Source organism: Ruegeria sp. AWH4_226 (assembly GCF_056159225.1).
This window is the reverse complement of record NZ_JBSWUU010000001.1, coordinates 737854-853196: the sequence shown is the minus strand read 5'-3', so window position 1 is coordinate 853196 and position 115343 is coordinate 737854. Positions and strand designations below refer to the sequence as shown.

Sequence of the window (115343 nt, the reverse complement as noted above, 5' to 3'; positions counted from 1 at the left end):
AGGCCGCGGCGCTGCATGCTGTCTTTCATGGCTTGCCCTTCGGCTGACGCCTGGAACGCGTCCACAGCGTCAATGTTCTTGAACATGAACGGCAGGTCGAAGAGGCGGAATTGCTTCGTGAACTTCTCGAATTTCGACAGCGAAGGCGCGGCCAGTTGCACATCACCCTGCAACATCGCTTCCAGCACCTTGTCGTCGTTATAGAGTGTGGAGTTCGGATAGACCTCCATGCACATCACGCCGTTCATTTCGTCGTTAACGCGCTGTTCCAGCAGTGAGGCCGCAATGCCTTTAGGGTGCTTGTCGGTGTTCGTCACATGCGCAAACTTTACGACAATTTCACCATCGTCACAGGCCGCAATACCTGCGGTCGCCGTTACAGTCAGAGCAACTGCAGTTGCAGCCGTTGATAGGAATTTCATCTGTCTTTTCCTCCCAGACTTCCAAATCTGTCATTCGACGCATGCTTGCGCCGTATGCCGGGAAGTGAACCGAATCAAAGGTCACGGCTCAACGATTTGTTTCACCGTCTGACGCTATTGTTTTTATCTTTTTAAAATAATGCGTTATTTGCGTTTTCTCAGTTTCTTCCAAACCTAATGAAAAGCATTGTGCGAAAATCCGCACAGGTGATGAGGCACTTGTGCGGAATTTCGCACTCTTCCCGAATCATTTACACAGAATCACTTTTTTTCTTTGGTGCACGACCGCAGGCCGCGCTAGCGGGCTGCCACGCCCAACACGTTTTAACGCATGATAATGCGGCAAAAAGGGGCGGGAGAGCTTCTGATCACCTTCGATAGTCTTCGGGTCGGATCTGATACCGCGCCAATTTGTCATAAAATGTCTTGCGCGGCAGTTTGAGCGCCGTGGCCGCATCCGAAGCTTTCCCATTATGACGCCCTAACGCCGCAATCAGCAAAGACCTCTCAACCCGTGCCATCTGCTCGTTCAAACCCAGATCAGCCGCTTGTGCCACCTCTTCCGGCATTCCCAACACATATCGCATCGCAGCAGACATCAGCGAGCGTGCATTACCTGGCCAGTCGCTGGCCATAAGCAACGCAAGATGATCTGAGGTTATCTCTGGCTCCGAAATACCGGATTGTTCTGCCGCTTGCGCAACATAGTGACGAAACAGAACCGGTATATCCTCGGGCCTTTCAGCCAAAGACGGAATGCGAACGCGCATAACGTCCAACCGATAGAACAAGTCCGCGTGAAACCGCCCTTCGGCGGACATTGTGGACAAGTCTGCCGTTGTGCCCGCCAGAATGCGCGCCCCCACGCCCTGCTCGACCAACTCCAGCGCTGCATATTGCGTTGCCTCCGGCATGGCTGAGATTTCGTCCAGAAACAGCGACCCCCCAGCCGCATCTTCACAGATCTGCACCAGTTCCTTGGCTATCAGCCCGGACGAGGGCCGCTTTACAAAGGGTCCCAACCCCTGAGGAGACATCAGATGAATGACCTCGGCCACTTTTGAAATCCCACTACCCGCAGGTCCAGTTACCAGAACTTCGGCTCCGGTAGGGGCAACAGTGCGGACACGGTCCCGTAACGCCTCGGCCTGTGGCGACAAGCCGAACAACATGCGCGCAGCGGGGTCTCCACGTTCAAGCTCATGTTTCAGGGCACGTTGCTCAAGAACCAGCGCCCGCGCCGAGAAGGCCTTGCCCAGAACATCAAGCAGGTCAGCCGCAGCGCATGGTTTCTCAAGGAAATCAAACGCCCCCTGCCCCATGGCGCGCACGGCCATTGGGATATCGCCCTCACCAGTCAGCAAGATAACCGGAAGTTCAGGGTCCACCTCATTTGCATAAGTCAAAAGGTGAAATCCATCCCGTCCGGGCATGCGAATATCCGATATGATGACACCGGGGAAATCGGCACGAATGTGATCCTTGGCCGCCACGAAAGACCCAGCCGTCACCGGAGCGTAGTCGGCCAGTTCCAGAGTCTGCGCCAAAGCCTCACGCACAGCTGCGTCGTCATCGACCAAAAGAACCTTGCGCGTCATGCCGCTTCATCTTCCTGATAGCTCTCAAGCTCCACGGTAAACACGGCCCCTGTCTGGGCGTTGGCACCGCGAATCTTGCCACCAAAACTTTGCACCAGACCATAAGAGATCGATAGGCCCAGCCCCATCCCCTCGGACGATCCAACGGCCTTGGTCGTGTAAAATGGTTCAAACAGCTTTTCCGTGTTCTCAATACCCGGACCGATGTCGCGTACTGTGACAGCCAGTTTTTTACCGTTGTTTACTGAAATGCTGATAAGACGTTCGTCCTGCTGGCTCATCGCGTCTGCGGCATTGTTGATCAAGTTTACAAAAACCTGAACCAGCCGCACTTCTCCACCCCAGGCAAACACCGGGTTGTTTGGGGGCTGCCAGTCCATCTTTACACACTCGGACTTCAACCGCGCCTCTGTCAGTTCGACCGCCGTATCAATGACCTGTACCAGATCGACCTTGCCCATAGGTTCGCTTTCATTTCGCGCGAAAGCACGAAGGTTTTTAATAATCCTGGCCATCCGGGCCGCCATATCAGAAATGCGCTTCAGGTTTTCCGAGGCCTTTTCATCGCGACCACGCGCCAGAAACGCTGCCCCGTTATCAGCAAATTGCCGGATCGCCATCAACGGTTGGTTCAGTTCATGACTGATCCCTGCCGACATCTGACCCAAGGCGCTCAACTTGCCTGCCTGAATCAGTTCCTTTTGCGCATGTTTCAGCGCAGCCTCAGCTTCTTGCCGTTCATGAACCTCACGACGCAATGCAGTGTTTGCGGCGGTTAAGGCGCGGGTGCGTTTCGTGACCCTGCTTTCCAAAACGGCATTCGCTTCGGCCAGTGTCCGCCGCCTCTCGGTCGCCAGAAACAGCAGCGCACCAAAAGCAAGACAGATCGCGGCAACAGTGGCGGCTTGCAGACCCGCCAGCCGACGTGCCGGCGCGACATCCACAAGCACCTCGGCTGTCATGTCGATAACGGGTAGTTCCAGCATCAGATGCAGCGCGCGTTTGGGTAAGTACCGGCCCCAGTTCAGCTTCCACAACTCGTGCGGCCCCACCCAGGTCGATGCGAAGTCGACATCGGCACCCTCTGTTGGCACAAGACCTTGTTGGCCTTCGACCCGCCGCCAGAACAAAAGGTCTGACCGGTTTGAGATGAAAACAATCCCGTCGCCGTCAATAAAGAACACCGCTTCGGTACTGCCCCGCCATGTTTGTTCGACATCCTGCACATCGGCAATTACCATCACCGCGCCAATCACACGCCCCGCCGCGTCAAATGTCGGTGCTGCGTAAGAGTAAATCCTGTCACCGCTGATCGGTACCACACCATGAGCGCTGCCTAATGCCCCCTGCATGGCGCGCCGAAAAGCAAGGTCGTCAGCCATTTCTCGCGAAACCAATGGTTGCGCAGCCGCGAGGACCTGCCCTCTAGGGTCCAGGTAGATCATATTGACCGCAGCCGTCTTGTCGGCGACATCCAACAAGACCGCCTGTGCCCGCCTTCGTTGTTGCGGTGTTTCAAGCTGTTGCAAGACCGGATGGCTTGCCATCAACACTGCCAGTTCCTGATAAACCTGCATTTGTGTCGTCAACCGGTCCGCGGCCAGTTCAAGGTCTGCCTCGGCCTTTTCGCTTAGCTGAGACAAAGCCTGTCGATACCCATAAGACCACACGCCGACGGACAACAGCCCGACAGCGACCAAAAAACCAAGGATCACCAAAACCCTCTGCATACCCTAGGGTCTTGCATTCGACGCGCCGCATGGCAAGTCTGCCTTTCATGAAGACAGTGCTTCAATCCCCGGTCGATCCGGAATTCGTCCAAGATCCCTATCCATTTTACTATTCGGCTCGCGCGCACGGGGATCTTGTGTATTGGGAGGACTACCGGAAAGTTGCCGCTGTTTCCCACAGAGCCGTGCAGGCCCTGCTTAAGGATCGCCGCTTTGGTCGAGAGGTCCCTGTTGAATTTCAGCGACCCGCAGCCGCGCACCTTGCCCCTTGGCTAAACGTCGAGGCACATTCTCTGCTTGAAGCCGAGCCGCCCCGCCACACCCGGTTACGCGCATTGGTTATGCGCGCGTTCACATCACGCGGAATTGCAGCGTTGGAGCCGTCTGTTCTCGACCTATGCAATACACTGATCGATCGCTTTCCAAGCGACCCTTTTGATCTGCTGGACGCATATTGCACGCAAATCCCCGTGATCACGATCTGTCGCTTGTTGGGGGTTCCGGAACAGCAATCACCCGACCTGCTCAGATGGTCTCATGCGATGGTGGCGATGTATCAGGCCAGCCGCACGCGCCGGACCGAGGACGAAGCTGCCGATGCCGCGCAGGAATTCACGGCCTTTCTGAGCGACTACATCAAGAAGCGCCGCTCTGACCCACAGGACGACTTGATTACACGCCTGATTGAAGCTGAAGAAGAAGGTGAAAAGCTGTCGCGGGATGAATTGGTGGCCACCTGCATCCTGCTTTTGAATGCGGGGCATGAGGCAACGGTTCACTCCTTGGGCAACGGAGTGAAAACGCTCCTGCAGCTGGGGCTTGATCCCCGCGCCTACGACATTGACGGGCTGGTCGAGGAAGTCCTGCGCTATGACCCCCCGCTGCATATGTTCTCCCGCTACGCATATGAAGACGCCGAAGTTTTTGGTCACAGGTTCAAACGCGGTGATGAGGTCGCCTTGTTGCTGGGGGCCGCCAACCGTGATCCGTCAGTTTGGAATGAACCGGATGTGTTTGATCCAACGCGCCCGGTCGTCACCAATACCAGCTTTGGAGGTGGCTTGCATTTCTGCGTTGGTGCCCCTTTGGCACGGCTAGAGATGCGCTTAGCCTTGAAGGTTCTTTTCCAGCGGTGTCCGAACATCCGCCTGAGTGCTGAACCTGTTTATTCGAACACCTATCACTTTCGCGGGCTAACGCGCCTGACGGTTCAGGCGTGACAGGTTTCAGTTATCGTTGAGCGCACTCAACGGCAGCATGGTGGTGGACTTGATCTCTTCCATCGACAGCAGGGCCGTTACGTTATGAACCCGCACCTCAGAAATCAGAGTTTGGTAAAACTCGTCATAGGCCCGTGCATTCTTGACCCGCACCTTGAGGATGTAATCAATGTCCCCCGCCAGTCGGTGCGCCTCTTGTACTTCAGGCCGGTCTTGCAAGGCTTTAAGGAATTTGCGCTGCCATTCCGCCTCATGCTCGGACGTCCGGATCAGAACGAAGAATGTGGCTTCGAATCCCAGTGCCTCGGCGTCCAGCAGAACCGTGTGCTGACCAATCACCCCGGCCCCCTTGAGCTTGCGAATTCGATTCCAGACCGGGGTCTTGGAACTGCCAACTCGGGCTGCTATTTCGTCCAGCGATTGGCTGGCGTCGCGCTGAAGCTCGACCAGAATTTTCCGATCTGTGTCGTCAATCCGCACCGACATTCCAAATTCCCCTTCGTTTCGAAACCTGCGTCCTTCGGACGCGATATGAAAGAACGTTTGTTCTTATTTATGCGCTCATATGGCGCATAGGCGGGAATATTTCCTATATTGCGGGTTAAGTCAAACAACGTGGAACGAAACATGCAGGTCACGCAATCACATGATGTCACAGGGCACGTCGACTTTGTCGGCGCGGGACCGGGTGATCCGGAATTGCTGACACTCAAAGCATTAAGGGCGTTCGAAAACGCCGATATCGTTCTGCATGATCGCCTGATCAGTGCCGAGATCCTGCAATTGGCCGGAAAAACGGCTGTTCTGGTTGACGTTGGCAAGGCTGGATTCGGCCCATCGTGGAAACAGGAAGACATCGACGCCTTGCTGGTTGATTACGCCTCAAAAGGTCAGCGTGTCGTGCGCTTGAAGTCAGGTGATCCGACTGTGTTTGGACGCCTGGACGAAGAGATCGAAGCGGTTGAGGATGCTGGCATCCCCTGGCAGATCGTTCCCGGCATCACCGCGGCGTCAGCCGCTGTTGCCAGTATTGGTCAAAGCCTGACGCGCCGTGGCCGCAATTCGTCGGTGCGTTTTCTGACCGGGCACGACATGAAAGGTTTCGCCGATCACGATTGGAATGCCTTGGCACGTCCCGGCGCGGTTGCAGCGATTTACATGGGCAAGAAATCCGCGCGGTTCATACAGGGTCGCCTGATCATGCACGGCGCCGATCGCGCCACGCCCATAACCCTGGTTGAAAACGCCTCTCGCCCTGATCAACGCATCCTGGCCACTGATCTGGACAGGTTGCCCCATGACCTGAGCGCCGCCGAGATGGATGGCCCCACCCTAACGTTTTTTGGCCTCGCACCGCGCCACGCGGTCCAGGCCCTGACTGAATTCAAGAAGGAGCACGCCTGATGCCCCGCGCATTTACCCCCAAAGTGGTCACTGCCAACGACCTGTTGGAAGGCGACGTAATTTACCTGACCAATGACGATCGCTGGTCGCGCGACCTTTCTGAGGCCGAGCTGATCACAGATGAGGCCCATGCGCAGGTTCGCCTTTTGGATGCGCAACGCCAGACTAGCGTCATCGTTGGCGCCTACCTCGCCGACGCGGTAGCCAGCGACAACGGCCCCGAACCCACTCATTTCCGCGAGGACTTCCGCCGCACCGGCCCGTCCAACTATGCCCACGGCAAGCAGGAAAAAGCAACGCAGCCCCGGGCCTGACCTCCGGCCCCTTTCTCCCCATTTTGGCCCCAAGGTTTCGGGGCTGCAACTAAGGACAGCTAGACATGTATCGCTACTCCGAGTTCGACACAGCCTTTCTGGAAGAGCGCAACAAACAGTTCCGCGCACAGGTCGAGCGCCGCATTGACGGCTCGCTCACTGAAGATGAATTCAAGCCCCTGCGCCTGATGAACGGCCTGTATCTGCAACTGCACGCTTACATGCTGCGGGTCGCAATCCCCTATGGTACGCTGTCCAGCGCGCAGATGCGCCAACTGGCTCTGCTGGCCGAGAAGTGGGACAAGGGCTATGGCCATTTCACCACCCGTCAGAACATTCAGTACAACTGGCCGAAGCTGAAAGATGTGCCGGATATGTTGGACGCACTGGCCGAGGTTGGCATGCACGCGATCCAAACCTCTGGCAACACTATCCGCAACGTGACCGCCGACCACTTTGCCGGTGCCGCCGCGGATGAGGTCGCAGACCCCCGCCCCTATGCCGAACTGCTGCGCCAGTGGTCCACCGACCACCCGGAATTCCAGTTCATGCCGCGTAAGTTCAAGATCGCCATCACCGGCTCGGAAAATGACCGCGCTGTGATCAAGGCCCATGACATCGGTCTGCAACTGATCGAACGCGATGGCGTTCTTGGTGCCCGCGTCATCGTAGGCGGCGGTTTGGGTCGTACACCCATGATCGGTAAAGAGCTGTCCGACTTCGTCGCCTTTGACGACCTGCTGGCCTACTTGGAAGCAACGGTTTCCGTTTGGAACCAGATTGGTCGCCGTGACAACAAATACAAAGCGCGGATCAAGATCACCGTCCACGAAAATGGCATCGACACCATTCGCGCCAAGGTGAACGAGCGTTTCCTTCAGGTGCGTCCGCAGTTCAAGGGTGCCGACATGGCCCTGCTGGAAGAGATCAAGGGTCACTTCGCTCCGCCTGACTTCCGTAAGGCTTCGGTCGCGTCGTTCGAAAGTGCCTACACCAACGACCCTGTGTTCCGGTCGTGGGTCGATACCAACATCGCGCCGCACAAAAATGCCGACCACGCGATTGTTACGATCTCAATCAAAAAGCACGGCGCGACGCCGGGCGATGCGACGGCTGAACAGATGCGCGTGATGGCGGACTTGGCCCAAGAATTCGCCTATGACGAATTGCGCATCAGCCACGAGCAGAATGTGATCCTGCCGCATGTCCATAAATCTGACCTGCCCGCGATCCACGCGAAACTGAAAGAGCATGGATTAGCCACCGCCAATATCGGCCTGATCAGCGACATCATCGCCTGCCCCGGCATGGACTACTGCGCGCTGGCCACGGCGCGTTCAATCCCGGTTGCGCAACAGATCGCAACCCGTTTTGACGAGTTAAAGCTGGAACACGATATCGGCCATCTGAAGATCAAGATCTCGGGCTGCATCAACGCATGTGGTCACCACCATGTGGGTCATATCGGAATTCTTGGTCTGGATCGCGCAGGCGTCGAGAATTATCAGATCACGCTGGGTGGTGACGGCACCGAGACGGCTGCTATTGGCGACCGCACAGGTCCGGGCTTTGCCTATGACGAAATCGTGCCCGCAGTGGAGCGCATTGTCGACGCCTATCTTGAACAACGCGGAAGCAGTGAGGAGACATTCCTGCAAACCTATCGCCGTGTAGGCATGGCGCCATTCAAGGCGGCGCTGTACCCCGAGGCGCACGCCAATGCCGCTTGACCTGATCCAGACGGAACTTGGCAAAGACCGAAGTGAACTAACCAAAAGGGTCGAGGCCCTCAACGCCAAGTTCCGCCACCATAGCGCCCATGATGTCATGCATGGTGCCTTGGACGAGATCGAGCAATTGGCGCTGGTTTCAAGCTTTGGCGCCGAGTCGGTCGTACTGCTGCACATGGCTGCCGTGGTCGACAAGATGACTCCGGTGTTGTTCGTGGACACCCAGATGCTGTTCACAGAAACGCTGGAGTATCAACAAGAGGTCAGCGAACGTCTGGGTTTGAAAAACGTCCACATCATCCGCGCCGAGGATGAGGACATTCAGCGCGATGACCCGTATGGTGCCTTGCGGCTTCGGGACACTGATGCGTGCTGCAACCTGCGTAAAACGTTCCCGTTACAGCGGGCATTGGCGGGGTACGACGGCTGGATCACAGGTCGCAAACGGTTTCAGGCTGGCACACGCGCCGCACTGGAATTCTTTGAGGTCGAGGACGGAACTGGCCGGATCAAGGTTAATCCGCTGGCGCATTGGGCCCCCGAGGACGTGCGCGCCTATATGGACGAAAACAACCTGCCCAGGCACCCGCTGGTGGCCAAAGGATATCCTTCGATCGGCTGTGCGCCCTGCACCTCGCCGGTCAAAGAAGGCGAAGACCCCCGCGCCGGACGCTGGCGCGACCAGAACAAGGAAGAGTGTGGCATCCATTTTGTCGATGGCAAGATGGTGCGCGCCGGAGAGAGAACATGAATGTAATCGTATCTGATGACGGGTTTGCACCCGATGACTGGACCGATGGCTTTGTAACACTGGATGACGCCGCAAATGATCTAGTGGCGTTGGATGTGACCTCGGATACCGACCCTGATGAACTGGTTGACCGTTTAGGTAACGCGAAAATGGTCCGCGTGGATTTTCCGTCATCGGCAGATGGGCGCGGTTTTACCATCGCCCGCATCCTGCGCCTTAAAGGTTATACTGGCCGCCTGCGCGCCAAAGGCCACATTTTGGCCGATCAGTACGCAATGGCCCGTCGCAGTGGTTTCGACGAGGTTGAAATCGACAGTGAACTGGCCACTCGTCAGCCAGAAGAACAATGGTTGGCGCGCGCCAATTGGAAAGACCACAGCTATCAGGCCCGCCTGCGCGGCTAGGACCGCGTCTGCCAGCTTACAACGGAACGCGGGGGCATATTGCCCCCTTTTCCTGACTTGGATCAAAGTTTAAACGGAGATGTCGGTTTAACCAACCGGCAGTGAAACGATGACAGAGATGAAACCCGTGACCGAAGCAACCGCCGTTAAGGCCCCCGTCCTGCCGGACGCGCAGACCGTTAAAGAAGTGAAGCATTGGACCGACAGCCTGTTCTCGTTCAAGGTGTCGCGCCCAGCCTCGCTGCGGTTCCGTTCGGGCGAGTTCGTGATGATCGGTCTGCTGGGTGACAACGGCAAACCGCTGCTGCGCGCATATTCGATCGCGTCCCCGTCCTGGGACGAAGAACTGGAGTTCTACTCGATCAAGGTGCAGGACGGCCCGCTGACGTCGAAACTGCAACACATCAAACCGGGTGACCAGATTATCCTGCGGCCTAAACCTGTGGGCACATTGGTGCATGACGCCCTGCTGCCCGGCAAACGGCTGTGGTTCTTTGCAACCGGCACCGGCTTTGCGCCTTTCGCTTCGTTGTTGCGTGAACCTCAAACCTATGAGGATTACGACGAGGTCATCATAACCCATACCTGCCGTGAAGTGGCCGAGCTGGAATATGGTAAGCAACTGATCGAAAGCATCCGTCAGGACGAATTGCTGGCCGAGCTGATCGGCGAAGGCTTTGCCGACAAAATCCGCTACTACCCGACGACCACGCGGGAACAAAGCCCTAAGATGGGCCGCATCACCACCCTGCTGAAAGACGGGACAGTGTTCGCTGATCTGGGTATCGAAGGCGGCATCACGCCAGAAACCGACCGGGCAATGGTTTGTGGCTCATTGGCCTTCAATCTGGACATCAAGGAAATCCTTGAAGAGTTTGGCCTGCGTGAGGGTGCAAACTCTGAGCCCAAGGAATTCGTGGTCGAAAAGGCCTTTGTGGGCTGATTGCCTCGCGCGGGCCACTAAATTGATTGTCGCCTGCGCATAAACCCGCTGCAAAACAACAGATTTCCTCTGTTTGGACGCGGATGGCGCTTGAAACAGGGCGCGTGGCAGTCTAGATTTCGGGCTCGAAAATTCTGCAATCATCAAAGGAATGAACCCATAGCTCGCAGACCCCACAACGCGCCCCCGCAGAGAGAAACCGGACCGCGCGTAAATGAAAAAATCCGTGCCCCCGAAATTCGCCTGATAGGCGCTGATGGTGAAAATGTCGGGGTGGTTCATCCCGCCAAAGCCATGCAACTTGCCGCAGATGCGGGGCTTGACCTCGTTGAGATTTCGCCAAACGCGAACCCTCCGGTCTGTAAGATCATGGATTTCGGCAAGTTCAAATATGAACAGCAAAAGCGTGAAAGCGAAGCACGCAAAAAGCAAAAAGTCATCGAGGTGAAAGAGGTCAAATTTCGACCCAACACCGACACGCATGACTATGACGTCAAGATGAAGAACGTCTTCAAGTTCCTGGAAAAGGGCGACAAGGTCAAAGTTACCTTGCGATTCCGCGGCCGTGAGATGGCGCACCAGAACCTGGGTCGTGAGCTGCTGGAACGCGTGGCCGAAGACATCAAGGATCTGGGCAAGGTTGAAAACATGCCCAAGATGGAAGGCCGGCAGATGATCATGATGATCGGGCCGCTGCCTCAGAAGTAACGTTCTGACAGAACGTTTTGTTCAAAGCCCCCTGTTGGAGGGGGCTTTTTTCTTGTCTATACCGGGTGCCGCTAGATAACGGCTGTAATTGCCTTATTCAGCTTCCCAACCATCTCATCCATCTGTGCGTCTTCGATGATGAATGGTGGCGCCAGCAGGATGTGATCGCCCAACCGTCCATCGCGCGTTCCAGACATCGGATAGCAAATCAGCCCTTCGGCCAATGCCGCCTTTTTGATCTTTCCCGCCACACCATGCGCAGGATCAAACGGTTGTTTGGTGTCGCGATCCGCAACCAGTTCAATACCGCGGAACAAACCCCGACCCCGAATGTCCCCGACATTCGGATGCTGCCCCAACGCGGCCTCTAACGCGGTTTGAACCTTGTCCCCCATAACACCTGCCCGCGCAGGCAGATCATGCGCGGTCAGTTCACGAACCACGGCCAAGGCCGCCGCCGTTGCAACAGGATGCCCGATATAGGTGTGCCCGTGCTGAAAAAAACCTGACCCGTCACGGATCGCATCAAATATACGGCTTGTGCACATCATCGCACCGATGGGCTGGTACCCGGCCCCCAACCCCTTGGCGATACATAGTATATCCGGCGCCACCTGATCGTGATCGCAAGCAAACAGGTGCCCCGTTCGGCCCATGCCGCACATCACTTCATCCAAAACCAAAAGAACACCGTATTGATCGCAGATTTCACGAATTCGCCTATAGTACCCTTCAACCGCAGGGACCGCGCCCAAAGTCGCACCAACAACGGGTTCTGCCATAAACGCCATCACAGTGTCGGGACCCAACCGCAGGATTTCGGCTTCCAGTTCATTGGCCACGCGCTGACCATAGTCAAAGCTGCTTTCACCGTTCGGCTTCTCTGCGTATTCATAGCATGGCGCGATGTGAGTCATTTCGATCAACATCGGCGCGAATTGCGCCCGCCGCCACGCGTTCCCTCCGGCGGACAAAGCGCCCAGAGTGTTGCCGTGATAACTCTGCCGCCGCGCGATCACATGTCGCCGCTCGGGCTGACCGATCTCAAGAAAGTACTGCCGCGCCAGCTTTATCGCCGCCTCGGTCGCCTCAGACCCGCCCGAGACGAAATACACCCGGTCCAGATCACCAGGGGCGCGTTCAATCAGCAAGTCAGCCAGTGCCTCAGCCGGCTCCGAGGTCATAAAGCCGGTATGGGCAAAAGCGATCTTTTCGACTTGCTCCTGCACAGCGCGGATGACCGATGGGTTCGAGTGACCAAGGCACGAAACCGCAGCATCGCCGCAATCAAGATAGCGACGACCCTGTGCGTCGATCAGGTAACACCCATCTCCGCCCGCAGCGATTGGTAGCTCTGATTTCGTGTGACGTGGAAATACGTGACTCATTTGACTGCCCTTTCCAACTTGGCAACAAGCGCCGACACCGACGCAGCATTGTCTTTCCAATAATTTCCGTTCTCATCCGTCAGGCTGTTTTCGAACCCGACGCGAACGTCGCCGCCCTGCTTGGCAGCATATGCCAAACACGCATGTTCTTGCGGGCCAAAAGCGCACACCATCCATGGCGAATGACCTTTGGGGAATTGATCCAGGTCGTTTGGGAACGACTGCTGACCAGCGGCATAGCGCCCCAAGACAAAGATGCACTTCGTCTGTTCTTCGCGCACAATACCGGCCTTTGCCCATTCTGCCAGCAAGGCCGCATCTTCCGCATCGTACAGGATATGCTGAACCCGCGTTCCTTGCGCAGCACACAGGCCATATACCCGATCGGCGAGTTCCGGTAACCGCGCAATCTCTCTTACCGAAACCGAGGCCCAGTCAGGGCGAACCTTTTCAAGACACGCGATTTGAGCGGGTACGTCGTATACTCCGGCAGCCTCAGTCGTGATTTGCAGGTCGAGTTCGGGAACGGCCCGCCGTAACGCGGCCACAGTTTCAACGTACCGCGCGGGGTCAAGGGAATGCCGCCCCTCTGCATCGCGAATGTGCAGATGCAGCCCGTTTGCGCCAGCCTGAAAACAAGCGCGCCCAGTTTCGACAATCTGATCAATGGAAACAGGAAGCGCCGGGTGATCTGACCGCCCGCGCCGCGCACCTGTCGGAGCGACCATAACATATGGGCGCTTGGCGGATTGTTTTTCTGATCGCGATTCCGACATTCAAAACCCTCTGGTCAACTTTGCCCCATCTAGCGCGCCTAACGTTGTTTTTTTCTTGTTATTTAAAAAACATATGTTTTTCTTTGAGTATGGATATCACCCCGAATGAAGTAACTGATCGTCTGCGGCGCAACATCGAAGACATGCCCACAGCCCTGCAGGCGGCTGCAAAATACGTTATCGACCATCCCGGCGATTTCGGATTGAACTCGATCCGCACGACGGCGACCCGGATCGGGGTCAGCTCGAATGTTCTGGTCCGACTTGCGCAACGTATGGGGTTTGACGGGTTCGAAGCCTTCCGTTCGCCCTTTCGCAATGCGCTGGTGACAGATCGGGAAAACAGATTGGGTCAGGATTGGCTGAGCGCTCTTCAGTCCGAAGACACCTTTGGTAGCACTCAGGCCAAATTGGTACAAAACCAACAAAACGTGGTCACACGATCCCTTCGCCTTATGAAGCCTGAAAGAGTGCGATTGGCTACTGAGCACATTCTGACGTCAAGACGCTGTTTCGTGACGGCGACGCGCGCCAGTTATGCGCTTGCCTATTATTTTTCTTACACAGGTCGCATGGCCCATCCGGGTATCCAATTGGTACCGCGCCACATGGGCTCTGCAACAGATGATCTGTTGGATGCGGATCAGCAGGACTGCCTGATTGCCATCACCGTACACCCCTATTCTGCGGACACCATCCAGTCTATGCGTTTCGCCAAGCAACGGGGGCTGCGCCTGATTTTGATTTCAGACAGCGACCTTATCGCGCCCGGAGTCGCGCCCGACATTGCCTTTACGGTCAGCACCCGCGCCTTGCATTCGTTTTCTTGCTTCACCGGCGCTATGGCCGTTCTGGAATGCTTGCTCGGGCATCTTTTCGACGCCGGAGGCGACGCTGCGCGACAACGGATCGACGCCTATCAAAAAGCGCGAGAGGATACCGGCGCATATTGGCAACCCTCCAAGCCTCCAAGGCTGCGCCAAACAAAAAAACGCCCCGGTTCGTGACCGGGGCTTAGAACCATTTAATGGTTCACATGCACGCTTGAACCGCGCGTTTTGTCATCACACCAACAAGATGCGCACGATAGTCTTTGCTGCCGTGCAAATCACCGATCATGTTGGCCGGATTGATGCGCAACTCCATCAAGGCGTCCGGGCGGAATTCTTTCGTCAATGCCTGCTCAGCCTCGGCCCAGCGGAAAACACCATCTTCACTGGCCCCTGTTACGGCGACACGAACCCCATCCGCGAACCGTGCCAAATACACACCAACCAGCGCAAACCGAGACGCGGGCTGCAGGAACTTCTGATAGCTTGCCGCTTGCGGAACAGGGAACCTTACTGACGTAATGATCTCCCCCTCATCCAGCGCGGTTGAGAACATGCCCTCGAAAAAGTCATCCGCTGCAATCTCACGTGTGTTGGTGATGATCGTTGCACCCGATCCCAACACGCCCGCCGGATAACAAGCCGCCGGATCATTGTTGGCTATTGAGCCGCCAATCGTGCCGCGGTTCCGAACCGCCGGATCACCGATCTGACCGGCCAGAGCTGCAAGCGCCGGATAGCTGCCCGCTGCCTCTGACGCGACGGTGGCATGGGTCGTCGCTCCGCCGACTGACACCGAACCATCGTCATTCACGCAAACACCCTTCATCTCTGCAATCCCGCTGAGCGAGATCAAGGCCGAGGGTGCAGCCAACCTTTGTTTCAACGTCGGGATCAAGGTCTGCCCGCCCCCTAACGCCTGTGCATCCTCGGCCCCCAATGCTGCAACCGCATCAGCAATGGTCGAGGGCTTTTCAAACTCGAAACTGTACATTTCGTTTTTCCTTCCCGAAAGACGCGGGTACGTCCTTCATCTGGCTAAAAATATCCCGGGGGTCCGGGGGCTGGCCCCCGGTCCTCCCTCTCCACTCAGCTGTTCATTGCCGCCCAGACGCGCGACGGGCTAACCGGCATGTCGATGTGATCGACCGCCTTTCCACCCGAGTTCAACGCATCCAGTACCGCATTGACCACCGCAGGCGGTGAGCCTATTGCTCCGGCCTCACCACAGCCCTTAACGCCCAGGGGGTTATGGGTACACGGCGTCTGGCTTGAGTGATCGACCTCGTAAAATGGAACATCATCGGCGCGCGGCATCGCGTAATCCATGAAGGACGCGCTCAGCAATTGCCCATTCTCGTCATAGGCGCAGTTTTCCAACAGCGCCTGGCCGATCCCCTGACCGATACCGCCATGCACCTGACCGTCAACGATCATCGGGTTGATGATATTGCCGAAATCATCCGCCGCAGTGAACTTTTCGATGGTGACCTGTCCTGTTTCCGGATCCACCTCGACCTCACAGGCATAGGCACCAGCGGGGAAGGTAAAGTTCGCTGGATCGTAAAATGCGGTTTCCTCAAGCCCCGGTTCAACTTCCAAAGGATAATTATGCGGGACATAAGCGGTAAGGGTCACATCACCCCAAGCGACCGATTTGTCGGTGCCCGCGACGCTGAACTGACCATCTTTGAGTTCGATATCCGCCTCAGACGCTTCCAGCAAATGAGCCGCGATCTTCTTGGCCTTTTCGATCACCTTCTCGGTCGCCTTGACCATGGCCGATCCGCAAACCGCGAGGCTACGCGACCCGTAGGTGCCCATACCAAATGGGATCTTCGAGGTATCGCCATGCACGATTTCGACCATTGATTCGTCGATGCCGATCATGTCGGCCACCACTTGAGGAAAGGCGGTCTCGTGCCCTTGCCCGTGGCTATGCGCGCCGACCATGACGCTGATCGAACCGGTGGCGTTCACCCGCACCGTCGCAGCATCATACAATCCCGCACGGGCGCCGAGCATTCCAACAATGTTAGATGGTGCGATACCACAAGCCTCAATATAGCAGTTGATGCCAAGCCCACGCAGCTTGCCCTTCGCCTCGCTTTCCGTGCGACGCGCAGCAAAGCCTGCCAGATCGGCAGCAACTTCAAGCTTGTCCATCGTCCCATTATAGTCCCCTGTGTCGTAGGTCAGCGCGACCGGCGTGTCATAGGGGAATTGCGTGACAAAGTTCTGACGGCGCAGCGCAATCGAATCGACCCCAAGTTCACGCGCGGCTTTGTCTACCACACGCTCAAGCTGAAAGGTCGCCTCGGGCCGCCCGGCTCCGCGATAGGCATCTACCGGGACCGTATTGGTAAACATCGCCTTTACGTTCACCTGAATGACCGGCGTTTTATAGTTACCTGCCATAAGCGTGCCATGCAGCCAGGTCGGAACCGAGCTGGAGAAGGTCGACAGATACGCGCCAAGGTTGGCATAGGTATTGGTGCGCAGACCGATGAAGTTGTTGTCTGCATCCAGCGCCAGTTCGATTGTGCTGACATGGTCGCGGCCTTGTGCGTCCGACATGAACGCCTCGGACCGGCTGGCGGTCCATTTCACCGGACGCCCACAGGCTTTGGCCGCAAAGGTACAGAACGCTTCTTCGGCGTAGTGGAAAATCTTCGTACCAAAACCACCGCCCACATCAGGCGCGACGACACGAACCTTATGCTCAGGCAGACCCAGGACAAACGCGCACATCAACAACCGGATCACGTGCGGGTTCTGAGACGTCGTGTAAAGCGTGTAGTCTTCGGTTCCTCGATTGTACTCGGCCACCGCCACACGCGGCTCCATCGGGTTGGCGACCAGACGGTTATTGACCAAATCCAACGTGGTTACATGCGCGGCGTTGGCAAAGACCTCGTTGACCTTCGCGTCGTCCGCCTCGCCCAACTGCCAATCATAACAGATGTTGTTTTTCAGATCGTCATGAACCAGCGTTGCACCGTCCTGCGCCGCGGCCTTCATGTCCAGCACGGCTGGCAGTTCTTCGATGTCCAGCTCAATTGCCTCAGCCGCGTCGCGGGCCTGTTCAAGACTATCGGCCACAACGGCGGCGATAGGATCGCCCACATGGCGCACTTTTCCCTGCGCAAGTATGGGGTGCGGCGGTTCCTGCATCGGCGCGCCGTGCTTGTCAGTCACTTCCCAGCCGCAGGGCATTCCACCTACGCCTTCGAAGTCTTTGCCGGTGAATACCTTGACCACGCCGGGCATGGTTTCGGCTGCTGACGTATCGATTGACTTGATCCGGCCATGCGCGATGTCAGACCGCAGGAAATGCACATAGGCTTGGCCATGTACGTTGATGTCGTCGGTGTAATTGCCTGCTCCGGTCAGAAAGCGCACGTCCTCGCGCCGCTTGGAACTGGCTCCGATGCCACTGTCTTTGGGCATTGCTTGTTCTCCTCCGATAAACGGATGCTCATGCACCCTATGTCATTCCACGGGCATTTTTTCCTACGCCCGCAGTGGCATCATTCGGCTGCGATTTTGCCTGCGTCCTGACCGGATGCGGCCATGATCGCCTTAACGATATTGTGATACCCGGTGCAGCGGCACAGGTTGCCTTCAAGGTACTTGCGAATTTCGGCTTCGGTCGGGCGCGGATTTTCTTTCAGCAGGGCTGCGGCGCTCATCACCATGCCCGGTGTACAAAATCCGCATTGCAGACCGTGATGATCCTGAAACGCCTGTTGTATAACATTCAGCGAACCGTCTGGATTGGCCTGCCCTTCGATGGTGCCCACGTCGGCCCCGTCAGCCTCCAACGCCAGCATATTGCATGACTTCACCGCCTCGCCATTCACATGCACCACACACGCGCCACATTGCGCGGTGTCACATCCTACATGCGTGCCGGTCAGCGACAGGTGATCCCGCAGAAAGCTGGACAGCAGTGTCCGGCCCTCGACGTCACCGCTCACGGATTTTCCGTTCACGGTCATTGAGACCTGTGTCATTCGTTCCTCCTAAAATGAAATTCTCCCTTGTCCGAGTTAAACACGGGAATTTTCGTTTGAGAACAAAAATATTTAGGGATTGGTTTAACGGTTTGCGTGCTTAACACTCAAAGGTAACCCGAAGGTACGCAAAGGCAAATTATCGCCGCGACGCGCGCGGTTGTGGCCTGGTCGGAATCTCTTTCAGAAGACCGCCTACCCCCATCGCAGCGATGTCTGCACCAGTTGTGTCGATCCCACAGGCGACACGGGACAGGACCCAATCAGCCCCGTTCAACGCCGGGGACCGCGCGCAGCCGGGCAACCCAATCACCGGTCGCTGCCCGAGCGACCCAAGAAAGAGCAGATTGCCGGGATCGACCGGCATGCCAAAACGATCCACATGCCCTCCGGCGACGCGCACTGCCTGAGGCGCAACATCCGATACATCCGAGGTTGCGGAGCCCGTCAGGATCATCACCACGTCGCCCTGAGTTTCGGTGACTGCGTTTGCAAGCGCGTCGGTCACATGGGGCACGATGCGCACATCGCTCATCTCCATGCCCAAGGCTTCGACCCGGCCACGGATCGCCGCGATGCCCTTTTCGTTAGACGGCCCGCCGGGAATATCGGTCACGATCAGCCCTGCCTTTTTGTAGACCGGCGTAGCAAGGCGAACAGCGTCCTGCGCAAGACCAGCAGCTTTTAGCACATCCCCCTCCGGGACCGCGTAAGAAATAACCTTGATCGTCGCGACCATGCCGCCGGTGCTCATCTGTTGGTACTGCGGCACCGTGGCAACTGTGATCATCGGGTTGACCCGGTTGAAGGCTTCAAGCGCGGAAACGTCCAGAACCGCGACACCCGGCCCCTCTGCCAGCAGGTTAACACGGCCCGTGAACGGCTTTGTCACCTTCAAGGCAGCACCCTTTGGGTCTGGCACCAACGCGTCAGCCAGCATTCCGGCCGCCATGTCTTCGTGACAATCTCCTGGGTCAAGCTGTGCAACTATTACAGTTTCATATCCCGCTGCAGTCAGACGCGCCTGATGTTCAGTCGTAAGAACAATCCCTTTGCGCAGCTTCGTGTCCCCGGCTTTCACGGAATGGGCCAAAATGGCCCCGCCAGCCTGATCAATGGGAACAGGGCCGAACTTCACGCTTTGCCTCGTAACACGGCAGTCATCTGCGCCAGAATGGCGACCGCGATTTCCGATGGATCTGCAGCCCCGATATCCAATCCGATGGGTCCATGGATACGCGCGATCTGGGTGTCGGTGAAGCCGGCCTCTTTCATCCGCGCGACCCGTTTTGCGTGCGTTCGTGTCGATCCCAAGGCACCGATATAGAACACGCCCGCCTCAAGCGCGGATTGCAACGCCGGGTCATCCAGTTTCGGATCATGCGTCAACAACACCACGGCAGTACGCGCGTCCATGCCAAGTTTGGCGACCGCTTCATCCGGCCAGTCTGTCAGAATCGTCTCGCCGGGAAAACGGCTGCTGGATGCGAAAGCTTCGCGCGGGTCAACGATGAACGGATCATAGCCCGCGATACGTGCCATCGGCACCAATGCCTGTGCAATGTGCACTGCACCGACGACAATTAACCGGAGCGGAGGGTTGTGGACGGCAACGAAAGTTTGACCATCTTCCTCGAAACCCGACCGGTCCATGCGCAGGCGATCCGGATAGGCATTATGATGCAAGGCTCGATGGCCGGTTTCGATGTTCACCTCATAAGCCACAGGCTCACGCCGGGCACGGGCGTCGACCAATTCGCGTAGCATGGGCTCGGGCAGAACGTTGCCGACCGGTTCCACCAGAACACGGATCGTACCCCCACAGGCCAGCCCCACGGCAAAGGCGTCCTCATCGCTGACCCCAAATTCCAGCAGACGTGCTTCGCCTTCATCGATCGCCTCAAGCGCTTCAACCACGACAGCGCCTTCGACACAGCCCCCCGAGACCGAGCCCTCCATACGGCCATCCCCGCGGATCACCAGCTGGGCGCCAACACGGCGCGGCGCGCTGCCCCAGGTCTCAACAACCGTAGCCAGCGCAACCGGCTTGCCGTCGCGGTGCCAACTCAATGCGGTTTCAGGGCCATTGTCGAATCTGTCCATTGCACCCTCCCGAAGCGTTCAGGTCCAACATAAGCAGGTTTGGCCGGATGAAAAGGAACCCTGGCTTTCAACTGTTTGCATGGGCTCAAAAAATCTAAAGTCTAGGCGCTTTTCAGCTTAGATTTTCTTCGTTCTCGCAAAGTATTGATTGCCAGATCATGCGATTCTAGCCTTCATACGATCACCAATATTTCTCGTATTCAGATACTCATTTCAAAAAGGGAGACAGAGACTTGAAACGTGTGTTCACACTCGGAATGGCAATCGGCCTGCTGGCCTCAAGCGCGGCGAGCGCGGATACGTTCCTGCGTTACGGCGAAGTCGAAGGTTGGAAGGTCTTCGTGGACCAAGACAAGAAAACCTGCTTGATCGAGGCCGTAGATGACGCAGAAAACGTAGTTCAGATGGGATTGACCGAAGATCGAAGCGTTGGATATGTGGGCGTCTTTACCAAGGCCGAGACCGACATCAAACGCGGCGAGACCGAGGCTGTGGCGATTCTTCTGGGCGATAACGTCTATGTCGGCGAAGCAACCGGCATGAGGGGCAATATCACCAAAGGATACTCCGGCGGTTATGTCCTGTCTGACGACCCTCAATTCGCGGATGATATCGCCAAGCAGAAGGTCATGGTCGTGTTCCCCGAGAAGGAATTCGCGTTCACCGTCGATCTTACTGGCACGTTCAAAGCCATGGAAATGGCGCGTAAGTGCAACGAAGAGCAACTAAGCTGATTTTCAGCCCGAAAGCGCGGTCATAAGCCGCGCTTTCTCACCCATGTCATCAGGTTTTGAGATGACCGCGGCCAGACCTTCGAGGGACGCAATTGAGTGACCCGCACGAAAGCTGTCGACATGCGGCAACATCGCAGCAACACCCTGGGCCTTTGGCGCAAACCCATCCCAACGCAAGAGCGGGTTAAGCCAGATCAGGCGCCGCGCGGAGAGGTGCAAGCGCTCCATCTCTTTCCCAAGCGCATCGGGGTCGCCCCGATCCAAACCGTCCGAGATCAGCAGCACGACTGCACCTTGCCCCATGACCCGGCGCGACCAGTCGCGGTTGAACGCATGTAGACACTCCCCGATCCGCGTTCCCCCTTCCCAATCCTGCGCCTCGGCACCAGCTGCGGCAAGTGCTGCGTCGACGTCGCGCTGTTGCAAATGGCGGGTGATATTGGTCAGACGGGTGCCGAAGGTGAACGCATGTACCTTGGCCCAACCTGCACCTTTCGCGTTCGAGACGGTATGAAGGAAATGCAGAATCATCCGACTGTATTGGCTCATCGACCCAGAGATGTCGCAGAGCACCACAAGGTTTGGCCATCGCGGCTTCGGCTTGAGGCGCGCGATATCGCGAAGCTCACCACCCTGACGCATCGCCGCGCGCAACGTTCTGGCACGATCAATCCTTTGACCCAAATGGCTGGCCTGACCGCGCCGTGACTCGATGGGTTTCACCGGCAGCGTCAGTCGCGCCAGCATCCGCTTGGCCTGCGCGATCTCAGCCGTGCTCATCTGTTCAAAATCCAGACTACGCAAGCGTTCTTCGGACGAGGCGGTCTGCGAGGCATCAATCTCTAACTCCGTTTCATCTTCCTGCTCGGACGCTTCTGGAAGGTCGCGTTCCACACCATCAAGCAGCGCCTCCGCCGCACGTTTTTCTGCGGCGTCAGCCTTTCGGTCTTCCTGCACACCACGGATAGCGGGAAGCATCATGGACATCATATGCTCAAGATACCTTGGGTCGCGCCAGTAAAGCCGGAACACCTGCGCAAACACGGTGCGATGCTCCGGACGATTCACGAAACAGGCGTGCAGGGTCCAGTAGAAATCCGTCTTCTTGGTGAAACCTGCCGCCTGAACCGCACGGATCGCGTCTACAACCCGCCCGGTTCCAATAGGTAAGCCAGCCTTCCGCAAGGCGCGTGCAAAATGAGTGATGTTCTGCGCCAGCTTTGGTTTTTCAGGGATATCCAGCGTCAGCTGTTCAGCCATCAAACTGGTTCCAAGTCAGCTTTCGCCTGATCCAGAATCCGTTTCGCCTCGGACCCTTGCAGTTTCTGAATGTCATCCTGATACTTCAGGATCGCACCCAGCGTGTCGCCAATCACTTCGGGGCTGAGGTTGATCACATCCAGCGCCAGCAGGCATTTCGCCCAGTCGATCGTTTCAGCGACACCGGGCTTTTTGAACAGGTCCTCAGTCCGCAGGCGTTGGACGAATGCAACCACCTCTCTGCTAAGCGCCTCGGCAGCTTCAGGCGCGCGGGCGTGGAGGATTTCGATCTCACGGTCGAAATCGGGGTAGTCGACCCAATGATAAAGACAACGGCGTTTCAGCGCATCGTGCACCTCACGCGTACGGTTCGACGTTACGATCACGATCGGCGGTTCAGGCGCCTTGACGGTGCCCAGTTCGGGAATGGTGACCTGAAAATCACTGAGGGCTTCCAGCAGGAAAGCCTCGAACGGTTCGTCGGTTCGATCAAGCTCATCTATCAACAGGACAGGTGCGCCATTTTCATCCGGTCGCATGGCTTGTAAAAGCGGGCGTTCGACAAGGTATTCGTCGGAAAACAGCTCGGATTGCAGCGCACCGCGATCAGCCCCGCCTGCGGCCTCAGCCGTTCGGATCGCCACCATTTGCGCAGGGAAATTCCATTCGTACACTGCTGAGGATGCATCAAGCCCTTCGTAGCACTGCAATCGGATCAGGCGCCGGTTCAACCCTGCAGCCAGCGCCTTGGCGATCTCGGTTTTGCCGACGCCAGCCTCACCCTCCAGAAACAGCGGACGCCCCAATTTCAGCGAGAGGAACACGACGGTCGCCAGCGCCCGACCGCAGACGTACCCCTGCGACCCAAGCATTTTCTGAACTGCGTCAATAGAATCTGGATGTGTCATGTCATGTCTCTCCCTCGGCACAAGAGGTCACGGCAGCACGCGTGCGTCAAGACCGGCCTTTTTCGGGACGTGCGGTGATCCAGATAGACTTCAAGGGGTTTTCGGAACACAGCCACTGTGCTAGCCGATGCGCCATGACAGACAGCATCACGATCCGCCGCCCTGACGATTGGCACCTGCATTTGCGCGATGGCGCAATGTTGCAGGCCGTCCTGCCCGAAACCGCGCGCCACTTTGCCCGCGCAATCATTATGCCGAACCTCGTGCCACCCGTTGTGCGTGGCGATCAGGCGGCGGCTTATCGGGATCAAATCATGGCGGCCCTGCCTGCCGACATGACGTTCGAACCGCTGATGACACTTTATCTGACGGAAGACACCGACGCCGAGGACGTGGCCGCCGCCCATGCGAGTGGTCTTGTCAAAGCGGTCAAGCTCTATCCGGCCGGCGCAACGACCAATTCACATTCGGGTGTGCGGGATTTCGACAAGGTCCGTTCGGTGCTGGACAAGATGGCAGAGATTGGTCTGCCTCTGTGCGTTCACGGTGAAGTCACGGACCCTGAAATCGACATATTCGACCGTGAAGCTGTGTTCATCGACCGCGTGCTTGACCCTATCCGCAAAGCCACAACAGGTCTGCGTGTGGTGATGGAGCACATCACAACCAGCAACGGCGTCGACTACGTCAAAGCCAACGAAACGAACCTTGGCGCAACCATCACGGCGCATCACCTGATCATCAACCGCAACCACATTCTGGTGGGCGGCATCAAACCGCATTACTACTGCTTGCCTGTTGCGAAGCGAGAAGATCACCGCCTTGCGCTGGTGGCTGCCGCGACCTCGGGTGACAAACGGTACTTCCTGGGCACCGACAGCGCGCCGCATACGGACGATAACAAAGAAATGGCTTGTGGGTGCGCAGGTTGTTTCACCGCGACCAACACCATGTCGCTAGTGGCCGAGATGTTCGACCGTGAAAGCGCGATGGACAAGCTGGAAGGGTTCGTGTCGTTGAACGGTCCCGCGTTTTATGGCCTTCCGGTGAATGAGGAAACGATCACGCTGACCAAAGGCGAACCGATTGTTTACCCCACCAAGATCGAAACAGGCGACGGTCCGGTCACTGTGTTCGACCCGGGCTTCCCATTGCACTGGCGCGTCGCCTAACCGGCCAATACCTTAGCCAGATCGCGGGCGCGGCCACCGGTGCGCAGCATCGTCCAGACCGAGTCCGCCGCTTCGGCACCAATCAGTTTGGACGCTTTTGACCGAACCCTATCCTCACGATCTGACAGCGCCACCGGAGCCAGCAGATCGTGAGTCGCTTCAAGCCGGGCGCCATCGCGACGTAACAGGGTCACTTGGGCCTGTGTTTCCGACAGGGTATCGTCAGCCTCAACCGAAACCCGGTCACGTAGCGACGTCAGGCGCGGATCTGCGCAGACCTTTTCCGAGTAACTGGAAGGCACCCCAGTATCGTAACCAAGCGCTTGCATCGCAATGACGGTCCGGTAGGAAAACTTGGCACCTAATCCTGTGGTCGGCGCCATTTGGTTGCATACGCTCATCCACCTTGGGTGGGTCTTTATCTTGATTTCAGCCACTTCCGGTTCAGCAATGTCCAGATCGCGGGCGGCCTCAAGCGCGGCGTGCAGGCCGTGACAGCACGCGTGGAATTTGTGGCTGACGTTTTCGAACAGCCACTCATCACCCAACCCGTCCAGGGCCGACTTTATGTCACCCTCACCCTGATGCGTTGCTCCAAAACCGTATTGCCCCTCGAGTGCCTCCTTTTTGGGTTCGAATCCCCCGGCAATCAGCAAAGCGGCTTCGACCCCGTTCGAGGCTGCAAGCCCCGCATTGTAAGGTTTGCCCATCGTCCCAAATTGCACCTTTAGGCCCGAAGCTCGGGTTGCCGTCAGGCCCAGAACCTTTTGCATCTGATCCACGTCGAACTGCAGAATGCGTCCGGCCGCAACGGCCGCCCCAAAGGCACCCGCCGTTGCGGTCTGATGAAACCCGGCCTGATAGTGATTGCGCCCAAGCCAAAGACCCATACGAATTGAGACCTCCATTCCCACCAGCGCGGCCTCAAGGAAATCAACAAGGATGCAATCGTTCCATTCGCTCAGCGCCAGTGCGGCAGGCAGAATAGCCACCGACGGATGTCCGATATGCGCAAAATGCGTGTCGTCGTAATCCAGCGCATGAGACACGGTTCCGTTGACCAAAGCCGCCCCACGAAGGGGTGCCGCACCACCGCCGAACAGATGCGCCTGCGCGGCACCCTCCTCAGCCAGCACAAGATCTCGCACTGCTTTCGAAACCGGCTCAGTTACGCCTGCACGACCCACTGCGATCCAGTCCAGAACGGATAACGAGGTAACGATCCGCGTTTGTAGCGTTGTCTCAACAGCGCCAGCGGCAAACGTGGCAAGAGATAGGGAAAAATCGGTCATGAGCGCAGTCTAGCGCCCGGCAAACACGGGTAAAGCCCTAGCGGTACAAATCCGCGGCACGGGTCTCAAATGCATGTACGATCCGGTGCATGGCTTCGTTAAACACGACGCCGATAATGCCCTGAAGGATGGCGTTCTTGAATTCGAAATCAACATGGAACGAGACGTTGCAACCACCGTCGGGCGCGTCTTCGAACTGCCAGTCGGATTTCATGTATTTGAATGGACCGTCAAGATATTCGGTGTCGATCTTCATTTGATCGGGATAAAGCGTTACCCGGCTGCCAAATCTTTCGCGAAATACCTTGAATGAGATGATCAGGTCCGCCTCAAGGACGTGCGCCTCACCTGCGGCATATGTCCTGCGGATACGCGCAGCGGCGCACCAGGGCAAAAACTCGGGATACTTCGCCACATCCGCAATCAAATCGTACATCTGCTGAGCTGTGTAAGGTAGGTGGCGCGTTTCCGAATGAGTTGGCATGGCTTCCAGTATTTGCAGGTGACAATAGCGCGTCATGTCGTATGTTGCGCGCCAAAGATCAAGGGGGCTGCGATGACGGACCGCGCATATGTGATAGATGAGATGATCTCGGCCAAGGCCATCGCCGCCCGGATAGAAGAGCTGTGCCGCGAGATCAGTACCGAGTTCGCCGAAACGGATAAACTGGTCGTGGTTGGTTTGCTTCGTGGCAGCTTTGTCTTCATTGCTGACCTCGTGCGCGAACTGGACCTGCCGATCGAGGTCGATTTCCTTGAGGCATCTTCCTACGGCGATTCGATGGAAAGCAGTCGTGAAGTTCGTATACTCAAGGACTTACGTGGCGCAATTGAAGGACGCGACGTTTTGGTGGTCGAAGATATTGTCGACACCGGCCACACGCTCAACCACGTGACGAAGCTGATGCGCAGCCGGAAACCGGCTCGGTTGAAATCCATTGCTCTGCTGGACAAACCCAGCCGGCGCGAGGTTGATTTCCGCTCTGACTGGATCGGGTTCGAAATCCCGGATGAGTTCGTAGTGGGCTATGGCATCGACTACGCACAGCGCAATCGCAATCTGCCATTTATCGGCAAGGTGCGCTTTACCGGCGACTAAACGGACCCAGCACCTGCTGAATAGCCGCAAGGAATATCCCAGTTCCAATCGGGATCAAGGCATCAGGAAAATCGTAATCCGGGTTGTGCAGTTGCGGGTGGTCCGCCCCTGCCCCCAACCAGAACATTGCTGCCTTTGCCTCTTTCCCAAATTGTCCGAAATCTTCGGAAAACTTCTGCGGGTTGGGCGTAAGCAAACATGGCACATCCGTTGCAGCGCATGCTTGTCGCAGAACGTCGACGGCTTCGGGCACGTTTACACAAGCCTCAAAGACGTCTTCATAAGTGATCTCATGCTCAAGACCCTGGTCCGAGGCGGTATGCGCAACAAGCGCCTCGGCCTCTGCCATCAAGCTTTGCATTCGCGCATCGGCAACGGTACGAAGCGTCACCCATAGTTCAGCCCGACCCGGCGCTATGCCAAAAGTCGGCTCACCAAGGGTCGCATGAGTCACGGTGGTAAGCGCAAAGTCTGCGTCCATTGGCCCGCCTTTTCCCAAATCGGCCAATTTCGGCATCAACAACGTTAAGGCCGCCGCTGGAGACACACCATCTTGCGGCGCCGCGGCATGCGACGTTCTTCCCGTCAGAACCACTTTCATCCCACGAGACGCGCAATTCGCCGAGCCCGCGCACAGCTCGACCTCACCCAATGCCAAGCCCGGAAGGTTATGGAGCGAAAACACATAGTCCGGCGCGATCTGGGGAAACTTTGGGTCCTTGCGATAGGCAATAGCGCCCTGCCCGGTTTCCTCGGCTGGTTGAAAAATCAGAACGACCCGGCCTTTCGTGAGGCGATTTTGACCAAGCTGCTCGGCCACGCCCAGAACAATTGCCATATGTCCGTCATGCCCACACAGATGCCCCTTACCCGCAACGCGTGAGCGATATGCCAAGTTGGACAGTTCCTGAATCGGTAACCCGTCCAGCTCGCACCGGATGGCAACGGTTGGTCCGTCTTTCCCACTGTCGTAAACACCCGCCACACCGTGACCGCCGATGGCTGTCAGCACCTGATCGGCATGGCACTCGCGCAATTCGGCCGCAACCTTGGCAGCCGTTTCTTTTTCTTGCCCCGAAATCTCAGGAAATTGGTGAAGGTCGTGGCGCAGTCGCATCAACCGCTCCGCTGTTTCCGAGTTCACCCTTGGTCCAATTTCTTCTGACGCGCTTCACGCAAACGCGCAAAATCATCTCCGGCGTGATAGGACGAACGGGTCAGAGGCGTTGCGGACACCATCAGGAAGCCCTTGCCGTAAGCCGCTTTTTCGTAAGAAGCAAACTCTTCGGGCGTCACAAAACGGTCAACTCCATGATGTTTCGGAGTTGGCTGCAAATACTGACCGATTGTCAGGAAATCAATGTCTGCTGCGCGCATATCATCCATTACCTGCCGAACCTGTTGTTCGTCTTCACCCAAGCCAACCATGATGCCGGATTTGGTGAATATTGACGGGTCCAACTCTTTCACCCGTTGCAGCAACCGCAGCGAGTGGAAATAGCGCGCGCCGGGGCGTACCTCGGGGTACAGGCCGGGAACTGTTTCAAGGTTGTGGTTGAAAACGTCCGGCTTTGCTTCGACGACGACCTCCAAAACCGAAGGATCGCATTTCAGAAAGTCCGGGGTCAAAATCTCAATCGTCGTCTTGGGCGAACGGTGTCGCACCGCGCGAATGGTCTGGGCGAAGTGGTCCGCGCCGCCATCTTCCAGATCGTCCCGGTCAACCGACGTGATGACGACGTGATTCAGGCCGAGCTTTTGGACAGCATGCGCCACACGGCCAGGTTCAAAAACATCCAGTGTCTCTGGGCGGCCAGTCGCGATATTGCAGAATGTGCAGCCACGGGTACAAATCTCACCCATGATCATCATGGTGGCGTGACCCTGGCTCCAACATTCGCCGACATTCGGGCACCCGGCCTCTTCGCAGACGGTGACCAGATTGTTTTCCCGCATGATCTTGTGCGTTTCGGCGTAACCCTTCCCACCGGGCGCCTTCACACGGATCCATTTCGGCTTTTTCGGTTGCGCATTGTCCTTACGATGCGCCTTTTCCGGATGACGTTGTTCTGGGATCTTCAGATCACGCACGGTTGGCTATCCTGACTAAGGGTCGTTTTGCTTTGACATAGTATAAACCGCAGCCATTAGCTACACCACCCGTGCATACCTGCCATAACAGCGCAGTTCGCACTTGCAGCATATCCTCACAAGACGCCCATAATTATTTGCTAATAATCATATTTTTATATACTCAATTTCATTCGCACTTGCAGCATTATTCGCATTGAAGCCAGTTTAGAACTCTTTTAAACGGCGGGGCGAAAGCAAGTGAATCACAGGAACATGAATATGAAATCTGGTACCAAACTGCCCGACGTAACCTTTCACACCCGTGTCCGTGATGAGGCCATCGAAGGCCCGAATCCATTCCGTTGGGAAGACAAGACAACTGCGGATTACTTTGCAGGCAAACGCGTCATTCTGTTTTCGCTGCCCGGTGCCTTCACCCCAACGTGCTCGACCTATCAGCTTCCGGGGTTTGAAAACGGCTATGCCGAGTTCAAGGAAAAAGGCATTGACGAAATCTACTGCATGTCCGTCAACGACAGCTTCGTCATGAACAAATGGGCAAAGGATCAGGGTCTTGAAAACGTCAAGGTCATCCCGGACGGTTCAGGCGAGTTCACCCGTAAGATGGGCATGCTGGTCGACAAGGACAATCTGGGCTTTGGCATGCGCTCTTGGCGCTATGCTGCCATCGTGAATGACGGTGTCGTTGAAGCTTGGTTCGAAGAGCCGGGTCTGATGGACAACTGCCCCGAGGATCCATATGGCGTGTCCTCACCCGACAATCTGAAAAAGCACCTTGACGAAGCGAACGAGCCGGCTTTGGCCTAAGTTTGTAGCCCACCTGCTGCTAAAGACCCGCCGCTGGCGGGTCTTTACGTGTTAAGGCCTGCGCGGCAGCAACACCCCCTTCACTAACTTGTCGCAGAACCTCAGGTATCAAAAAAGATCAAAGCCTCTGAACGCGATCAAGCAGATCACCCAATCATTCGGTTTCGTTCCGACTGGCTTTCGTAGTGCCGCTTGAGCCTTTGTAGTGCGATCCGCAGCACAATCTTGCCCGAACGCGCTGACCAGCCCATGCGCTTTTCAGCAAGCTCCAACCCTTCAAGATAGCAACAGCACCGCAGCGCCACATCGCTTAGCCCCGGACCAAGATCCGACAAAGCGTTCTCAACGCGTTTACGTGCATCTGAGGCCCCTTGCCCGCCGTGAGACTCGGGCCCGAAGCTGCCGCGCCCGCCTGCTGTCAGGAAGTGATCCCAATTCTGCGCGACCTGAGGGCCAATCTGCGCCAGCTCGAAATCCTCGCGCAACCGTTCGCCTGCGGCCACAAGCGTTTCGTCCAGAAAGGGTTTGCCATCGCGGTCGCGCCTGCGCGCCAAGGCGATCAACGGGCTTTCCGCTGCGTAGTAGCGAATGCGTCTTGACCGCTGTGACTTTGCTGTCACGCTGTTGCCTTGCACAAATTGCGACTGAAAGGGTGTTTGTGCCTCGGACATGCCGAACTCATTGCGTGCACGCGCCTTGTTCTCATCATCCGCGATCAATTGGCTAAGCGCGGAACGTCCCGATGAAGATATTCGGTAGCGTGAGATACGGCCGGGGTTGTCACAGTAAATCCAGTCATTCAAGGCCAGAGCCTGTGCGATCTTGCAATCCACTACCGCCGTTCTGGCTGTACCCCCCTCGCCCACGTCACGCACGACAACAGCCTTGTCCATTTCTTCGGCGACCGCCAGGACCGCGCCTGTTTCGCATAATCGGCGCAGAATTCGCAGCGCCTCACGGTTGAATTCCTCGTCCTTGGCGGCGGCAGTTTCTTCCTGTGTCACATGAAACGTGCTGCCCAATACGGCTGGTGTTTCTGCAAAATGCGCCTGGGCCAAGGACTGCAGTGCGGCATCCACCAACGGATCGTCCCGGCGCGTTTCTATGCGCCTGATCTGTCTGAGGACGGTCGAAGCATGGCACCCTGCGGATCGCGCAATATCGCGGATCGATTGGCCGGTTTCTGTGTGGGCAAGATATCGCTGCGCCCCCTCTGGTACCCAAGCCGGAATGGTGAAAGCCTCGTTGTTTTGCATAGTTACTTGCCCTTGTCGCCCCTACTGTCTGTTTTCAATCGCCCCCGATAAATTTGTTAACCAATTCTAACTAGGGTCGCTTTCGTTACTTGTTCGTTAACCCACGGAGACAAGCAACAGATTTGATTCAAAATCATAAACACTCATGAAACCAAAGTTCGGCGCGACCCCGATCAAGGCAACACCCGCCTAGGTTGTGCAACATGTCGGGGAAAGTCCACTCAGACAAAGGAACCCCGACATGCAGGACCTGATGACTATGATTACGACCCTTCGCCGCCCACGCCTGTTGGCGCGAGCTGCAAAAATTGGGGCACAGGACTATGATCGGGATCGGTACCTACAGCGCATCATCGGATACGGGTCCATGCCCTCTCCGGGTGCGGCATTGGTGCGGCTATTGGAACTGGAAAGAGAGGTCAACGCACAGCGTCTTGAGGAAGATGCATCCTATTCGCTGGTCCGTCATCTTGATCTGCTGATCGCGTTGCTGGGCGAGGCGCAGCTGTTTCAGGCCAGCCGCGCCGCGCAGTATCAATGATCAGGTGAAGGCATCCGGCATCGATGCTTTCTTTTCTGCCACGTATTCGTTCAATGCGGCATTGATAGCCGGGTCGATCTGCGGCTGCTGGTAATTGGCCAGCAGACGCCCGACCCGCGCGGCGGCCAGCTGCCGCGTGTCGCGCGCGCCTTCGTCTTCCCAGGTTTCATAGGGCTTGTAGTCCAGCAAGTCCGTTTTCCAGAAGGCTTCTTTAAAGTTCGCCTGGGTATGGGCGCAGCCCAGATAGTGACCGCCCGGACCTACCTCGCGGATCGCCTCCATTGCTTGTGCATTTTCGTCATAGGTCACACCCTTTGCCAGTCCATGCAAAACGCCCAACTGGTCGGCATCCATGACAAACTTCTCGAAATCGGCAACCAGACCGCCTTCGAGCCACCCACAAGAGTGCAGCATAAAGTTGACGCCTGCCATCAGCCCCATGTTCAGAGAGTTCGCCGTTTCATAAGCAGCCTGCGCGTCAGGCAGCTTTGATCCGCAGAACGATCCCGCCGAACGGTATGGCAGGTTCAGGCGACGCGCCAACTGACCCGCGCCATAGGTGATGTGCGCGGCCTCGGGTGTGCCGAAAGTCGGCGCGCCGGAGTTCATATCGATCGAGGTCACAAACGCACCGAAGATCGCAGGCGCACCTGGACGGATGATCTGGCTATAGGAAATGCCCGCCAGCACTTCGGCCAGAACCTGCGTCAGCGTTCCCGCAACCGAAACCGGAGCCATTGCACCGCCGACGATGAAGGGGGAGATAATACAGGCCTGGTTGTTGCGCGCGTAAACCTCAAGCGCGCCCATCATCACGTCGTCGAAAGTCATCGGAGAGTTGATGTTGACCAGCGAGGTCATCACCGTGTTTTCCTGAACGAAGTCTTTGCCGAACAGGATCTCACACATCTCGACGGAATCCTGCGCCCGGCTGGGATCCGTGACCGAGCCCATGAACGGCTTGTCAGACAAAGTCATGTGCGCCATCAGCATATCCAGGTGACGCTTGTTCACGGGAATGTCTGTAGGCTCGCAAACGGTTCCACCCGAATGGTGCAGCCATTTGGACATATAGGCCAGTTTCACGAATTTGTTGAAATCGTCCATAGTCGCATAGCGACGACCGCCGTGAATATCACGCACGAAGGGCGGACCATAGACCGGTGCAAGAACAAGGTTGCGGCCACCGATAACAACGGATTTCTCCGGGTTACGGGCGTGCTGGGTGAACTGACTGGGGGCGGTTTTGATCAGCTCGCGCGCCAGTCCGCGCGGAATGCGCACACGCTCACCATCAACATCGGCCCCGGCATCCTTCCACCGCTTAAGGGCATCCGGATTGTCGACGAAGTTAACGCCCACCTCGGCCAGAATGGTCTCTGCGTTGGTTTCAATGATTTCCAAGGCTTCTTCGTTCAGAACTTCGAAATTTGGAATATTCCGTTCGATGTACTTCGCCGTTTCGATGCGAACTGCGGTGCGCTCGGCGCGGCGGGCGGCGCCACCGCCGCCTCTGGCTCTGCGCCGGGTGTTAGCCTCTGCCATGAGAAAATCCCATCTGATACTTCGTTTGGAGGTTGTGTTACAGGACTGCGCCACGCGCCAGCATATGATTTACGGCGCTCTGGGGGGAAAAGCGACATGGGCGCAGCATCTCCAAAAACTTTGACCGCCTTGACCACTACGGGCATGATAATGCGATGAAGACCCAAGATCAGGCCACATCGCCATCTGAAACTGTGCGTACGACCCTCACCGCGGCCGAGATCGGTGCTGTCGCACATCTGTACCGCGGAGAGGTGTATCGAAGCACGTTGTGGCGCACTCGACTGGACACAACGACGAACTGGGCCGTTGTTACGCTGGGTGTCGCGCTGTCGATCTCGTTTTCTTCCCCTGAAGCTTCGCCGCTGCCGCTGGTATTGGTGGGCGTTTTAATCATCCTGTTTCTGATGCTTGAGGCGCGGCGCTATCGATACTTCAACGTCTGGCGTGCGCGTACCCGGTGGATGGAGACACATTTCTATGCGCCCATGTTGATGGATGGCGATCTGCACATGGAGGAAAACTGGCAAAAGGTGCTTGCCCAGGACTATTTGCATCCAAAGTATCACGTCGGGTTCTGGGTTGCCGCCGGGCGACGCATTCGCAGAAATTACCTGTGGATTCTCATCATTCAGGCATTGGCGCACATTGGCAAACTGGTCGTTCATCCAACTCCGGTAGGGAGTTTCCGCAACTTCATTGATCGCGCGGATATCGGGCCAATTCCGGGCGAAGCGATCATCGGCATCGGTATACTTTACGTCGGATCGTGGAGCGCCCTTGCCATCTGGAGCTATCGCGTCGACCTGCGCCGCGCTGCAGAGCGCGGAACGTCAAGTTCAGACTCCATGGGTTGAATCCCGTCAAAAGTCTTTTCGCAACGCCACCGAATTTTCGTCGACCTCCGTCTCAACCCAACCAAGATGCGCATAGATCGCACGCGTGTCCAGCATCAGGCGATGGGTGCGAAGTTCCATGTGGCTGCAATCACAGTCTTTTGCCATGTCCTCAACTTTCGCCAGAAGCTGTGCGGCAATCCCCTGCCCTTGCGCCTTTGGCGAGACGGCCAAATTGATAACTTTCATCGCCGTGTTTTTTCTGGCGAATATCACTACGCCAACCAATTGCTCACCTATGCGGGCCAGAAGCACGTTGTGATCCGCAATCTCCTGCGCAATGCCTGCCGTTACATCGGGCAGATCATCTATAGTTTCCCGCGCCTTGGCATAAGCTGCAGATATACAGTCAACTATCGCCTCGACGTCGTTCTGCGTTGCATCCATGAAACGAATGGCCGACATTCTTCATTCTCCCTCAGCGTTGCGCTGAAAACGCCCTCATAACGCTTGCACATACCCGCCATGCGACCTAAGAGCCAGTCATGAGCCAGACATCCCATGACCGCCTATTGATCATCGACTTCGGCAGCCAGGTGACGCAGTTGATTGCACGTCGCCTGCGCGAGTTAAACGTCTACTGCGAAATCCACCCCTATCAGAATGTCACGATGGACTTTGTGCGCGACATGGCGCCCAAGGCTTTGATTTTCTCGGGCGGGCCGGACAGCGTCACCCGCGAAGGATCCCCGCGTGCTCCACAAGAGATTTTTGATTATGGCGTGCCGATTCTAGGCATCTGCTATGGCCAGCAGGTGATGATGCACCAATTGGGCGGCAAGGTCGAAAGTGGCCACGGCACGGCTGAATTTGGTCGGGCATTCGTCGCTCCCACCGGTGATCTGGACATTCTGAACGGTTGGTTCGCCGACGGAAACGAACAAGTCTGGATGAGCCACGGTGATCACGTCAGTCAAATCGCTCCGGGGTTCGAGGTGTTCGGGACCTCGCCAAATGCGCCCTTTGCAATCACTGCCGACACGGTTCGCCATTTCTATGCAGTTCAGTTCCACCCCGAGGTGCATCACACACCCAAGGGCGCAAAACTGTACGAAAACTTTGTCAAACTCGCCGGGTTCAGCGGTGACTGGACCATGGGTGCCTATCGCGACGAAATGATCCGCAAGATCCGCGAGCAGGTCGGTGACAAAAAGGTCATTTGCGGTCTGTCTGGCGGCGTCGACAGCTCGGTCGCGGCGATCCTTATTCACGAGGCGATCGGAGATCAGCTTACCTGCGTATTCGTGGACCACGGCCTGTTGCGTAAGAACGAAGCACAGGAAGTCGTCGGCATGTTCCGCGACAACTACAACATTCAGCTCATTCACGCGGATGAAAGCGAGTTGTTTCTGGGCGAACTGGACGGCCAATCCGACCCTGAAACCAAGCGCAAGATCATCGGCAAGCTTTTTATCGACGTGTTCCAGAAACACGCCGACACAATCGAGGGGGCCGAGTTTCTGGCCCAAGGTACGCTCTACCCCGACGTGATCGAGTCCGTGTCGTTCTCAGGTGGTCCGTCGGTCACCATCAAGTCACACCACAATGTTGGCGGCTTGCCCGAGAAAATGGGGCTGAAGCTTGTTGAACCCCTGCGCGAGCTTTTCAAGGACGAAGTGCGTGCCTTGGGACGCGAGCTTGGCCTGCCCGATAGCTTTATCGGCCGCCACCCCTTCCCCGGACCGGGGCTGGCCATTCGCTGCCCAGGCGAGATCACGCGTGAAAAGCTGGACATTCTGCGCGAGGCGGACGCGATCTATATCGACCAAATTCGCAAACACGGTCTTTATGATGAGATTTGGCAGGCTTTCGTGGCAATTCTTCCGGTTAGAACCGTGGGCGTTATGGGCGATGGGCGGACTTATGACTATGCCTGCGCATTACGTGCCGTCACGTCCGTCGATGGCATGACCGCCGACTACTACCCGTTCAGCCATGAATTCCTTGGCGAGACAGCCACACGCATCATCAATGAGGTCAAGGGCATCAACCGATGCACCTATGACATCACTTCGAAACCTCCAGGCACGATCGAATGGGAATAACTCAAGCGTGGCTTCGTCGCGACATTGTTTGTTTAAGTCCCGCCAGAAACCCATAGATTGCACTTCGGATTCCCGAGTGTCCCCAAGGCAGGAAGATGGACAGTAGCAAACCGCAGATTGGCAAGGCCGCGCTTTGGATGACCGGGGCGATTGCCTCATTCTCCTCGATGGCCGTTGCTGGTCGCGAGCTCAGCGTGACGCATGATACGTTCGAAATCATGTTCTATCGCAGCTTGGTGGGCATATGTGTCGTGGCCTTGTTTCTGACGCTGACACGGAAATGGACACAGGTCTCGACACATAGGTTAGGGCTTCACGGAATTCGAAACTTGATTCACTTCACGGGTCAGAACCTTTGGTTCTACGCCGTGTCCGTGATTCCACTGGCACAGGTTTTTGCGCTGGAATTTACCCAACCGATTTGGGTTATTCTGCTGTCGCCTCTCTTGTTAGGTGAACGGTTGACCTCGGTACGGGCGCTGTCCGCGTTGATCGGTTTCGCCGGTATTCTGATCGTCGCAAGACCTGGCGCTGTCCCTTTGAATGCTGGCGTTCTGGCTGCGGCACTTTCGGCAATTTTCTTTGCTCTTACAACGATTTCCACGAAAAAGTTGACCCAATTCGCCAGCATCGGCTGCATCATGTTTTGGTTAGCGGTTATGCAAGCGGTCCTCGGACTGATCGCCTCGGGCATCGACGGACAGATTGCTCTGCCGACACTCAATACAGCACCCTTCCTGATACTGGTCGGACTTGCGGGCCTGTTGGCGCATTACTGTATCGCGAACGCTCTGGCCATCGCCCCGGCAACCGTGGTTGTCCCTTTCGACTTTGCCCGCCTACCTACAATCGCGGTAGTCGGCATGATTCTGTATCAAGAACCGCTGGATCACTGGACGCTCTTGGGGGCCGCGGTGATCTTTTCGGGTATCTTTTTGAACGTCCACGCCGAGAATCGTAGCAGATTAGCAACAGATTCGGGCCACACTCACCGCTGATAACGCACCGTCACTAGTTGACGGTAAGGTAAAGCTTGAGAAAGTATCGGGCACGAAAGACAAGGTCGTTTATCACCACTCGGGTAATCGGGCCTTACTTACAGGAAAAATTTTGGGAGGACATAATGAGAAAAGCGCTATTGCAGGCGTGCGCGCTGAGCGTTGGGGCAACAGGAGCGTATGCGGGCGGGCTAGACCGCAGTGGTCAGGGTATAAACCTGATTTTCGAAGAAGGAACTGTTGTTCAGTTTAGGCTAAGCTATACTGATCCTGACGTAAGCGGAACGATGCCAAATATCTTTGGCTTGGGTGAGCCCGTTGATTCAGGCAATGTCACTAATGATTTCTTTTCGCCGCAGTTGGGTTTCAAGACCTCTTTGACCGAGCAGCTTGACCTGGCGGTTATTTACGACCAGCCATTTGGGGCCGACATTGCCTACGCATCTCAATATCCACTTTCAATTAATCCCTTGAATCCCACGCAACCTAATTCTTTGCGGGCAAAAGCGGACACAGATGCCATTACGGCATTGTTGCGCTACAAGTTCGACAATGGGTTCAGCGCAATTGGCGGAATACGCGCACAACGTGTCAGCGCCGAAGTCGGCGTTCCAATCGTTGGCGACTATTCTACTGACACTGACAAAGAGATCGATTTCGGTTACGTGGTCGGGGTGGCGTGGGAAAAGCCGGAAATTGCGGCGCGAGTCTCGCTGACCTACAATTCGAAGATTTCTCATGATTTGAAGCAAACCGAAATTGTTGCTGGCTTTCCGAGTGAGACCGAAACCGAAATCGAAACACCACAATCAGTCAACCTTGACTTTCAAACAGGTGTTGCGCCCAAGACCTTGCTGTTTGGTTCGATCCGATGGGTTGACTGGCCACAATTAAGCTATGAGCCTCCGGTCTATAGCGGAATCGTCGGTGCTCCGTTGGTCGATTATGACAACGCAACCTTCACCTATTCTCTGGGTCTGGGATACCAGTTCACGGACGAATTCTCAGGTGCCGTGACGCTCGGCTATGAAACGGATGAAGGTGAACCCGTGTCAAACCTCGGTCCCACTGACGGGTTCTGGAGCATTGGTCTCGGCGGCACTTACAGTCTGGAAAAAGCAAAAATCTCCGCAGGTGTTCAGTACACCGATATTGGTGATGCGACTGCCGACGGTGCTTTTGGCCAAACGGCCGATTTTACCGGCAATAGCGCGTGGAGCGTTGGTTTCCAGATCACCTATTCTCTGGGCTGAACCAAACCCAAGAAAAACGTCAAGCCCCGCCCAGAAGGCGGGGTTTTTCTTTTCGCAAGTTCCGGGTCGAACAGTTGTGCCAACAATGCAAAAACGGGGCATGGCAACACAAAAACACCTAACTCCACGCGCTTGGATCGAGCTTCTTCTGCTCGGAGTGATTTGGGGCGCGTCGTTCGTGTCGATCCGGATCGCGCTCGACACGATCCCGGTGATGACATCGGTTTTCCACCGCGTATTTTGGGCCATGCTGGTGCTGTGGCTGGTTGTATTCGCCAGAAGGCTGGTCATTCCACGCAGCCCTCGCGTATGGGCCGCTTTCCTTGTCATGGGGCTTCTAAATAACGCGATTCCGTTTTCGCTGATGGCTTGGGGGCAGCTTTACATCGAAGTTGGCCTGACCTCGATCCTCAACGCGATGACTGCCATTTTTGGGGTCGTTACAGCAGCGATTTTTTTCAAGGATGAACAACTGACCCGATCACGAGCGATAGGTGTCGCGCTTGGGTTTCTCGGGGTTGCGATTGCGATTGGGCTGCGCAATTTCGTCTCGTTCGACCTGCAGAGCATGGCTCAGCTTGCTATCGTTGGCGGTACCATATCCTACGCGCTGGCCGGAGCGTGGGCGCGGGTAAACCTGTCTGATCTGCCGCCTGTGGTGGCCGCGGCCGGGATGCTGACCGGTTCAACCATTTTGATCCTGCCGCTCACCCTGATTGTTGATGGAGTGCCCAGTCTGGACCTGCCTCTGATCACGTGGTCGGCGATTGGCTATTATGCCCTGGTCGCAACGGCTGGCGCTTATCTGTTGTATTATCGCGTTCTGAAAATGGCCGGAGCGGGCAACCTGTTGTTGGTCACGCTGATTATTCCACCCGTTTCCATCGTTCTGGGCGCAGTTCTGAGGGATGAGACCCTTCCCCTGCAAGCCTATCTGGGTTTCGCAATCCTCGCACTGGGGCTGCTGATCCTAAACCGTTCAGGTGCCCGAGATTGACCTCGCCCGCTACCCGTTTTAGCTAGGTCGGAAAAAGGGATAGCGGACGATGATTTACAGTTCGGCAAAAGACTGGCGTGATGCGCCCCGTAAGAAAGTTCTTTTCTTTGGGATGTCGGGTCTGGGCAAAACCTATGTGTCGAACGTGCTGCGCGACTCGGGCGATTGGTTCCACTACTCGATCGATTACCGTATCGGCACCCGTTACATGGGTGAATACATCGCCGACAATGCCAAAGCCGAAGCGATGAAAGTTCCCTTTCTGCGTGATCTCTTGCTGACGGATTCAATCTTTATCGGCTCGAACATCTCGTTCGAGAACTTGACACCGGTTGCCGCCTATCTGGGCAAGCCCGGAGACCCGAAGCTGGGTGGGCTTGAAATATCCGAGTATCGCCGCAGGCAAGAACAGTTCCGGCAGGCTGAAATTCACGCCCTGTTGGATACCGAATACTTTATCGACCGGGCAAAACGCCTGTATCATTATCCGCATTTCATCTGCGATACGGGTGGATCGATCTGTGAATGGGTTGAGCCGACAAACCCCTCGGATCATGTCTTGTCTGAACTGTCCAGCCGGACCCTGATGATCTGGATCCAGGGTGATGACGCGCACACGGCCGAATTAATCCGCCGCTTTGACAAGGCACCCAAACCGATGTCCTATCAGCCCGAGTTCCTGACCAAGGCATGGAACGACTACCTGGCGCAAAATGCCTGCCAGGCTGAGGATGTTGACCCAGACGCTTTTATCCGATGGACCTACGCGCAAGCACTAGCGCATCGTCAGCCGCGCTATCAGGCGATGGCGGACAATTGGGGTGTGACGGTTTCTGCGGATGACATGCACAATGTTCGTGATTCTGCTGATTTCGATGAGTTGATCGAACGCACCCTTGAGACCCGGAAAAACCGCGCTTAGTTAACGCTTCTGTATCGTAACATCAAAGGCTTGCTACCTGATGCCAATCAAGATCCCATCCGACCTCCCTGCATTTGACGTACTCTCGAAAGAGGGTGTCATGGTCATGGCGGAGGATCAGGCAATGCGTCAGGATATTCGCCCGCTGCGGATTGGATTGCTGAATCTGATGCCCAAGAAGATTCAGACCGAAAACCAGTTTGCGCGCCTGATTGGCGCGACACCGCTGCAGATCGATCTGTCGCTGATCCGGATGACCGAACACCGCACCAAGAACACCGCCGCCGAGCATATGGCGGAATTCTATCGGCCCTTTGAAGAGGTGAAGACCGAGAAATTTGACGGCCTGATCATAACCGGCGCGCCGATCGAGCATTTGGAATTCAACGACGTCACCTATTGGGACGAACTGCGTGAAGTGTTCGAATGGACACAGACTAATGTACATTCAACCTTCGGCGTCTGCTGGGGCGGCATGGCGATGATCAATCATTTCCACGGCGTCAAGAAACACATGCTGGATGCCAAGGCATTTGGATGCTTTCGTCATGTAAACCTAAACCCTGCTTCGCCGTTCCTGCGCGGGTTTTCGGATGACTGCGTGATCCCGGTGAGCCGCTGGACTGAAATGCGACAGGACGAGATCGATGCCGCAGATGGTTTGGCCACATTGCTGGGCAGCGAAGATGTTGGCCCCTGTCTGGTTGAAGACCCGGCGCACCGTGCTCTCTATATCTTCAACCACTTCGAGTATGACAGTGACACGCTGAAACAGGAGTATGACCGCGATATCGCGAATGGCACGCCTATTAACGTGCCGATCAACTACTACCCGGATGATGATCCAAGCAAGACTCCACAGAACCGCTGGCGCAGCCATGCCCATCTGCTCTATGGCAACTGGATCAGCGAGATTTACGAGACCACACCTTACGACATCAATCGGATCGGTGTTGAAAAAACCGATCTGAGGGCCTGACCCCATGATACGGGCCGGCGTCATTCTTATTTCGCTTCTGATCTTGCTTTGGGCTGTCGCCGTCTGGCGCGCCTCGCGGAATGAAGCCCGCGCGGAGACAGCCTTTCCACCCGAAGGTCAGATCGTTGACGTGGATGGTGTCTCGGTACACGCGGTGGTCATGGGTAAAGGGCCGGATGTCGTCCTGATCCACGGGTCCAGCGGCAACACACGCGACATGACGTTTGCGCTGGCCCCGATACTGGCCAAAAACTTCCGTGTGATCGTATTTGACCGACCCGGATTGGGCTATAGCTCCAGCTTTAACCCCGATGGGGAAACCATTGTTCAACAAGCGGAAATCCTTCAAGAAGCTGCTGCTCTGCTAGGCGCGGAGAAACCCATTGTCGCTGGGCAAAGCTATGGCGGGTCAGTTTCGCTTGCCTGGGCTGTGACACGGCCGAAAAACATCGCGGGGCTTGTCCTGATCGCACCTGCAGCTATCCCGTGGGAAACGCCGCTAGACGGGTTTAACAAGTTGGCTTCGACCACGACCGGACGCATCGCCGCCCTACCTCTGATTACCGCATTTGTGCCAAGTTGGTATGTAGAAAAAGCCTTGGACCGGGTATTTGCCCCACAAACCGCGCCGGAAGGCTATGCTAATCATTTCGGTCCGGGCCTTTCAATAAGGCGCGCGTCGATGCATGCAAACGCCAAACAGCGAGCTAACCTACTGGAAGAAGTGCGCGCTTTGCAACCTCGGTACAAGGAAATCGATGTTCCGACCGAAATTGTCCACGGAACAGCCGATGACACTGTTGGGTTGGGCTGGCACTCGCATCGTCTGATCGACGAGATACCCGGTGCTGAACTTATTGAGTTACAAGGGATCGGACACATGCCCCAAGTCGTTGCCGCCCCCGAGGTCGCCGCCGCAATCGAGCGCGCCGCACAACGGGCGGGTTTGCGTTAATCCCGCCCCTAATCCATAGTAGGACTTGGATTTTATGGCGAGGTGACACATGGCCCGTTCCGAAAAAGGTTCCATCGAAACCTATTATGAAAAACACGCGCCAAAAGAGGTGCGCCTGGCCATCAAGAAGTCGTCGAAAGACGACATTCTGAATCCTACATATCCTTACAAAGAAAGAATGAAGCGCAAGGATTACGAAAAACAGATGGAGCGCCTTCAGATCGAACTGGTCAAGATGCAGTCTTGGGTCAAAGAAACCGGTCAGCGCATTGCCATAATATTCGAAGGCCGGGATGCTGCCGGAAAAGGCGGTACGATCAAACGGTTCCGGGAAAACCTGAACCCACGCGGCGCGCCGGACGTGGCTCTTGGCAAACCGTCGGATACGGAGCGAAGCCAATGGTACTTCCAAAGATACATTCCACATCTGCCAGCCGCTGGCGAAATCGTATTCTTCGACCGCAGTTGGTACAATCGCGGCGTTGTTGAAGACGTCTTTGGCTTTTGCACCGAAAAAGAACGTGAGCGGTTTTTCCGGCAGGTCCTTCCGCTTGAAACAGGTTTCGTCAATGACGGGATAAAGCTGTTTAAGTTTTGGTTGAATGTTGGTCGGGCCGAACAGTTGAACCGTTTTCTGGCCCGCGAAACGGACCCGCTGAAACAATGGAAGTTAAGCCCGATAGATGTGCAAGGGTTGTACAAATGGGACGAATATAGCCGGTCAATCTCAGAGACGCTCACGCGGACTCACTCGGCTTTTTGTCCATGGACCATTGTTCGGTCGGACGACAAGAAGCGCGCCCGCCTTGCGGCTATTCGCACCGTCCTGCACGCCTTGGACTATGACGAAAAAGACAAGAACGCTATTGGGTCGAACGATCCCAAAATCTGCGGTGACCCAAAGATTTGGGACGCATGACACAGAGTGGACGATCCGCTCTGCAAGGATTATGTCAAGAGTCCCGACGACTTAATCAACAAGGGCACCTGAAACAGGTATGACAAAACGCGGGTATCACCACGGAAACCTAAAACAGGCCCTGATTGAGGCGGCCCTGTCTCTGATCGAAGAAAAAGGCCCGACGGGCTTTACCTTGTCAGAAGCGGCGAAAACGGCGGGTGTAACGCCTGCCGCAGTCTATCGACATTTTCAGGGGCGTGAGGACCTGATAGCCGAGGCTGCGCGTCAAGGGTTTGAAATGTTCGCGGACCTGATGCAATACGCCTATGACAAGGGACAGCCCTCGGCCTTGGCCGCGTTCGAGGCGACGGGCCGCGCTTATCTGGCATTTGCCCGAAAGCACCCCGGCCACTACATCGCCATGTTCGAAAGTGGTATCTCGGTGAACCGCACACCTGAATTATCGCTTGCGGCGAACCGGGCGAAATCGGTTCTGGAGATGGCCGCGGCTGACTTGTCGCAACACATCCCTCCTGAAAAGCGCCCGCCAGCTTCGATGTTCAGTGCTCATGTCTGGGCCATGAGTCACGGCGTGGTTGAATTGTATGCCCGGAACACCGGCGCCAGCTCTCCCTTCCCGCCCGAGGATTTGCTGGAATCCGGCATTGGTATTTACTTGCGTGGTTTGGGACTGGTACCGCAAGACGACTGACGATCAGAACCTGCTTTTTCGCATCGGCACACTCAGACCCGACGAAACGTTTATCAGGTTCATCTCACCCATACCCTTGATATCGACACGCCCAATGTCCGAGACCTGAAACTCGTCAATCAAAGCATATTTCATCTCTTCCGGGGCTACGATATGCATTGGGTTTGCAAAGACTTGCAATCGCGCGGCAATGTTCACTGCCGGTCCAAAGACATCATAGACATACTTTTGTATTCCCACGACCGATCCCACAGCAGCGCCCATACCCAAACCGATCCGCGCCTGCCATTTGTGGGGATGGCTTTCATTCCTACGCTCGAGATACCGAAGAAACCGTACGGCGCAATGCGCCACCGCCGTGGCATGGTCCGGTGTTGCATCCGGCATGCCGGAGACGGCCAGATAGGCGTCACCAATTGTCTTGATCCGCTCGCACCCGAACTGTTCAACGATACGGTCGAAAGCAGTAAAGATGTCATTCAGTTCACTCAGCGTGACTGTTGGATCAGTTTTGGCTGCAAAATCGGTAAAGCCGACAAAATCCAGCATCACGACCGAGACTTCATCATATAGCTGCGGAGTGACAACGCCAAAGGTCTTGAATTCTTCGTATACGGCACGCGGCATCAGGTTCAACAACAAGCGTTCCACGCGCTCTTTCTCTCGCTCAAGCTCACGCGTGTTGCGTTCAACCATGGTCGAGTAGCTGTCGATCATGCTTTCCAACTCGCGGATACGGGTGATGTTTTGACATTCAACAACCAAAACCTGCTCGGACAGACCGCTCGCCAGCGAGACTGTCGTTGCCAGGATCAGCGTTCGACGCTTTGGTTTGATCTGCAATTCGACCGAGTAGCGAAGTCCGGATTGCTTTACGTCATCCAGTTCTCGCGGATCCAGCGACGGCAGCAGATCCAAAAGCGTTTGCCCCTCATCCGGGGTTCCGAACCAGTCACCGAAAGGCCCGTTATGAAAAACAAAGCTAAAATCCGAGGCCCGCACAACCGCAACACCGACCCCTATCGCACGAAGCAACTGCTCGTTTATCGCAAGAATGCTCATGCCGCGTCGCGGGCGACAATGATCGAGCGTTTGGACTCGATAGCGTTCAGGGCAGTCTTGATATCCACATCTTTCATCCCGTGAGTGGACAAGGCCTCGGTAAACAGCGCGACCATTTCATCAAAATCGGCATGCGAGATGTTGAGGTTTCGATGAACTGCCTCGATCCTCTCGTCACTGAAAGACGCAGGACCACCCACCAAAGAAGACACGAACTTGGTCTGATGATCTACCAGGCGCGGGATATCGATATCTTCGAAATGGCCACCGATCTGATCCGAATCCAAGGCCATTTCATAGAATGTCATCACGATCCGGCTGATCGTTTTGAACCCGCCGTATCTTTCGTAAATTGTCTGACCCACACCACACACCCAAGCGGTAAGTAGAAATAACACTAGGAGTTTATATCAAATGCGCGAATTTGTTAACGCTTGCACGCAGTTTAGCTAAAGATTACCCAATTGCATGCAACACCATTGGGATGTCTAGCTCAAACGCCTAAATCATCGGCGCAAGGAATAAAGCCGATAAAACCGCCTTGCGCTTTCAAACGAGTTTCCCCACCCGTGCGCCAGAACAGCTTTCGTCTGGCGGCCCGCAACTCGCGCCGAATTCGGAACCACATGGGTCCTTTGTCCAAGCCACTATTGGTTTTCTGGTCTTGCGACCTCTCGCTGATCTTGACGGGCTCTGCTGTTTGGTCCTGCTGCTTCGACCAAATCACCTGCACCCCAACGGCGGGAAAACACTGATATATTTTCCAACTTGGGCGCGGCAGAGAAATAAAGTCGTCAAGGTGGTCCGAATATTTCTCTGACCATGACAACAGTTTGCGACACGCCGCTTGCGTTACAATGTAAGCAGCCGAGCTGGGTGCCATTTCAAGCATCGGCCGAACCGGAACATCCGCGATGCTCTGCAACGGACCGAACCGCATAGAGCGTGGTGAGTAATCCAGCTTGATAAGGTCGAAATCCGCCCCATTGCTTAACAGCGCAGCGATGACCGACCCAGACTCAGCAGACATTTCAACGTCATCTTCAAAGATGGCGACTGCTTTCAACCCCTGATCAACGACAGTTTGCCAAAGCGCACGATGACTTTCGAAACAGGCGACCTCGCTTTGTGTCAGCCCCCAACGTGTGCCGGCTCCGGGAACGTACCTGTTGCCGTCTAATGCGCCGGTCTGCTGCCCGTCTACTGCGCTGAAGCGCTGCGCGCCGACCAATCCGGTTAGAGTGAACTGATCCTGCATAAATGCAGCCCGCGCAGGGACCCGATCCAGGTTGATAAAATACACACCTGTTTGCGGTGGCAGATCGTATTGTCCCACGGCTCGTCCTTTCAAACACTGTCGACAGATACACGTCGCCAAACCGGACAATCAACCCCACCACGGTCGTACCTATTCTTGCTGGACAAAGTCGACGGGTAAGGTTGATCAAATAAGTGCCAGTCAAGTCAGGCTTGTATCGTGTTATGCTCGGGCCCATAGGGGAAGCTAGTGATATTTTCCGCTCCGGCCTCCCTCACGACAAGAATGTCATGTTCCCGATAACCGCCCGCGCCGGGTTGACCCTCGGGTATCCACAACATCGGCTCGATCGACACAACCATGCCAGGCTCAAGAACCGTGTCGATATCCTCACGCAGTTCCAGCCCAGCCTCGCGACCGTAGTAGTGGCTTAGAATTCCGAAGGAGTGACCATAGCCAAACGAACGGTATTGCAGCAGGCCCTCCTCCGCGAAGAATCGGTTGATCTCGGCACAGATGCCCGAACAGGTTGCACCCGGTTTAATCAGGCTCAGACCCAGTTCATGTGCAGCGATATTGGCCTGCCAAATACGCAGGCTTTCCGCGTCGGGTTCGCCCAAGAACAGAGTCCGTTCCAAAGCCGTGTAGTAGCCCGAGATCATGGGAAACGTGTTCAGCGACAGGATATCGCCCTTTTGCAGCGCGCGTTTTGTAACCGGGTTATGCGCACCGTCAGTATTCAGGCCGGACTGGAACCACACCCAGGTGTCACGGTACTCAGCATTAGGATAGGCGCGCGCAATTTCCGCCTCCATCGCATCGCGTCCGGCCATGGCGACCTCAAGCTCGGTAGCGCCCTCATGAATTGCGGCGTGAATGGCTGCGCCTCCGATATCCGCGGTGTTGGCACCGCCCTTGATCAGATCAATCTCTTCCGTCGATTTCACCATGCGTGAAGCCATCGTGTCGGGTGCGATATTTACCAGTTCCGGCCCGCCCAACATGTCCAGCGCGGTGTCGCGCATAGCCAATGACATATGGTCAGCCTCGATCCCGATGCGTCGAGCCGACCCCAATAAGCTCCCAACAGCGCGCCAGTAATTGTTCCGCTGCCAGTCGGTATAAATCACATTCTCCCCGACCGAGCGCCGCCACGGTTGGCCCGCGTCGATATTCGCGGACACCGTGGTGCAGTTGTCTTGCGTCACGACACATCCATAGGGTCGGCCAAACGCGCAATACAAAAAGCCCGAGTAGTAAGCGATGTTGTGCATCGATGTGAGCAACACCGCCGGGATATCGCGTGCCGCCATCGTCGCGCGCAGATTAGCGAGACGCCGTGCATATTCTGCTTTGCTGAAAGGCAAAGGCGCCTTGTCGCCATTGTGGCGTGTGAAAAATTCCGGGCGATTGTTCAGGTCGATCATCTGGTCTCTCCTCAATGCCGGACAGGCACCGCCCGGCCACAAGTCCCGGCGTTCAGGACAAGCGGCCTCGGGAACCGAGAGCCATGCACTCCGCCTTGCGCCACGACGCCATCGTGACCGGGATGCATGAAGAAATCGCTAGATCACCTTGCAGGTCGCGTCAAGCCGGGCTGAGACCACGCAGACGTTCTGACCGACGCCGCAGCAATTCAACCGTCGTCAGCAGCGCGATCGAGATCACAACAAGGATAGTTGCAACAGCCAGAATGGTCGGGCTGATCTGTTCACGAAGGCCGGTAAACATCTGCCAAGGCAGTGTTTTCTGGCTGGCAGAGCCTACAAACAGAACCACCACAACCTCATCAAACGAAGTAATAAAGGCAAACAAGCCGCCCGAGATTACGCCCGGTAAAATCAGAGGCATCTGGATTTTGAAGAACGTACGAACCGGTCCTGCGCCCATATTGGCAGCAGCCCGTGTCAGCGATTGATCAAACCCGACAAGAGTGGCCGTTACAGTGATGATAACAAACGGAATACCAAGAACAGCGTGCGCAAGAATAACTTTGACATATCCAACAAAGTTCTTGTCCATCCCCAGCGTTCCTTCAAGAAAACGCCCGATGTCACTGTAGAAAAAGAACATACCCGTGGCCGAGATAATCAAGGGAACGATCATGGGCGAAATAAGGATACCCATGATTGCCCGACGCCCCGGTACGTGCGATTGGCTTAGGCCAATGGCTGCCAGCGTTCCCAAAGACACAGAAATGATTGTCGCAATCGGCGCAATGATCAGCGAGTTCTTGAAGCTGCGCTGCCATTCATTGTTGGTGAAGAAATCCTCGTAGTGCTTTAGCGAATACCCTTCAGGGTCCAGCCGCAGCATTTCGGGCGTAAACGTAAAAAAGTCCTGTGCGTTGAAGGACAGCGGCAGAACGACGAGGATCGGTGTTATCAGGAACACAAAAATCGCTCCGCAGACTACGCGGAACAAATAATGTCCGAATACCTGACGACCGGTCAGATATGGCAGCAGTTTCTGACGGTAGCGGCCTTCGTACAACCAGAAGATAAAGAAGGCAAAGAACCAGCCGACCAGCAGCCCGATGACGAATCCAGTGAATCCGGCAAAGAAATATCCAGCCGCCGTCAGTCCAAGGATCGTAATCCAGCGTGCAACGCGTTCATTGTCGAGCACCGCGATATAGACCCAAGCAAGGCCCGCCATCAGGGCAGCACCCAAGAGGATGCCCAGCAGGACATTGCCCTGCCCAGCACCGACGAACATGCCCACGAACCCTCCGGCGATGGCAACTGAAGGCAGGACCATAGATAACGGCTTGCGGGATATTGGTGTGAGTGCAGCCATAATCTTTACCCTAGTTTAACGTTATCGATGCCGACAATCTTGTCGTAACACCAGTAAAGCAGGAGAACGACCGCCAGCAGGATTGTCCCCAAAGCCGCCGCCAATCCCCAGTTCAGTGAAGATGAGATGTGGTAGGCGATCCGGTTCGAGATAAAGACACCCTTGGTGCCGCCCACAATCTCGGGCGTGATGTAGTAGCCGATAGCCAGAATAAACACGAGGATCGACCCTGCGCCTATGCCCGGGATGGATTGCGGGAAGTAGATCCTCCAGAACGTGGTCCAGTTAGTTGCACCCATCGATTTGGCCGCACGGGTGTAGGATGGCGGGATCGTCTGCATAACAGAATACATCGGAAGGATCATGAATGGCAGCAGGATATGCGTCATCGCTATGATTGTACCGAACTGGTTGTTGATGATCACAAGCCGCGCATCATCTGCGACAAACCCTAGCCAGACCAGCGTTTCGTTTATCACTCCTTGTTGCTGCAGCATGACTTTCCACGCGGATGTTCGCACCAGAAGCGAGGTCCAGAAGGGCAACAGAACGAGGATCATCAACAGGTTCGAAACCCGCATCGGCAGCGTCGCCAAAAGATACGAGACCGGATAGGCCAGCAAAATACAGGCACCGGTAATGACTAAAGACATAAACAACGTGCGGCCAAATAGTTTGACCAGAATCTGCTTATCTTCCGGCTGCGCCCTTGGCCCCTCGGGCGTGCGGCGCATGTCGACTGCATTGAGGAAATAGCCATTGGTGATTGGAACCGCGTGCGTTTTGATCGTACGCCAAGTCTCAACTTCACCCCAGCCTTCGTGAATATCGATCAGCTTTTCTTTGAACGGCGCATCAGCTTCGGGGTCCAGGCGTTTGATATTTCGCCCAGATTTACGGAACATCGAAGACATGCCCGTTTCTTCATAGTTCAAACGTGAACCAAGCCGCGTATGTTCTTTTGCCTCAACAGCGGCAATCATATCTTTTACGAAGGCCGCATACAGTGCCTCGTCCGGCAGCTCTCCGCTGTCGGCATCCCAGTTTCTAAGCTCGACCACTGTCAGTGGGAGTGTCTCGGAAACAATACTATTCTCAACTGATCGGAACAGCATCGAAACGATCGGGATCACAAACGAGAGCAAGACAAACAGCAACAAGGGCGCAATCAGGGCCAGAGCCCGAACTTTGCGACGTCGCAATGAACGCGCCAGCGATTTTTTCAGAGGCGTGCCATCCGCGGCCAACATCGGGCCGGATTGAGTAGCGTCAGTCATCTGCGTCCCTTGGTTTTTGGTGGGTCGGGGCCAAGACAGGCCCCAACCGAGCATTTTAGTACCGGCTTATTGTGCCAGCCACGCCTGGAATTTGGCGTCGATATCGTCACGATAGTCGGCCCAGAACTCGTAGTTGTAGAGGAACGTGTTCTTCGCGTTGTTAGGATCAGTCGGCATATGCGGAGCCATGTCGATACCAAGTTCAGCATGCTGACCTACCAACGGTGCCGACGAAGCACGTGCCGGACCATAGGAGATGAACTTGGCTTGATCCGCCAGACGCTGCGTGTCGGTTGCGAACTTTACGAACTCTTTGACACGCGCCAAACGCTCTTCGCTCAGACCGGCTGGAATGATCCAACCGTCAAGATCGAACACCTGCGCATCCCAGAGCATTTCGAACGGCTGGTCTTGCTCTTCAATCGCCGAGAACCAACGGCCATTGTAGGACGTGCCCATAACAACTTCGCCATCGGCCAAAAGCTGCGGCGGCTCAGCAGCAGCGCCCCACCATACGACCTGATCCTTGATTGTTCCCAGCTTGTCCAACGCGCGCTGTTGACCTTCTTCGGTCGCCAGAACGTCATAGACATCGTCCTTTGCTACGCCATCACAGATCAGCGCCCATTCCATGTTGTTAATCGGGCGCTTTTCCAACGTCCGCTTACCTGGATAGGTTTCCATGTCGAACATGGCACAGATCGAGTCAGGCGCTGGTGCCCCATCCGGCAGCAGGTCGGGACGATAGGCCGCCGTTGTCGAATACACGATCTGCGGAATGAAACAGTCGCTGACCAGAAGATCGCCGAAGTCTTCTGATGCCGGAGTACCATCCGGTGCCGCCGCCAGCAGCTCGTCCGGGTCGTATTCCATCGCCAGACCTTCGTCGCACAGGCGGATTGCGTCAGCAGCGACAACGTCCACCAGATCCCAGGTGATGTTACCGGCTTCGTTCATTGCGCGCAGCTTGGCGACCGCTTCGGGCGAGCTTTCGTCCCAAACGATCGTTAATCCCGGGTTCATCTCCATGAAGGGTTCAGCGTAAGCCTTTGTTTGCGAGGCTTGATATGCGCCACCCCAGGAAACTAGCGTCATCTCCTCGGCCATTGCACTGCCTGCAATCGCAGCAACCGCACTGGCTAGAAGAGTGGATTTTGTTACTTTCATAGTAAACTCCCTATTACACCCGTTAATTTTAACCAAAAGACCGGAGCACGGGGCAACCCGATCATCAGATTATCCCACACGTGCGGGCAGAGCGTGCGGGTGAGTCTTGGCTCAGGCGTCCAGCGCCCGGCAGTCCTTGGCCAGCCAGCCGATCTCGACCTCCTGACCTGGGCTCAGTTTGATCGCATCCGGAGCGTTGCGGGTTTTGATGATGAAATCATCATTCCCTGCAACTGAAAGACGAAAGCGAAAAACATCGCCCATATAGATGAACTCTTTCACCGTTGCTTTCAGCGTATGCGCATCGGCATGCAGACGGTCCTTGTTAAATTCAACACGTTCAGGTCGGATCGAGACCTTGGTCCGCTCACCCGCAGTATGAACGTTCACCGGCTTGGCATCAATCTCAGAGCCATCATCAAGCTTCACAACGCAGGTATCGCCATCGATTGACTTAATAACCCCATCCAACGTGTTGTTTTCGCCTATAAACTGCGCCACGAAGCTGTTTTCTGGCTCTTCATACAGAAGGTCCGGCGGTGCCAATTGTTGAATTCGGCCGTCATCGAATACGGCAACACGATCTGACATGGTCAGGGCTTCGGTCTGGTCATGCGTCACGTAGACGGTTGTGATCCCAAGCTCATGGGCCAGTCGGGTGATTTCAAACTGCATATGTTCCCGCAGCTGTTTATCCAACGCGCCAAGCGGTTCATCCATCAAAACCAGTTCAGGCTCGAACACCAGTGCGCGGGCAAGTGCAATTCGCTGCTGTTGACCACCAGACAGTTGGGCCGGACGACGGCTGCCAAAAGCGCCCATCTGAACCATATCCAATGCACGTTTGACCTTTTCTTCGCGCTGTTCCTTGCCGATCTTCCGCACTTCCAACGGGAACGAGAGGTTCTCGGCCACGGTCATATGCGGAAACAGGGCGTAGTTCTGGAACACCATCCCGATCCCGCGTTTGTGCGGAGGAATGTTGTTGATCGGGCGCCCGTCCAACATGATCTCTCCGTAGGTAGCGGTCTCGAACCCTGCCAGCATCATCAGACAGGTCGTCTTACCGGACCCTGACGGGCCAAGCATGGTCAGAAACTCACCTTTCGGCATTGAAAGGTTAAGATCTTTTACAACGAGGACTTCACCATCATAGGATTTTTGGACACGCTGAAACTCGACGAACGCTGCGTCATTGGTCATATACCGACTTGGCTCCCTGTGCGGTCTCTTTGGTGTCCGGTGTACCCGAATCTCAAGACCCATTGGCGTTATTCAATGGCATGCAGGGTGCACCCTGCAACCGATATTTGACTGTAGGGTTACAGATTAGGCAGCCGAAATGCAAATTGAGGCAGAGGCCCCGTCTTCACTTTGCAGAGTTCAGTTCACGCATGTGCCATGCAAGGCTTTGATTGCTGGACAAAACAGGCTTAGCAAGACGGTTCTGAACCTCTGGAATGACATCAAAAGTTCTTAAATTCGTGCAGCTTATAAAAACGGCTTCAACCTGTGAATCAGCCCCAAGTTTAAGCGCTGCATCTACAACGGATTGCCGGGAAATGCGTACGACTTTGGATTCTTCGGCTTCACCGAATGAGCCAAAGACATCCATCGAAACGCCGTTTTCCGCAAATGCTCGTCGAAGAGGTTCGTTCACTTCTTCGATATATGGCGAGAGCAATGCAAACCTCGAAACACCCAACTGTGCCGCACAAGCAGTCGCCGCCCGCAACGGATTGGTGACCACCGCCACATTGCAGGAGGATTGAACCATGCGTTCAACCTGATCTGATCCGATCACAGAACTGGCAGACGTGCACCCGTACCCCACGACCTTGTAAGGTCGCGCCTTCGGCAGAAGGTCTGCAGCCGCAGGCAAAGCCGCCTTCATTTCTGACAAGGATTCTGTCGTGACGTCTGATCCGCTTGGAATACGCGAGACATAGAGCGGATTGATTGAGTCGGAAAAATAGGCGTTGAACTCGGGCTCGATTGTTTCGTCAGTTTGCAGAACGATCAACCCCATCGGCGTCGTGTGTGGATCATCCTCGTCCAGCGTATAGGGAAGATAGCTCATATCTGCGGTAACTCCGGACCGGCTCGGGGACTGATATACCGGGGTGACCCATCGGTGATGATGATGTTCTCTTCGTGGACCAGGATTTTGTCGCCGACTGCAATTCCGGGCTCTAATGTCAGGACCATCCCGGGTTCCAAAACCGTGTGGTCCGACGGGATCAATGAGGGCCATTCGGTTAGTGACATTCCCAAGCCATGACCCAAACGCCCCGCACCGGTATCGCCGCTGTTTCGGGACAGGATCGCGTCCATGACATTGAAAAGATCGGCAGCCGTCGCCCCCGGGCTTGCCGCTTCGAAAGCAGCGTCAGATGCTTCGATGAGCGTGGTGTAGGCGTCCCGGACCTGGTTTGTCGCCTGACCGACGGACCAGTTGCGGTCGAAATCGCAAAAATAGCCGTCCCAAACCAATCCAGTGTCGAGCATCAGAACATCACCCGACCTTAAACCGGTTGCTCGGGCCGGAGAGATTACATCGGTATATCCCCCCTGCTCCGCCCCGCCTGCAAGATACGGCACCCAATCGGCACCTTCTTCAAGGCACAGCATCTGGAACCGGCGGAACACCTCATCCAGTGCTACACCCTCGCCAGCTATTTCTGGCACGCGCTGAAAGGCCCGCCCCGCGATGGCACATGCGGTTTCGATCTTGGCAATCTCGGCAGGGGATTTGACCATTCTGAGGGCGCGAACAATGCCTTGATCACCTCTCAAACGCCGATTGCCCAACCCCTGCTGTAACCGATTAAGATCGTTCAACGGCATGCGAACATGGGTTTCGTGCCCGTCCGGAAGACCGATCACAGCGTCCGCCGGGCAAATCTCTGTCAGGGTATCGGCCAAAAGGCTGACGCCATCGTCTGTCAGATCGGGCGCGCTCCAGGTGCGGATGTCCTGAACCCAGGTTTGCGCCATCAACGCGGCGCCGATGGACGGGATGACGGCAATGGGTTTGCCCGTTGCGGGCACGATCAGAAACCAAGGGCGCGTCGGGCTTTCCCAGAACCGGGTCAGGTATCCGGAGAAGTAACGAACCTCTGGCTCGGTCGTCAGCAAAAGCGCCGAAAGCCCAGCATCAACCATTCGGCTTTGCGCGCGTTTGGTCCGCTCCTGAAATTCAGACGTTTCAAACCCCCTCATTCCGCGGTCTCCGACAGAAAGCACAGCACACGAGCGCTGGGATCAATACCCAATGCCTTACGGACATCGGGGTTCATGACAGCGGCAACCCCTGCCCCACCCGAAGCGGTGGTAGCGATACCCTCGGATGCCATCGCCGGCAGGTGCTCGGTCACTTGCTCATCAGAGAGGGTCAGGAAACTGTCGGCGTCCCGCGCCAAACCGTTCAACGCAATGTGTGATGGCTCTTTGCAATCAAGCCGCCCCATCACGCTGTCAGGTCCATCGGCAAAAACGCATGTCCCAGCCTCAATGCTCGCTTGCAGCGCGGGGGCCGCATCGGGTTCGACAACTATGATCTGTGGCGCATCGCCCCAGATCGTCCGCACATAGGCCGCAACTGCTCCGGCCAATCCGCCGACGCCGGCCTGCAATACTATATGAGTGGGTACCTGCGGGCATTGATTGCACGCCTCGGCAGCCATTTGCAGATAGCCCTCCATCAGCGTGTGCGGCAGATCATAATACCCCTCCCAAGAGCTGTCAGAAAGCAACGTCCAGCCGTTGACTTCTGCGGCCTTGCTGGCGGCTTCCATGCTGGCGGCATAGTCTGCACCCTGTCGCACCACCTGCGCATTTTGGGCACGCAAGCGATCAGCAAAGCTCTCTGGTACCGTGTCTGCGATATAAACTACGGCTTTCGCGCCGAAAACCCGCGCACCTGCGGCAACGCTCATACCGTGATTGCCCGCGCTGGCCGTGACATAGGTGCGCCCCAAAAGCGTGGTCTCGTTTGGGCTGTCACTCCGGTCAGCCGCATGTCGGGCAATGACATAAGCCGCCCCAAGTGCCTTGAAGGAGCCCAGGTTCATGCGGCCACGCTCATCCTTGACCCACAGTGCACTTACGTCGGCAAGGCCGTCGACCGAAACCAAGGGCGTCTCTGCCGCTGCCGGGCATTTCTTGAGCAAATTGGCAACACGCACGGCATTGGTCGACGGATACGGGGCTGCCTCAATCAGTTTCTGGCCGCCACGGTGGGGGTTGGATACGATTTTCAAATGAGCGTCTTTCCTGAGTTGCCCATTGACGTGAACGCATCCGTCAAGTTCTGTCAACAGAACGCGCTTATCAACCGGAGCAGTCCATGGCTCACGCAAACCCGGCCTTCAGCCCATCGGAATACGACCGCCGACTGACAAAGACGCGGGCTGCCATGGCGGCTGCCGGGCTGGATGCGCTGTTTGTCGAGGATCCGTCAAACATGGCTTGGCTCACCGGGTATGACGGCTGGTCTTTCTATGTTCATCAAGGCGTTCTGGTGCTGCACGACGATGACCCGATCTGGTGGGGCCGTAACCAGGACGCCAACGGCGCCCGCCGTACAGTTTGGATGCCGAATGATCGAATTCGCGGCTATGCCGATCACTATGTGCAATCCACCATTCGCCACCCGATGCAGGATCTTGCAGCTTTGATCCGCGATTGCGGGATGGAAACGGGTCGTATCGGCGTTGAACTGGATAACTACTACTACTCGGCCAAGGCGAATCTGACCTTGCTGGCAGAGCTGCCTCAGGCCGATTTAGTCGATGCCACCGCGTTGGTAAATTGGCAGCGTGCGGTCAAATCCGGCGAGGAAATCGCCCTGATGCGCAAGGCTGCCCGTATCTCGGAACACGTGATCGACGGAGTTTTGGAGCGGATTGAACCGGGACTGCGCAAGAATGAGTTGGTCGCGCAGATTTACCATGATGCCATCTCGGGCGTGGGCGACGATTGGGGGGACTACGCCGCGATCGTGCCTTTGTTGCCTTCGGGACCAGATGCTGCCGCCCCGCATCTGACATGGGATGGCGCGCCTTTCAAATCCGGCGAATGCACGTTTTTCGAACTATCAGGTTGTTACCGCCGCTATCATGCACCTTTCTGCCGATCGATCTTTCTGGGCCAGCCGCCCGATTACCTTTTGCGGGCCGAAGACGCGCTGGTTGAGGGGCTAGAGGCAGGCTTGAACGCTGCCCATGCAGGCAATCAGGCCCGCGACATTGCGCTGGCGCTGGCCGCCCCACTGGAACGCGCCGGGATCGAGCGCGGCGCGCGCTGCGGATATCCGATTGGCCTCAGCTATCCCCCGGACTGGGGCGAGCGTACCATATCCTTGCGCCCTGAAGACGAAACCGTTTTGGAACCCGGCATGACATTTCACTTCATGCCCGGCCTCTGGATGGACGACTGGGGCCTTGAGATCACAGAGTCGATCCTGATCACCGAAAACGGACCCGCCGAGTGTTTTTGTAACCGGCCCCGTAAATTGTTTGTGAAACCATGAGCCTGTCCAAAACCACGGAAATCCTGGCTGACCTGATCGCCTTTCAAACGGTGTCAGCAGACAGCAACCTTGAGATCATCCGTTACCTGACTGAAAGGCTTGAGGCGCTGGGCGCGCGGTGTATTCTGACGCGGGACGATACCGGGACGAAGGCCAATGTCTTTGCTACGCTGGGGCCGGACATGCCCGGAGGAATCCTGCTGTCAGGCCACACCGATGTGGTTCCCGTCGCCGATCAGGATTGGACGTCAGACCCTTTTCAGATGACTGAACTGGACGGAAAACTCTATGGCCGTGGCACCTGCGACATGAAAGGGTTCATTGCCGCGGCATTGGCCTTTGCCGAAACGCTGGACATCGGCCAACTGACCCAACCGTTGCACTTTGCATTTACTTACGACGAAGAAACAGGGTGTTTGGGTGCGCAAAGTCTCGTCACCGATCTGGCCGAACGCGGCATCGTCCCGGATATTGCCATCATAGGCGAACCCACTGAGATGCGGATCATCGAAGGACATAAGGGCTGTTTCGAATACACCACCAGTTTCGCTGGCCTGGAAGGGCACAGCTCAGCCCCGGATGACGGTGTAAACGCGGCGGAATATGCGGCTAGATATATTAACAAACTGCTGGAATTACGCCAAATTCTAAAATCCCAAGCACCAAGAAATAGCCTTTTTGATCCGCCGTGGACAACAGTCAACGTCGGGCGAATTTCGGGCGGCGTCGCGCATAATGTCATCGCCAGCAAGGCTGAGGTCGCATGGGAAATGCGCCCGGTGCAGTCCAGTGATGCCGATCTAGTCCGAACCACTCTGTCGGATTACGTACAGCATACCCTTCTGCCTGAAATGCAGGCCGTGCACCCCGAAGCCAGCATCACGCAACACACCGTTGCAGAAGTCGAGGGTTTGGAGCCCATGACCGAAAACGCCGCGCGCGAACTTATGGCCGAACTGACCGGCGCGAATGGAACCGGTGTCGTCGCCTTTGCAACCGAAGCCGGTTTGTTTCAGCAGCTGGGTGTTCACGCGGTTGTCTGCGGACCGGGGTCGATCCTGCAGGCGCATAAGGCGGATGAGTATATCGAGATCGAACAGCTTGACCTGTGTTGCCGAATGCTCAGCCGCCTTGGTCGTCGTCTGATCGCCTAACGGGTACCGTGCGAGCGATCGTAAGCGGAGCGCGCCGGTTGTACATGCGCCGCGCGCGCTTGCTCTCCGGGGTCATAGACTTCCATCACTAGCGGATAGCAGGCTGCGGCATCCGACGAATGTTCGGACGAGCAATCGCCACCGGGACAGGCGGACAAACCTACGATCAGGTCAATCTCGGCATAGAACTCAAGATAGTCACCGGGTCGAACGGGGCTGGCCTTCATGAAATACTGCCCGGTGTCGCGTGTGAAGCCGGTGCACATGAATACGTTCAAAACGTCATGTACAAGCATCTCAGCTTCGTGCAGCGGCAGATCGCAATGGCCTGACAACGCGCGGGTCAGGTTCGAGTGGCAGCAATAGTGATAATCATCCCCCGATAGCAGCCGCCCCGTATAGGGATCGCATCGCGTGCCGATCACATCATGGACCGAGCCGCCGAATTCATCGAACCCGTACCAGTCCAGCGTATCATCAACCACGGTCGCCATCGGACGCATGTTTGGAAAGCTCGACCACATGCGATCTCCGGACGACAGATGAGTCCCGTGAAGCGCGCGGGTTTTACCGGAATAGAAACGTTCGGTGAGGTCGTGTGTGTGCCACATGTTCAGATCACCGACCTGCGGGCCATCCACTGAAACAACCCTGATGAATGCACCCGCTGGCACATCTATACACGCGGCATCCCGTGGGGCCACCGTAACCTCAGCGGTCTTTCGCGCACCCTTCCGCAGGTTGGAGAGTGCACCCAAATCCGGTTTCTCCAATGTTTCGGGCGGGTAGCAAACAACTGGTGGGATCGCCTTTCGAGCATCGGCATCCGTAGGGGCCGCAAAGTTCGGTTTTTCTAGTTTCATCAGCGCAACCTTGTTTTTGCAAAGGCTTAGCGCATCGCAATCGGATTCGCCATCGGCTCTCGCGTGGTGTTGATCCGCGGCGTCTGAGTTGGGTTCTCACGGCTCTGCCAGAAAAGAGGCACCTCTAAAGTCTGATTCAGACAAATCGATGTCGCATCCGAGCATACCCAAAGGCTACAAATTATTGGATTGTGTCGAAAAAGGTCCGATTCATGCGATATTCCGGCTTCCGAGTCATCAAAGAGGCGCTTACCGGCCACAAAGGTTGGAAACCGGTCTGGCGTGAGCCCGAACCCAAACCGCATTACGACATCGTTGTTATTGGCGGCGGTGGGCACGGCTTGGCAACGGCGCATTACCTGTCCAAGGTATACGGTCAACGAAACGTGGCCGTGGTTGAAAAGGGCTGGATCGGTGGCGGCAATGTCGGGCGGAACACGACGATTGTCCGCTCAAACTACATGCTGGATGGCAATGAACCGTTCTATGAGTTCTCAATGAAACTGTGGGAAGGGCTTGAGCAGGACCTGAACTACAACGCGATGATGAGCCAGCGCGGGATTATCAACCTTTTTCACACCGACGGTCAGCGCGACGCCTATATCCGTCGCGGCAATGCGATGATCCTGAACGGTGCCGATGCTGAGCTTTTGGATGCTGACCAAGTCCGCAGGGAGCACCCATATCTGAATTTCGACGACGCTCGATTTCCGATCAAAGGCGGGTTGGTTCAGCGTCGCGCCGGCACTGCCCGACATGACGCGGTGGCTTGGGGGTTTGCGCGCTCTGCGGATATGCACGGCGTCGACATCATCCAAAACTGTGAAGTGACTGGTTTGCGGATCGAAAACGGCAAATGCCTTGGCGTCGAGACCACAAAAGGCTTTATCGGCGCCAACAAGGTCGGCTGCGCAGTCGCAGGAAGCTCAGGTCGCGTGATGAGCATGGCCGGAATGCGATTGCCCATCGAAAGCCATGTCCTTCAAGCCTTCGTCTCCGAAGGTCTAAAGCCGGTTCTGCCCAGTGTCATCACCTATGGCGCAGGCCATTTCTATGTCAGTCAGTCCGACAAGGGCGGGCTGGTTTTTGGCGGCGACATTGACGGCTATAACACCTACGCGCAGCGTGGGAACCTGCCGGTGGTCGAAGATGTCTGCGAAGGTGGCATGGCGCTGATGCCAATGATCGGCCGCGCGCGTCTTTTGCGAATGTGGGGCGGCGTGATGGACATGTCGATGGATGGCTCGCCCATAATCGACCGTACCCCGGTCGAGGGGCTCTACTTCAACGGCGGCTGGTGTTACGGCGGGTTTAAAGCGACCCCGGCCTCGGGCCATTGCTTTGCACACTTGCTGGCGCGGGATGAGCCGCACCCGGTTGCAACGGCCTACCGCCTTGATCGGTTTCGCACCGGGCGGATGATCGACGAAAAAGGTGTGGGCAATCAGCCCAACCTGCACTGAGGGGGACCAAACAATGATAATCAACCATCCCCTTTTGGGTCCGCGGGACGCATCGGAGTTTACCTATCTGGGCGACGCATCCCTGATTGACCGTCCCGATTGGCAGTCCGAAAACGCGTCTGAGGCGTTTTATGAATACGGGTATCTGCGTGATAACCCAGCCGGTGAGCATCAGGAGCTTTGGTATCATGAGGCCGGTGATCGATCCTGGCTGATTGTCACGCGCAACACGCTGACGCACGAGATTTCAAGGGTGGAGCTGGCCCGCGATGTGGCCCGCGCACGGGGGCGATCCAAATGACGCAGAGCAACAGGCTTGGTGGTGGTCAGATCGATCGCAACACCTCTCTGACTTTTCGGTTCGATAATCGCAGCTACACCGCGCATCCCGGCGATACGTTGGCTTCGGCCCTGCTGGCCAACGACGTGAGGCTGATCGGGCGGTCCTTCAAATACCACCGCCCAAGGGGTTTACTGACCGCAGGCTCCGAAGAACCCAATGGCATGGTCGAACTGCGCACCGGTGCCCGGCAGGAGCCAAACACGCGCGCCACGACCATCGAAATGTTCGACGGGTTAGAGGCGCGGTCACAGAATCGCTGGCCCAGTCTGAAGTTCGACGCCTTGGCGGTGAACGATCTGTTTTCAAACTTCCTTTCGGCGGGCTTCTATTACAAAACCTTCATGTGGCCCGCTGCGTTTTGGGAAAAACTGTACGAGCCGATGATCCGTCGCGCGGCCGGCCTAGGATCGCTTTCGATGGAGGATGACCCAGACGAGTACGACAAAGGGTTCCGTCATTGCGATCTGCTGATCATTGGTGCCGGACCTGCTGGTCTTATGGCGGCTTTGACCGCCGGGCGCGCTGGGGCAGATGTCATTCTGGCGGATGAGGACTTTGCCCTTGGTGGGCGTCTGAACAGCGAAAGCTTCGCGATTGGTGATCACAGCGCCCCAGACTGGGCCGCACAGGCCGTGGCCGAGCTGTCTTCCATGCCGAACGTCCGGCTGATGCCGCGTACCACGGTAATTGGCGCGTTTGATCACGGGATCTATGGCGCGGTTGAGCGAACCGGGGATCATCTGCCCACCCTGCCCGATGGTAAACCGCGGCAAATCCTGTGGCGCATCTACACCCAAAAAGCTCTGCTGTGCGCCGGGGCAACGGAACGCCCGATTGCATTTGAGAATAACGACCGGCCCGGCATCATGATGGCAAGCGCGATACGGACCTATGCCAATCGGTTTGCAGCCACGCCATCGCAGCGTGTGGCAATTTTTACCAATAATGACGACGGGCACCGCACTGCCGCTGACTTGCACGCCAAGGGCGTTAAGATCGCCGCTGTTGTGGATGTGCGTGAAGACGCGCCCGGCAGCTATGACTACGAGGTTCTCAAAGGCGCGCAGGTTACTGATACCAAGGGGCGCTTGGGACTGACCTTTGTTGAGGTGACCTTGTCCGACGGCTCCACCCGCACACTGGATTGCGGGGCGCTGGGCGTGTCCGGTGGATGGAACCCAAACGTCCACCTGACCTGCCACCAACGCGGACGCCCGGTCTGGAACGACGATTTGGCAGCTTTTGTACCTGGCTCTGACCTTCCCCTTGGCCTTTCGGTCGCTGGCGCGGCAAACGGGGTAATGACAACATATGGCGCGCTGAAATCCGGTGCCGAAGGTGCAGCCGAGGCGCTGGACCTAAAAGGTGCCCTGCCCGATCTGCCAGAGGCCGAGGATGCTCCGGTCGAACAAAAGCCTTTCTGGTACGTTGAAGGGTGCAAACGCGCCTGGGTGGATCAACAGAACGATGTGACCGTCAAGGATGTGAAGCTGAGCTACCAAGAGGGTTTCCGCTCGGTCGAGCACCTGAAACGTTATACCACGCTGGGCATGGCAACCGATCAGGGCAAAACATCGAACATCACTGGTCTGGCAATCATGGCCGAGGTCGCGGGAAAGTCGATCCCCGAAGTGGGTACTACTATTTTCCGTCCGCCCTATACTCCGGTTCCAATTGCCACGTTTGCCGGTCGGATGAAGGGTCAAGAGTTCCACCCCACCCGCCTGACGCCGTCGCATTATTGGGCCAAGGAACGCGGTGCTGTGTTTGTCGAGGCTGGCAATTGGCTGCGGGCGCAGTGGTTCCCCCTGCCCGGTGAAACTCATTGGCGGCAGTCGGTCGATCGCGAAGTTCGCCAAACCCGGGCTTCGGTTGGGGTTTGCGACTGCACGACGCTGGGCAAGATCGACGTGCAGGGCACCGACGCGGCCGAGTTCCTGAACCGCATCTATGCTAACGGCTTTGCCAAGCTGCCCGTTGGCAAAACCCGCTATGGCCTGATGCTGCGCGAGGACGGCTTGGTGATGGACGACGGCACCGCTGCGCGCATGGCCGAGGATCACTTCGTCGTCACGACAACCACGGCCAACGCCGTAAGTGTCTATCGCCACATGGAATTTGTACGCCAATGCCTGTATCCGGACATGGACGTGCAGTTGATATCGACCACCGAAGCCTGGGCGCAATACGCCGTCGCCGGACCCAACGCGCGCAAGCTGCTGCAAAAAATCGTGGACCCTGAGTTTGATCTTTCAAACGAGGCATTCCCGTTCATGGCCTGCGGCAACATTACGGTTTGCGGTGGCCTACGGGCGCGGTTGTTCCGCATCTCGTTCTCGGGTGAGTTGGCCTATGAGATCGCCGTGCCGTCGCGCTATGGCGACGCGCTGATGCGTCGTCTGATGGCCGAAGGCGAAGAGTTCAACGTCGTGCCGTACGGCACAGAAGCATTGGGCGTAATGCGCGTGGAAAAAGGGCATGCAGCTGGGAATGAGCTGAATGGCACAACCACGGCGCTGAACCTTGGGCTGGGCCAGATGGTGTCAAAGAAAAAGGACAGCATCGGCTCGGTCTTGTCCGAACGTGAGGCTCTGGTCGAACCGGATGTGCTGAGGCTGGTGGGGATCAAACCGGTGCAGCCTGACGACAAGATTACTGCGGGCGGGCATCTGATGAATGCAGATGGCCCTGTAGATGCGGCTAATGATCAGGGCTATGTCACATCGGCTGTTTATTCGCCAATCCTCAAAAGCAATATAGGTCTTGGTCTTGTGAAGAACGGAGCCGAGCGGCTGGGCGAAAAGATGCGCCTCGTCTCGCCGCTCACTGATCTGACGGTTGAGGTGGAACTTGTCTCGGCCCATTTCGTCGATCCTGAAGGAGAGCGTCTGCGTGCATGATCTTGTTGCCATAACCGCCCTTGGCGGAACCGAGCCGCGCGTCGACACCATCGGCAGTGTAACATGCACCGAAGTACCGGGCGTGGCCCTTGCCTCGGTCGCGTCACGAATGGGAAAAGAAGACAAATCTGCCAAGGCCTTGGCAAAGCTAATTGATGCGCCTGCGCCAGCGGTTGGCCGTTGGGCTGGGGCGTCGATTTGTGCGTTCTGGGCCGGGGTCGATCAGTGGATGCTTGAGGCTTCGTTTGAAACGCACGAAGATCTTGCTGATCAAGCCAAGAAGGCCTTGGGTGATGCCGCCTCAGTCACCGAGCAGACAGACGGTTGGACTCGGTTTGATCTGACCGGCACCGGTATCCCATCGGTTCTGGAGCTGCTTTGCCAGCTTGACTTGCGCAAGATGACCGACGGCAGCGCGGCGCGGTGCGCAATCCACCATATCGGCTGCTTTGTCTTGTGCCGGACATCTGAAAGCTACAGCATCTACGGCCCGCGATCCTCGGCCGCGTCACTGCATCACGCTATCACAACGGCGATGCGTTCAGCATTGTGAACCGAAGACAAACTTAGCGGCCATTCTGCATTACCTTCAACGCAAAGGTAATTGATTCTGCGATGATCCTCGTCTTGTCCACGTCCGAATGCAGCTCGGAAGTGCATTGCCAAAGCCGTCGCAGTTATACGATTGACTGGGAATGTCACGGATAACAGATGCAACGATGTAAGGCGGTAATGGTACAGGCCGAGCAGAGCGGAATAAACTTGCGACCGATCTGTTTTCGTTGGAATTGCTTAAAGCTGAAACGCCCGGGACATGCGCGCTCTGCGGCGCGCAATAGACTTGTGGAAAGCCCACTTGCTGAAAAGCGCCAGCGGGAACATCACCCGTTCACCAAGCCCGTCGATCACGACCAACTTTCCGCCTCGCTCCTGTGCACGCACGATGTTCTCAAACCCCAAATCACCAACGACGATCTGGCCCCGTTCTAGGTCATCCATCAGTTCCAAAAACTCGTCGCGCAGGCGTTGGTGTGCAGCCTTGTCTTCGCGAACAGCGAGTTTCTCGGCATGCAACGTCGGCGCAAGCTTTCCATCCGGCCCAGTCAGCTTTTCCACCACAAGGGCCGGGCCAGACGAAGTTGGCGCATACCCCATGAACCGCGCCAACCGCTCAATTTCAGGGCATCCCCGGTGCAACGCAGCAAGGTATTCGTTCGCTTCACGGTTCCATTGCCGCAGATTACCGTATCGCCATTCTGAATAACGCGGGACTGCATGCTTTCGAACAGGCTCATCCACCCGAACCTTGAGCAGCGCCCCTTCAATCTCAGGGTGCTGAAAAATCTTGTAGTTGCGGCTCTCGCGCAAAGGCATCAGGCCACTCAGGTCAATCATGTCGGTCAAGTTCCAATCTCACAAAATTGTGCCTGCCGGCGTGCCAGATGCTGAAATCCGGCTTCTCTTAGAACGTTATTTTTGCCGCTACAAATAACATTTTCTGCAAGGCACAAAAAGATGCTGAGAACCCACCGAGCGCAAGAGGCAGACGGTGTTGTGCTCATCCGCCGTTGTTTGGGTCGCACACTCAGGCAGACAATATAACAATAGAAGAAATCATCGGATAGTTAGTGGCGGAGAGACAGGGATTCGAACCCTGGAGACGGTTTCCCGCCTACACACTTTCCAGGCGTGCGCCTTCGACCACTCGGCCACCTCTCCGTGAGCGCGATGTTTGGACCATCGCCAGATGATTTGCAAGGGGCGATTATAGCGAATTTTCAAGCATTCGCAGTTCCGCCATACACGCGCCTAAATCTCTTCACCATCGCCGTCCGACAGATCGCTCTCGCTCATGTCAATTGGCTTCGTTTTCGACGGCTCAGGCGTGGCCTCGTCCGCTTTGGGTGCCGGAGCTTTTTCCTGCAAGGTCTCTGGATTGCGCAACCAGACATCCCTTTGGGCGAACGGAATCTCGATCCCCTCCTCAACGAACCGCCGGTTGATTTCATGGTTCATGTCGGATTTCACCGACAATACCCAATTCACATCCCGTAGGATGGCTCGGATCTCAAAATCCAGTGAATCCGCCCCAAACCCTTGGAACACGACGCTTGGGGCTGGGTTGGCCAACACCATCGGATGCGAATTGGCTATATCCCCTAAAATTTTCTCAACCAGTCTTGTGTCGGTCCCATAAGCCACACCCACAGGCACAATGACCCGACCAATCGTATTGCCGCGTGTATAGTTCGTGACCACGCCACTGATCAGGTCCGAGTTGGGAACGATCAGGTCCGTCCGGTCAAAGGTTTCAATCCGTGTGGACCGGACAGAGATATCACGCACATACCCCATCATGCCGTTCACATCGATCCAGTCGCCTTTTGAAATCGGACGCTCAACCAACAGGATAATGCCCGAGACGAAGTTCGAAACAATGGTTTGCAGGCCAAAACCGATACCAACCGACAGTGCACCGGCGACAATCGCCAGAGATGACAGATCGAACCCGGCCACCATAATTGCCACAAGCGCCGCGAAGAATATCCCCACATACCCTGTGCCCGCCGCAATCGCGTTCTGTCCGCCCGGATCAATATTGGTTTTGGGTAACAGCGAATTCCGCAGCCCGCTCTGCAGCATTCGGGTCAGCCCGTAGCCAATCAGAAAGACGATGAGGAACGTAAAAAAATTACTGGGAGAGATCGTGACACCGCCAATATCGAAACCCAGTAACAGTCTTGACCAGACTTCCAGCAAGTCCGCTTCGCGTGCGCCCCAATAGAGCGCAAGCGCCGGCAATGCCAAAATCGCAAGTGCAAAGCCCACCAGAACCGAGAACAGCGACTCCCAAACCGCGTCGCCCTGCCCTGTAATCCAGCCGTATACCTGAGTGATAAACCGCTGAAAGATAACTAAGGCCGCAATCAGGACAAGCGTTTTTACGGCGGGAAAGACTATGGCCTCGGCCGCGTTCGTGTATCCGAAAATCGCAAGAACGGGTGTTGTGATACCCAGAATAAACAAAGCGCGACGCAAGAATTCCACGAGTTGGCTGAATCCGGCTGCCCGCGTCGGAATACTTGTATCAGAGGCGTCCTGCTCAATCTCAGCCATCCGGATATGTCGTATCCGAAGCAACAACAATGCTGTGGTCACAACTACCGGGAAACTGACAACAGCGCGCGTCGCGTCCGACACGTTCTCAATCTGCTGAAACAAAAGGGTCAATTCGTGCAGAATCAGCATCAATGCGAGCAGATCAATGTAGACACGCAGTTCTTTGATTTTGACCGCTGAAAGTCGTTGGAACCCCTGCGCCTCGCCCATCAAGTAAATCTGACGCCCAATCCAATCGTAGAAGAGGATAATCGCTGCCCAATAGGGAATTTTTTCCAGCAGCAAGGTGCCTCGGACACCCAACACGCCAGTCAGGCTAACGGCCACAACTGCTGCCAAAACCCCGAGCCACGGAAGTGCAATACGCAGTAGAGATATAACAAATGTCCAGACACCGGATCCCGATCCGCCCAAACGCCGAAGGTAGTCTCCACCCTTTTCCGACCATCTGCGGCCAAACATCAGCAAAACTGCAGCAATGGCTACAAGGACAAAAATCCCCAAGCCGCGCTCGCGGACTCGTTCGCGCACGACGTCGCTGCGCAAGTTCGTGATCGTCTCATTCGCGAGACTGCTAAGCGTCTCTTTCACGTCTGACCACGCCGGACCCCAAGACACGGGATTGATTGGCGACGGGCCGCGCTCTAACAGCTCTTTGGTTTGGCGGTGCCGGATGATCTGATCAATCTCGCTGATCAACCCGTTTGCCCGACTGAATGCTTCCTCTGAGATGATGCGGGGAACACGCAGACTATTGAGCTGCTCTTCAAGGTGCGAGCGAATGTTGGCAATGTCTTCCGGCTCTGTCGCGTCACCTTCGGGCTTTGGACCCAAAGCATCAAGTTGGCTCTGCAACGTTTGAATACGTTCGGTGTTTTCCCCTCGGGCCCTGTTGAAGTCTTCCCGGTAACCATTTATTTCAGAACGCAGATTTTCCAAAGCAGCGTTCGAAGCGCGGTTCGCTGCGATAACCGCCTCGGCGCGGTTCGCCGTGCTTAACCAACCCTGATAGTATTCACTTTGCCTGTCCGTCAGCTGCGCAATCGCAGGGCCGCCCAGAATGGCAAAACACACCAGGAAAAGAGCAAAGAACAGGCGAACCCGCCGTAGCATCATACGTCCTCAAACACGCCGGGAATGCTGCGCGGGGCTTCGGTCATCCAATCAGGAACCGGCAGTTCCTTTTCACGCAGGAATTCAGGGTTAAACAGCTTGGACTGATATCGCGTGCCGTAATCACACAGGATCGTCACAATGGTATGGCCCGGTCCCAGATCCTTGGCCAGTCGCACCGCACCCGCCATGTTGATCGCGGTCGACCCACCCATGACCAGACCTTCTTCGCGCAGCAAGTTGAAAATCAGCGGTAGCGCCTCGTTGTCTGTCATCTGGTAAACGTGGTCGGGCTTGAATCCTTCAAGGTTCTTGGTGATCCGAACCTGTCCGATACCCTCAGCGATTGAGCTGCCCTCCATCGCGATTTCACCCGTGGTATAATACGAATACAATCCGGCCCCCATTGGATCAACGAGGCCGATTTTTACGCCCTTGGGCTGCAAAGCATCTGCCACACCGGCCAACGTACCGCCTGAGCCCACGGCACAGACAAAGCCGTCAACCTTACCGTCTGTTTGCTCCCATATCTCAGGACCTGTCGTTTCCACGTGGGCCTGACGGTTGGCTACGTTGTCGAACTGGTTGGCCCAGATCGCGCCATTCGGTTCGGTCTGAGCCAGTTCTTCGGCCAGACGACGCGAATAATGCACGAAATTGTTCGGGTTTCTGTAAGGCGCAGCTGGAACCTGCACAAGTTGCGCGCCTGCCAAGCGCAGCATGTCCTTTTTTTCTTCGGACTGCGTTTCCGGGATCACAATCACGGTTTTGAACCCCATCGAAGCCCCAACAAGAGCCAGTCCAATGCCAGTATTGCCTGCCGTGCCTTCGACAATTGTACCGCCGGGCTTCAACTCGCCGCGGGCTACTGCATCTTGGATAATGTAAAGCGCCGCACGATCCTTGACTGATTGGCCCGGATTCATGAACTCGGCCTTGCCAAAAATCTCGCAACCGGTCTCTTCACTGATGCGCTTTAACCGGATCAGGGGTGTTTTCCCGACTGCGTCGGCAAGGTCTCGTGCAATGCGCATGGCGCCCTCATTTTCTTTACGTTTCTCAGAAGATTTACAGTTGCCGTTCGGCAACCACAAGCAGCGATCCTTACCTGCGCAAACGGTCGCGGTTTCGGGCTAGCCAATTGGCCAATGCTAGCAGGGGTAAATCCTTAAATTCGTGGTTATCGACCCGCTGCATAAAGGTATCATAGGGCATTATTTGCGTGCGGATATCCTCACCCTCTGACGTAAGCCCACCATTGTCGATGGTTTGGTTTAAATCAGACAATCCTACGTACAGATGGATGTATTCGGTCGATGACCCGCTTGAGGAATACGCGCCACCTGCATATTCTAATGAACTTAGCTTCACTTCGGCCTCTTCCAGTGCTTCGCGGTGCGCGGCCTGTTCCGGAGTTTCACCGGGGTCGATCATGCCCGCCACCGGTTCCCACATCCACGGTTCGGGGTCCTCGATCAGAAACACGGGCGTCCGAAATTGTTCTACCAGCAGAACGGCATCGCGCACCGGGTCATAGGGCAGAACAACCACCGCAGCCCCCTGCATCAATCCACTTCGATGCAATAGCGGGCCCATCGTGCCATTATGCTGGCGGTGGCGCAGTTCTATCTCCTCAAAACCGAAATAGCTGAGATAGGCGTGCCGGTGGTCTTGCACGATAACGTCCTTTATCGTGTCGCGCGGGTCACCAGTCCGTCGCTTTCGCGCAGCCAGCTTGGCCCAGGCGCGGGTCCGGATCGGCGCGAAGTTGCGCGATATGGTGGTCGCATCAAGCCTGCCGTAAAAGGCCAATTCCTCTTGCGCGGCCAGCAGCGTAACTTCGGCCCACTCATCCACCCAATCCTGCAACGACCACAAAACGCCCGGCGTCCAAAGACCGGGTTCAGGGTAAAACACGCTGGCCTCGGCCCGTGATCCATCTGCAAGATAGACACCTTGAGGGCTGAGTTCGTAGTCAAAGCCGCCCTCATAATATGCCAAACGGTTCAAGTCTTCTCTGCTAAACCCACGCACCAGAAGACCATTGGCGTTACTGCCTTTTTCACGAACTATCATCGGAAACGCCTGACCTTGCACGCCGTATACCGCGTGATCCGGCAAGCTCGCCTCGGCGATGTTTAATTGCGAGGCAGAACGACCAAGCACTGTTTCCAGCAAAGGCAAATACCGGAGCGTGCCGTAAAAGAATAAATCGGACACCAGAGTAAGACTCGAATTTTAGTGAATGCGTTCACCGCCAACGGCGACCCGCTTCTTCGGTTGCCAGACCGGCGATAAAAGCTCCGATCGCCAATGTCCACAGGATTTCCGGCGCAACAAGCTGTTTACTGTATTCAACACCAATCTGAAAGATAGCGATCAGCGCTTCAAATGGGCCGTCGAAGCGGTGGCGCATGGCGAGACGAAACATCTCGTAGCAACCCTGTACAAAAAGGGCCCAGAACACAGTAGACAATACGCCCGCGATACCGTTGTTTACCGCGGCGGTCCAACCGCGGCCAACGCGCTTACCCATTATTTTCCAGCCACAAACAACGCCGATCAGCATGTTGACGTAAGTGAACCAGCCGTAGTCTTTACCCTCTTCCCCGTTGTTGATGATCATCGTCGAAACAATAAAAGCTATCGCCAACAGACACAGAGCAGCAACTAGACGCGGAGCACTGGGCATTCGGTTTTTCCCTTTGTTAACTGGGTTTTGCTATTGTGATCTGTGTCACATCGCAGTTACCAGTGTCAAAGGCCGCGCCGCATGCTGTTAAATAATAGTTCCACATGCGGCGGAAACGCTCATCAAAGCCCATTTCGGATATTTCGTCCCATTTGTCGTTGAACGTCTCGTACCAACGGCGCAGCGTGAGGTCATAGCTTTTGCCGAATTCGCGGGATTTTACCACGTTCAATCCTGCTTCTGCCACTTGTTGCTTCAGAACCGATGGTGCTGGTAGCATTCCGCCAGGAAAAATATATTTCTGAATAAAATCAACACCATTCTTGTAGATATCCCAGCGGTGATCTGCAACGGTGATGATTTGCAAAGTTGCCTGCGCGCCCGGTTTCAGACGCTCGCGGACGGTTTCGAAATACACTGGCCAGTATTTTTGTCCGACGGCCTCGAACATCTCGATCGACGCGATACCGTCATACTGACCCCGCTCATCCCGGTAATCCTGCAGCTTGAACTGGACAAGATCAGAAAGTCCTGCGTTTTCAATGCGCTGCCGGGCGTATTTAAGCTGCTCTTGACTGATTGTCAAACCTGTGACCCGAAGGCCACGCTCTTTTGCAGCATATTCCGCGAAACCGCCCCAACCGCACCCGATTTCCAAGATGTGGTCCCCGGCTTTCGCGCCCATTTCATCCACAAGGCTAGCGTATTTCGCGGTCTGCGCCTTTTCCAAACTCTCCTGCCCCGTTTCAAAAAGTGCACTGGAGTAAGTCATCGTTTCATCCAGCCATACGCTGTAGAAATCATTCCCCAAGTCATAATGATACGAGATGTTCTTCTTGGCTTGGCGACGACTGTTGCGATGCAGCCAAAAACGCAGGCGCTCGTAGGCTTGCACTAGGAATTTACCGGTGAAATCATCATAGACCGTCTCGGTCCCCAAATGCACCAGATCCATGAAAGCACGCAGATCAGGGGTGCTCCAGTCGCCTTCCAGATAGGCGTCCGAAAACCCCAACTCGCCCTCACGGACAAGTCGGGCGAAAACGTCAGGATTATGGATGTCGACCCTGGCAACCGGCCCGGGCTTTGATGCTTCGGATCGGAAAATCCGCCCGTCGGGCAAAGCGATATCCATCCGCCCCGAGTCCATCCCCTTTAGCATTTTAAAGACTTGTACAAAGTATCTGGGCAGGTCTTTTTGCCCATCGGTAGTTGTTAGGATCATCCGCGCTCCCCTGTGCGGCCGCTTATTCAGGCTAGGCCGAGATTGTGTTTCTGGCAAGTTTTCAGTTTGTTACCCGGTTTTTCTGCCTTCATAGGCCTCCAAGGCCCGTGCACGTCCAGCGGCAAGTTCTACCACTGGTTTCGGATAGGATGCAGTTGGATCCAACTTCCAGGAACGCGGAACGGCCTTAAAATAGGCCATCGCAGTTTCCGAGGGCTCGGCTTGCCCTTCGGCGATCCATCGATCGACATACACCCCTTTGGGGTCAAATTTTTCCTGCTGTGTCATTGGGTTGAAAATGCGAAAGAACGGCGACGCATCCGGCCCGGATCCAGCTACCCACTGCCATCCCATCGCGTTCGAGGCAGGATCCCAGTCAATCAGACAGTCCGCAAACCAGTCCATGCCGATTTTCCAGTGCGTCATCAGATGTTTGGTGAGATAACTCGCAACGATCATGCGCGCGCGATTGTGCATTCGGCCAGTCACATACATTTCCCGAAGCCCGGCGTCGACGGCAGGAATGCCTGTCCGCGCTTGCATCCAAGCCACAACCTCGGGGTGGCTTGTGTCCGTATTCCACGGAAACGCGTCCCATTCGGGCTTCCAGTTTTCACTGACCAACTGCGGGGTATGATACATCAGGTGATAAGCAAACTCGCGCCAGATCAATTGACGTAGGAACGCATCTGTTCCCTGCACACCGTTCATCGCAGCACGCTGGACAATATGCCAAACACTGCGAGGCCCGATTTCACCCAATGACAGGTATTCCGACAGGTTCGAAGTTCCATCCCTATCTAGCCGGTCCCGGTTGTCGCCGTAATCTGAAATTCGATCCAGAAACCCGTGCAAAACCTCAAAACCTGCATCTTCACCTGGGCGTACATAAGGGGCCACCACGGCTGCACCCCTATTCATCGCCGCGCCCAGTTGCCACTTTTCAAGGTTCTCTGACTTTGGCCACTCCGAGGGCGTACGAAGCGTCGGTACAGCATCGGGTGAAGCGATGTCCCGCCCCTGAACGGACCGCCACATAGGCGTAAACACGCGATACGGTTCGCCGGACTTTGTTTCCACGGTCCAGGGCTCAAACAGCAAGTGTCCGGCAAAGGATTTTGCTTCGACACCTTGCTGGGTCAGTGCGGACTTGATGCGCGTGTCTCGGTCGATGCTGTCAGGAACATAGGCGCGCGACCAATACACGCTTTTGGCGCCCGTTTCCTCAATCAGGTCCTGCAAAACGGTCAGGGCATCCCCACTGCGCAAGACCAGTGCGCTACCGTTTTTCTTCAGCGACCGCGCGAAAACCTCAAGCCCCAGCCCCAGCCGCCATTTCGGCGCCGCGCCGAGCGTTTGGGCCAAGTTGTCCAGGATAAAGACAGGCAGAATAGGACGCCCGGTTTCAGCCGCCGCAGCCAATGCAGGATGGTCAGACAGGCGCAAGTCCCGACGAAACCACATTATGATCGGTGTTTGATTGTTTTCCATGTCCGCCCGGTCTTTTTCAACACTACGCAAGGCAATGGGAAACGGATCACAAAACTGCGTCAAGATCACAAATTAATTGAATAATTTTGGTCATTAGGCGCACACAACGAATGTCGCTTGGGCCTCGCACGGTCAGTGAAGAGGCAACTTTGTATGCCACGCCGCCATGAAAAAAGCCCCGGCAAATGACCGGAGCTTTCTTAGCTGGTTGGCGCTATCAGCGGCGACGCTTTTCGTTCGCCAAGCCGATAAAGATCGAAACGCACATGAGCATCAGGACGATAGCAAATGGAAAGCCTGTCGCGATCGCCGCAGCCTGCAACGCGCCCAGGCCACCTCCAAGCAACAGGACGATGGCAATTGCGCCTTCCAAAATGCACCAAAACACACGCTGAGCCGTTGGGGCGTCGGTTTTGCCGCCGGCAGTGATCGTGTCAATCACCAACGATCCGGAATCCGAGCTGGTGACGAAGAACACAACAACAAGCACAACACCAATAAAGGACAGCAGGCCGGTCATCGGGAAAGCTTCGAACATCTTGAACATCTTCAGTTCAAGCGCGGCATCTGTCAGCTCTTGCCCGGAACCGGACAGCACCTGATCAAGGGCGGCACCACCGAACACGCTCATCCACAAGGCGCCAACAACCGTCGGAATCACAAGTACGCAGATTACGAATTCGCGCACGGTGCGGCCGCGTGAGATGCGTGCAATGAACATGCCGACAAACGGTGACCAGGAAATCCACCATGCCCAGTAGAAGGTGGTCCAACCCTGCATAAAGTTGGTGTCCTCGCGACCGACCCAGTTCGAAAGCGCCGGCAACGCAACAACGTACTCAATCAGGCTGTCGAAGAACCCGGTCAGGATTGCAACGGTCGGGCCGACGATCAGCACCAGCAAAAGCAAGGCTGCGGCAAGGATCATGTTGGCTTCAGACAGCCGCTTGACACCTTTATCCAATCCCGCAACGACCGAGATCAGGGCAAAAGCCGTGATCAAACCGATCAACAGCACTTTCATCCCGTCCGTGATCGGAACATCGAACAGGTAGTTCAGTCCTGCCAACGCTTGCGTTGCGCCCAGTCCGAGGGATGTCGCAAGACCGAAGATCGTGGCAAACACTGCCAAAACGTCGATAACGTGACCCAGCGGCCCCCAGGTCGCCTCACCAAACAACGGATAGAACACTGATCGCATGGTCAGAGGTAGGCCACGGTTGAAACTAAAGAATGCCAGCGCCAGCGCGACAACCGCGTAAACAGCCCAAGGGTGCAAACCCCAGTGGAAAATGGTTGCTGCCATCGCCAGGTTTTTCGAAGCCTCTGGATCTTCGAGACCCGCGCCAAGTGGTGCCCAATCAGTGCGGACCCCATCTTCGCCGACGGCAACGCCGTCCAATGACGCGCCGTAATGCGAAATCGGCTCGGCAACGCCCCAGAATACCAACCCGATCCCCATGCCTGCGGCAAACAGCATCGAAAACCAACCGATGTAGCTGTAGTCTGGTTTGGCATCGTCGCCCCCTAAACGGATCGACCCGTATGGGGTTACGATCAGGAGCAGCGAAAACACGACGAATATATTCGCCGCAATCATAAACACCCAGTCGAACTTGCTGGTCAGGGCCGGTCGCAGCCACCCAAAGAATTCGCTCGCCTGCTCGCGGAAAACCAACGAGAAGAATACGAATGCAATGATTGTCAGTCCTGAAACAGCAAAGACGGGGTTGTGAACATCCAGACCCATGATCTGAACATTGTCCTGGCCGACTTCATAGTCGGTCTCTGTAGTGTCGGACATTGTCCCTCCTTCCATTGTTTTATTCTCAGGACATCCGACATTCCGCACCACAAAGGTGTAAGTGAGAAGACCACATATTACCTGAAACCGACACGCTCCGCAGATTGCGAGATAACCGGTCAGTGGCAAGCCGTGTCCTGCAAATGATGTGATTGCACAGCAAGACAGATCCGGTCCAAGATCCGGTCTGCACATCCAGCGTTACTGAGATTTTTTACCCCTGAACCTTGGTATACGTGCCCTCGCCCGCCAGGATGCCGCGGAACCCGCCCGGCTCATCCAGCCCAAAAACGATGAGTGGTAGATTGTTGTCGCGGGCCAAGGCGATCGCTGATGCGTCCATCACGCGCAGCCGTTTGGTCAGAACGTCATCATATGTAACGGCATCATATCGAACCGCATCCTCGTGGATTTTGGGGTCCTTGTCATAAACCCCATCAACGCCATTTTTGCCCATGAAGATTGCCTCACACGCCATTTCATTGGCGCGCAAAGTCGCTGCTGTATCCGTCGTGAAATAAGGGTTGCCAGTTCCGGCGGCAAAGATACAAACCCGCTTCTTTTCAAGATGTCGCACGGCGCGGCGGCGGATGTAGGGCTCGCACACCTCATCCATTCGAATGGCCGAGATAACGCGGGTGAACACTCCAATTTCCTCTAGCGCGGATTGCATTCCCAACGCGTTCATTACGGTGGCCAGCATACCCATGTAGTCGGCGGTCGTCCGCTCCATCCCCTGCGCCGAACCACTGAGACCACGGAAGATGTTCCCGCCACCGATAACCATGCAGATTTCAACGCCAAGATCGTGAACCGACTTAACCTCTTGCGCGATCCGTTGGACGGTCGGAGGGTGCAAGCCAAATCCCTGGTCCCCCATCAGCGCCTCGCCCGAGATTTTCAACATCACGCGGTTATACTTTGTGTTTGGCGTCTCAGCGGTTTCGACTGTTTGGGAAAGGCTCATGTTGCGCTCCGGGCTGGCACGGGTTTATTTTCCGGCGCAAAATGAAGCAAAAGCTTCGCAGGTTCAATGCGATTACTGAGGATAAAGGGCGGCCCGGATGATCAATGACGACAGATCGCTGATTTGGGACCAACTTCCGCCTATACCCGAGAATACACCCGTCTTGATCGCAGGGCCGACGGCCTCGGGCAAGTCGGCGCTGGCCTTGCAGATTGCCGAGACCTTGGGCGGGGTCATCGTGAATGCAGATGCCAGCCAGGTTTACGACTGTTGGCGCGTGACTTCTGCCCGGCCATCAGCCGAGGAAGAAGCCCGCGCCCCACATCTTCTCTATGGTCACATCGCCTATGACCAGACCTACTCGACCGGCCACTGGCTTCGTGAGGTGACACCGCTGCTGTCCGGTGGGCAGCGCCCGATCATCGTTGGTGGTACCGGGCTGTATTTCTCCGCCCTGACCGAAGGCATAGCAGACATCCCGCCCACTCCGCCCGAAATCCGGACCAAAGCGGACCAACTGGAGCTGTCTGAGTTGATCTCTGGCATCGATGCACACACGCTGAGCCGGATAGACACACAGAACCGCGCCCGCGTTCAACGTGCATGGGAAGTACAGCACGCCACCGGACGCAGCCTGACCGACTGGCAATCCGAAACGCCGCCCCCAGTTCTTGACCTTGCAGATACGGTGCCAATCGTCTTTGACGTTGACAAACACTGGCTTCTTGACCGCATCACACGACGATTTGATCAGATGATGGACAATGGCGCATTACACGAGGTCAAAGCGATGCGCGACCTTTACGATCCGTCGATGCCAGCCTTCAAGGCTATCGGTGTTCCCGAGTTGATGGCGTATCTGAACGGCGAGGTTACTCTTGAGGCAGCGCGTGAGAGAGCAACGATCGCCACGCGCCAATTCGCCAAACGGCAGCGGACGTGGTTTCGGGCTCGCATGCGAAACTGGAATCAGATATATTTCTCAAAATGATACGATAAGATGTTAACAGTTTTTTACCGCGGGCTCATTGCAACGATTCCAAATGAGGCCGATATTGACTGTTTACGACAGTATACAATGTCGAAATCTGACGAAATAGGCGATAACGCGGCTTAAACTCTGTTGATCATGTCGTTTTTGTGTCTTGAATGACGAATTCGAACGTTGACCTTATCGGAAATCTAGGGCGCAATAGTCGAATGGGGATGATGAGTATCCAAAAAAGAATTCCAGGAACGCGGTGTCTGGCATGCGCCGGTCTGATAGGTTCCTAACATCATCAATAAAAATACGTGTCACAGGGAGAGACCTTAATGCAAAAACAAACCTTCACCGGAGCACCGGTTCATTGGGCAGCGGAAATGCATGCTCAGGAATACCGGGATGGCAAGCTAAGCCGGCGTGAATTCTTGGCTCGGGCCACCGGTCTGGGCGTGACGGCTGCGGCCGCTTATGGAATGATTGGCCTTTCAGCTCCTGCAGCGGCGCAGGAGCCACAACGCGGCGGCACGATCCGCTATCAGATGGAAGTCCGCGCCCTCAAGGATCCGCGCACTTATGACTGGACACAGATCGCCACCTTTACTGCGGGTTGGCTGGAATACCTGGTCGAGTACAACAATGACGGTTCCTTCAATCCCATGCTGCTGGAAAGCTGGGAGGTGAATGACGATGCGACCGAGTATACACTGAATGTCCGCAAAGGCGTGAAGTGGAACAACGGCGACGATTTCACTGCTGAAGACGTGGCGCGCAACATCACGGGATGGTGCGATGCAACGCTCGAAGGCAACTCGATGGCGTCGCGGATGGCGTCACTTATCGATGAAAGCACGCAGAAAGCCTCAGACGGTGCAATCACCGTTGTGGACTCGCACACCGTTAAACTGACGTGTAACGCGCCGGACATTACGATTATCCCCGGCATGGCCGACTATCCAGGGGCCATCGTACACAGCAGCCACGACCCAGAGAACATGTTGGCTAACCCGATCGGCACAGGCTTTATGCTGCCTGAAAGCCATGAAGTTGGCGTCAAAGGTGTTCTGGTTCGCAACGAAGGCTTCGAGTGGTGGGGCTACGAGGCTGGTAAAGGCGGTTATATCGACCGGATCGAGTTCATCGACTACGGCACCGACCCCGCGGCCTTCCTGGCTGCGTACGAGGCCGAAGAAATCGACATGAACTGGGAATCGGTCGGTGAATTCGTCGATATCTTCGACGGTATTGGCTTGGTCCGCTCAGAAATCCCGTCGGGCTTTACCATTGTTATCCGTCCCAACCAACTGGCCGAAGACGACAATGGCAATAAGATTTATGGCGACAAGCGGGTCCGTCAGGCGTTGGCGATGGCCGTTGACAACGAGGTTTGCCTGGAACTGGGCATGTCAGGTTACGGTATTGCGGCCGAAAATAGCCATGTTGGCCCGATGCATCCCGAATACGATTCGTCAGTTACTCGTATCCCGTACGACCCGGCGGCTGCAAAGGCCCTTATGGACGAAGCGGGCATGGGCGACTTCGAGCACGAAGTTCAGTCCATCGACGATGACTGGCGGCGCAACACAACTGCTGCCGTGGTTGCTCAGTTGAATGATGCCGGGATCAAAGCAAAGCATACTGTTCTGCCGGGATCGACGTTCTGGAACGACTGGACCAAGTACCCCTACTCGTCGACCAACTGGAACCACCGCCCGCTGGGTACGCAGATCCTGGCTCTGGCCTACAAGTCGGGCGTCGCCTGGAACGAGTCCGGCTTCTCGAACGAAGAGTTCGACACGTTGCTGGCCGAGGCAAACTCGCTTGCGGATGTGGATCAGCGCCGCGAAGTGATGGGCAAGCTGCAAGCGATCATGATCGAAGAAGGCGTGGTCATTCAGCCCTATTGGCGGACGGCTATGCGCCACCACCGTGACAACATGGTGGGTGTCGAGAAGCACATCGCGGACCTGCCGCAGCTTTACAAGTTCGGCCTCTTGTCCTGATCCGACACAAAGCCAAGGCCGCACCAAGTTGGTGCGGCCTTTTCGTCCTGACTGCGGCGACCATAAAAACAGCTATGCGTGAAGCCAAATTGTATTCACGCCAGCCTACCAACAGGGGCTAACATGGGACTTTTTATCCTGAGACGCGTCGGCATCATGCTTTTGACAGCATTGTGCCTGACGTTCTTGGTCTTCTTTCTGACAAATCTCTATCCGAACCTCGAAAAGCTTGCGAAAACGCAAGGAAACTTCCGCATGTCGGATGAGCAGGTCGAGAGTTTCCTGGAGAAAGGCGGCTATCTGCAATCGACGCCAATTAAGTATGGCGAATGGTTGGGGGTTTTGCCCTCGTACCGACATACGAATGAAGATGGCACCGTTCAGGGCCGATGCATCCTGCCCGGGAAAACCGCAGAAGAGTCGCCTAGTTTCTGCGGCATCTTGCAGGGTTATTGGGGATATTCGACGGTCTTCAAGGAAGAAGTTGCCAACGTAGTCGGGAACCGCCTGGCGTTGACGGGACGGTTGATGTTCTGGGTCATGTTGCTGATGGTCCCATCCGCACTGATTCTGGGCATTCTGGCGGGAATGAAAGAAGGCTCGGCCACCGACAGAACCCTGTCAACCTTTGCCATCACCACTACGGCGACGCCGGAATATGTTTCGGGCGTTATCTTTATCGCCATCTTTACCTCATCCGCAGTTGGATTGAAGTGGTTCAAAGGCACGGCGACGCAGGCAATGGAAAACCCAACCTTTGAGAATTTCTTTCTGCCGGTGCTGACCATTGCCCTTTACGGTATGGGCTACATCGCCCGAATGACGCGCGCGTCCATGACCGAGGTTATGACCGCGCAATACATTCGGACAGCGCGGCTTAAAGGTGTGTCCTTCCCGAACATCGTCATGAAACACGCTTTGCGTAATGCGCTCATCGCGCCATTTACTGTCATCATGCTGCAGTTCCCATGGCTGCTGAACGGTGTCGTGATTGTTGAAACGCTGTTCAACTACAAGGGGTTTGGCTGGGCACTGGTTCAGGCGGCGGGTAATAACGACATACAACTGCTGCTGGCAATTTCGGTCGTGTCGGTCTTTGTGGTGCTGGTCACGCAGCTGATCTCGGATATCGGCTATGTGTACCTCAACCCACGCATCCGCATTTCATAAGGAGGGATAGAACATGGAACCGCTAACCTGGACCGGCTCTATTGCCTTCCTGAACCCACTATTGATGATAGCAATCGCAGCCCTTCTGGTGTCGATTGTGGTCTGGATTGTGGGAAGTATCGTTCTGCCCGAAGCACCGCTGAGCATCAACATGGATGGCACAGTCAGCTCGGGTACCGGCCTGCGCGGGCTGACTACAAGGGCGCTGCGCTTTAGCTTTGTTGCCTGCGTTGCGCTTGCTCTGGCCTACATCGTTCTCGGCATTGTATTGGGAACCAGTGCGGGGATCGTTGGCGCAATTTCGCAGCAGTTTCTGCCCGTGTGGCTATCGCTGATTATCCTGTATGCCATGTCGATCGCATTTAAACGGCGTTTAGGCCTTTACGGAAAGCTGTTCGATAGCCCTATCGGCATGATCGGCTTTGGCCTTGTGATGTTCTGGGTGTTTACCGGTATCTTCGGCGCGCTAGACCTGATCGTAACGCATGACCCGTTGGGACAGCTTTCGGGAATGAAAAACAAAGTCCCCGGAACGCCATTGCCCAGCCCGGAAGAAGGTGAATACGCCTGGTACCTGCTGGGCGGCGACAACCTTGCGCGCGATGTGTTCAGCCGTATGGTCAAGGGGGCATGGATCGTGGTGCAGATCGCGCCGCTGGCGACATTGTTTGCCTTTATGGTCGGTATCACTCTGGGGCTACCTGCCGGATACTACGGCGGTCGTCTGGACACGCTTTTGTCTTTCCTGGCGAACCTGATCCTCGCATTCCCCGTGATCTTGCTATTCTATCTGCTGGTGACTCCAGAGATCGTTGCAACGGGTGTACCAAACTACATGGCAGCGGTGCTGTTTATGTTCCCGATCCTGTTCATCGGTGTGTTGCTGAATTCACGCTTTTACACGCGTCCGAATTTCCGTACGCCGCTGCTGATCGGGGTGCTTGGCGTTGCGATCTGGCTCTACCTGTCGCTGATCTCGACGAGTGGTTTCATCATCAACACGGACAGCTATCGTATCTGGGGCCTGCCGACCTATCTGGATCTCTTTGACATCCCTGGCGGTATCCTTGTGGTGTTTGTCTCAGTCGTATTTGTGAACTCACCTACGGTGTTCCGCATCGTACGGGGTCTGGCGCTGGATATCAAAACACGTGACTACGTGGCGGCCGCACAGACCCGCGGTGAAGGGCCATGGTACATCATGCTATGGGAAATCCTGCCAAATGCGCGTGGTCCGCTGATCGTCGATTTCTGTCTTCGCATTGGGTACACCACTATCCTGTTGGGGACCTTGGGTTTCTTTGGGTTGGGCCTGCCACCGGAAAGCCCGGATTGGGGCTCAACGATCAACGAGGGGCGCAAGCTGCTTTCGATCTATCTGCACCCGGCCCTTCCGCCTGCGTTTGCACTGTTGTCGCTGGTTTTGGGTTTAAACCTGCTAGCCGACGGGCTGCGCGAAGAAAGTCTGAAGGATTGATGTGATAGGCCGGGGGCTCTGCCCCCGGACCCCCGGGATATTTTTAGCCAGATGAAGGGGATCCCCCGACTCTCGCGAGGAGACATACAAATGAACAAACTGGCGGATTATGACGGCCCGATCCTGGAAATCGATAAGCTGTCGATTTCTTTCTTTACCCGCCTGCGGGAAATTCCCGCTGTGATGGATTTTTCGGTCAGTGTACAGCCCGGCGAGGCTGTAGGGCTTGTGGGTGAATCCGGTTGCGGCAAGTCCACAGTGGCGCTGGGTGTGATGCAGGATCTTGGCAAGAATGGCCGGATCGTTGGTGGAACAATCAAATTCAAGGGTCGCGATCTGTCCGAGATGACCTCGGACGAGCTGCGCGATATTCGCGGCAATGAGATCGCGATGATCTATCAGGAACCGATGGCCTCGCTGAATCCTGCGATGAAGATTGGTAAGCAACTGATGGAAGTGCCGATGATCCACGAAGGCGTCGGCGCAGAGGAGGCTTACTCCCGCGCGCTGGAGGTTGTCACCGATGTACGCTTGCCAGACCCTGAACGTATGCTGAATTCCTTCCCCCATCAGCTGTCAGGCGGCCAGCAGCAACGGATCGTGATCGCGATGGCGTTGATGTCGAAGCCGTCGCTGCTGATCCTGGATGAGCCGACGACCGCCTTGGACGTGACGGTCGAGGCTGCTGTCGTAGAACTGGTCAAGGATCTGGGTAAGAAATACGGCACCTCAATGCTGTTTATTTCGCACAATCTGGGACTGGTTCTGGAGACCTGTGATCGACTGTGCGTGATGTATTCCGGTGAGGCGGTCGAACGTGGTTCGATCAAGGACGTGTTCGACGAAATGCAGCACCCTTATACTCAGGCGCTGTTCCGCTCGATCCCTCTGCCAGGGGCAGATAAGAACGCCCGTCCGCTGGTGGCCATTCCTGGTAACTTTCCCCTGCCCCATGAACGCCCGCCAGGATGTAACTTTGGCCCGCGCTGCGACTATTTCGAAGAAGGCCGCTGCGACGCCCAGAACATTTTGATGGAGCCGGTGCCGGGCAATGATCGCCACCACACGCGCTGTCTGAAGTTCAAAGAGATAGACTGGAATGCGCCGATCACTTTGGGCGAGCAGAAGGAAAAGGCTGAGATTGGCCGTACCGTTCTAAAGATGGACAACCTTAAGAAATACTACGAGGTTGCCGCTAATGCCTTGTTCGGCGGAGGTGAAACCAAGGTTGTCAAAGCCAACGAAACCCTCAGTTTCGAGGCCCACGAATCTGAAACGCTTGCCATCGTGGGTGAGTCCGGTTGTGGCAAGTCCACCTTTGCCAAGGTACTGATGGGACTGGAGACGGCGACGGACGGGCAAATCCTGTTGGATAATCGCAACATTGAGGCCGTTCCAATTGAAGAGCGCGATGCGAAAACAGTGGGTGAGGTTCAGATGGTGTTCCAGAACCCCTTTGATACCTTGAATCCGTCCATGACGGTTGGGCGTCAGATCATTCGCGCACTCGAAATTTTTGGCGTCGGCAACTCCGAAGCCGAGCGTAAGAAACGTATGCTGGAACTGCTTGATCTGGTGAAGTTGCCTCGTGCCTTTGCCGATCGGATGCCGAGGCAGTTGTCCGGTGGGCAAAAGCAACGCGTCGGAATCGCCCGTGCCTTTGCCGGAGACGCACGGATTGTGGTCGCGGATGAGCCGGTCTCGGCCCTTGACGTGTCAGTCCAAGCGGCCGTGACGGACCTGCTGATGGAGATTCAGCGTGAGCATAAGACCACTTTGCTGTTCATCAGCCATGACCTCTCTATTGTCCGCTATCTCAGCGACAGGGTGATGGTCATGTATCTGGGGCACGTTGTGGAACTGGGCTCGACCGATCAGGTCTTTTCCCCGCCTTATCATCCTTACACCGAGGCACTTCTTAGCGCGGTGCCCATTGCGGATACGTCTATCGAAAAGCAACATATCGTTCTTGAGGGTGACATCCCATCGGCGATGAATCCGCCACCGGGCTGCCCATTCCAAACCCGCTGCCGCTGGAAATCCGAGGTTCCCGGCGGGTTGTGCGAAAAGGATGTGCCACCGGTTAAGACATTGGCCGATGGGCATCAGATAAAGTGTCATCTGGCCGAGGATGTACTTGCCCGGATGGAACCTGTCATCAAGATCGCTGCGGAATAGAAGCACGCATCCTACAAACTGGGCGTTGGTACTGAGCTGGCGCCCTTTTTGGCAAATCGCAGTTCAGTCTGTCGCGGATTGCATTCTTGATTCCAGAGGTATTGCAGACTGCGCTCAACGTCAGTACCGGGCGTCACACTGCACGGCAGACCGCAGTTAACCGCCCCAGATCACCTTCACGTAATTCTGGGTTTCTTTGTAGGGCGGTATGCCGCCATGTTCTTCAACAGCCTGAGGTCCGGCATTATAAGCCGCCAGTGCAAGACGCCATGATTTGAACTTACGGTATTGCCACGACAAGTAGCGCGCTCCGCCTTCCAGGTTTTGCTTTGGATCATGGGGATTAACGCCCAAAAGCTGTGCTGTACCGGGCATTAACTGCGCCAATCCCAAGGCGCCCTTATGTGACCTTGCATTCGGGTTCCACCCGCTTTCCTGCTGGACAAGACGCAGGAAGAGCTCTTCCGGGACGCTGTGTTTGCGCGCCGCCTGTCGGGCCAGGGTCATATATTCGCCGCGATACTTCCCGGTGTAACGCTTGTTAAAACTTGGCTGTGCGGTCTTTGGCTTCAGTCGTTCCGAATCCCTGTACTGAGTCGCCGCACGGCTATCCAAGACTTTGGATTGTTTCAGGAAAATATCCTTGCGGCTTTTGGTCGACAACGTCTGCGCTGTCACCGGAACCGACACCAGAGCAAAACAAAAAACAACAAAACACCCAACCAGAAAACGCATTAATGCAAATCTCGCTCGTTCAGGAACCTAATGAAGTATAGATATTTCAATTAAAAATGAAAGCTTAGTGAACAAAACCGGGTATTTTCTTGCCCGATGTTGCATTCACTATCTGTGTTTCACCCACGTCTTAGGCCGTATAGGGTCGCTTGAGAACATAGCGCCAGATTCGGGCGCACTTACGTCAATTAAAAACGGGGAAATACATGGCGGGTTCAGTCAACAAGGTGATTCTGGTCGGAAATCTTGGCCGCGATCCCGAGGTCCGTACATTTCAGAACGGCGGCAAGGTATGCAACTTGCGGATTGCAACGTCCGAAACCTGGAAAGACCGCAACACCGGTGAGCGTCGGGAACGGACCGAGTGGCACTCGGTTGCGATCTTCAATGAGGGGCTGGTTCGGGTTGCTGAACAATACCTTCGGAAGGGGTCTAAAGTATATCTTGAAGGTCAGCTACAGACCCGCAAATGGCAGGATCAGTCGGGTCAGGATCGCTACTCGACCGAGGTCGTCTTGCAAGGTTTTGGCTCTACCTTAGTGATGTTGGATGCTCGCGGCGAAGGTGGCGGCGGCCAATCAGGTGGATACGGCGGTGGTCAGGCCGGCGGTGGTTACGGCGACCCCTATGGCTCGCAGTCCAGCGCGCCCGCGCCAGCATCCGGTGGAATCGACGACGACGAAATCCCCTTCTAACCGAATCGGAGGCATATTATGGCATGGTCCTTTTCACTCGGCCGGATACTTGGGTCGGAACTGAGGGTCCATGTCACATTCTTCCTTTTGCTGGCCTGGGTTGGATTCGCGGCCTATTCCAGCGCGGGCCTGCCTGCGGCTATCGAAAACCTCGTGTTCGTGTTGGCGTTGTTTGCGTGCGTCGTAGCACATGAGTTCGGACATGCCCTTATGGCGCGGCGTTTCGGGATAAAAACCCCCGACATAACCTTGTTGCCGATTGGCGGGTTGGCCCGACTGGAAAGGATGCCTGAACAGCCAATACAAGAGGTCTGGGTGGCCCTCGCCGGACCAGCCGTAAATATCGTCATTTGGTTTGTTCTGGTCGCGCTTGGGGCAGGAATGCCGCTTGAAACAATGGCGCAGATTGACTCGACCGATTCCAGTTTGCTGAACCGTCTGGCTTACGTGAACCTGCTGTTGGCTGCGTTTAACATGATACCCGCTTTCCCGATGGATGGAGGGCGGGTATTCCGAGCGCTGCTTTGTCTGAAGATGGATCGCGTCAAAGCCACGAGGATCGCCGCCTTGGGTGGGCAGGTCGTGGCTGTCGCGCTTGGTTTTTTGGGGTTGAGCTCCGGCAACCCCATTTTGGTGCTGATCGCGATTTTCGTCTTTATCGCTGCCAATTCCGAAAGCCAGGATGTCGCCATGCGTTCCGTCGCGCGCAGGGTTCTGGCGCGTGATGCGATGATCACCGAGTTCCGCGCCCTGTCTCCAACTGACTCGTTGGCGACTGCGGCTCAGGCCGTCATCAGCACCACACAGCACGAGTTTCCCGTTTTGGATGGCAGCGGAGTTCTGCAGGGCTTTGTGACCCGGGATCGGCTATTTGCTGCATTGGCCGGGGACACGCCCCGCTCAGAACCGGCGACGTCCATCATGGAGACAGATATACCGCGGGTTGAACTAACCAGCGGGCTCGAAACTGTATTGGACAGGTTGTACAAGGGTGCCCCGGCCATTGCGGTCTGCACGCAGGCTGGGAATATGGTTGGCTACATCACACGCGAGAATATAGGTGAGTTGATGGTCATCCGAAGCCGGTGATCACACTGCCTCCAGCGCGTCTTCCAAAACTGAAATCACCGCGTCGCGCGGCACGTCCGAGGTGACAAAGGCCTGGCCAATGCCGCGCGCCAGAATGAACCGAAGCTGACCGTCAATTACCTTTTTGTCCTGCGCCATAAGGTCAACAAGGGCCTCGGCATTTGGCAGCTGACCTGGAATATCCGCCAAATCGGTTTTCATCCCCATTGCCCGCAGATGTGCCCGAACACGGCTGGGATCTTCCTGCGAACACAGGCCCAGGCGCGCGGACAATTCAAACGCCAGCGCGCAACCGATGGCGACACCTTCGCCATGTAGCAGCCGGTCGGAATAGCCGGTCGCAGCCTCAAGCGCATGGCAGAACGTATGGCCAAGATTCAGCAATGCGCGGTCGCCCTGTTCGGTTTCGTCACGCGCAACGATATCGGCTTTCATCTGGACCGAACGTGTCACCGCATGAACACGCGCCGCCATGTCGCCGCCCGAGACTGCCGGGCCATTGGCCTCAAGCCATTCAAAGAACTCGGCATCGCCCAGTAGGCCGTATTTCACAACCTCACCATAGCCTGACAGGAAATCGCGCGGCGTCAGCGCATCCAGCACCGAGGTATCCGCCAGAACCAGTGTCGGCTGATGAAAAGCTCCAATAAGGTTCTTGCCTTGCGGCGCGTTGATCCCAGTCTTGCCACCGACCGAGCTGTCGACCTGCGCCAGCAATGAGGTCGGGATTTGCACGAACCGAACACCGCGCCGCAAGACCGCTGCGGCGAAACCAACCAAGTCGCCAATGACTCCGCCTCCAAAGGCGATGACGATATCCCGGCGCTCGATCTTTTCGGCCAGCAGCCATTCGACCGTACGTTCGAAATGCGGCCAGCTCTTGGTGCCCTCACCTGGAGGCAAAGTCAGAGAGGTCATTTCAATCCCGCTCGAGGCCAGACCTTCGCGCAGCGTCTCCAAGTGCAGCGCGCCAACGTTCTGATCCGTCACAACGGCTACCTTTGGTCGATGCAGCAACGCGGCGATCCGGGTGCCAGATTGCGCCAAAAGGTTGGGACCGATTTCTACGTCATATGAACGTTCACCCAAGTCTACGTGTACGGTTTGATGCATTACTTCTGTTCCAAAACGTCGGGGCGTGTTGCAAGCGCATCCAACACCCGGTTCACCATATTGTCGATCGAGGTCTCACCATCCGACTCTGCGATCAAGTCGGCCTGCGCATAAATCGGGACGCGCTGTTCGTACAGGTTGCGCAGGGTCGCGTAAGGATCAGCTGTGCGCAACAAGGGGCGCGTGTCTTTGTGTTTGACCCGGTTCCACAGAACCTCAAGATCGGCCCGCAGCCAGACAGAAACACCGCGCTCGGAAATCATGGTGCGATTCCGTTCAGCCAGAAAAGCCCCGCCCCCCGTCGAAAGAATGCCTTTTTCCTCATCCAGCAATCGCCCGATGACCTGCGATTCCTTGCCGCGAAAGAAAGGCTCTCCGTCACGTTCGAATATCTCGGGGATCGTCATGTTCGCCGCCGATTCGATCTCTGCATCGCTGTCAAGGAAGGGAACGCCTAACCGGGCGGCAAGCGCGCGCCCCACGGCGGTCTTTCCCGCCCCCATCATGCCAACAAGAACCACCGTCTTGTGCAGGACAAACCCCGCATCCGTGCCCGCACCGGAGGTGTTATGCTTAATTTCGCTCATTTCACCGTGAATGACGTGATCTTAAGAAAAATGCTAGCTATAACTATGGCAAAAGAGAAAATTGGGGCAACGTTGAGCAATGGGCCGTCTAGTCAAGTTCTTAGTATACGTAATTTGCCTGTGTTTTGTCGGGCTGGTGGCATATGCCTATCTCGGGCCGTTTTTCGGTGCGGACTTTTCAGCCCCAGAAGGCGAAATCCGAGAACCGGTAATCCTGAATGTGGAATAAAAACGCACTGCTGGCGCTTTTTGTGGCCGGATCGGCGCAAGCGCAGCAGGAACCCCTTTCCGTTATCGAGTGGTTGAGCAATCCGCCAGAAAACCTGCCGGAAACCGTTTTGCTTGAACCTCCGGTAACACAAACAGGTGTGCAACCGGGGGTCGAGGTCACGCCGCTTGAGGCATTGTCGCAGCCGCTTGGGCTGGTGTCGTCATCTGTAACCGGATTGCCCGTGGATATGTGGCAAAACAGCGATCCGGACCGTCTGGCATCTCTGATCGCAAAAGTACCGCTAGATCGTAACCCCGCGATGCAACGATTGCTGTTCACGCTGTTGTTGTCTGAAGCGCGCGCTCCCACCGGACCGAATGCCGAGGAAACAGTATTACTGGCGCGACTAGACCGGTTGATGCAGCTGGGCGCCGCCGATCCCGCGCAATCACTGGTGCAACTTGCCGGCCCGACTGACAGTCGTGAGCGGTTCCAGCGTTGGTTTGACGCTACTCTTCTGACCGGGGATGAAGACCGAAGCTGCACAGCTTTGATCGCGCAGCCACATCTGTCGCAGGACTATGCCGCCCAGATCTTTTGTAAAGCGCGGCGTGGTGATTGGAATTCTGCCGCTTTGACGCTTGAGGCAGCCCACGCGCTGCAGGTTCTACCGCCTGAGGATCTGGATGTTCTGGACAGGTTTCTCAGCCCCGAATTGTTTGAAGACGCCGAGTATCTGCCGCAACCGGATAACCCCGATCCATTGAGTTTTCGGCTTTTCGAAGCCATTGGTGAACGCCTGCCTTCCGCCCCTTTACCCCGCGCATTCGCCAACGCGGACCTGCGCGACGTTGCCGGATGGAAAGCGCAGATTGAAGCGGCGGAGCGTTTGACGCGGATCGGCGCACTTACACCAAACCAGTTGCTAGGGCTATACACTGAGCGTGACCCCGCGGCCTCGGGCGCGGTTTGGGATCGCGTGGCCGCGATCCAGAAATTCGAAAGCGCGCTTGAATCCGGAAAACCCGGAGCCATTGCCAAGACGCTGCCGCCTGTCTGGGACCAAATGCGTGATGTCGGACTTGAAGTTCCTTTTGCCGAGTTGTTTGCTGGCCGATTGTCGCAGTTTTCATTGCCTGATCCCGAGGTCGAAGACCTTCGGTGGCGCATTCTGCTGCTTTCGGACCTGTATGAGATTGCCGCCCTCTCACCGCCAAACCAGTCGCAGGAAAGTCAGTTTCTCGCGGCTCTGGCGCAAGGCGATCCTGGGCGCGCACGCACACCGTCACCTTTGGCTGACGCGGTGGCGCAGGGTTTCGCCTGGGCCGCGCCTATCCCATCGGATATCGAAGCGATGCTGAACAATGATCAATTGGGCGAGGCCATTCTGGAAACGATGGAACTGTTCGCCCACGGCGCGCGGGGAAATCTGGTCGATCTGACCGCGGCCATCGCTACACTGCGCCGGGTGGGGCTTGAGGATACTGCCCGCCGTGCGGCCTTGAACCTTCTGATCTTGCAGGCTTCGTGACGATGGCGTCCCCGTCGACATCCGACTTGTGGATTTCCACCTTTCTGCAGGCACAAGCGGCAGAGCTGGGGGCAGCCAACAACACGTTGTTGGCTTATGGTCGCGATCTCAAGGATTTTGCGGCATGGCTAGAGTCGCGAAAGGCCGGGTTCTCCGACGCTGAACGCGACTTGATCGAGGCTTATCTGATCGACTGCGACACCCAAGGGTTGGCGCAGTCCACGCGCGCACGGCGGTTGTCGGCCATCAAACAGATTTACCGTTTTGCTTTTGAAGAAGGTTGGCGTGACACCAACCCCGCCATTCAAATCAAGGGTCCAGGGCGCAAGAAACGTTTGCCCAAAACGCTGGACGTGCCCGAGGTTGACCGCCTGCTGCAAGCCGCCCGCCAGACTGGACGCACCAAATCCGACCGGGTGCGTAACACCTGCCTGATGGAGGTACTGTATGCCACCGGTATGCGCGTGACCGAATTGGTGTCACTGCCCGTTTCATCGGCACGGGGCGATCCGCGTATGCTGCTGGTGCTGGGCAAGGGCGGCAAGGAACGGATGGTACCCCTCTCCCCGCCTGCCCGCGATGCGCTGGCGGCGTGGCTAGTGATGCGGGATGAAAACGAAGATCAACTGGTCGCAGACGGCGGTCAGCGGTCTAAGTTCCTGTTCCCTTCGCGGGGGAAATCCGGTCACCTAACGCGTCATATGTTTTTTCTTCTGGTCAAGGAATTGGCGGTTCAGGGCGGGGTCTCGCCGGAAAAGGTCACTCCGCATACGCTGCGCCATGCCTTTGCCACACATCTGCTTGCCAATGGCGCAGACCTGCGGTCAATCCAAACCTTGCTGGGCCATGCCGATGTGGCGACGACCGAAATCTATACCCATGTCCTGGACGAGCGACTGGCCGAACTGGTGCTAGAGCATCACCCGTTGGCGAAAGACTCCGAAGACAAGGGGTAGCCCCTTGATCCGCAGGGATCGCGCCCCCATAACCATTGCAGAAAAACCAATAACCAAGGACCGATGGAACCCTCTTCTTCTTTGATCGACGGCGCATTCTGGGTAACCACAGGCGCCATTTTGTTGTTGCTCGTCCTGTCGGGCTTTTTCTCGGGTTCTGAAACGGCATTGACCGCATCGTCGCGCGGTAAGCTGCGGGCGCAGGCCGACAAGGGGTCTCGCGGAGCGCAAAAGGCGCTGGAAATCACCGACGATAATGAGCGGCTGATTGGTTCGGTCCTGCTTGGCAATAACCTGGTAAACATCCTCGCTGCCTCGCTGGCAACTGCGCTGTTTACGCGGCTTTTTGGCGAAAGCGGCGTTGCGCTTGCGACGCTGGTGATGACACTGCTGGTTCTGATCTTTGCCGAGGTTCTGCCCAAAACCTATGCGATCACAAACTCGGAAAAAGCAGCTTCGGCGGTGGCCCCGATCATCAGCGTCGTTGTTACGGTCTTTTCGCCCATCGTTGCGGCGGTGCGCCTTTTGGTGCGCGGGGTTCTGCGTGTTTTCGGCGTTCAGATCGACCCCGACAGCAATATCCTTGCTGTGCGTGAGGAAATCGCGGGCGCTTTGCAACTTGGCCACTCCGAAGGCGTGGTTGAGAAGGAAGACCGCGACCGTATTCTTGGCGCTTTGGACTTGGGTGATCGCGCGGTGGAAGAGATCATGCTTCATCGATCAAATATCGAAATGATCGACGCGGACGATGCGCCCGAGGCTATTTTGCAGCAATGTCTGAAAAGTCCTCATACCCGTTTGCCTGTATTCCGAGATGAACCCGAAAACATCGTTGGCGTCGTTCACGCCAAAGATCTGTTCCGCGCCATGTATGCGCAGGCCGGGGGAAATCAGGGTGATGCCAGCCGGTTGAAGGAATTCGACATCTCAAAAGTGGCGAATGACCCCTATTTCGTTCCTGAAACCACAACACTCGACGACCAGATGCGGGAATTCCTGCGAATGCACAGCCATTTTGCGCTGGTTGTGGACGAGTATGGTTCATTGCGGGGGCTGATCACGCTTGAGGACATCCTTGAGGAGATTGTTGGGGAAATCGCCGATGAGTTCGATATCGAGGAAGACGTCCCCGTGACCCGCACCGAAGACGGCCAGTTCCTGATCGAAGGCGCGATGACTATACGGGATGTGAACCGTGCGATGGACTGGTCTCTGCCTGATGATGAGGCGAACACGCTTGCAGGTCTTGTCATTCACGAGGCTCAGATGATCCCAGTGATTGGTCAGGTCTTTTCGTTCCACGGCTTTCGGTTCGAAGTCACCGCCAAGGATGGCAATCGGGTGACGGAACTGAAAATCAGACCGCTTTAAGTCGAATTCTGCAAAACAAACGGACCCCCTTTTTAGGACTCTATCGTGTTGCGCAGTGCGAGTGGTCGGCGAAGGATCAAGTTCGCCTGCAGTTCCAAGCGCACGGGCGGGTTAAAACCGAACCGTGTTGCATTCTGCCCGGCACAGACTGCTGAAACGACACGATCTGTCGCATTCGGCGTTGCGCCAAGGACCGTGCTGATCAGACTGGCCAAAATACTGACGGAGGCATTCATGAAACTCGAAACCCGCGTGGCGGTAATTGGCGGCGGCGTCGTCGGCTGTTCCGTACTGTACCATCTAACCAAACTTGGCTGGTCGGACGTCATGCTGCTTGAGCGTTCAGAGCTGACCAGCGGCTCAACCTGGCACGCGGCGGGCGGGTTTCATACCTTGAACGGCGACACGAACATGGCGGCGCTGCAAGGCTATACGATCCGGTTGTACAAAGAGCTTGAGGAAATCACTGGCATGTCCTGTGGTCTGCACCACGTAGGCGGGGTGACGCTGGCCGACAATCAGGACCGGTTCGACATGCTGCTGGCTGAACGCGCCAAACATCGGTTCATGGGGTTGGAAACCGAAATCGTCGGACCGGAAGAGATCGGGAAAATCGCGCCCATCACCAATACCGACGGGATCATCGGAGCGCTCTACGATCCGTTGGACGGGCACCTTGACCCATCGGGCACAACGCACGCCTATGCCAAGGCTGCTCGGATGGGCGGCGCTACGATCGAAACACATTGCATGGTTCGCGAAACCAATCAACGCCCCGATGGCACGTGGGACGTTGTCACGGACAAAGGCACCATTCACGCGGAGCACGTGGTAAACGCAGGCGGCCTTTGGGCGCGCGAGGTCGGAGCGATGGCAGGCATCTACTTCCCGCTGCACCCGATGGAGCATCAGTATCTGGTGACGGATTCGATCCCTCAGATCGAAGCGATCATCGACGCAGGTGGTGAGCATCCGCATGTGATGGACCCGGCCGGTGAAAGCTATCTTCGGCAAGAGGGGCGTGGCCTGTGCATCGGTTTTTACGAACAACCCTGCAAGCCATGGGCGGTCGACGGCACACCGTGGGAGTTCGGCCATGAACTGCTGCCTGACGACTATGACAAAATCACCGACAGTATCGAGTTTGCGTACAAACGCTTCCCTGTCCTCGCCGAAGCCGGGGTAAAGTCGGTGATCCACGGACCGTTCACCTTTGCACCGGACGGGAACCCCCTGGTCGGGCCGGTGCCAGGGGTGCGAAACTATTGGTCGGCCTGCGGCGTGATGGCCGGTTTCAGCCAAGGCGGCGGTGTTGGTCTGACCCTGGCGCAATGGATGATCGAGGGCGAGCCCGAACGCGATGTTTTTGCCATGGACGTCGCAAGGTTCGGCGACTGGATCAGCCCCGGCTATACCCGGCCAAAAGTGATCGAAAACTATCAAAAGCGGTTCAGCGTCGCCTACCCGAACGAAGAACTGCCCGCCGCGCGGCCCAACCGCACGACCCCGATGTACGACATCTACAGCGGCCTGGGTGCCGTCTGGGGTCAGCAATACGGTCTTGAGGTTCCCAACTATTTTGCCCAAGGTGACGAGCCGAGCTATGAGACGCCGTCGTTCCGCCGCTCGGACGCGTTTGACGCAACAGGGCGCGAAGTGCGTGCAGTTCGCAACGCTGTCGGCATCAACGAAGTCCACAATTTCGGCAAGTACCGCATCACGGGACACTCGGCGCGTGACTGGCTGGACCGGATCATGGCTGGGCGCATCCCAAAACCGGGCCGGGTATCACTGACCCCTATGTTGTCGGCAAAGGGCAAGCTGATCGGGGATTTCACCGTTTCGTGCCTGAAGGAAGGTGAATTCCATCTGACAGCTTCGTACGGTAGCCAAGCCTTTCACATGCGTTGGTTCCTGCAGCATCAGGAAAACGGCGTGCATGTCGAAAATATCAGCGACAGGTTGAACGGTTTTCAGATCGCAGGCCCGAATGCAGCAACGGTTCTGTCGGCCTGTACCCGAGATGACATCTCGGACCTGCGGTTTCTGGACGTGCGGCGCATGACGGTGGGCATGACGGACTGTATCGTGCAGCGGGTCAGTTACACAGGCGATCTGGGGTATGAGATTTACTGCGATCCGATGGCCCAAAGACAGCTCTGGTGGACATTGTGGCAAGCAGGTCAACCGCATGGCATGGTGCCTTTCGGCATGCGCGCGATGATGAGCCTGCGTCTGGATAAATTCTTCGGATCGTGGATGCGTGAATTCTCGCCCGACTATACTGCCGCCGAAACGGGTCTGGACCGTTTTATTTCCTTCTCGAAAAATACTGACTTCATCGGCCGTGCCGCAGCCGAGGCGGATCGGACTCAAGGTCCAACACGCAAACTTGTTGCCTTTGAGGTCGACGCCAACGATGCCGATGTCAACGCGTACGAACCGATTTGGCTGGATGGCGTGGTTGTCGGCTTCTGCACGTCTGGCGGATATTCGCACTATGCCGAGAAATCAGTGGCCCTTGGATTTCTGCCAGTGGATCGGGTATCCGACGGGTTGGAGGTTGAAATCGAGATCCTTGGTCAAATGTGCAAGGCCCGGGTAGTTTCAGAGCCCCTGTTTGATGCAGACGGCGCGCGGATGCGGGGATGACACGACCCGGTTGTGACGGCATGGTGGCTTAATGTCTAACATACCCATCATTTTGCTCGCAGCCGGCCAATCCAGCCGCATGGGTGGTCAGGACAAGCTGCTGCAGATTGTCGAAGGCCAACCCTTATTGCGCCGCACAGCAATGATTGCGCGGGACGCGGCACCTGTGATCGTTGCCCTGCCCCCTGCTCCGCATCCCCGGTATGAGGCGTTGGACGGACTGCAGTTACAAAAAGTGGACATTACGAATGCAAGTGAAGGCATGAATGCCAGCCTGCGCGGTGCATTGGCGCAAGTACCGCCTGACGCTCCTGCGGTCATGGTTTTGCTGGCGGATTTGCCCGAGATTACAACCGGTGATTTGAACGCCGTGCTTGCATCCGTGAGGACCCACCCGGAAAAGCTGATATGGCGCGGGGCAACAGCCGACGGCAAACCGGGCCACCCTGTGGTTTTCGACCGCCGCCTTTTTGACCAACTCGGTGCGTTAACGGGGGATGACGGTGCGCACTCCATCGTGCGCGCGCAGGCTAATAAACTGCATTTGCAAATCTTGCCTGGGCAAAACGCACTGCTTGATTTGGATACGCCGGAAGACTGGGCAAGATGGCGCGCAAAACGCGGCCCTGAAACGTAATCCGGCCCGGTCGAAAACGACCGGGCCGGTACCCAAAACAGGACTACCACTTTTCATCAATCCCGGAAACGCGGCCAATCGTGTCATTCGACACCCTGGCTATTCCGCCGCCGAACCTAAACAAGACCCCCTCGTTAACATGCCGCTCAGCGTTTCCAGTGACTGTGACAAGCCTTCGACACCCCCTAGTGCCGTCGGCTCCCCCTCGCTTGGGCATGTCCATCGTCACCGATCCAACCGGATCAAACAATGTAAAATTGGAAATGACAGTCGATTTTGTCGGTCTCAGAATGGTTTTTCCGCAACATCAACTGGTCCGCATTCAATCTTAGGTTGTGGTGTTTTTTCGGGCCTGAGGCCACGTTGGTTTGTTATGCGCATGCTTGAATGGCTATCTCTAGACTTAGGTGCAATTTGTCTTCGATCTCACTTCTGATGTGTAAACATACTCACAACCCAAAGTGGATCGCCTTTAAGTCGAAAATTTCGGCGGTGGATTTGTTAACAAAATTGATTCAATTCAAGCCTTTTTGCTCTTTGCCTCATAGATCGGCAACAATCCACCGATTCGTATGGGTCGATTCGCACAAATCCTCCGATTTGACCCCCAACGCCACCGCAGACGAACCGCTGATTTGTGGCGAAATTAAGATTTTTTAACAATTCACACAGAAAAGACACAGATTAAACGCGCATCTCCTGCTTGAGCACGCGGCCCCAACTGCGTGCGCAAACAGGAGATAAAAATGAGCATTCGCAAAACCTCTCTACTTTTGCCCGGGACAGCCGGTTGGGTTGGTGCCGGAACGCTAAGCGCAGCCATGCTGGCAACCACCGCCCTTCCCTCACTCGCCGACGAAGCACTGGCCGATCTGGTCGAGGCGGTTTCCCCGTCGGTTGTTACCGTGATCGCAGAGCAAGGCGCAGCTCCGGTTCCCGCTCAGGGGCGCCAGTTCGACTTTGACCAACATCCGTTCGGTGAGTTTTTTGAACGTTTCAGCCTGCCCGAAGGGTTCAACGCACCGCAGCGTGGACCGGCACAGGGTCTTGGGTCCGGGTTTGTACTGGATGAGGCCGGATACATCGTGACCAACCACCATGTCGTCGACAACGCCGAGTCTGTAACAGTTCGCCTGTCAGATGACCGCAGCTACCAAGCCGAGATCATCGGAACCGACCCGCTGACCGATATTGCCGTTCTGAAGATCGACGCCGACGAAGCTTTGCAAGCCGTTGAGATGGGCGATAGCGACGTGATCCGCGTCGGCGAGGACGTTGTGGCAATCGGAAACCCCTTCGGCCTGCACGCGACTGTGACCACCGGGATCGTCTCGGCGAAGGGCCGAAACATATCCGAGGGGCCATATGCTGAATTCATCCAGACCGATGCGGCGATCAACAAGGGCAACTCGGGCGGTCCGCTGTTTAACATGGACGGCGAAGTGGTCGGCGTAAACTCGGCCATCTACTCGCCGACCGGCGGGTCGGTGGGCCTTGGCTTTGCCGTGACCTCAAATATCGTGGAGCACATCGCTGCTGACCTGCGCGATGACGGTCAGGTCAGCCGTGGCTGGCTGGGTGTCTCGATCCAGAACGTCAGCCCGGACCTTGCAGCGGCACTGGGCATCGACAGCTACACCGGCGCGCTGGTATCGGACGTTGTCGAAGGCAGCCCGGCCGAGGGCGTGTTGCAACAAGGCGATATCATTCTGACCTTCAACGAAGAGCCGGTCGACTCCAGCAGCGATCTGCCGCTTCTTGTTGGTACCACTGAGGTCGGCACTGACAGCGTATTGACGGTTTTACGCAATGGTAAAGAACAACAGGTTCAGCTGACCATCGGCCAACATCAAAGCGCCTCGGCCCAGATCGACGCGCCTGTGGACGAAGGCATCTCTGGCACCACGCTGGGTGTCGCTGTCGCTCCGCTGACCGACAGCAATCGTGCCGAAATGGGTGTGGGTGAGAATGTCGATGGTGTGGTCGTCACTGACCTGACACCCGACAGCCCGGCGGCCAAAGCCGGTCTGCAGCGGGGCGATGTGATCGTTAAGCTGGGCGGTAAAGAAACCGCAACTCCGGACGCGTTGAAAGCCGCGCTGGACAGCGAAAAAACCGATCCCGCACTTGTTCTGATCAATCGCGGCGGAAACCAGATCTTCGTCGCGGTGGAAATCGCCTGATCTGAGACAAGCGCGCGCCACATGACGGGGAGATATTGGCGGGCGCCTCCCCGGTGGTTTGATTTGTCCGCAAACTGCCGGGACTGCCGGGTGCGCAACGACGCACCCGGCACGTAACGCCCCTAAAACCAAGTGCTTTACCCGATATTTTGTGTTTAAATCTGGGTAGAAAGGAACTCGGATCATGAGCCGCCGCCTGCTGATCGTCGAAGATGACGAAGACACCCGTGAGTTCATCGCCAAGGGCTTTGGTGAGGAAGGGTACATCGTCGAGGCCGCTGAAGATGGCCGTGAGGGGTTGTACCATGCCACTGACGGCGGATTTGACGCCGTTGTGCTGGATCGGATGCTGCCGGGCTTGGACGGTTTGTCCCTGATCAAGTCCATGCGCGCGGCAGGTGTGAAGACGCCGGTTCTGATGCTGACAGCAATGAGCGCCGTTGACGAACGCGTCAAAGGTCTACGCGCCGGGGCGGATGACTATCTGGTCAAGCCGTTCTCTTTTCAGGAACTTCACGCCCGGATCGAAGCACTGCTGCGTCGTCCGCAAGAGGCCGAGGAAAGCCCGACGCTGACCTGCCGTGACCTTGAAATGGATTTGCTGACTCGCAAAGTCACACGAAACGGACGCGAAATTACCCTGACCCCGCGCGAATTCCAGATTCTGGAATTCTTCCTGCGCCGGAAAAACCGCGTGGTGTCGCGGACCATGTTGTTGGAGGGCGTTTGGGATTATCACTTTGATCCAAACACGAATGTTGTCGATGTTCATATCTCGAAGCTGCGCCGCCAGTTGGACGAAGGTGGCGAGCCGCCGATGATCGAAACCGTCCGGGGCGCCGGTTACATGATATCTGATGGATAACATCCGACTTTCTTTCAACAATTCGCGTACACGTCTTATTCTGGCCAGCATGGCTCTGAGTACGTTGTTGACGGCCACCATCCTTGCGCTGGTCTATGTCACTGCGAACCGCACGATTGAGGGTGAAACCCGTTCAGTCGTCTCAGCCGAACTGACCGGGCTTGCGGACGAATATGAACGTCGCGGCCTGCTTGGTTTGCTCAGGGCTATTGAGCGGCGCATTCCGACCGCAGCAGAAAGGGACGCCTTGTATCTGCTGACAGATCCGTTTGGCGTCAAACTGGCGGGGAACCTCAAACAATGGCCTGATCACATCGCCGCCGGCAGTGGTTGGGTCGATCTTGAGTTGCGCCGCGCAGACAATGACGAACTGGTTCCGATCTCGGCTGCTTCGGTTCGCCTTCCCGGAGGTGAGCGTCTTTTGGTGGGCCGGGACGCGCTTGCACGACAGCAATTTGATCGCGTACTGCTGCAAACCGTTGGCATCGCCTTGGGAATTGCACTGGGGCTGAGCGTTCTGACCGGATGGTTGTTCACCCGGCTTGTCTTTGCCCGCTTGTCCGATATCGCCAATACGGCCGAGAATATCGTTTCGGGCGATCTGTCCCGGCGAATGCCCCTGCGCGGCACCGGGGATGAATTCGATCAGGTGTCCGGGACGCTCAACACCATGTTGGACCGGATCGAAGAACTGGTCAGCAACCTGCGCACCACGTCGAATTCCATTGCGCATGATCTACGCTCGCCCTTGTCACGCCTGAAACAACGGGTCGAAACACTGTCTGATCCTTCCAAAACGGATAAGGAGCGCGAGATTGACATCGCGCGTGCCAGTGTGGAAATCGACCACGTGCTGCGCGTGCTTGGGCAACTGACCGAAATCTCGCGGGCCGAGGCAGGTGTCGGGCGCGAACAGTTCGAACCGGTAGACCTAATGCAATTGGTTGCGGACGTGGTCGAGTTGTATGAGCCTGTTGCCAGTGACCAGAGCATCCAACTTAAAGTCACCGGAACAGCCGCGCCAATACCTGGGCATCGCCCGCTGCTGTCGCAAGCGCTTTCAAACCTGCTGGAAAACGCGATGAGATATGCGCCGCAAGATACGGCTGTCACAATCAACCTGTCTGACGATGGCGCTTATACATGCCTCAGCGTCCGTGATCAGGGTCCGGGTGTTCCGCAACAGGATCTGTCGCGCCTGCAAATGCCGTTTGTCACGCTTGACCCGGCCCGTACCGAACGCAACGCTGGTTTGGGTCTGGCGCTGGTGGCTGCGATTTCTCACATGCACGGTGGCGGGTTTGAGGCACGCAATTGCGATCCCGGACTAGAGGCAAAGATCAAACTGGCGCGAAAGACCTAGGTCGGTACGCCGCTGATTGCCATCGTCTTGTTCTTGTAGCGTTTATCCGCGGTGACATCGGCCCCAAACCAATCAGGGGGCACGTAGGCACTGGCCTCGACCTCAGTTTGAAATTCCACCTCTACCAATCGAAGCGGGGCCAAGTCCCCAAGAAATACATCCAATTCATACACGCGCCCGTCTGGCAATTGACCGGTATAGCGTTCCTTTTCCACCCGGCGGCCCTCTGTCTCGGGCCAGAAGGTTTCAAACTGCTCAGAGGAGATTTCGGCCTCACGCTCAACCCGCACCATCGTGCCGCCGCCCTTGAGGGTCAGGAAGAACTTATCGTTCTTCTGACGCAGGCGCAGTTCGGTTGAATCGTCTGGTGCAGTCAAATAGCCCTGCCTTACGACAGCTTTATCTGCGCCACTCAGTTCCGGCAACTTCGCCACCAGAAACTTGCGCTCAATCTCCGTACTCATTTGGTTGAAACCACTCCGTTTTCCAGCTCATCGAACAACGTCTGATAGGCGGCGTTCGCCGCGCTGCGACCGGCATAGATGCTCACCGGAGCGCGATTTTGCCCCATCCGCTCGATATCCGCTGCAAATGGTATTTCTGTTTGCAGAAACCGTTTTTTGTATAGCTTTCGCATCTTTTCCATCGTCTCAAGGTGCAAAGTCTTTCGCCGCTGCACCATTGAGAAGAACGCCTTTATCTTTTTCTTGGGCAATCCCTGTTCGTTGAAGAAATTCACCAATTGCTCAAGCGTTCTTTCAGAAAGCGTCGTGGGGATAACGGGTACAACGATCAGATCGGCGGCCTTGAAGATATTCTCGGACAAGGTCGAAAAGTTCGGAGGACAGTCCAGTATGATCACGTCATAGTCGCTGCCCGCTGAAACCAGCGCTTTTTTCAGCCGTGACCGTTTGTTCCGCATCCGCGAGAGGAACACGTCGAAATCGCGAAACGTCAGGTTCGCAGGCAGTACGTCCAAACCTTCAAAATCACTAGCCCGGATCGATTTCACAAAACGCTGCACGTCCTCAAAAAACCGGGCGTCTGTCAGTTTCTTGGAGGGCTTCACCCGAAAATAGAATCCAGACGCCCCTTGTGGATCAAGATCGCATAGCAGCACTTTGAACCCTGCTTGCGCGTAGGCGTAGGCCAGGTTCACCGAGGTTGCGGTTTTACCCACACCGCCCTTGTTGCTGTAGCAGGCAATGATCTTCACGCCTCAGTCCTCCTTATGGTGAAACAGGGTTCGGAACAGGTTCTGGATGTCCTGGCTGTCGAAATGTTGGAAGTTTGCGATCACGCGCTCACGCTCGGCTTTTTGGCGTTGATCCAGTACGGCAATCAAGCCACCGACGGACATGGCAAGCTGAGCATTCGCGCGACCCTGCGCGTTGCTTTGGGACGCAACAAACGCATGCAACGCCTCTTGCTGGACCGAGTAGTCGTTGAACAAGCCAAGATTATCCTGAAGCTTTTTCAATGGCTTGATGAGCGTTTTGAAATCACCTTTGTGGAACAGAGGGGCAAAGAACTCCATCAAGTATCGCAGTTTTTTGCAATCGATCCGCAGGTCATGCACGATCTCATCCGGGGTGTCAGGAGTGATGCTGCGCGCCAGTTTACACACCTTGCGATACCGTTTCCAAATCAGCGCACAGGCGTAGTCATAGGCACCGCGTTTCGCATTTGGGCCCGGTTCCAAGCCTTTAGTATCAGAAAACAACTTTGAAAGATCTTTCATCTGTCGTTCGTAGGCCGCGCTTCGAAAACGTTTGGACAGGGTTGAAAGGGCTTTTGTTCTTTCCTTTTCGAATTGTTCAAACATGGCTTGCACGCCCGGATGAAGATTGGACGGTATCAGATTGAAGTAGATGTCTTTCTCCAAAAGATAGACATCCAAGTCCCGCACACGTCCGGTTGGAGCCATCAGGTCCGAGAATTCACGTTTCAACGCGTCTGTCTGCTTAGGAGAAAACACGCCTTTGAACAGGCTCAGAACAGACCGGATTCGCCGAAGCGAAACGCGATAATCGTGCAGGAATTCGGTGTCGACGTCGGCAATCACCCCTGCTTCGTTCTGGCGAGCCACGGCCAGAAAAGTACGGATGATATCCACGGCCACTTCGATCGAAGGCTCTTGCTTACCCAGTTGAACCTCGGGCTTGGCGTTATAAGGAACAGTGTCTGGGAAAAGGGTCTGGAAAACAGACTCGAATCCGGGCGTTCCCGACGTCATGCCCTGCAGTGTAGAACAAACGGATTGAAAGGCCCGGTCGTAGCCGCGCATAGGCTGAACATGCAAAAGCGTGACCTGCCCGCTTTCCGACGTCAGTGACACAGCGTTCCCCCGAACCTGTGTCTTTTGCAGGTCGTCCAGAACCGCAAAACCGCTGGTCTCCATTGTTCCGGCTCCAATACCCATCAACGCACGCAGTTTGGGAAACCCAGCCAAGGCATCACGAACCGGACCGTCCGGTAGCTCCTGCACAAATCTTGCCTTGCCGCTGTCTTGAACCAAAACATCCCCGTCGCTTTGCAGCAGGTGCAGTTTGCCGTTTGTCTCAAGCAATAACCGCCCGTCTGCCCGCAGTGACTGATCATGGCAGTCCAGCAGGTCGAACGCGCGGGCAGTGGTCGGCGCGTCGAACACAGGCGTGAGCCCCTTGAGCGCAGCAGCGAAGCTGATCATATCAAAAGCACCTGGAAGGACAAAGAAACCACTTGTCTGCTTCATCCCGAGGGGCCCTTTACCTGAGTATCAAGGTCGCCGACCGCCAGTATCGCAAGAGTTTTCTTCACGCTGGCACCCACGTCTATCGGGCAGAGCCCTAGGGATTTCGATGCCTCACGGTCGAAATCGGGTGTCGCTCTCTTATTCCTCTTGAGGAATTTTTGACCACTACTCTTACTCTTTGACATCAGAACCCCATGACAACACGAAGCCATGAAATCGCACAACTTCTCATGTGGCAAGCCCGGCGCAATTCTGATCTGTAATCCCGTCGACATCCCCTCAGCACAAGGCTATTAGATGATCATGTCTGACCCCATCACTTCGATCCGCAATCTTGGCCCAGCTTATGAGCAAGCCTGCGCAAAGGCAGGTATCCACTCGGCGCAGGAACTGCGCGAGATAGGTCCGGATGAAGCTTACACCCGCATACTGCAAGCCGGAACGCGTCCGCATTTCATTGGGTATTACGTGCTGGTCATGGGCCTGCAAGGCCGGCCTTGGAACGACTGCAAAGGCGAAGAGAAAAAGGCGCTTCGCCAACGATTCGATGCGATCAAGGCCAGTGTCAGTGCGAGGCCGGAAACGCAGATAGTCTCGGATTTGGACGCGGTTGGCGTGCGCGTGTCGGCAGACGATCTCAAACCCGTATAAAAAAAGCCGCACCCGATACCAGGAGCGGCCCAAAAATCAAAGCTGATGGCAGTTTAGCCAACCAGTTCGATGCCCGAGAAGAAATACGCTATTTCTACAGCAGCGGTTTCCGGTGCGTCTGATCCGTGGACCGAGTTTTCACCAACAGACTCGGCAAACTCGGCGCGGATGGTTCCGGGGGCCGCGTCTGCGGGGTTGGTTGCGCCCATGACTTCGCGGTTCTTTGCAATGGCGCCTTCGCCTTCCAGAACCTGAACAACGACCGGAGCCGACGACATGAACTCGCACAACTCGTCATAGAACGGACGCTCGGCGTGTACTTCGTAGAACTTGCCAGCCTGTTCCTTGGTCATGTGGATGCGCTTTTGCGCAACGATGCGCAGGCCAGCTTCTTCGAACTTGGCGTTGATCTTGCCAGTCAGATTGCGGCGGGTTGCATCGGGTTTGATGATCGAGAATGTGCGTTCCAGTGCCATTTTGGCCTCTCCTTACCTTAAGGCGCGGGGTCGCGCCAAAATCCATCGCGCGCCGCGTATCACGGTATTTGCGATATGAAAAGCACTATGATGCGCTGGGGCTCAGATCGCGTCGGGCAATGGGTCTCGCCTGTCGACCCAGCGCACGTATAGGACAGCCAACAGACCCGCGAAGCTGCACGCCCACATCATCCCCAATACAAGGAACGGACCGTTTTCGGGGCTGACCCAAAGCCCGGTAAGCGAGGTCAACACAGCGCCCAGGGCAACGATCATCGCTCCGGACAGGCCAGCAGCGCTACCTGCCAGTTTGGGGCGGACTGACATCAGACCTGCGCTTGCGTTGGCATTGGTCAGACCGTTGCCGAACCCGACGAAGATGGCAGATCCGAAGAAGACCCAAACCGAACCGTGATCAGCAAGGAACAGCAATACGCCCCCAAGCGGCCCTGTCGACGCGACAACGCGCCCGATCAGGATCATTGTTGTCAGCTTTGTTCGCGCTGCGATCCGTCCGGTGATGAAATTGCCCACCATGAAGCCGCCCGTGATAATACCAATCCCCAACCCCAGCATCGCGGGGCTAAGATCGAACCACGCCGCTGCTACAAGGGGCGCACCAGTGATAAAGCTGTAGAACCCTCCGATAGAAAACGCCGCGCATAGGGCATACCCCCAGAACCTGCGGGCGCGAAACAGGTGAGGGTATTCCGCCAGCTGCGCCGCAAAAGTTGAGGATCGATTGGTATTGGTCTCTCCCAAATCGGCCCACAACAGCACCAGAACCCCGGCCCCAAGTATTGAATACAGGACAAAGCCTGCGCGCCAACCGAACAAGCTGTCGAGCGCACCGCCCAGCATCGGCCCCAGCATTGGGGCCAGTGCCATCGCCATCGTGACATACCCTAATTTGCTGGCGGCTTCGTTGGGTGGATGCATGTCCCGAATGGCAGCGCTGGACAGAACAGGCCCGGCCACGACAGCGGCCTGTAGCAATCGAAACCCAAGAAAGCCCCAGATCGTGTCGGCCAGAACGCAACCGACCGAGGCCATCACGAAAACCGACATACAGATCAAAAGGATGGGCCGACGACCAAACCGGTCCGATAACGGCCCCATGATCAGTTGCAGCACGGCAGATACGGCCAGATAACCGGCGACCGAGAGGTTCACCAACGCATAATCGACCTGAAAATCCTCGGCCATCCGTGCCAGCGATGGCAGGAACATATTCAGCGTCAAAACCGACAATGCGGTCGCGAACACCAAGGTAATAAGGGAAGGAGGCGAAGAAGCCGCGCGCATTTTTTATCCGTCCAAAGCCAACCGGACCAGCGCTAGCACATAGGTGCAGTAATGAACACGCCTACCCGCTGGCGGCGTCTCGGATGCTCTGATAAGAGCGGCGCATGTTACGGATCGAAGACATCACCTATGCCGTCGAAGGCCGCCCTCTTTTTGACGGTGCCAGCGCAACTATTCCGGATCGCCACAAGGTTGGTCTGGTTGGTCGCAATGGGACCGGAAAAACCACCCTGTTCCGTTTGATCCGGGGCGAATTGGCCTTGGAGTCGGGTAATATCGCCCTGCCGAAACGCGCCCGGATCGGGGGGGTGGCACAAGAGGTGCCGTCCTCTGATGTCTCGCTGATCAATACTGTTCTTGCCGCGGATACCGAGCGCAGCTCGCTTATGGCCGAGGCCGAAACCGCCGAAGACCCCGCGCGCATTGCCGAAATTCAGACGCGTCTGGCCGATATCGACGCTTGGTCGGCCGAGGCCCGAGCGGCGTCGATCCTCAAGGGTTTGGGGTTTGATGATGATGACCAACTGCGCCCATGTTCCGATTTCTCGGGTGGTTGGCGAATGCGCGTTGCGTTGGCGGCGGTGTTGTTTGCACAACCTGACCTGCTGCTGCTGGACGAACCGACCAACTATCTCGACCTAGAAGGCGCGCTTTGGCTGGAAAGTTATCTGGCCAAGTACCCGCACACAGTGATCATAATCAGCCACGACCGCGGTCTTCTCAACCGCGCTGTCGGGTCGATTCTGCACCTTGAGGATCGCAAGCTCACCTACTACGCGGTGCCTTACGACAAATTTGCCGAACGTCGGGCTGAACGTCTGGCGCAGGCCGAATCCGAGAATGCGAAGGCCAAGGCGCGCATCGCCCATTTGCAAAGCTTTGTGGACCGGTTCCGCTATAAGGCATCCAAGGCGGTTCAAGCGCAATCGCGCCTGAAAATGATCGAGCGCATCCAACTGGTATCAACGCCGCAAGAAGCCGCGTTGCGCGCCTTTTCATTCCCCGAGCCCGAAGAATTGTCGCCGCCAATCATTCAGATCGAGGGCGGCGTCACAGGTTATGGCGAGACCGAGGTGCTGCGTCGCCTTAACCTGCGTATTGATCAGGATGACCGCATTGCCCTGCTGGGCAAGAACGGTCAGGGCAAATCGACCTTGTCCAAGCTGCTATCTGATCGTCTGCCCCTGATGGCGGGCAAGATGACCCGCAGCAACCGGTTGCGCATTGGCTATTTCGCGCAGCATCAGGTGGATGAATTGCACGTGGACGAAACGCCCCTGGACCATCTGCGGCGCCTGCGCCCGGACGAAGCTCCGGGAAAGTGGCGCTCGCGTCTGGCTGGGTTCGGATTGAACGCCGATCAGGCAGAAACACTGGTCGGTCGTCTATCGGGTGGTCAAAAGGCTCGGCTGTCGCTGTTGATCGCCACCATCGACGCCCCGCACATGCTGATCCTCGACGAGCCAACCAACCACCTGGACATCGAAAGCCGCGAGGCGCTGGTCGAGGCGCTGACTGCCTATTCCGGTGCCGTGGTTCTGGTCAGCCACGATATGCATCTGTTGTCTCTGGTCGCGGACAGGTTGTGGCTGGTCTCGGACGGTACGGTCAAACCCTTTGAGCAAGATCTTGAAGACTATCGCGCCACGCTGTTGTCGCGTGACAAGCCGGTCAAGGAAAAACAGCAAGTGGTAACGCCCAAACGCCCCTCGCGCGATACCATGCTGGCCCTGCGCGCCGAACTGCGTAAATGCGAAGACCGGATCGAAAAGCTTACGGATATGCACGAAAAACTATCGGCAAGGCTTGCGGACCCGGCGCTCTATGAAAACGACAGGATCAACGATCTGGAAACCTGGAACCGCAAATTCGCCGAGGTCGTCGCGGCGATGCAAAAGGCCGAAGCCCTATGGGTCGCGGCCGCCGAACGCCTTGAAAACGCCGAGAATGCCGCATGATGGACCTGGCGTTTTTCGTCACCGCGTTTACGACCTTGTTCGTGGTGATCGACCCTTTCGGTACTACCCCGATCTTCGTTGCGATGACGCAAGAAATGGACGCGCGTGCGCGCCGCAGAACGGCCTACCGCACCTGTGCCGTGGCGTCTGGTATTCTTGTTGCCTTTGCCGCCTTTGGCGAGGCCGTTCTGGGCTTTGTTGGCATCTCGATGGAGGCGTTCAAGGTCGCCGGTGGCGCGCTGCTGTTTCTGACCGCGCTCGACATGCTGTTCGAACGTCGCACCAAGCGCCGCGAGGATCGGGCCGAGGTTGAAGAGCACCCCGACCCGTCTGTTTTTCCGCTGGCAATTCCGCTTGTGGCCGGGCCGGGTTCGATTGCGACAATCATCCTGCTGGCGGGTCAGCATCCGGGCATTCTGGGCATTGCCGAGGCGACCTTGGTGATGCTGGCGGTCATGGCCGTGGTTCTGATCTTCTTTCTGTCCGGCGGCCTGATCGCGCGCATATTGGGTAAAACGGGGCTGAACGTGCTTACTCGGCTGTTGGGGATGCTGCTGGCGGCGTTATCGGTTCAGTTCATTCTGGATGGCCTCAAGGCCTTTGGTTTTGCCTCATAAACACCCATATATCTGATGTGATGTTGACAAGGGTATTCGTATGGACGGCGACAACATAGGACACTTGGTTTATCTGGTCGTGCTTGGCGCGGCGGTTGTGTTTTGGTTCGTCTCACAAAACCGTCAGTCGCTGAACAAAACCGTGCAGCAGGCCATGGCCTGGGTTTTTATCTTTGTCGGAGCGATCGCGGTCGTCGGGTTGTGGGACGATATCCGTTCGACCGTTGGCCCTGAGCCACAAATGACCATCACGGGCGAGGCGATTGAGGTTCCACGCGCCTATGATGGCCACTATTACTTGCCGGTTCTGGTAAACGGAGAGCCGATCACCTTCCTTGTCGACACGGGTGCCAGCCAGATTGTGTTAAGCGCGCAGGATGCCAGACGTATCGGTATAGACCCGGAGCAACTCAACTATCTTGGCCGCGCCTTCACCGCGAACGGAGAGGTGCGGACAGCGCCCGTCCGACTGGACAGCCTTGAACTGGGGCCAATCATCGACCAGGGTGTCTCGGCCTGGGTAAACGAAGGGGACCTGCGTCAATCGTTGCTGGGCATGGATTACCTGCACCGGTTCTCAAACATCCAGTTCACCGATGGCCGTTTGATTTTGTCCCGCTAAAGGCTTGGCAGCGTCATTTACAATTTGAGAACAAAATAAGAACATGCTAAGCTGTCAGCATGTCTACAAACCTGCTTGGCCGTAAACCCGCGCGCGACGTGCCGGGGCTGGTTCTACAGTCACAGATCACCCTGCAACTGGGCCGCGTGCACGAAGCCTGCGGCCCTGCCCGGCGCAGCTTTGCCATGTGGCTGGCCGGTCAGGCACAGGGACCGATACTATGGATTGCCCCCGCGTGGGAGCCTGCGCAACTGAACCCCGACGGGATGATGCCGTTTGCCGATCCGGCGCGGTTTCTATTCGTCCGCCCCACCCGCGCCGAAGATTTGTTGTGGTGCATGGAAGAGGCGCTGCGCAGCGGGGCGGTTCCGCTGATCATCTGCGATCTGCCTGGTGCACCCGGGCTGACGCCGGTACGGCGGATGCATTTGGCTGCCGAACACGGGGGGCTGATGGGGCGGGCACCGCTGGGGTTGCTGCTAACCCCCGGAGATGGCGGCGTACAAGGGGTTGAGACGCGCTGGCACATGGCCGCAGATCATCAGGGCGACGCAAGGCGCTGGACCCTGACCCGCCGCCGCGCCCGCGCCCTGCCCCCGGTCAGTTGGCAGGCCACCCAAACCAAACCGCGCGCCGGTCTGAACCTGACCCGGATCGAGACTACGGATGAATTGGTGTGACATCCCGCAGGGTGAAAAAAATTCGTAAAGTTAAATAACTTGTGACTGGCAAAAGCTTGACACCGGCCCTAGCGTCTCTGCATGAGTCATCCGATCCATGACAGCCGCTATTCCTGGCTCCGCCTGCTGATCACACTCGCCATTGCGACGGTGGCGAATGTCGGCATGTGGGCGGTGATCGTCGTGATGCCTGCAATCGAGACGCAGTTTGGCGCCGGACGGGCCGAGGCTTCCCTGCCTTATGTTCTGGCGATGGTCGGCTTTGCGCTTGGGAATATGTGGCTGGGGCAGATGGTCGACAGGCTGGGTGTGACCAAAGCGCTGATCGGAGCAGCGGTACTGAGCGCGGTCAGCTATCTACTGGCAACATGGGCACCGAACATCCTGCTGCTGTCCGTGGCGCATTTGCTACTGGGGCTTGGGACGTCGATCGGGTTTGGCCCCCTGATCGCTGATATCTCGCATTGGTTTATGCGGCGGCGTGGGATTGCCGTGGCACTGGTAGCCAGTGGCAACTACTTGTCCGGAGCTATCTGGCCAACGATGCTATCCGGTATTCTAGCTCGCGATGGCTGGCAACAGGTCTATTTGACACTCGCCCTAATCACCTTGGTTGTTGTTATTCCCCTCTCTCTTCTGCTGCGTCGGCAAGTCCCGATCGAAGCGCATAGCACAGCCGCTGCCAATGCTCAGATCAACGCGCGTAGCGTCGGAATTTCGCCACGCGCCCTGCAATACATTTTAGGTCTGGCCGGTATCGGGTGCTGCGTTGCGATGTCTATGCCGCAGGTTCACATCGTTTCTTACTGCGTCGGGCTGGGCTACGGTCCCGCCGTAGGGGCCGAGATGTTGTCGCTTATGCTTATGGGCGGAGTGGTCAGTCGGGTGATCTCGGGCGTCGTGGCCGATAAGCTGGGGGGTGTCATGACCTTGTTGGGCGGATCGGTGCTTCAATGCATCGCGCTCTTCCTGTTCCTGCCCTATGACGGGATGGTTTCACTGTATATCGTCAGCTTGTTGTTCGGTTTGGCACAGGGTGGCATCGTGCCGAGCTATGCGCTGGTCGTGCGCGAATACATGCCCCCGCAAGAGGCCGGAGCGCGAGTAGGTTTCGTCATGATGATGACCATCCTCGGCATGGCACTTGGCGGCTGGATGTCCGGTTGGATTTACGACGTGACCGGAAACTACCAGCTCGCCTTTATCAACGGCATACTCTGGAACGGGCTGAACATCGCCATACTGCTGGTGTTGCTTCACCGCTCACGCCCCCGCAGGCAAGAGGTCATGGCATGACCGGGTTGACCCGTCGGATCCTGCTGGCGGGGCTTGCGAGCCTTTCCGTGGCGCACCCTACCCGTGCCGCAACCACCCGGTACGTACTGGTCCCCGAGGGCACGTCCGTGGACTTTACATTCGACATATCGGGACTCGCCCAATCCGGCACCATGCCAATTCAATCGGCGGATATTCAGATTGACCTGAGCAATCTGGCAAACAGCACTGTAAGTGTAACACTGAACGCTGCCGAAGCACGCACCCGATTGCCTTTTGCCCGCAGCGCAATGCTGGGCCAAGGCGTTCTGGACGTGGAACAATTTCCAACCATTCAGTTCGTTTCAACCGAAGTGCAGCTTGGCGAAGGTGGACGCATATCGCGCGGGGCAACAATCACCGGAGATCTTACACTGCGCGGTGTGACTCGCCCGATCACCTTGCAAGCCGACCTGTTTCGCCCCCCCGGCAGTGACGCCGCCAATCTGGACATGCTTTCTATCCGCCTGACAGGGGCCCTGAATCGTCACGACTTTGGGGCCTCGGGCTATACTGATCTGGTACAGGATACCGTCGGATTGGATATCAAGGCCGAGATCAGACTGGCCGAATAGACAAAAAACGACGCATCAGTGTCGATAAGGCGCGCGCATCGCAAACTTATTGCGTAAAGGTGGCCCCACTATGCGCACGATCATTTCCTTTGCCGCCCTTTTCCTCTCTGTCATATTGCTGCAGCTTTCAACGGGTGGCGTTGGACCGCTTGACGCCATTTCGGGTCTCACGCTCGAGTTCACGACCGGTCAGATCGGTTTGCTTGGTTCGGCTCATTTCATCGGATTCTTTGTTGGCTGCTGGTGGGCACCGCGACTGATGGGGAATGTTGGGCATTCCCGTGCGTTTGCCGTCTGCACCGCCTTGGGCGCAATGGGGCTGCTTGGACACACCTTGACCGATAACCCCTATATCTGGGCGGCCCTCAGGATTGCTTCGGGCACGTGTGTCGCCGGATGCTATACAGTGATTGAGGCTTGGCTGAACGCCAAAGTCACCAACGAAACACGCGGGCGGGCGATGGGAACTTATCGGTTCGTCGACATGGGCGCATCCCTTTGCGCGCAGCTTATCATCGCGGTCCTGCCCCCTGCATCTTATGTTTCATATAACCTTCTGGCTATTTTGTGCTGTGCGGCGTTGCTGCCATTAACCCTGACCAAGGCAAATCAGCCGGAAACCCCCGACGCTCCGCGCCTGCGGCCCAAGCTGGCCTGGCGCAGCTCTCCGCTTGCGGTTGCGGGCGTGATCGTCGCGGCACTCAGCTCTGCCTCATTTCGTATGGTTGGCCCTGTTTACGGGCAAGAGGTTGGACTGAATGTCGATCAGATCGCCTTTTTCCTCGCATCATTTGTTCTGGGCGGAGCCTTGGCGCAATACCCGCTTGGCTGGCTTGCAGATAAATATGACAGGCGATGGGTGCTGATCTGGCTGTCCGTCGCTGCGGTGCTCAGTTGCGGTGTGACGATGGCTGCCAGTGACACCGGCACTGTGGGCGTTATGCTGGCGGCTGCGGTCTTTGGCCTCACAACTTTCCCGATCTTTTCGGTTTCGTCAGCCCACGCAAATGACTTTGCGACCACCGAAGAGCGTGTCGAACTCTCTGCGGCGTTGATGTTCTGGTATGCGCTGGGGGCGATTGCATCGCCCTACGTCTCATCGACTCTGATTCAGCAATATGGTCCAGGTGCGTTGTTCGCGTTCGTCGCCGCCGGACATGTCGTATTGATCGTGTTCGGTGTGGCTAGGATGCGGTCGCGCCCGACACCGGAGGCACGGACGAACTATGTCTATGCGCCGCGTACATCTTTCACCATAGGGCGATTGCTGAAAAGATCCCGAGAGGAATAGCGACCCTGCTAGGCTTTGCTATTAAGCCCAACGAAACCATTCAGGCACGGGCTTTCAATGCGCACGCAATTCGTTTCTTTAGGCTTTGTTCGGTTTTGCAGGGCTAGAAGACAGAAACCGGTCTTTTGCTGATCGCCTACATCATGTAGACGGGCGCGCAGATAGACACGTGGACACGCAAAATGGCTCGGATTCTCATTACTTCTGCGATCCCTTACATCAACGGGATCAAGCACCTCGGCAACCTGATCGGCTCGCAACTTCCTGCCGATCTTTATGCGCGTTATCAGCGCGGCCGGGGGAATGAGGTCATGTTCCTATGCGCCACTGATGAACACGGCACCCCGGCGGAACTGGCCGCGGCCAAGGCGGGCAAACCTGTGGCCGAATACTGCGCCGATATGTATGCCGTGCAGGCAGATATCGCGAAACGGTTCGGTCTGAGCTTCGATCACTTTGGTCGTTCATCAAGCGAGCAGAACAAACGCCTGACTCAGCACTTCGCAGGCAAGTTGGATGATGCAGGTCTGATCCGTGAGGTGAGCGAGAAGCAGGTCTACTCCAACACGGATGGCCGGTTTCTGCCCGACCGCTACATTGAAGGCACCTGCCCCAACTGCGGTTATGAGCGCGCGCGCGGCGACCAATGTGAGAACTGCACCAAGCAGCTTGATCCCACCGATCTGATCAATCCACGCTCGGCGATTTCGGGGTCTACTGACCTTGAGGTGCGCGAGACCAAGCACCTGTATCTGCGTCAGTCCGCAATGAAAGATCAGCTGGATGCGTGGATCGACTCCAAGACAGATTGGCCGATCCTGACAACCTCGATTGCCAAGAAGTGGTTGCATGATGGTGACGGCCTACAAGACCGGGGCATCACCCGCGATCTGGACTGGGGGGTACCGGTCAAAAAAGGCGATCAGGACTGGCCGGGCATGGAAGGCAAGGTCTTCTACGTCTGGTTCGACGCGCCAATTGAATACATCGCCTGCGCCAAAGAGTGGGCCGATGCCAACGGCAAAAGCGACGCAGACTGGGAACGCTGGTGGCGCACCGACAAAGGCGCGGACGACGTGCGTTACGTGCAATTCATGGGCAAGGACAACGTCCCCTTTCATACGCTGTCATTCCCGGCCACCATTCTTGGTTCGGGCGAGCCGTGGAAAATGGTCGATCACCTAAAGTCATTCAACTACCTGAACTATGACGGCGGCCAGTTCTCGACCTCGCAGGGCCGTGGCGTGTTCATGGATCAGGCGCTGGAAATCCTGCCCGCCGATTACTGGCGCTGGTGGCTGCTAAGCCATGCGCCCGAAAGCAGCGATAGTGAGTTCACCTGGGAAAACTTCCAGCAATCGGTGAACAAGGACCTTGCAGACGTTCTGGGTAACTTCGTCAGTCGGATTACCAAGTTCTGCCGCTCGAAGTTTGGCGAAGCGGTGCCCGAGGGCGGTGCCCTTGGAGCGCGTGAACAAACTCTAATCGAAGACCTGACCAAACGCATCCGCGCCTACGAAGGGCATATGGAGGCAATGGAGGTTCGCAAGTCCGCTCAAGAACTGCGGGCGATCTGGGTTGCAGGCAACGAATATCTGCAAGCCGCAGCGCCATGGTCGACCTTTAAAGAGGACCCGGACCAAGCCGCGGTACAGGTGCGTTTGGGCCTGAATCTGATCCGCCTATATGCCGTGCTGAGCGCGCCGTTCATTCCTGAGACATCAGCCAAGATGCTGAGCGCGATGAACACGCTGGACACAAGCTGGCCCGACGACGTTGCTGCTGCACTTAACGCCTTGCCTGCGGGCCATTCCTTCACCGTTCCTGACGTGTTGTTCGCTAAGGTTGCCGATGAACAGCGTGAAGACTGGCAAGATCGGTTTTCAGGCACTCGCACCTGATCTGGCGCCAATCGGAATTTGATAGCGGGGGCTGGCAGTCCCCGTTTCTGACTTTTTGCCCATTTTGCATCAGCACCTTGATCTAAGTCGGCCTATAACCGACGAAATTTTGTCGTTTCCTGCGTCCGCTTCGCATTCAAGATGCTTGAGATATGATTTTAAAACGTCCATCCTGACGTGGAAATCAGTCGACTCGTCAGGGTGGCACACCGTTCTGGCGCAAGAAATCGCATTTATATCGAGGCGCCTGCCATGTCCCTTGCATTGAAGAACACTTTATTCCGTTTTACCGGACCCAGCAGCATGCTTGCAGCCTTGGCCTGCCTGACCGTTGCGCAAGTGGCTGCCGCCCAGGATCAAGGTGACGCCGCCCCGCCAAAAGTGTCGATCGCAGCAGCCTATACCGAGGAAATCACCGAAGAGGCCGTGTTTATCGGTCGCGCCGAGGCACTGAACAAGGTCGACATCGTCGCGCGTGTTGGCGGTTTCCTCGAAAGCCAGAACGTCGAAGATGGCGCGTTGGTCAAGCAGGGCGACCTGCTCTTCACTATTGAACCCGATCTTTACCAAGCAACACTTGAGGCGCGGAACGCTGATTTGGACCGGGCCGAGGCCAATCTTGAACTGGCAAAGGTTGAACTGGCGCGAAAACAAGAGCTTTTCGAACGGGATGCCACCCCCGAAGCCGAGCGTGACATCGCGCGCGCAAATGAACTGGTGGCCGAGGCCGAAGTGAAAGCCGCCCATGCTGCAATACAGCAAGCAGAACTTGACCTCAACTACACTGAAATTCACGCGCCTTTCGACGGACGCATCGGCCGGGTCGCGATCAGTGTCGGTGACGTGGTTGGGCCAACCAACCCGCCGCTGGTCAATATCGTCAGCGAGGCTCCGATCTACGTGAATTTTTCGGTAAACGAAAAGCAATTCACGTCGGTCCTTGAGACCATGAGCGCGACACCTTCGTCCCTGTCCGAGAATGAAAAAAGCCCGAATGTGCGCATAAACCTGCCAAACGGAACAGAACTGGATGAGACAGGAAAGATCGTGTTCGTCGACAACCGCATTGACCCCTTGACCGGTGCCATTGCAATGCGCGCCGAGTTCGCAAATGCTAACCGGTTGATCGTCGACGGGGCATTCCTGAATGTACGGATCGAGGCGCTGGAACCAACACTTGAGGTTCTGATCCCCCAAGCCGCGCTGCAACGTGATCAACGGGGAGATTTCGTGCTAGTGGTCAACGATCAGCAGATGGTGGAACAGCGTTACATCACCACCGGCAACACCGAAGGCACGGCGGTTATCGTCAAAGACGGTCTTCGCGAGGGCGAAAGCGTGATTGTTGAAGGTTTACAAAGGGTCCGGCCTGGCGTTGCCGTTGATGCGGTCGTCGCATCTGAGCAGCCGGGAGAATAATCAATGTTCTCAGCCCTGTTCATCAGCCGCCCCAAGCTGGCGCTCGTTATTTCGCTTGTCCTGACAAT

105 protein-coding genes and 1 tRNA gene (2 of these 106 only partly in view) are annotated in these 115343 nt (G+C 56.3%); 56 read left to right on the top strand and 50 right to left on the bottom strand.

Translation table 11 applies throughout. The features are described from left to right. From ACXAET_RS04080 to ACXAET_RS04070, 3 genes are all read right to left on the bottom strand, one after another. Positions 1–422, bottom strand: partial view of a DctP family TRAP transporter solute-binding subunit gene (locus ACXAET_RS04080; RefSeq protein WP_475181471.1) — the 5' end (the start) only. Its footprint begins 580 nt before the window's first position; 422 of the gene's 1002 nt are visible here — the first part of the coding sequence; its start codon is at positions 420–422; its stop codon lies beyond the left edge, outside the window. A gap of 368 nt (positions 423–790) precedes the next feature. Next, positions 791–2020 (bottom strand): sigma-54-dependent transcriptional regulator, encoded by a 1230-nt coding sequence (locus tag ACXAET_RS04075; RefSeq protein WP_475181468.1) that lies wholly within the window; start codon positions 2018–2020, stop codon positions 791–793. Beyond that, on the bottom strand, positions 2017–3750 hold the full coding sequence (locus ACXAET_RS04070; RefSeq protein ID WP_475181467.1) for a sensor histidine kinase: 1734 nt from the start codon (positions 3748–3750) through the stop codon (positions 2017–2019). The genes ACXAET_RS04075 and ACXAET_RS04070 overlap by 4 nt, the downstream gene beginning before the upstream one ends. A 47-nt stretch (positions 3751–3797) precedes the next feature. On the opposite strand from ACXAET_RS04070, the gene ACXAET_RS04065 reads away from it, so the two are divergent. Then, positions 3798–4970, top strand: coding sequence for a cytochrome P450 (locus ACXAET_RS04065; protein ID WP_475187086.1), 1173 nt, complete (start codon positions 3798–3800; stop codon positions 4968–4970). 6 nt (positions 4971–4976) lie between these two features. On the opposite strand, the gene ACXAET_RS04060 is transcribed toward ACXAET_RS04065, so the two are convergent. Then, positions 4977–5456 carry an Lrp/AsnC family transcriptional regulator gene (locus ACXAET_RS04060; RefSeq protein ID WP_475181464.1) on the bottom strand — a complete coding sequence of 160 codons (480 nt, stop codon included), beginning with the start codon at positions 5454–5456 and terminating at the stop codon, positions 4977–4979. Between the two features lie 141 nt (positions 5457–5597). Between ACXAET_RS04060 and cobA the strand changes: the two genes are divergently transcribed. The 7 genes from cobA to infC all read left to right on the top strand — a co-directional run bounded on the left by cobA (position 5598) and on the right by infC (position 11224). After that, positions 5598–6374: a uroporphyrinogen-III C-methyltransferase gene (gene cobA, locus ACXAET_RS04055; protein ID WP_475181462.1), complete on the top strand. Its 777-nt coding sequence runs from the start codon at positions 5598–5600 to the stop codon at positions 6372–6374. Further along, positions 6374–6688, top strand: coding sequence for a DUF2849 domain-containing protein (locus tag ACXAET_RS04050; protein WP_475181459.1), 315 nt, complete (start codon positions 6374–6376; stop codon positions 6686–6688). The genes cobA and ACXAET_RS04050 overlap by 1 nt, the downstream gene beginning before the upstream one ends. A gap of 65 nt (positions 6689–6753) precedes the next feature. Next, positions 6754–8418, top strand: coding sequence for a nitrite/sulfite reductase (locus tag ACXAET_RS04045; RefSeq protein ID WP_475181456.1), 1665 nt, complete (start codon positions 6754–6756; stop codon positions 8416–8418). Further along, on the top strand, positions 8408–9169 hold the full coding sequence (locus ACXAET_RS04040) for a phosphoadenylyl-sulfate reductase (RefSeq protein ID WP_475181454.1): 762 nt from the start codon (positions 8408–8410) through the stop codon (positions 9167–9169). Before ACXAET_RS04045 ends, ACXAET_RS04040 begins: the two co-directional genes overlap by 11 nt. Then, positions 9166–9573 carry a DUF934 domain-containing protein gene (locus ACXAET_RS04035; RefSeq protein ID WP_068335200.1) on the top strand — a complete coding sequence of 136 codons (408 nt, stop codon included), beginning with the start codon at positions 9166–9168 and terminating at the stop codon, positions 9571–9573. The genes ACXAET_RS04040 and ACXAET_RS04035 overlap by 4 nt, the downstream gene beginning before the upstream one ends. Before the next feature lie 109 nt (positions 9574–9682). Next, entirely contained in the window at positions 9683–10516 is an 834-nt protein-coding gene (locus ACXAET_RS04030) for a ferredoxin--NADP reductase (protein ID WP_475181450.1), read from the top strand. A gap of 90 nt (positions 10517–10606) precedes the next feature. Further along, on the top strand, positions 10607–11224 hold the full coding sequence (gene infC, locus ACXAET_RS04025; protein ID WP_475181448.1) for a translation initiation factor IF-3: 618 nt from the start codon (positions 10607–10609) through the stop codon (positions 11222–11224). 71 nt (positions 11225–11295) lie between these two features. Here infC and ACXAET_RS04020 read toward each other — a convergent pair whose 3' ends face one another. Continuing rightward, a complete protein-coding gene (locus ACXAET_RS04020; protein ID WP_475181444.1) occupies positions 11296–12612 on the bottom strand; it encodes an aspartate aminotransferase family protein in 1317 nt (438 codons plus the stop codon). Then, on the bottom strand, positions 12609–13388 hold the full coding sequence (locus ACXAET_RS04015; RefSeq protein WP_475181442.1) for a beta-keto acid cleavage family enzyme: 780 nt from the start codon (positions 13386–13388) through the stop codon (positions 12609–12611). Before ACXAET_RS04015 ends, ACXAET_RS04020 begins: the two co-directional genes overlap by 4 nt. Positions 13389–13477: 89 nt before the next feature. On the opposite strand from ACXAET_RS04015, the gene ACXAET_RS04010 reads away from it, so the two are divergent. Beyond that, entirely contained in the window at positions 13478–14395 is a 918-nt protein-coding gene (locus tag ACXAET_RS04010) for a MurR/RpiR family transcriptional regulator (RefSeq protein ID WP_475181440.1), read from the top strand. 25 nt (positions 14396–14420) lie between these two features. On the opposite strand, the gene ACXAET_RS04005 is transcribed toward ACXAET_RS04010, so the two are convergent. From ACXAET_RS04005 to ACXAET_RS03985, 5 genes are all read right to left on the bottom strand, one after another. Beyond that, on the bottom strand, positions 14421–15212 hold the full coding sequence (locus ACXAET_RS04005) for an FAD binding domain-containing protein (protein WP_475181437.1): 792 nt from the start codon (positions 15210–15212) through the stop codon (positions 14421–14423). Positions 15213–15307: 95 nt separating this feature from the next. Next, the gene (locus tag ACXAET_RS04000; RefSeq protein WP_475181433.1) at positions 15308–17668 is read right to left on the bottom strand and encodes a xanthine dehydrogenase family protein molybdopterin-binding subunit; all 2361 of its coding nucleotides are present in this window, start codon (positions 17666–17668) and stop codon (positions 15308–15310) included. 80 nt (positions 17669–17748) lie between these two features. Next, entirely contained in the window at positions 17749–18234 is a 486-nt protein-coding gene (locus tag ACXAET_RS03995) for a (2Fe-2S)-binding protein (protein ID WP_068335186.1), read from the bottom strand. 139 nt (positions 18235–18373) lie between these two features. Further along, the gene (locus ACXAET_RS03990) at positions 18374–19372 is read right to left on the bottom strand and encodes a molybdopterin-binding protein (protein WP_475181427.1); all 999 of its coding nucleotides are present in this window, start codon (positions 19370–19372) and stop codon (positions 18374–18376) included. Next, entirely contained in the window at positions 19369–20337 is a 969-nt protein-coding gene (locus tag ACXAET_RS03985; protein WP_475181425.1) for an XdhC family protein, read from the bottom strand. Before ACXAET_RS03985 ends, ACXAET_RS03990 begins: the two co-directional genes overlap by 4 nt. A 242-nt stretch (positions 20338–20579) precedes the next feature. On the opposite strand from ACXAET_RS03985, the gene ACXAET_RS03980 reads away from it, so the two are divergent. Beyond that, on the top strand, positions 20580–21071 hold the full coding sequence (locus ACXAET_RS03980; protein WP_233421953.1) for a hypothetical protein: 492 nt from the start codon (positions 20580–20582) through the stop codon (positions 21069–21071). A 3-nt stretch (positions 21072–21074) separates the two neighbouring features. On the opposite strand, the gene ACXAET_RS03975 is transcribed toward ACXAET_RS03980, so the two are convergent. Then, complete coding sequence (locus ACXAET_RS03975) at positions 21075–22331, bottom strand: vWA domain-containing protein (RefSeq protein ID WP_475181423.1); 1257 nt, start codon at positions 22329–22331, stop codon at positions 21075–21077. After that, on the bottom strand, positions 22331–23239 hold the full coding sequence (locus tag ACXAET_RS03970; RefSeq protein ID WP_475181421.1) for an AAA family ATPase: 909 nt from the start codon (positions 23237–23239) through the stop codon (positions 22331–22333). The genes ACXAET_RS03975 and ACXAET_RS03970 overlap by 1 nt, the downstream gene beginning before the upstream one ends. Before the next feature lie 134 nt (positions 23240–23373). Here ACXAET_RS03970 and pyrC point away from each other — a divergent pair, with 134 nt between their 5' ends. After that, positions 23374–24411, top strand: coding sequence for a dihydroorotase (gene pyrC, locus ACXAET_RS03965; RefSeq protein ID WP_475181419.1), 1038 nt, complete (start codon positions 23374–23376; stop codon positions 24409–24411). Here the strand turns inward: pyrC and ACXAET_RS03960 are convergent. Then, a complete protein-coding gene (locus tag ACXAET_RS03960) occupies positions 24408–25703 on the bottom strand; it encodes an MmgE/PrpD family protein (protein WP_475181415.1) in 1296 nt (431 codons plus the stop codon). The genes pyrC and ACXAET_RS03960 overlap by 4 nt on opposite strands. A gap of 37 nt (positions 25704–25740) precedes the next feature. After that, entirely contained in the window at positions 25741–26187 is a 447-nt protein-coding gene (locus tag ACXAET_RS03955; protein WP_068335328.1) for a type II toxin-antitoxin system RatA family toxin, read from the bottom strand. A gap of 72 nt (positions 26188–26259) precedes the next feature. Here ACXAET_RS03955 and hpt point away from each other — a divergent pair, with 72 nt between their 5' ends. Continuing rightward, positions 26260–26802 carry a hypoxanthine phosphoribosyltransferase gene (gene hpt, locus ACXAET_RS03950; protein ID WP_475181411.1) on the top strand — a complete coding sequence of 181 codons (543 nt, stop codon included), beginning with the start codon at positions 26260–26262 and terminating at the stop codon, positions 26800–26802. Here the strand turns inward: hpt and ACXAET_RS03945 are convergent. Further along, positions 26789–27919: an amidohydrolase gene (locus ACXAET_RS03945; RefSeq protein WP_475181407.1), complete on the bottom strand. Its 1131-nt coding sequence runs from the start codon at positions 27917–27919 to the stop codon at positions 26789–26791. The two genes, hpt and ACXAET_RS03945, sit on opposite strands and share 14 nt — an antisense overlap. A 23-nt stretch (positions 27920–27942) precedes the next feature. Next, positions 27943–28893 carry a lipoyl synthase gene (lipA, locus tag ACXAET_RS03940; RefSeq protein ID WP_475181404.1) on the bottom strand — a complete coding sequence of 317 codons (951 nt, stop codon included), beginning with the start codon at positions 28891–28893 and terminating at the stop codon, positions 27943–27945. Between the two features lie 261 nt (positions 28894–29154). Here lipA and ACXAET_RS03935 point away from each other — a divergent pair, with 261 nt between their 5' ends. Further along, positions 29155–29703 (top strand): peroxiredoxin, encoded by a 549-nt coding sequence (locus ACXAET_RS03935; RefSeq protein WP_068335137.1) that lies wholly within the window; start codon positions 29155–29157, stop codon positions 29701–29703. A 146-nt stretch (positions 29704–29849) separates the two neighbouring features. Here the strand turns inward: ACXAET_RS03935 and ACXAET_RS03930 are convergent, their stop codons facing one another. Next, the gene (locus tag ACXAET_RS03930; protein WP_475181398.1) at positions 29850–30959 is read right to left on the bottom strand and encodes a DUF6456 domain-containing protein; all 1110 of its coding nucleotides are present in this window, start codon (positions 30957–30959) and stop codon (positions 29850–29852) included. A gap of 241 nt (positions 30960–31200) precedes the next feature. Between ACXAET_RS03930 and ACXAET_RS03925 the strand changes: the two genes are divergently transcribed. Then, positions 31201–31500: a DUF6477 family protein gene (locus ACXAET_RS03925; RefSeq protein WP_475181394.1), complete on the top strand. Its 300-nt coding sequence runs from the start codon at positions 31201–31203 to the stop codon at positions 31498–31500. Here ACXAET_RS03925 and ACXAET_RS03920 read toward each other — a convergent pair whose 3' ends face one another. Next, complete coding sequence (locus tag ACXAET_RS03920) at positions 31501–33045, bottom strand: trimethylamine methyltransferase family protein (protein ID WP_475181390.1); 1545 nt, start codon at positions 33043–33045, stop codon at positions 31501–31503. 155 nt (positions 33046–33200) lie between these two features. On the opposite strand from ACXAET_RS03920, the gene ACXAET_RS03915 reads away from it, so the two are divergent. Further along, on the top strand, positions 33201–33902 hold the full coding sequence (locus ACXAET_RS03915) for a DUF2270 domain-containing protein (RefSeq protein WP_224888828.1): 702 nt from the start codon (positions 33201–33203) through the stop codon (positions 33900–33902). A 6-nt stretch (positions 33903–33908) separates the two neighbouring features. On the opposite strand, the gene ACXAET_RS03910 is transcribed toward ACXAET_RS03915, so the two are convergent. Continuing rightward, positions 33909–34346 (bottom strand): GNAT family N-acetyltransferase, encoded by a 438-nt coding sequence (locus tag ACXAET_RS03910; protein ID WP_475181387.1) that lies wholly within the window; start codon positions 34344–34346, stop codon positions 33909–33911. Positions 34347–34426: 80 nt separating this feature from the next. On the opposite strand from ACXAET_RS03910, the gene guaA reads away from it, so the two are divergent. The 9 genes from guaA (at position 34427) to ACXAET_RS03865 (ending at position 43703) form a co-directional block, all read left to right on the top strand. Beyond that, the gene (gene guaA, locus ACXAET_RS03905) at positions 34427–35986 is read left to right on the top strand and encodes a glutamine-hydrolyzing GMP synthase (protein ID WP_475181384.1); all 1560 of its coding nucleotides are present in this window, start codon (positions 34427–34429) and stop codon (positions 35984–35986) included. Between the two features lie 95 nt (positions 35987–36081). Then, positions 36082–36984, top strand: a complete 903-nt coding sequence (locus tag ACXAET_RS03900) for a DMT family transporter (protein WP_475181380.1) — start codon at positions 36082–36084, stop codon at positions 36982–36984. 305 nt (positions 36985–37289) lie between these two features. Next, positions 37290–38237, top strand: coding sequence for an OmpP1/FadL family transporter (locus ACXAET_RS03895; protein WP_475181377.1), 948 nt, complete (start codon positions 37290–37292; stop codon positions 38235–38237). A 100-nt stretch (positions 38238–38337) separates the two neighbouring features. After that, positions 38338–39234, top strand: coding sequence for a DMT family transporter (locus ACXAET_RS03890; RefSeq protein WP_475181372.1), 897 nt, complete (start codon positions 38338–38340; stop codon positions 39232–39234). Between the two features lie 49 nt (positions 39235–39283). Next, positions 39284–40156 (top strand): ATPase, encoded by an 873-nt coding sequence (locus ACXAET_RS03885; RefSeq protein WP_475181369.1) that lies wholly within the window; start codon positions 39284–39286, stop codon positions 40154–40156. A gap of 40 nt (positions 40157–40196) precedes the next feature. Beyond that, positions 40197–41135 carry a homoserine O-acetyltransferase MetA gene (gene metA / locus ACXAET_RS03880; protein ID WP_475181365.1) on the top strand — a complete coding sequence of 313 codons (939 nt, stop codon included), beginning with the start codon at positions 40197–40199 and terminating at the stop codon, positions 41133–41135. A gap of 4 nt (positions 41136–41139) precedes the next feature. Next, positions 41140–42090, top strand: coding sequence for an alpha/beta fold hydrolase (locus ACXAET_RS03875; RefSeq protein ID WP_475181362.1), 951 nt, complete (start codon positions 41140–41142; stop codon positions 42088–42090). A gap of 49 nt (positions 42091–42139) precedes the next feature. Further along, positions 42140–43009, top strand: a complete 870-nt coding sequence (gene ppk2, locus ACXAET_RS03870) for a polyphosphate kinase 2 (protein ID WP_475181358.1) — start codon at positions 42140–42142, stop codon at positions 43007–43009. A 79-nt stretch (positions 43010–43088) separates the two neighbouring features. Continuing rightward, positions 43089–43703 (top strand): TetR/AcrR family transcriptional regulator, encoded by a 615-nt coding sequence (locus tag ACXAET_RS03865; RefSeq protein ID WP_475181354.1) that lies wholly within the window; start codon positions 43089–43091, stop codon positions 43701–43703. Between the two features lie 3 nt (positions 43704–43706). On the opposite strand, the gene ACXAET_RS03860 is transcribed toward ACXAET_RS03865, so the two are convergent. The 11 genes from ACXAET_RS03860 to ACXAET_RS03810 form a co-directional block, all read right to left on the bottom strand. Beyond that, a complete protein-coding gene (locus tag ACXAET_RS03860) occupies positions 43707–44765 on the bottom strand; it encodes an adenylate/guanylate cyclase domain-containing protein (RefSeq protein ID WP_475181349.1) in 1059 nt (352 codons plus the stop codon). Continuing rightward, positions 44762–45130, bottom strand: a complete 369-nt coding sequence (locus tag ACXAET_RS03855; protein ID WP_475181345.1) for a group I truncated hemoglobin — start codon at positions 45128–45130, stop codon at positions 44762–44764. Before ACXAET_RS03855 ends, ACXAET_RS03860 begins: the two co-directional genes overlap by 4 nt. A gap of 128 nt (positions 45131–45258) precedes the next feature. Next, a complete protein-coding gene (locus ACXAET_RS03850; RefSeq protein WP_475181342.1) occupies positions 45259–46101 on the bottom strand; it encodes a glycosyltransferase family 25 protein in 843 nt (280 codons plus the stop codon). Positions 46102–46229: 128 nt separating this feature from the next. Next, positions 46230–47450 carry an aminopeptidase P family protein gene (locus ACXAET_RS03845; RefSeq protein ID WP_475181340.1) on the bottom strand — a complete coding sequence of 407 codons (1221 nt, stop codon included), beginning with the start codon at positions 47448–47450 and terminating at the stop codon, positions 46230–46232. A 160-nt stretch (positions 47451–47610) separates the two neighbouring features. Continuing rightward, positions 47611–48822 (bottom strand): ABC transporter permease, encoded by a 1212-nt coding sequence (locus ACXAET_RS03840; protein ID WP_475181338.1) that lies wholly within the window; start codon positions 48820–48822, stop codon positions 47611–47613. A 5-nt stretch (positions 48823–48827) separates the two neighbouring features. Beyond that, the gene (locus ACXAET_RS03835; RefSeq protein ID WP_475181335.1) at positions 48828–50099 is read right to left on the bottom strand and encodes an ABC transporter permease; all 1272 of its coding nucleotides are present in this window, start codon (positions 50097–50099) and stop codon (positions 48828–48830) included. A gap of 66 nt (positions 50100–50165) precedes the next feature. Continuing rightward, the gene (locus ACXAET_RS03830; protein ID WP_068335077.1) at positions 50166–51266 is read right to left on the bottom strand and encodes an extracellular solute-binding protein; all 1101 of its coding nucleotides are present in this window, start codon (positions 51264–51266) and stop codon (positions 50166–50168) included. Between the two features lie 111 nt (positions 51267–51377). Then, complete coding sequence (locus ACXAET_RS03825) at positions 51378–52469, bottom strand: ABC transporter ATP-binding protein (protein ID WP_475181329.1); 1092 nt, start codon at positions 52467–52469, stop codon at positions 51378–51380. A 166-nt stretch (positions 52470–52635) separates the two neighbouring features. Further along, complete coding sequence (locus tag ACXAET_RS03820) at positions 52636–53346, bottom strand: maleate cis-trans isomerase family protein (RefSeq protein ID WP_475181326.1); 711 nt, start codon at positions 53344–53346, stop codon at positions 52636–52638. Continuing rightward, positions 53343–54488 carry a M24 family metallopeptidase gene (locus tag ACXAET_RS03815; RefSeq protein WP_475181321.1) on the bottom strand — a complete coding sequence of 382 codons (1146 nt, stop codon included), beginning with the start codon at positions 54486–54488 and terminating at the stop codon, positions 53343–53345. Before ACXAET_RS03815 ends, ACXAET_RS03820 begins: the two co-directional genes overlap by 4 nt. Next, positions 54485–55528, bottom strand: a complete 1044-nt coding sequence (locus tag ACXAET_RS03810) for a pyridoxal-phosphate dependent enzyme (RefSeq protein WP_475181319.1) — start codon at positions 55526–55528, stop codon at positions 54485–54487. The genes ACXAET_RS03815 and ACXAET_RS03810 overlap by 4 nt, the downstream gene beginning before the upstream one ends. Before the next feature lie 86 nt (positions 55529–55614). Here ACXAET_RS03810 and ACXAET_RS03805 point away from each other — a divergent pair, with 86 nt between their 5' ends. Together ACXAET_RS03805 and argE are read left to right on the top strand one after the other, a co-directional pair. Next, positions 55615–56799 carry a M24 family metallopeptidase gene (locus tag ACXAET_RS03805; RefSeq protein WP_475181316.1) on the top strand — a complete coding sequence of 395 codons (1185 nt, stop codon included), beginning with the start codon at positions 55615–55617 and terminating at the stop codon, positions 56797–56799. Continuing rightward, entirely contained in the window at positions 56796–57953 is a 1158-nt protein-coding gene (gene argE, locus ACXAET_RS03800; RefSeq protein WP_475181315.1) for an acetylornithine deacetylase, read from the top strand. The genes ACXAET_RS03805 and argE overlap by 4 nt, the downstream gene beginning before the upstream one ends. On the opposite strand, the gene ACXAET_RS03795 is transcribed toward argE, so the two are convergent. Next, the gene (locus ACXAET_RS03795) at positions 57950–58816 is read right to left on the bottom strand and encodes an urea carboxylase-associated family protein (protein WP_475181313.1); all 867 of its coding nucleotides are present in this window, start codon (positions 58814–58816) and stop codon (positions 57950–57952) included. The two genes, argE and ACXAET_RS03795, sit on opposite strands and share 4 nt — an antisense overlap. A gap of 212 nt (positions 58817–59028) precedes the next feature. Here ACXAET_RS03795 and ACXAET_RS03790 point away from each other — a divergent pair, with 212 nt between their 5' ends. From ACXAET_RS03790 to ACXAET_RS03775, 4 genes are read left to right on the top strand one after another with little or no spacing between them, the layout of a single operon-like run. Then, positions 59029–60279 (top strand): sarcosine oxidase subunit beta family protein, encoded by a 1251-nt coding sequence (locus tag ACXAET_RS03790; RefSeq protein ID WP_475181310.1) that lies wholly within the window; start codon positions 59029–59031, stop codon positions 60277–60279. A gap of 13 nt (positions 60280–60292) precedes the next feature. Continuing rightward, positions 60293–60580, top strand: a complete 288-nt coding sequence (locus ACXAET_RS03785; protein ID WP_475181309.1) for a sarcosine oxidase subunit delta — start codon at positions 60293–60295, stop codon at positions 60578–60580. Continuing rightward, positions 60577–63522: a sarcosine oxidase subunit alpha family protein gene (locus ACXAET_RS03780; RefSeq protein WP_475181306.1), complete on the top strand. Its 2946-nt coding sequence runs from the start codon at positions 60577–60579 to the stop codon at positions 63520–63522. The genes ACXAET_RS03785 and ACXAET_RS03780 overlap by 4 nt, the downstream gene beginning before the upstream one ends. After that, entirely contained in the window at positions 63515–64075 is a 561-nt protein-coding gene (locus ACXAET_RS03775; protein ID WP_475181304.1) for a sarcosine oxidase subunit gamma, read from the top strand. The genes ACXAET_RS03780 and ACXAET_RS03775 overlap by 8 nt, the downstream gene beginning before the upstream one ends. 239 nt (positions 64076–64314) lie before the next feature. On the opposite strand, the gene ACXAET_RS03770 is transcribed toward ACXAET_RS03775, so the two are convergent. The 10 genes from ACXAET_RS03770 to pyrH all read right to left on the bottom strand — a co-directional run bounded on the left by ACXAET_RS03770 (position 64315) and on the right by pyrH (position 75934). Next, positions 64315–64917: a YrbL family protein gene (locus tag ACXAET_RS03770; protein WP_475187081.1), complete on the bottom strand. Its 603-nt coding sequence runs from the start codon at positions 64915–64917 to the stop codon at positions 64315–64317. A gap of 234 nt (positions 64918–65151) precedes the next feature. Next, a tRNA-Ser gene (locus ACXAET_RS03765) sits at positions 65152–65241 on the bottom strand. A gap of 90 nt (positions 65242–65331) precedes the next feature. Continuing rightward, positions 65332–67755, bottom strand: a complete 2424-nt coding sequence (locus ACXAET_RS03760) for a DUF3772 domain-containing protein (protein ID WP_475181300.1) — start codon at positions 67753–67755, stop codon at positions 65332–65334. Next, positions 67755–68789 carry a cysteine synthase A gene (locus tag ACXAET_RS03755; protein WP_475181298.1) on the bottom strand — a complete coding sequence of 345 codons (1035 nt, stop codon included), beginning with the start codon at positions 68787–68789 and terminating at the stop codon, positions 67755–67757. The genes ACXAET_RS03760 and ACXAET_RS03755 overlap by 1 nt, the downstream gene beginning before the upstream one ends. A 70-nt stretch (positions 68790–68859) precedes the next feature. After that, positions 68860–69975: an NUDIX domain-containing protein gene (locus tag ACXAET_RS03750; protein WP_475181296.1), complete on the bottom strand. Its 1116-nt coding sequence runs from the start codon at positions 69973–69975 to the stop codon at positions 68860–68862. A 31-nt stretch (positions 69976–70006) separates the two neighbouring features. Continuing rightward, positions 70007–70447 carry a TrgA family protein gene (locus tag ACXAET_RS03745; protein ID WP_475181293.1) on the bottom strand — a complete coding sequence of 147 codons (441 nt, stop codon included), beginning with the start codon at positions 70445–70447 and terminating at the stop codon, positions 70007–70009. A gap of 16 nt (positions 70448–70463) precedes the next feature. After that, on the bottom strand, positions 70464–71672 hold the full coding sequence (locus ACXAET_RS03740; protein ID WP_475181291.1) for a class I SAM-dependent methyltransferase: 1209 nt from the start codon (positions 71670–71672) through the stop codon (positions 70464–70466). Between the two features lie 69 nt (positions 71673–71741). After that, positions 71742–73163, bottom strand: coding sequence for a cryptochrome/photolyase family protein (locus ACXAET_RS03735; protein WP_475181287.1), 1422 nt, complete (start codon positions 73161–73163; stop codon positions 71742–71744). A gap of 217 nt (positions 73164–73380) precedes the next feature. Next, on the bottom strand, positions 73381–74967 hold the full coding sequence (locus ACXAET_RS03730) for a BCCT family transporter (protein ID WP_475181285.1): 1587 nt from the start codon (positions 74965–74967) through the stop codon (positions 73381–73383). Positions 74968–75181: 214 nt separating this feature from the next. Beyond that, positions 75182–75934, bottom strand: coding sequence for a UMP kinase (gene pyrH, locus ACXAET_RS03725; RefSeq protein ID WP_475181284.1), 753 nt, complete (start codon positions 75932–75934; stop codon positions 75182–75184). Between the two features lie 97 nt (positions 75935–76031). Between pyrH and miaA the strand changes: the two genes are divergently transcribed. From miaA to ACXAET_RS03700, 5 genes are all read left to right on the top strand, one after another. Continuing rightward, complete coding sequence (miaA, locus tag ACXAET_RS03720) at positions 76032–76925, top strand: tRNA (adenosine(37)-N6)-dimethylallyltransferase MiaA (RefSeq protein WP_475181282.1); 894 nt, start codon at positions 76032–76034, stop codon at positions 76923–76925. Between the two features lie 323 nt (positions 76926–77248). Further along, positions 77249–78919 carry an ABC transporter substrate-binding protein gene (locus tag ACXAET_RS03715; RefSeq protein ID WP_475181280.1) on the top strand — a complete coding sequence of 557 codons (1671 nt, stop codon included), beginning with the start codon at positions 77249–77251 and terminating at the stop codon, positions 78917–78919. 123 nt (positions 78920–79042) lie between these two features. Continuing rightward, positions 79043–80089 (top strand): ABC transporter permease, encoded by a 1047-nt coding sequence (locus ACXAET_RS03710; protein WP_475181278.1) that lies wholly within the window; start codon positions 79043–79045, stop codon positions 80087–80089. 13 nt (positions 80090–80102) lie between these two features. Continuing rightward, on the top strand, positions 80103–81566 hold the full coding sequence (locus ACXAET_RS03705) for an ABC transporter permease (RefSeq protein ID WP_475181275.1): 1464 nt from the start codon (positions 80103–80105) through the stop codon (positions 81564–81566). Between the two features lie 90 nt (positions 81567–81656). Next, positions 81657–83744, top strand: a complete 2088-nt coding sequence (locus ACXAET_RS03700) for a dipeptide ABC transporter ATP-binding protein (protein ID WP_475181273.1) — start codon at positions 81657–81659, stop codon at positions 83742–83744. 156 nt (positions 83745–83900) lie between these two features. On the opposite strand, the gene ACXAET_RS03695 is transcribed toward ACXAET_RS03700, so the two are convergent. After that, positions 83901–84479 carry a lytic transglycosylase domain-containing protein gene (locus ACXAET_RS03695; RefSeq protein WP_475181271.1) on the bottom strand — a complete coding sequence of 193 codons (579 nt, stop codon included), beginning with the start codon at positions 84477–84479 and terminating at the stop codon, positions 83901–83903. 206 nt (positions 84480–84685) lie between these two features. Between ACXAET_RS03695 and ssb the strand changes: the two genes are divergently transcribed. Both ssb and ACXAET_RS03685 read left to right on the top strand, forming a co-directional pair. After that, positions 84686–85174 (top strand): single-stranded DNA-binding protein, encoded by a 489-nt coding sequence (gene ssb / locus ACXAET_RS03690; RefSeq protein WP_475181268.1) that lies wholly within the window; start codon positions 84686–84688, stop codon positions 85172–85174. A gap of 18 nt (positions 85175–85192) precedes the next feature. After that, positions 85193–86263, top strand: a complete 1071-nt coding sequence (locus ACXAET_RS03685; protein WP_475181267.1) for a site-2 protease family protein — start codon at positions 85193–85195, stop codon at positions 86261–86263. Here ACXAET_RS03685 and aroB read toward each other — a convergent pair whose 3' ends face one another. Together aroB and ACXAET_RS03675 are read right to left on the bottom strand one after the other, a co-directional pair. Then, a complete protein-coding gene (aroB, locus tag ACXAET_RS03680) occupies positions 86264–87376 on the bottom strand; it encodes a 3-dehydroquinate synthase (protein WP_475181265.1) in 1113 nt (370 codons plus the stop codon). After that, positions 87376–87963, bottom strand: coding sequence for a shikimate kinase (locus ACXAET_RS03675; RefSeq protein ID WP_475181261.1), 588 nt, complete (start codon positions 87961–87963; stop codon positions 87376–87378). Before ACXAET_RS03675 ends, aroB begins: the two co-directional genes overlap by 1 nt. 218 nt (positions 87964–88181) lie before the next feature. On the opposite strand from ACXAET_RS03675, the gene ACXAET_RS03670 reads away from it, so the two are divergent. The 8 genes from ACXAET_RS03670 (at position 88182) to ACXAET_RS03635 (ending at position 99732) form a co-directional block, all read left to right on the top strand. Beyond that, positions 88182–89705, top strand: a complete 1524-nt coding sequence (locus tag ACXAET_RS03670; RefSeq protein WP_475181260.1) for a hypothetical protein — start codon at positions 88182–88184, stop codon at positions 89703–89705. A gap of 2 nt (positions 89706–89707) precedes the next feature. Beyond that, on the top strand, positions 89708–90661 hold the full coding sequence (locus tag ACXAET_RS03665; protein ID WP_475187079.1) for a site-specific tyrosine recombinase XerD: 954 nt from the start codon (positions 89708–89710) through the stop codon (positions 90659–90661). Positions 90662–90724: 63 nt separating this feature from the next. Continuing rightward, the gene (locus ACXAET_RS03660) at positions 90725–92032 is read left to right on the top strand and encodes an HlyC/CorC family transporter (RefSeq protein WP_475181258.1); all 1308 of its coding nucleotides are present in this window, start codon (positions 90725–90727) and stop codon (positions 92030–92032) included. Positions 92033–92266: 234 nt separating this feature from the next. Continuing rightward, positions 92267–94684: a GcvT family protein gene (locus ACXAET_RS03655; RefSeq protein ID WP_475181255.1), complete on the top strand. Its 2418-nt coding sequence runs from the start codon at positions 92267–92269 to the stop codon at positions 94682–94684. A 31-nt stretch (positions 94685–94715) separates the two neighbouring features. Beyond that, positions 94716–95321 (top strand): nucleotidyltransferase family protein, encoded by a 606-nt coding sequence (locus ACXAET_RS03650; RefSeq protein WP_475181253.1) that lies wholly within the window; start codon positions 94716–94718, stop codon positions 95319–95321. A 746-nt stretch (positions 95322–96067) separates the two neighbouring features. Further along, entirely contained in the window at positions 96068–97504 is a 1437-nt protein-coding gene (locus tag ACXAET_RS03645; protein ID WP_475181251.1) for a Do family serine endopeptidase, read from the top strand. Between the two features lie 184 nt (positions 97505–97688). Further along, positions 97689–98369 (top strand): response regulator transcription factor, encoded by a 681-nt coding sequence (locus ACXAET_RS03640; protein WP_068334890.1) that lies wholly within the window; start codon positions 97689–97691, stop codon positions 98367–98369. Beyond that, positions 98362–99732, top strand: a complete 1371-nt coding sequence (locus tag ACXAET_RS03635) for an ATP-binding protein (protein ID WP_475181248.1) — start codon at positions 98362–98364, stop codon at positions 99730–99732. The genes ACXAET_RS03640 and ACXAET_RS03635 overlap by 8 nt, the downstream gene beginning before the upstream one ends. Here the strand turns inward: ACXAET_RS03635 and ACXAET_RS03630 are convergent. From ACXAET_RS03630 to ACXAET_RS03620, 3 genes are read right to left on the bottom strand one after another with little or no spacing between them, the layout of a single operon-like run. Next, on the bottom strand, positions 99729–100196 hold the full coding sequence (locus ACXAET_RS03630; RefSeq protein WP_475181247.1) for a CYTH domain-containing protein: 468 nt from the start codon (positions 100194–100196) through the stop codon (positions 99729–99731). The genes ACXAET_RS03635 and ACXAET_RS03630 overlap by 4 nt on opposite strands. After that, positions 100193–100948 (bottom strand): ParA family protein, encoded by a 756-nt coding sequence (locus ACXAET_RS03625; protein ID WP_475181246.1) that lies wholly within the window; start codon positions 100946–100948, stop codon positions 100193–100195. Before ACXAET_RS03625 ends, ACXAET_RS03630 begins: the two co-directional genes overlap by 4 nt. A gap of 3 nt (positions 100949–100951) precedes the next feature. Next, entirely contained in the window at positions 100952–102421 is a 1470-nt protein-coding gene (locus ACXAET_RS03620) for a CHAD domain-containing protein (protein WP_475181243.1), read from the bottom strand. Positions 102422–102769: 348 nt separating this feature from the next. Here ACXAET_RS03620 and ACXAET_RS03615 point away from each other — a divergent pair, with 348 nt between their 5' ends. Beyond that, entirely contained in the window at positions 102770–103117 is a 348-nt protein-coding gene (locus ACXAET_RS03615; RefSeq protein ID WP_475181240.1) for a TfoX/Sxy family protein, read from the top strand. 53 nt (positions 103118–103170) lie between these two features. Here the strand turns inward: ACXAET_RS03615 and ndk are convergent, their stop codons facing one another. Then, positions 103171–103593 carry a nucleoside-diphosphate kinase gene (gene ndk / locus ACXAET_RS03610; RefSeq protein WP_068334875.1) on the bottom strand — a complete coding sequence of 141 codons (423 nt, stop codon included), beginning with the start codon at positions 103591–103593 and terminating at the stop codon, positions 103171–103173. Positions 103594–103695: 102 nt separating this feature from the next. Continuing rightward, entirely contained in the window at positions 103696–104898 is a 1203-nt protein-coding gene (locus tag ACXAET_RS03605; RefSeq protein WP_475181237.1) for a multidrug effflux MFS transporter, read from the bottom strand. Positions 104899–105002: 104 nt separating this feature from the next. Here ACXAET_RS03605 and ACXAET_RS03600 point away from each other — a divergent pair, with 104 nt between their 5' ends. The 10 genes from ACXAET_RS03600 to ACXAET_RS03555 form a co-directional block, all read left to right on the top strand. Next, complete coding sequence (locus tag ACXAET_RS03600) at positions 105003–106856, top strand: ABC-F family ATP-binding cassette domain-containing protein (protein WP_475181236.1); 1854 nt, start codon at positions 105003–105005, stop codon at positions 106854–106856. Continuing rightward, positions 106853–107473: a MarC family protein gene (locus tag ACXAET_RS03595; RefSeq protein ID WP_475181233.1), complete on the top strand. Its 621-nt coding sequence runs from the start codon at positions 106853–106855 to the stop codon at positions 107471–107473. Before ACXAET_RS03600 ends, ACXAET_RS03595 begins: the two co-directional genes overlap by 4 nt. 40 nt (positions 107474–107513) lie before the next feature. Further along, positions 107514–108095 (top strand): retropepsin-like aspartic protease family protein, encoded by a 582-nt coding sequence (locus ACXAET_RS03590; protein ID WP_475181230.1) that lies wholly within the window; start codon positions 107514–107516, stop codon positions 108093–108095. Positions 108096–108154: 59 nt separating this feature from the next. Continuing rightward, positions 108155–108775: an ImuA family protein gene (locus ACXAET_RS03585; protein WP_475181229.1), complete on the top strand. Its 621-nt coding sequence runs from the start codon at positions 108155–108157 to the stop codon at positions 108773–108775. An 81-nt stretch (positions 108776–108856) separates the two neighbouring features. Then, positions 108857–110071, top strand: coding sequence for an MFS transporter (locus tag ACXAET_RS03580; RefSeq protein ID WP_475181225.1), 1215 nt, complete (start codon positions 108857–108859; stop codon positions 110069–110071). Further along, positions 110068–110664, top strand: a complete 597-nt coding sequence (locus ACXAET_RS03575; RefSeq protein WP_475181223.1) for a YceI family protein — start codon at positions 110068–110070, stop codon at positions 110662–110664. The genes ACXAET_RS03580 and ACXAET_RS03575 overlap by 4 nt, the downstream gene beginning before the upstream one ends. 70 nt (positions 110665–110734) lie before the next feature. Continuing rightward, positions 110735–111955: an MFS transporter gene (locus ACXAET_RS03570; RefSeq protein ID WP_475181218.1), complete on the top strand. Its 1221-nt coding sequence runs from the start codon at positions 110735–110737 to the stop codon at positions 111953–111955. A 182-nt stretch (positions 111956–112137) separates the two neighbouring features. Beyond that, positions 112138–113856, top strand: a complete 1719-nt coding sequence (metG, locus tag ACXAET_RS03565; RefSeq protein ID WP_475181215.1) for a methionine--tRNA ligase — start codon at positions 112138–112140, stop codon at positions 113854–113856. Positions 113857–114108: 252 nt separating this feature from the next. Beyond that, positions 114109–115275 (top strand): efflux RND transporter periplasmic adaptor subunit, encoded by a 1167-nt coding sequence (locus ACXAET_RS03560; protein ID WP_475181213.1) that lies wholly within the window; start codon positions 114109–114111, stop codon positions 115273–115275. Positions 115276–115278: 3 nt separating this feature from the next. After that, positions 115279–115343: the 5' end (the start) of an efflux RND transporter permease subunit gene (locus tag ACXAET_RS03555; protein WP_475181211.1), read on the top strand. It continues 3073 nt past the right edge of the window; only the first 65 of its 3138 coding nucleotides appear in the window; the start codon lies at positions 115279–115281; the stop codon falls past the right edge of the window.

Excerpts from the sequence above, each read along its gene's own strand:
- ACXAET_RS04075 (WP_475181468.1), bottom strand. The coding sequence starts at position 2,020 with ATGACGCGCAAGGTTCTTTTGGTCGATGACGACGCAGCTGTGCGTGAG.
- ACXAET_RS04070 (WP_475181467.1), bottom strand. The coding sequence starts at position 3,750 with ATGCAGAGGGTTTTGGTGATCCTTGGTTTTTTGGTCGCTGTCGGGCTG.
- ACXAET_RS04065 (WP_475187086.1), top strand. The coding sequence starts at position 3,798 with ATGAAGACAGTGCTTCAATCCCCGGTCGATCCGGAATTCGTCCAAGAT.
- ACXAET_RS04060 (WP_475181464.1), bottom strand. The coding sequence starts at position 5,456 with ATGTCGGTGCGGATTGACGACACAGATCGGAAAATTCTGGTCGAGCTT.
- cobA (WP_475181462.1), top strand. The coding sequence starts at position 5,598 with ATGCAGGTCACGCAATCACATGATGTCACAGGGCACGTCGACTTTGTC.
- ACXAET_RS04050 (WP_475181459.1), top strand. The coding sequence starts at position 6,374 with ATGCCCCGCGCATTTACCCCCAAAGTGGTCACTGCCAACGACCTGTTG.
- ACXAET_RS04045 (WP_475181456.1), top strand. The coding sequence starts at position 6,754 with ATGTATCGCTACTCCGAGTTCGACACAGCCTTTCTGGAAGAGCGCAAC.
- ACXAET_RS04040 (WP_475181454.1), top strand. The coding sequence starts at position 8,408 with ATGCCGCTTGACCTGATCCAGACGGAACTTGGCAAAGACCGAAGTGAA.
- ACXAET_RS04035 (WP_068335200.1), top strand. The coding sequence starts at position 9,166 with ATGAATGTAATCGTATCTGATGACGGGTTTGCACCCGATGACTGGACC.
- ACXAET_RS04030 (WP_475181450.1), top strand. The coding sequence starts at position 9,683 with ATGACAGAGATGAAACCCGTGACCGAAGCAACCGCCGTTAAGGCCCCC.
- ACXAET_RS04020 (WP_475181444.1), bottom strand. The coding sequence starts at position 12,612 with ATGAGTCACGTATTTCCACGTCACACGAAATCAGAGCTACCAATCGCT.
- ACXAET_RS04015 (WP_475181442.1), bottom strand. The coding sequence starts at position 13,388 with ATGTCGGAATCGCGATCAGAAAAACAATCCGCCAAGCGCCCATATGTT.
- ACXAET_RS04010 (WP_475181440.1), top strand. The coding sequence starts at position 13,478 with ATGGATATCACCCCGAATGAAGTAACTGATCGTCTGCGGCGCAACATC.
- ACXAET_RS04005 (WP_475181437.1), bottom strand. The coding sequence starts at position 15,212 with ATGTACAGTTTCGAGTTTGAAAAGCCCTCGACCATTGCTGATGCGGTT.
- ACXAET_RS04000 (WP_475181433.1), bottom strand. The coding sequence starts at position 17,668 with ATGCCCAAAGACAGTGGCATCGGAGCCAGTTCCAAGCGGCGCGAGGAC.
- ACXAET_RS03995 (WP_068335186.1), bottom strand. The coding sequence starts at position 18,234 with ATGACACAGGTCTCAATGACCGTGAACGGAAAATCCGTGAGCGGTGAC.
- ACXAET_RS03985 (WP_475181425.1), bottom strand. The coding sequence starts at position 20,337 with ATGGACAGATTCGACAATGGCCCTGAAACCGCATTGAGTTGGCACCGC.
- ACXAET_RS03975 (WP_475181423.1), bottom strand. The coding sequence starts at position 22,331 with ATGGCTGAACAGCTGACGCTGGATATCCCTGAAAAACCAAAGCTGGCG.
- ACXAET_RS03970 (WP_475181421.1), bottom strand. The coding sequence starts at position 23,239 with ATGACACATCCAGATTCTATTGACGCAGTTCAGAAAATGCTTGGGTCG.
- pyrC (WP_475181419.1), top strand. The coding sequence starts at position 23,374 with ATGACAGACAGCATCACGATCCGCCGCCCTGACGATTGGCACCTGCAT.
- ACXAET_RS03960 (WP_475181415.1), bottom strand. The coding sequence starts at position 25,703 with ATGACCGATTTTTCCCTATCTCTTGCCACGTTTGCCGCTGGCGCTGTT.
- ACXAET_RS03955 (WP_068335328.1), bottom strand. The coding sequence starts at position 26,187 with ATGCCAACTCATTCGGAAACGCGCCACCTACCTTACACAGCTCAGCAG.
- hpt (WP_475181411.1), top strand. The coding sequence starts at position 26,260 with ATGACGGACCGCGCATATGTGATAGATGAGATGATCTCGGCCAAGGCC.
- ACXAET_RS03945 (WP_475181407.1), bottom strand. The coding sequence starts at position 27,919 with ATGCGACTGCGCCACGACCTTCACCAATTTCCTGAGATTTCGGGGCAA.
- ACXAET_RS03935 (WP_068335137.1), top strand. The coding sequence starts at position 29,155 with ATGAAATCTGGTACCAAACTGCCCGACGTAACCTTTCACACCCGTGTC.
- ACXAET_RS03930 (WP_475181398.1), bottom strand. The coding sequence starts at position 30,959 with ATGCAAAACAACGAGGCTTTCACCATTCCGGCTTGGGTACCAGAGGGG.
- ACXAET_RS03925 (WP_475181394.1), top strand. The coding sequence starts at position 31,201 with ATGCAGGACCTGATGACTATGATTACGACCCTTCGCCGCCCACGCCTG.
- ACXAET_RS03920 (WP_475181390.1), bottom strand. The coding sequence starts at position 33,045 with ATGGCAGAGGCTAACACCCGGCGCAGAGCCAGAGGCGGCGGTGGCGCC.
- ACXAET_RS03915 (WP_224888828.1), top strand. The coding sequence starts at position 33,201 with ATGAAGACCCAAGATCAGGCCACATCGCCATCTGAAACTGTGCGTACG.
- ACXAET_RS03910 (WP_475181387.1), bottom strand. The coding sequence starts at position 34,346 with ATGTCGGCCATTCGTTTCATGGATGCAACGCAGAACGACGTCGAGGCG.
- guaA (WP_475181384.1), top strand. The coding sequence starts at position 34,427 with ATGAGCCAGACATCCCATGACCGCCTATTGATCATCGACTTCGGCAGC.
- ACXAET_RS03900 (WP_475181380.1), top strand. The coding sequence starts at position 36,082 with ATGGACAGTAGCAAACCGCAGATTGGCAAGGCCGCGCTTTGGATGACC.
- ACXAET_RS03890 (WP_475181372.1), top strand. The coding sequence starts at position 38,338 with ATGGCAACACAAAAACACCTAACTCCACGCGCTTGGATCGAGCTTCTT.
- ACXAET_RS03885 (WP_475181369.1), top strand. The coding sequence starts at position 39,284 with ATGATTTACAGTTCGGCAAAAGACTGGCGTGATGCGCCCCGTAAGAAA.
- metA (WP_475181365.1), top strand. The coding sequence starts at position 40,197 with ATGCCAATCAAGATCCCATCCGACCTCCCTGCATTTGACGTACTCTCG.
- ACXAET_RS03875 (WP_475181362.1), top strand. The coding sequence starts at position 41,140 with ATGATACGGGCCGGCGTCATTCTTATTTCGCTTCTGATCTTGCTTTGG.
- ppk2 (WP_475181358.1), top strand. The coding sequence starts at position 42,140 with ATGGCCCGTTCCGAAAAAGGTTCCATCGAAACCTATTATGAAAAACAC.
- ACXAET_RS03865 (WP_475181354.1), top strand. The coding sequence starts at position 43,089 with ATGACAAAACGCGGGTATCACCACGGAAACCTAAAACAGGCCCTGATT.
- ACXAET_RS03860 (WP_475181349.1), bottom strand. The coding sequence starts at position 44,765 with ATGAGCATTCTTGCGATAAACGAGCAGTTGCTTCGTGCGATAGGGGTC.
- ACXAET_RS03845 (WP_475181340.1), bottom strand. The coding sequence starts at position 47,450 with ATGATCGACCTGAACAATCGCCCGGAATTTTTCACACGCCACAATGGC.
- ACXAET_RS03840 (WP_475181338.1), bottom strand. The coding sequence starts at position 48,822 with ATGGCTGCACTCACACCAATATCCCGCAAGCCGTTATCTATGGTCCTG.
- ACXAET_RS03835 (WP_475181335.1), bottom strand. The coding sequence starts at position 50,099 with ATGACTGACGCTACTCAATCCGGCCCGATGTTGGCCGCGGATGGCACG.
- ACXAET_RS03830 (WP_068335077.1), bottom strand. The coding sequence starts at position 51,266 with ATGAAAGTAACAAAATCCACTCTTCTAGCCAGTGCGGTTGCTGCGATT.
- ACXAET_RS03825 (WP_475181329.1), bottom strand. The coding sequence starts at position 52,469 with ATGACCAATGACGCAGCGTTCGTCGAGTTTCAGCGTGTCCAAAAATCC.
- ACXAET_RS03820 (WP_475181326.1), bottom strand. The coding sequence starts at position 53,346 with ATGAGCTATCTTCCCTATACGCTGGACGAGGATGATCCACACACGACG.
- ACXAET_RS03815 (WP_475181321.1), bottom strand. The coding sequence starts at position 54,488 with ATGAGGGGGTTTGAAACGTCTGAATTTCAGGAGCGGACCAAACGCGCG.
- ACXAET_RS03805 (WP_475181316.1), top strand. The coding sequence starts at position 55,615 with ATGGCTCACGCAAACCCGGCCTTCAGCCCATCGGAATACGACCGCCGA.
- argE (WP_475181315.1), top strand. The coding sequence starts at position 56,796 with ATGAGCCTGTCCAAAACCACGGAAATCCTGGCTGACCTGATCGCCTTT.
- ACXAET_RS03795 (WP_475181313.1), bottom strand. The coding sequence starts at position 58,816 with ATGAAACTAGAAAAACCGAACTTTGCGGCCCCTACGGATGCCGATGCT.
- ACXAET_RS03790 (WP_475181310.1), top strand. The coding sequence starts at position 59,029 with ATGCGATATTCCGGCTTCCGAGTCATCAAAGAGGCGCTTACCGGCCAC.
- ACXAET_RS03785 (WP_475181309.1), top strand. The coding sequence starts at position 60,293 with ATGATAATCAACCATCCCCTTTTGGGTCCGCGGGACGCATCGGAGTTT.
- ACXAET_RS03780 (WP_475181306.1), top strand. The coding sequence starts at position 60,577 with ATGACGCAGAGCAACAGGCTTGGTGGTGGTCAGATCGATCGCAACACC.
- ACXAET_RS03770 (WP_475187081.1), bottom strand. The coding sequence starts at position 64,917 with ATGATTGACCTGAGTGGCCTGATGCCTTTGCGCGAGAGCCGCAACTAC.
- ACXAET_RS03760 (WP_475181300.1), bottom strand. The coding sequence starts at position 67,755 with ATGCTACGGCGGGTTCGCCTGTTCTTTGCTCTTTTCCTGGTGTGTTTT.
- ACXAET_RS03755 (WP_475181298.1), bottom strand. The coding sequence starts at position 68,789 with ATGCGCATTGCACGAGACCTTGCCGACGCAGTCGGGAAAACACCCCTG.
- ACXAET_RS03745 (WP_475181293.1), bottom strand. The coding sequence starts at position 70,447 with ATGCCCAGTGCTCCGCGTCTAGTTGCTGCTCTGTGTCTGTTGGCGATA.
- ACXAET_RS03740 (WP_475181291.1), bottom strand. The coding sequence starts at position 71,672 with ATGATCCTAACAACTACCGATGGGCAAAAAGACCTGCCCAGATACTTT.
- ACXAET_RS03735 (WP_475181287.1), bottom strand. The coding sequence starts at position 73,163 with ATGGAAAACAATCAAACACCGATCATAATGTGGTTTCGTCGGGACTTG.
- ACXAET_RS03730 (WP_475181285.1), bottom strand. The coding sequence starts at position 74,967 with ATGTCCGACACTACAGAGACCGACTATGAAGTCGGCCAGGACAATGTT.
- pyrH (WP_475181284.1), bottom strand. The coding sequence starts at position 75,934 with ATGAGCCTTTCCCAAACAGTCGAAACCGCTGAGACGCCAAACACAAAG.
- miaA (WP_475181282.1), top strand. The coding sequence starts at position 76,032 with ATGATCAATGACGACAGATCGCTGATTTGGGACCAACTTCCGCCTATA.
- ACXAET_RS03715 (WP_475181280.1), top strand. The coding sequence starts at position 77,249 with ATGCAAAAACAAACCTTCACCGGAGCACCGGTTCATTGGGCAGCGGAA.
- ACXAET_RS03710 (WP_475181278.1), top strand. The coding sequence starts at position 79,043 with ATGGGACTTTTTATCCTGAGACGCGTCGGCATCATGCTTTTGACAGCA.
- ACXAET_RS03705 (WP_475181275.1), top strand. The coding sequence starts at position 80,103 with ATGGAACCGCTAACCTGGACCGGCTCTATTGCCTTCCTGAACCCACTA.
- ACXAET_RS03700 (WP_475181273.1), top strand. The coding sequence starts at position 81,657 with ATGAACAAACTGGCGGATTATGACGGCCCGATCCTGGAAATCGATAAG.
- ACXAET_RS03695 (WP_475181271.1), bottom strand. The coding sequence starts at position 84,479 with ATGCGTTTTCTGGTTGGGTGTTTTGTTGTTTTTTGTTTTGCTCTGGTG.
- ssb (WP_475181268.1), top strand. The coding sequence starts at position 84,686 with ATGGCGGGTTCAGTCAACAAGGTGATTCTGGTCGGAAATCTTGGCCGC.
- ACXAET_RS03685 (WP_475181267.1), top strand. The coding sequence starts at position 85,193 with ATGGCATGGTCCTTTTCACTCGGCCGGATACTTGGGTCGGAACTGAGG.
- aroB (WP_475181265.1), bottom strand. The coding sequence starts at position 87,376 with ATGCATCAAACCGTACACGTAGACTTGGGTGAACGTTCATATGACGTA.
- ACXAET_RS03675 (WP_475181261.1), bottom strand. The coding sequence starts at position 87,963 with ATGAGCGAAATTAAGCATAACACCTCCGGTGCGGGCACGGATGCGGGG.
- ACXAET_RS03670 (WP_475181260.1), top strand. The coding sequence starts at position 88,182 with ATGTGGAATAAAAACGCACTGCTGGCGCTTTTTGTGGCCGGATCGGCG.
- ACXAET_RS03665 (WP_475187079.1), top strand. The coding sequence starts at position 89,708 with ATGGCGTCCCCGTCGACATCCGACTTGTGGATTTCCACCTTTCTGCAG.
- ACXAET_RS03660 (WP_475181258.1), top strand. The coding sequence starts at position 90,725 with ATGGAACCCTCTTCTTCTTTGATCGACGGCGCATTCTGGGTAACCACA.
- ACXAET_RS03655 (WP_475181255.1), top strand. The coding sequence starts at position 92,267 with ATGAAACTCGAAACCCGCGTGGCGGTAATTGGCGGCGGCGTCGTCGGC.
- ACXAET_RS03650 (WP_475181253.1), top strand. The coding sequence starts at position 94,716 with ATGTCTAACATACCCATCATTTTGCTCGCAGCCGGCCAATCCAGCCGC.
- ACXAET_RS03645 (WP_475181251.1), top strand. The coding sequence starts at position 96,068 with ATGAGCATTCGCAAAACCTCTCTACTTTTGCCCGGGACAGCCGGTTGG.
- ACXAET_RS03640 (WP_068334890.1), top strand. The coding sequence starts at position 97,689 with ATGAGCCGCCGCCTGCTGATCGTCGAAGATGACGAAGACACCCGTGAG.
- ACXAET_RS03635 (WP_475181248.1), top strand. The coding sequence starts at position 98,362 with ATGGATAACATCCGACTTTCTTTCAACAATTCGCGTACACGTCTTATT.
- ACXAET_RS03630 (WP_475181247.1), bottom strand. The coding sequence starts at position 100,196 with ATGAGTACGGAGATTGAGCGCAAGTTTCTGGTGGCGAAGTTGCCGGAA.
- ACXAET_RS03620 (WP_475181243.1), bottom strand. The coding sequence starts at position 102,421 with ATGATCAGCTTCGCTGCTGCGCTCAAGGGGCTCACGCCTGTGTTCGAC.
- ACXAET_RS03615 (WP_475181240.1), top strand. The coding sequence starts at position 102,770 with ATGTCTGACCCCATCACTTCGATCCGCAATCTTGGCCCAGCTTATGAG.
- ndk (WP_068334875.1), bottom strand. The coding sequence starts at position 103,593 with ATGGCACTGGAACGCACATTCTCGATCATCAAACCCGATGCAACCCGC.
- ACXAET_RS03605 (WP_475181237.1), bottom strand. The coding sequence starts at position 104,898 with ATGCGCGCGGCTTCTTCGCCTCCTTCCCTTATTACCTTGGTGTTCGCG.
- ACXAET_RS03600 (WP_475181236.1), top strand. The coding sequence starts at position 105,003 with ATGTTACGGATCGAAGACATCACCTATGCCGTCGAAGGCCGCCCTCTT.
- ACXAET_RS03595 (WP_475181233.1), top strand. The coding sequence starts at position 106,853 with ATGATGGACCTGGCGTTTTTCGTCACCGCGTTTACGACCTTGTTCGTG.
- ACXAET_RS03590 (WP_475181230.1), top strand. The coding sequence starts at position 107,514 with ATGGACGGCGACAACATAGGACACTTGGTTTATCTGGTCGTGCTTGGC.
- ACXAET_RS03585 (WP_475181229.1), top strand. The coding sequence starts at position 108,155 with ATGTCTACAAACCTGCTTGGCCGTAAACCCGCGCGCGACGTGCCGGGG.
- ACXAET_RS03580 (WP_475181225.1), top strand. The coding sequence starts at position 108,857 with ATGAGTCATCCGATCCATGACAGCCGCTATTCCTGGCTCCGCCTGCTG.
- ACXAET_RS03575 (WP_475181223.1), top strand. The coding sequence starts at position 110,068 with ATGACCGGGTTGACCCGTCGGATCCTGCTGGCGGGGCTTGCGAGCCTT.
- ACXAET_RS03570 (WP_475181218.1), top strand. The coding sequence starts at position 110,735 with ATGCGCACGATCATTTCCTTTGCCGCCCTTTTCCTCTCTGTCATATTG.
- metG (WP_475181215.1), top strand. The coding sequence starts at position 112,138 with ATGGCTCGGATTCTCATTACTTCTGCGATCCCTTACATCAACGGGATC.
- ACXAET_RS03560 (WP_475181213.1), top strand. The coding sequence starts at position 114,109 with ATGTCCCTTGCATTGAAGAACACTTTATTCCGTTTTACCGGACCCAGC.